This is a genomic window from Antiquaquibacter oligotrophicus, from assembly GCF_020535405.1.
Classification (GTDB): Bacteria; Actinomycetota; Actinomycetes; order Actinomycetales; family Microbacteriaceae; genus Rhodoglobus; species Rhodoglobus oligotrophicus.
Window position 1 is genome coordinate 1822654 of record NZ_CP085036.1, and the last position, 114694, is coordinate 1937347.

General features: G+C 65.5%; 103 protein-coding genes and 4 tRNA genes (2 of these 107 running past the window's edge). 65 read left to right on the forward strand and 42 right to left on the reverse strand.

Annotated features, from left to right (window positions below; all coding sequences use genetic code 11):
• Window positions 1–1038 carry the 3' portion of a cytochrome c biogenesis protein ResB gene (gene resB / locus LH407_RS09040; protein ID WP_322134318.1) on the forward strand. It extends 567 nt beyond the left edge of the window, so 1038 of the gene's 1605 nt are visible here — the last part of the coding sequence; the start codon falls outside the window, past its left edge; the stop codon is at window positions 1036–1038.
• Window positions 1039–1082: 44 nt separating this feature from the next.
• Window positions 1083–1982, forward strand: a complete 900-nt coding sequence (ccsB, locus tag LH407_RS09045) for a c-type cytochrome biogenesis protein CcsB (protein WP_407650656.1) — start codon at window positions 1083–1085, stop codon at window positions 1980–1982.
• Here ccsB and LH407_RS09050 read toward each other — a convergent pair.
• Entirely contained in the window at window positions 1979–2959 is a 981-nt protein-coding gene (locus LH407_RS09050) for an o-succinylbenzoate synthase (RefSeq protein ID WP_322134316.1), read from the reverse strand. The genes ccsB and LH407_RS09050 overlap by 4 nt on opposite strands.
• Before the next feature lie 40 nt (window positions 2960–2999).
• Between LH407_RS09050 and LH407_RS09055 the strand changes: the two genes are divergently transcribed.
• The 3 genes from LH407_RS09055 (at window position 3000) to LH407_RS09065 (ending at window position 5505) form a co-directional block, all read left to right on the forward strand.
• Window positions 3000–3416, forward strand: coding sequence for a hypothetical protein (locus tag LH407_RS09055; RefSeq protein WP_322134315.1), 417 nt, complete (start codon window positions 3000–3002; stop codon window positions 3414–3416).
• A gap of 75 nt (window positions 3417–3491) precedes the next feature.
• Window positions 3492–4373 carry a 1,4-dihydroxy-2-naphthoyl-CoA synthase gene (locus LH407_RS09060; RefSeq protein ID WP_322134314.1) on the forward strand — a complete coding sequence of 294 codons (882 nt, stop codon included), beginning with the start codon at window positions 3492–3494 and terminating at the stop codon, window positions 4371–4373.
• 4 nt (window positions 4374–4377) lie between these two features.
• A complete protein-coding gene (locus LH407_RS09065) occupies window positions 4378–5505 on the forward strand; it encodes an AMP-binding protein (protein ID WP_322134313.1) in 1128 nt (375 codons plus the stop codon).
• Here LH407_RS09065 and LH407_RS09070 read toward each other — a convergent pair.
• Entirely contained in the window at window positions 5462–6841 is a 1380-nt protein-coding gene (locus LH407_RS09070) for an HNH endonuclease signature motif containing protein (RefSeq protein ID WP_322134312.1), read from the reverse strand. The two genes, LH407_RS09065 and LH407_RS09070, sit on opposite strands and share 44 nt — an antisense overlap.
• Before the next feature lie 125 nt (window positions 6842–6966).
• On the opposite strand from LH407_RS09070, the gene LH407_RS09075 reads away from it, so the two are divergent.
• The 7 genes from LH407_RS09075 to LH407_RS09105 all read left to right on the forward strand — a co-directional run bounded on the left by LH407_RS09075 (window position 6967) and on the right by LH407_RS09105 (window position 18872).
• On the forward strand, window positions 6967–7986 hold the full coding sequence (locus LH407_RS09075) for a 1,4-dihydroxy-2-naphthoate polyprenyltransferase (RefSeq protein WP_322134311.1): 1020 nt from the start codon (window positions 6967–6969) through the stop codon (window positions 7984–7986).
• Window positions 7987–8016: 30 nt separating this feature from the next.
• On the forward strand, window positions 8017–8625 hold the full coding sequence (locus LH407_RS09080; protein WP_322134310.1) for a hypothetical protein: 609 nt from the start codon (window positions 8017–8019) through the stop codon (window positions 8623–8625).
• 80 nt (window positions 8626–8705) lie between these two features.
• Window positions 8706–9353 (forward strand): hypothetical protein, encoded by a 648-nt coding sequence (locus LH407_RS09085; RefSeq protein ID WP_322134309.1) that lies wholly within the window; start codon window positions 8706–8708, stop codon window positions 9351–9353.
• Between the two features lie 89 nt (window positions 9354–9442).
• The gene (locus LH407_RS09090) at window positions 9443–10111 is read left to right on the forward strand and encodes a hypothetical protein (RefSeq protein ID WP_322134308.1); all 669 of its coding nucleotides are present in this window, start codon (window positions 9443–9445) and stop codon (window positions 10109–10111) included.
• 109 nt (window positions 10112–10220) lie between these two features.
• Complete coding sequence (locus tag LH407_RS09095; protein ID WP_322134307.1) at window positions 10221–10832, forward strand: hypothetical protein; 612 nt, start codon at window positions 10221–10223, stop codon at window positions 10830–10832.
• A gap of 773 nt (window positions 10833–11605) precedes the next feature.
• Entirely contained in the window at window positions 11606–18406 is a 6801-nt protein-coding gene (locus tag LH407_RS09100; protein ID WP_322135012.1) for a PA14 domain-containing protein, read from the forward strand.
• A gap of 166 nt (window positions 18407–18572) precedes the next feature.
• Entirely contained in the window at window positions 18573–18872 is a 300-nt protein-coding gene (locus tag LH407_RS09105) for a hypothetical protein (protein WP_322134305.1), read from the forward strand.
• Window positions 18873–18925: 53 nt separating this feature from the next.
• Here the strand turns inward: LH407_RS09105 and LH407_RS09110 are convergent, their stop codons facing one another.
• On the reverse strand, window positions 18926–19159 hold the full coding sequence (locus LH407_RS09110) for a DUF4229 domain-containing protein (RefSeq protein WP_322134304.1): 234 nt from the start codon (window positions 19157–19159) through the stop codon (window positions 18926–18928).
• 54 nt (window positions 19160–19213) lie between these two features.
• Between LH407_RS09110 and LH407_RS09115 the strand changes: the two genes are divergently transcribed.
• From LH407_RS09115 to LH407_RS09125, 3 genes are read left to right on the forward strand one after another with little or no spacing between them, the layout of a single operon-like run.
• Window positions 19214–19543: a PLD nuclease N-terminal domain-containing protein gene (locus LH407_RS09115; RefSeq protein ID WP_322134303.1), complete on the forward strand. Its 330-nt coding sequence runs from the start codon at window positions 19214–19216 to the stop codon at window positions 19541–19543.
• The gene (gene menD, locus LH407_RS09120) at window positions 19521–21155 is read left to right on the forward strand and encodes a 2-succinyl-5-enolpyruvyl-6-hydroxy-3-cyclohexene-1-carboxylic-acid synthase (protein WP_322134302.1); all 1635 of its coding nucleotides are present in this window, start codon (window positions 19521–19523) and stop codon (window positions 21153–21155) included. The genes LH407_RS09115 and menD overlap by 23 nt, the downstream gene beginning before the upstream one ends.
• Before the next feature lie 9 nt (window positions 21156–21164).
• Window positions 21165–21986: a polyphosphate kinase 2 family protein gene (locus LH407_RS09125; RefSeq protein WP_322134301.1), complete on the forward strand. Its 822-nt coding sequence runs from the start codon at window positions 21165–21167 to the stop codon at window positions 21984–21986.
• 187 nt (window positions 21987–22173) lie between these two features.
• On the opposite strand, the gene LH407_RS09130 is transcribed toward LH407_RS09125, so the two are convergent.
• Window positions 22174–23409, reverse strand: coding sequence for an isochorismate synthase (locus tag LH407_RS09130; RefSeq protein ID WP_322134300.1), 1236 nt, complete (start codon window positions 23407–23409; stop codon window positions 22174–22176).
• A 70-nt stretch (window positions 23410–23479) separates the two neighbouring features.
• Here LH407_RS09130 and LH407_RS09135 point away from each other — a divergent pair, with 70 nt between their 5' ends.
• From LH407_RS09135 to LH407_RS09145, 3 genes are read left to right on the forward strand one after another with little or no spacing between them, the layout of a single operon-like run.
• Window positions 23480–24265, forward strand: coding sequence for a demethylmenaquinone methyltransferase (locus LH407_RS09135; RefSeq protein ID WP_322134299.1), 786 nt, complete (start codon window positions 23480–23482; stop codon window positions 24263–24265).
• A 26-nt stretch (window positions 24266–24291) separates the two neighbouring features.
• Entirely contained in the window at window positions 24292–25377 is a 1086-nt protein-coding gene (locus tag LH407_RS09140) for a polyprenyl synthetase family protein (protein WP_322134298.1), read from the forward strand.
• Window positions 25374–26720, forward strand: coding sequence for an FAD-dependent oxidoreductase (locus LH407_RS09145; protein WP_322134297.1), 1347 nt, complete (start codon window positions 25374–25376; stop codon window positions 26718–26720). The genes LH407_RS09140 and LH407_RS09145 overlap by 4 nt, the downstream gene beginning before the upstream one ends.
• A 141-nt stretch (window positions 26721–26861) precedes the next feature.
• Here LH407_RS09145 and LH407_RS09150 read toward each other — a convergent pair whose 3' ends face one another.
• The 4 genes from LH407_RS09150 to LH407_RS09165 form a co-directional block, all read right to left on the reverse strand.
• A complete protein-coding gene (locus tag LH407_RS09150; protein ID WP_322134296.1) occupies window positions 26862–27305 on the reverse strand; it encodes a hypothetical protein in 444 nt (147 codons plus the stop codon).
• Between the two features lie 70 nt (window positions 27306–27375).
• Window positions 27376–29886, reverse strand: a complete 2511-nt coding sequence (locus LH407_RS09155) for a LuxR C-terminal-related transcriptional regulator (protein ID WP_322134295.1) — start codon at window positions 29884–29886, stop codon at window positions 27376–27378.
• A gap of 4 nt (window positions 29887–29890) precedes the next feature.
• On the reverse strand, window positions 29891–31375 hold the full coding sequence (cls, locus tag LH407_RS09160) for a cardiolipin synthase (RefSeq protein ID WP_322134294.1): 1485 nt from the start codon (window positions 31373–31375) through the stop codon (window positions 29891–29893).
• Window positions 31372–31860 carry a YajQ family cyclic di-GMP-binding protein gene (locus LH407_RS09165; protein ID WP_322134293.1) on the reverse strand — a complete coding sequence of 163 codons (489 nt, stop codon included), beginning with the start codon at window positions 31858–31860 and terminating at the stop codon, window positions 31372–31374. The genes cls and LH407_RS09165 overlap by 4 nt, the downstream gene beginning before the upstream one ends.
• Window positions 31861–31914: 54 nt before the next feature.
• Between LH407_RS09165 and LH407_RS09170 the strand changes: the two genes are divergently transcribed.
• On the forward strand, window positions 31915–32670 hold the full coding sequence (locus LH407_RS09170) for a lytic transglycosylase domain-containing protein (RefSeq protein ID WP_322134292.1): 756 nt from the start codon (window positions 31915–31917) through the stop codon (window positions 32668–32670).
• Here LH407_RS09170 and LH407_RS09175 read toward each other — a convergent pair.
• Window positions 32667–33680 (reverse strand): LacI family DNA-binding transcriptional regulator, encoded by a 1014-nt coding sequence (locus tag LH407_RS09175; RefSeq protein WP_322134291.1) that lies wholly within the window; start codon window positions 33678–33680, stop codon window positions 32667–32669. The two genes, LH407_RS09170 and LH407_RS09175, sit on opposite strands and share 4 nt — an antisense overlap.
• Before the next feature lie 127 nt (window positions 33681–33807).
• Between LH407_RS09175 and LH407_RS09180 the strand changes: the two genes are divergently transcribed.
• Window positions 33808–33889, forward strand: a tRNA-Tyr gene (locus LH407_RS09180).
• A gap of 152 nt (window positions 33890–34041) precedes the next feature.
• Here LH407_RS09180 and LH407_RS09185 read toward each other — a convergent pair.
• Complete coding sequence (locus tag LH407_RS09185; protein WP_322134290.1) at window positions 34042–35025, reverse strand: LacI family DNA-binding transcriptional regulator; 984 nt, start codon at window positions 35023–35025, stop codon at window positions 34042–34044.
• Window positions 35026–35170: 145 nt separating this feature from the next.
• On the opposite strand from LH407_RS09185, the gene LH407_RS09190 reads away from it, so the two are divergent.
• Both LH407_RS09190 and bsh read left to right on the forward strand, forming a co-directional pair.
• Window positions 35171–38767: a cell wall-binding repeat-containing protein gene (locus LH407_RS09190; RefSeq protein ID WP_322134289.1), complete on the forward strand. Its 3597-nt coding sequence runs from the start codon at window positions 35171–35173 to the stop codon at window positions 38765–38767.
• A 149-nt stretch (window positions 38768–38916) separates the two neighbouring features.
• Complete coding sequence (gene bsh, locus LH407_RS09195; protein ID WP_322135013.1) at window positions 38917–39882, forward strand: choloylglycine hydrolase; 966 nt, start codon at window positions 38917–38919, stop codon at window positions 39880–39882.
• A 9-nt stretch (window positions 39883–39891) separates the two neighbouring features.
• On the opposite strand, the gene LH407_RS09200 is transcribed toward bsh, so the two are convergent.
• Window positions 39892–40620 carry a DUF4232 domain-containing protein gene (locus tag LH407_RS09200; RefSeq protein ID WP_322134287.1) on the reverse strand — a complete coding sequence of 243 codons (729 nt, stop codon included), beginning with the start codon at window positions 40618–40620 and terminating at the stop codon, window positions 39892–39894.
• A gap of 176 nt (window positions 40621–40796) precedes the next feature.
• Complete coding sequence (locus LH407_RS09205) at window positions 40797–45968, reverse strand: CBM35 domain-containing protein (protein WP_322134286.1); 5172 nt, start codon at window positions 45966–45968, stop codon at window positions 40797–40799.
• Between the two features lie 404 nt (window positions 45969–46372).
• Between LH407_RS09205 and LH407_RS09210 the strand changes: the two genes are divergently transcribed.
• Both LH407_RS09210 and LH407_RS09215 read left to right on the forward strand, forming a co-directional pair.
• The gene (locus tag LH407_RS09210) at window positions 46373–47170 is read left to right on the forward strand and encodes an inositol monophosphatase family protein (protein ID WP_322134285.1); all 798 of its coding nucleotides are present in this window, start codon (window positions 46373–46375) and stop codon (window positions 47168–47170) included.
• A gap of 292 nt (window positions 47171–47462) precedes the next feature.
• Complete coding sequence (locus LH407_RS09215) at window positions 47463–48212, forward strand: M23 family metallopeptidase (RefSeq protein ID WP_322134284.1); 750 nt, start codon at window positions 47463–47465, stop codon at window positions 48210–48212.
• Window positions 48213–48238: 26 nt separating this feature from the next.
• On the opposite strand, the gene LH407_RS09220 is transcribed toward LH407_RS09215, so the two are convergent.
• Window positions 48239–49975: a glycoside hydrolase family 13 protein gene (locus tag LH407_RS09220; RefSeq protein WP_322134283.1), complete on the reverse strand. Its 1737-nt coding sequence runs from the start codon at window positions 49973–49975 to the stop codon at window positions 48239–48241.
• A gap of 150 nt (window positions 49976–50125) precedes the next feature.
• Between LH407_RS09220 and LH407_RS09225 the strand changes: the two genes are divergently transcribed.
• The 6 genes from LH407_RS09225 to LH407_RS09250 all read left to right on the forward strand — a co-directional run bounded on the left by LH407_RS09225 (window position 50126) and on the right by LH407_RS09250 (window position 54590).
• Window positions 50126–50197, forward strand: a tRNA-Thr gene (locus LH407_RS09225).
• A gap of 29 nt (window positions 50198–50226) precedes the next feature.
• A tRNA-Met gene (locus LH407_RS09230) sits at window positions 50227–50300 on the forward strand.
• A gap of 433 nt (window positions 50301–50733) precedes the next feature.
• Window positions 50734–51030, forward strand: coding sequence for a DUF2277 domain-containing protein (locus tag LH407_RS09235; protein WP_322134282.1), 297 nt, complete (start codon window positions 50734–50736; stop codon window positions 51028–51030).
• Between the two features lie 169 nt (window positions 51031–51199).
• The gene (locus tag LH407_RS09240; protein ID WP_322134281.1) at window positions 51200–51616 is read left to right on the forward strand and encodes a YciI family protein; all 417 of its coding nucleotides are present in this window, start codon (window positions 51200–51202) and stop codon (window positions 51614–51616) included.
• Complete coding sequence (locus tag LH407_RS09245; RefSeq protein ID WP_322134280.1) at window positions 51613–52842, forward strand: RNA polymerase sigma factor; 1230 nt, start codon at window positions 51613–51615, stop codon at window positions 52840–52842. The genes LH407_RS09240 and LH407_RS09245 overlap by 4 nt, the downstream gene beginning before the upstream one ends.
• Window positions 52843–52919: 77 nt before the next feature.
• Window positions 52920–54590 (forward strand): M1 family metallopeptidase, encoded by a 1671-nt coding sequence (locus LH407_RS09250; protein WP_322134279.1) that lies wholly within the window; start codon window positions 52920–52922, stop codon window positions 54588–54590.
• Between the two features lie 75 nt (window positions 54591–54665).
• On the opposite strand, the gene LH407_RS09255 is transcribed toward LH407_RS09250, so the two are convergent.
• From LH407_RS09255 to LH407_RS09265, 3 genes are all read right to left on the reverse strand, one after another.
• On the reverse strand, window positions 54666–54896 hold the full coding sequence (locus LH407_RS09255) for a hypothetical protein (protein WP_322134278.1): 231 nt from the start codon (window positions 54894–54896) through the stop codon (window positions 54666–54668).
• Window positions 54897–55059: 163 nt separating this feature from the next.
• Window positions 55060–55698, reverse strand: a complete 639-nt coding sequence (locus LH407_RS09260; protein ID WP_322134277.1) for an SDR family oxidoreductase — start codon at window positions 55696–55698, stop codon at window positions 55060–55062.
• 108 nt (window positions 55699–55806) lie between these two features.
• A complete protein-coding gene (locus tag LH407_RS09265) occupies window positions 55807–56595 on the reverse strand; it encodes a hypothetical protein (protein WP_322134276.1) in 789 nt (262 codons plus the stop codon).
• Window positions 56596–56969: 374 nt separating this feature from the next.
• Between LH407_RS09265 and LH407_RS09270 the strand changes: the two genes are divergently transcribed.
• Genes LH407_RS09270 through LH407_RS09285 form a run of 4 tightly spaced genes read left to right on the forward strand, consistent with a single transcriptional unit; the run spans window position 56970 to window position 59298 of the window.
• On the forward strand, window positions 56970–57407 hold the full coding sequence (locus LH407_RS09270) for a VanZ family protein (protein ID WP_322134275.1): 438 nt from the start codon (window positions 56970–56972) through the stop codon (window positions 57405–57407).
• Window positions 57408–57416: 9 nt separating this feature from the next.
• The gene (locus LH407_RS09275; protein ID WP_322134274.1) at window positions 57417–57866 is read left to right on the forward strand and encodes an FAS1-like dehydratase domain-containing protein; all 450 of its coding nucleotides are present in this window, start codon (window positions 57417–57419) and stop codon (window positions 57864–57866) included.
• Window positions 57863–58267, forward strand: a complete 405-nt coding sequence (locus LH407_RS09280; RefSeq protein WP_322134273.1) for a MaoC/PaaZ C-terminal domain-containing protein — start codon at window positions 57863–57865, stop codon at window positions 58265–58267. The genes LH407_RS09275 and LH407_RS09280 overlap by 4 nt, the downstream gene beginning before the upstream one ends.
• Window positions 58267–59298, forward strand: a complete 1032-nt coding sequence (locus tag LH407_RS09285) for a UDP-N-acetylmuramate dehydrogenase (RefSeq protein WP_322134272.1) — start codon at window positions 58267–58269, stop codon at window positions 59296–59298. The genes LH407_RS09280 and LH407_RS09285 overlap by 1 nt, the downstream gene beginning before the upstream one ends.
• Before the next feature lie 94 nt (window positions 59299–59392).
• On the opposite strand, the gene LH407_RS09290 is transcribed toward LH407_RS09285, so the two are convergent.
• The gene (locus LH407_RS09290) at window positions 59393–59938 is read right to left on the reverse strand and encodes an NUDIX domain-containing protein (RefSeq protein ID WP_322134271.1); all 546 of its coding nucleotides are present in this window, start codon (window positions 59936–59938) and stop codon (window positions 59393–59395) included.
• Window positions 59939–60040: 102 nt separating this feature from the next.
• On the opposite strand from LH407_RS09290, the gene LH407_RS09295 reads away from it, so the two are divergent.
• Both LH407_RS09295 and LH407_RS09300 read left to right on the forward strand, forming a co-directional pair.
• Entirely contained in the window at window positions 60041–61003 is a 963-nt protein-coding gene (locus tag LH407_RS09295; RefSeq protein ID WP_322134270.1) for an ATP-binding cassette domain-containing protein, read from the forward strand.
• A 2-nt stretch (window positions 61004–61005) separates the two neighbouring features.
• Window positions 61006–61764, forward strand: coding sequence for an ABC transporter permease (locus LH407_RS09300; protein WP_322134269.1), 759 nt, complete (start codon window positions 61006–61008; stop codon window positions 61762–61764).
• Window positions 61765–61973: 209 nt separating this feature from the next.
• Here the strand turns inward: LH407_RS09300 and LH407_RS09305 are convergent, their stop codons facing one another.
• Genes LH407_RS09305 through LH407_RS09330 form a run of 6 tightly spaced genes read right to left on the reverse strand, consistent with a single transcriptional unit; the run spans window position 61974 to window position 67166 of the window.
• A complete protein-coding gene (locus tag LH407_RS09305) occupies window positions 61974–62588 on the reverse strand; it encodes a response regulator (RefSeq protein ID WP_322134268.1) in 615 nt (204 codons plus the stop codon).
• Complete coding sequence (locus tag LH407_RS09310) at window positions 62585–63715, reverse strand: sensor histidine kinase (protein ID WP_322134267.1); 1131 nt, start codon at window positions 63713–63715, stop codon at window positions 62585–62587. The genes LH407_RS09305 and LH407_RS09310 overlap by 4 nt, the downstream gene beginning before the upstream one ends.
• A complete protein-coding gene (locus tag LH407_RS09315; protein WP_322134266.1) occupies window positions 63716–64516 on the reverse strand; it encodes an ABC transporter permease in 801 nt (266 codons plus the stop codon). It lies immediately after the preceding gene.
• The gene (locus LH407_RS09320) at window positions 64513–65403 is read right to left on the reverse strand and encodes an ABC transporter ATP-binding protein (protein WP_322134265.1); all 891 of its coding nucleotides are present in this window, start codon (window positions 65401–65403) and stop codon (window positions 64513–64515) included. Before LH407_RS09320 ends, LH407_RS09315 begins: the two co-directional genes overlap by 4 nt.
• A 42-nt stretch (window positions 65404–65445) precedes the next feature.
• Window positions 65446–65697, reverse strand: a complete 252-nt coding sequence (locus LH407_RS09325) for a hypothetical protein (protein WP_322134264.1) — start codon at window positions 65695–65697, stop codon at window positions 65446–65448.
• Window positions 65694–67166 carry a PspC domain-containing protein gene (locus LH407_RS09330; RefSeq protein ID WP_322134263.1) on the reverse strand — a complete coding sequence of 491 codons (1473 nt, stop codon included), beginning with the start codon at window positions 67164–67166 and terminating at the stop codon, window positions 65694–65696. Before LH407_RS09330 ends, LH407_RS09325 begins: the two co-directional genes overlap by 4 nt.
• Window positions 67167–67280: 114 nt before the next feature.
• Here LH407_RS09330 and LH407_RS09335 point away from each other — a divergent pair, with 114 nt between their 5' ends.
• The gene (locus LH407_RS09335) at window positions 67281–68447 is read left to right on the forward strand and encodes an ATP-binding protein (RefSeq protein ID WP_322134262.1); all 1167 of its coding nucleotides are present in this window, start codon (window positions 67281–67283) and stop codon (window positions 68445–68447) included.
• A complete protein-coding gene (locus LH407_RS09340; RefSeq protein WP_322134261.1) occupies window positions 68444–69091 on the forward strand; it encodes a LuxR C-terminal-related transcriptional regulator in 648 nt (215 codons plus the stop codon). The genes LH407_RS09335 and LH407_RS09340 overlap by 4 nt, the downstream gene beginning before the upstream one ends.
• A gap of 97 nt (window positions 69092–69188) precedes the next feature.
• Here the strand turns inward: LH407_RS09340 and LH407_RS09345 are convergent, their stop codons facing one another.
• Window positions 69189–70391, reverse strand: coding sequence for a pyridoxal phosphate-dependent aminotransferase (locus LH407_RS09345; RefSeq protein WP_322134260.1), 1203 nt, complete (start codon window positions 70389–70391; stop codon window positions 69189–69191).
• Between the two features lie 221 nt (window positions 70392–70612).
• On the opposite strand from LH407_RS09345, the gene LH407_RS09350 reads away from it, so the two are divergent.
• The 7 genes from LH407_RS09350 to LH407_RS09380 all read left to right on the forward strand — a co-directional run bounded on the left by LH407_RS09350 (window position 70613) and on the right by LH407_RS09380 (window position 74655).
• Window positions 70613–70685: transfer RNA gene (locus tag LH407_RS09350), tRNA-Trp, on the forward strand.
• Window positions 70686–70727: 42 nt separating this feature from the next.
• Window positions 70728–71009 carry a preprotein translocase subunit SecE gene (secE, locus tag LH407_RS09355; RefSeq protein WP_322134259.1) on the forward strand — a complete coding sequence of 94 codons (282 nt, stop codon included), beginning with the start codon at window positions 70728–70730 and terminating at the stop codon, window positions 71007–71009.
• 48 nt (window positions 71010–71057) lie between these two features.
• The gene (gene nusG / locus LH407_RS09360) at window positions 71058–72173 is read left to right on the forward strand and encodes a transcription termination/antitermination protein NusG (RefSeq protein WP_322134258.1); all 1116 of its coding nucleotides are present in this window, start codon (window positions 71058–71060) and stop codon (window positions 72171–72173) included.
• 187 nt (window positions 72174–72360) lie between these two features.
• Window positions 72361–72792: a 50S ribosomal protein L11 gene (rplK, locus tag LH407_RS09365; protein ID WP_322134257.1), complete on the forward strand. Its 432-nt coding sequence runs from the start codon at window positions 72361–72363 to the stop codon at window positions 72790–72792.
• 2 nt (window positions 72793–72794) lie between these two features.
• The gene (gene rplA / locus LH407_RS09370; protein WP_322134256.1) at window positions 72795–73487 is read left to right on the forward strand and encodes a 50S ribosomal protein L1; all 693 of its coding nucleotides are present in this window, start codon (window positions 72795–72797) and stop codon (window positions 73485–73487) included.
• Window positions 73488–73596: 109 nt separating this feature from the next.
• Window positions 73597–74187 (forward strand): GNAT family N-acetyltransferase, encoded by a 591-nt coding sequence (locus LH407_RS09375; protein WP_322134255.1) that lies wholly within the window; start codon window positions 73597–73599, stop codon window positions 74185–74187.
• A 39-nt stretch (window positions 74188–74226) separates the two neighbouring features.
• The gene (locus LH407_RS09380) at window positions 74227–74655 is read left to right on the forward strand and encodes a BphX family protein (RefSeq protein ID WP_322134254.1); all 429 of its coding nucleotides are present in this window, start codon (window positions 74227–74229) and stop codon (window positions 74653–74655) included.
• 5 nt (window positions 74656–74660) lie between these two features.
• Here the strand turns inward: LH407_RS09380 and LH407_RS09385 are convergent, their stop codons facing one another.
• Window positions 74661–75935 (reverse strand): nucleotide disphospho-sugar-binding domain-containing protein, encoded by a 1275-nt coding sequence (locus LH407_RS09385; protein WP_322134253.1) that lies wholly within the window; start codon window positions 75933–75935, stop codon window positions 74661–74663.
• A gap of 46 nt (window positions 75936–75981) precedes the next feature.
• Here LH407_RS09385 and LH407_RS09390 point away from each other — a divergent pair, with 46 nt between their 5' ends.
• From LH407_RS09390 to LH407_RS09400, 3 genes are read left to right on the forward strand one after another with little or no spacing between them, the layout of a single operon-like run.
• On the forward strand, window positions 75982–76626 hold the full coding sequence (locus LH407_RS09390; protein WP_322134252.1) for a TetR/AcrR family transcriptional regulator: 645 nt from the start codon (window positions 75982–75984) through the stop codon (window positions 76624–76626).
• A gap of 49 nt (window positions 76627–76675) precedes the next feature.
• Window positions 76676–77224, forward strand: a complete 549-nt coding sequence (locus tag LH407_RS09395; protein ID WP_322134251.1) for an RNA polymerase sigma factor — start codon at window positions 76676–76678, stop codon at window positions 77222–77224.
• Window positions 77221–78162, forward strand: coding sequence for a hypothetical protein (locus LH407_RS09400; protein WP_322134250.1), 942 nt, complete (start codon window positions 77221–77223; stop codon window positions 78160–78162). The genes LH407_RS09395 and LH407_RS09400 overlap by 4 nt, the downstream gene beginning before the upstream one ends.
• Window positions 78163–78260: 98 nt before the next feature.
• On the opposite strand, the gene LH407_RS09405 is transcribed toward LH407_RS09400, so the two are convergent.
• Entirely contained in the window at window positions 78261–79217 is a 957-nt protein-coding gene (locus tag LH407_RS09405; RefSeq protein ID WP_407650657.1) for an NADP-dependent oxidoreductase, read from the reverse strand.
• Between the two features lie 131 nt (window positions 79218–79348).
• On the opposite strand from LH407_RS09405, the gene LH407_RS09410 reads away from it, so the two are divergent.
• Complete coding sequence (locus LH407_RS09410) at window positions 79349–80008, forward strand: DUF998 domain-containing protein (protein ID WP_322134248.1); 660 nt, start codon at window positions 79349–79351, stop codon at window positions 80006–80008.
• Here LH407_RS09410 and LH407_RS09415 read toward each other — a convergent pair.
• Window positions 79973–80578: a YqaJ viral recombinase family protein gene (locus LH407_RS09415; RefSeq protein WP_322134247.1), complete on the reverse strand. Its 606-nt coding sequence runs from the start codon at window positions 80576–80578 to the stop codon at window positions 79973–79975. The genes LH407_RS09410 and LH407_RS09415 overlap by 36 nt on opposite strands.
• 98 nt (window positions 80579–80676) lie before the next feature.
• Between LH407_RS09415 and LH407_RS09420 the strand changes: the two genes are divergently transcribed.
• From LH407_RS09420 to LH407_RS09435, 4 genes are all read left to right on the forward strand, one after another.
• Window positions 80677–81423: a sugar phosphate isomerase/epimerase family protein gene (locus LH407_RS09420; RefSeq protein ID WP_322134246.1), complete on the forward strand. Its 747-nt coding sequence runs from the start codon at window positions 80677–80679 to the stop codon at window positions 81421–81423.
• Window positions 81420–82520: a Gfo/Idh/MocA family protein gene (locus tag LH407_RS09425; protein ID WP_322134245.1), complete on the forward strand. Its 1101-nt coding sequence runs from the start codon at window positions 81420–81422 to the stop codon at window positions 82518–82520. Before LH407_RS09420 ends, LH407_RS09425 begins: the two co-directional genes overlap by 4 nt.
• 89 nt (window positions 82521–82609) lie before the next feature.
• Window positions 82610–83653, forward strand: coding sequence for a hypothetical protein (locus tag LH407_RS09430; RefSeq protein WP_322134244.1), 1044 nt, complete (start codon window positions 82610–82612; stop codon window positions 83651–83653).
• A gap of 42 nt (window positions 83654–83695) precedes the next feature.
• On the forward strand, window positions 83696–84712 hold the full coding sequence (locus tag LH407_RS09435; RefSeq protein ID WP_322134243.1) for a hypothetical protein: 1017 nt from the start codon (window positions 83696–83698) through the stop codon (window positions 84710–84712).
• Between the two features lie 57 nt (window positions 84713–84769).
• On the opposite strand, the gene LH407_RS09440 is transcribed toward LH407_RS09435, so the two are convergent.
• Together LH407_RS09440 and LH407_RS09445 are read right to left on the reverse strand one after the other, a co-directional pair.
• On the reverse strand, window positions 84770–85441 hold the full coding sequence (locus LH407_RS09440) for an ABC transporter ATP-binding protein (RefSeq protein WP_322134242.1): 672 nt from the start codon (window positions 85439–85441) through the stop codon (window positions 84770–84772).
• A gap of 26 nt (window positions 85442–85467) precedes the next feature.
• Entirely contained in the window at window positions 85468–86940 is a 1473-nt protein-coding gene (locus LH407_RS09445) for an ABC transporter permease (RefSeq protein ID WP_322134241.1), read from the reverse strand.
• A 172-nt stretch (window positions 86941–87112) separates the two neighbouring features.
• On the opposite strand from LH407_RS09445, the gene LH407_RS09450 reads away from it, so the two are divergent.
• From LH407_RS09450 to rplL, 4 genes are all read left to right on the forward strand, one after another.
• Window positions 87113–87865, forward strand: a complete 753-nt coding sequence (locus LH407_RS09450) for a response regulator transcription factor (protein WP_322134240.1) — start codon at window positions 87113–87115, stop codon at window positions 87863–87865.
• Entirely contained in the window at window positions 87862–89319 is a 1458-nt protein-coding gene (locus LH407_RS09455) for a sensor histidine kinase (protein ID WP_322134239.1), read from the forward strand. The genes LH407_RS09450 and LH407_RS09455 overlap by 4 nt, the downstream gene beginning before the upstream one ends.
• 216 nt (window positions 89320–89535) lie before the next feature.
• Window positions 89536–90051, forward strand: coding sequence for a 50S ribosomal protein L10 (rplJ, locus tag LH407_RS09460; RefSeq protein WP_322134238.1), 516 nt, complete (start codon window positions 89536–89538; stop codon window positions 90049–90051).
• 41 nt (window positions 90052–90092) lie between these two features.
• On the forward strand, window positions 90093–90488 hold the full coding sequence (gene rplL, locus LH407_RS09465; protein WP_322134237.1) for a 50S ribosomal protein L7/L12: 396 nt from the start codon (window positions 90093–90095) through the stop codon (window positions 90486–90488).
• A 335-nt stretch (window positions 90489–90823) separates the two neighbouring features.
• On the opposite strand, the gene LH407_RS09470 is transcribed toward rplL, so the two are convergent.
• From LH407_RS09470 to LH407_RS09500, 7 genes are read right to left on the reverse strand one after another with little or no spacing between them, the layout of a single operon-like run.
• Window positions 90824–92563 (reverse strand): sensor histidine kinase, encoded by a 1740-nt coding sequence (locus LH407_RS09470; protein ID WP_322134236.1) that lies wholly within the window; start codon window positions 92561–92563, stop codon window positions 90824–90826.
• Window positions 92560–92934, reverse strand: coding sequence for a response regulator transcription factor (locus LH407_RS09475; RefSeq protein WP_322134235.1), 375 nt, complete (start codon window positions 92932–92934; stop codon window positions 92560–92562). Before LH407_RS09475 ends, LH407_RS09470 begins: the two co-directional genes overlap by 4 nt.
• Entirely contained in the window at window positions 92931–93074 is a 144-nt protein-coding gene (locus LH407_RS09480; protein WP_322134234.1) for a hypothetical protein, read from the reverse strand. The genes LH407_RS09475 and LH407_RS09480 overlap by 4 nt, the downstream gene beginning before the upstream one ends.
• Entirely contained in the window at window positions 93071–94567 is a 1497-nt protein-coding gene (locus LH407_RS09485; protein ID WP_322134233.1) for a glycosyltransferase, read from the reverse strand. Before LH407_RS09485 ends, LH407_RS09480 begins: the two co-directional genes overlap by 4 nt.
• Complete coding sequence (locus tag LH407_RS09490; protein WP_322134232.1) at window positions 94564–95301, reverse strand: PHP domain-containing protein; 738 nt, start codon at window positions 95299–95301, stop codon at window positions 94564–94566. Before LH407_RS09490 ends, LH407_RS09485 begins: the two co-directional genes overlap by 4 nt.
• Entirely contained in the window at window positions 95298–96290 is a 993-nt protein-coding gene (locus LH407_RS09495; RefSeq protein ID WP_322134231.1) for an ATP-grasp domain-containing protein, read from the reverse strand. Before LH407_RS09495 ends, LH407_RS09490 begins: the two co-directional genes overlap by 4 nt.
• A complete protein-coding gene (locus LH407_RS09500; protein ID WP_322134230.1) occupies window positions 96287–97327 on the reverse strand; it encodes a response regulator in 1041 nt (346 codons plus the stop codon). The genes LH407_RS09495 and LH407_RS09500 overlap by 4 nt, the downstream gene beginning before the upstream one ends.
• A gap of 354 nt (window positions 97328–97681) precedes the next feature.
• On the opposite strand from LH407_RS09500, the gene LH407_RS09505 reads away from it, so the two are divergent.
• The 5 genes from LH407_RS09505 to LH407_RS09525 all read left to right on the forward strand — a co-directional run bounded on the left by LH407_RS09505 (window position 97682) and on the right by LH407_RS09525 (window position 104849).
• Complete coding sequence (locus LH407_RS09505) at window positions 97682–99025, forward strand: ABC transporter substrate-binding protein (protein WP_322134229.1); 1344 nt, start codon at window positions 97682–97684, stop codon at window positions 99023–99025.
• Window positions 99026–99158: 133 nt separating this feature from the next.
• Window positions 99159–100145 (forward strand): carbohydrate ABC transporter permease, encoded by a 987-nt coding sequence (locus LH407_RS09510; protein ID WP_322134947.1) that lies wholly within the window; start codon window positions 99159–99161, stop codon window positions 100143–100145.
• Window positions 100142–101080, forward strand: a complete 939-nt coding sequence (locus tag LH407_RS09515; RefSeq protein WP_322134228.1) for a carbohydrate ABC transporter permease — start codon at window positions 100142–100144, stop codon at window positions 101078–101080. The genes LH407_RS09510 and LH407_RS09515 overlap by 4 nt, the downstream gene beginning before the upstream one ends.
• Window positions 101081–101234: 154 nt before the next feature.
• On the forward strand, window positions 101235–103415 hold the full coding sequence (locus LH407_RS09520) for an adenylate/guanylate cyclase domain-containing protein (RefSeq protein WP_322134227.1): 2181 nt from the start codon (window positions 101235–101237) through the stop codon (window positions 103413–103415).
• Between the two features lie 3 nt (window positions 103416–103418).
• The gene (locus LH407_RS09525; protein ID WP_322134226.1) at window positions 103419–104849 is read left to right on the forward strand and encodes a mechanosensitive ion channel family protein; all 1431 of its coding nucleotides are present in this window, start codon (window positions 103419–103421) and stop codon (window positions 104847–104849) included.
• Here LH407_RS09525 and LH407_RS09530 read toward each other — a convergent pair.
• The 6 genes from LH407_RS09530 to LH407_RS09555 form a co-directional block, all read right to left on the reverse strand.
• On the reverse strand, window positions 104842–105543 hold the full coding sequence (locus LH407_RS09530; RefSeq protein WP_322134225.1) for a hypothetical protein: 702 nt from the start codon (window positions 105541–105543) through the stop codon (window positions 104842–104844). The two genes, LH407_RS09525 and LH407_RS09530, sit on opposite strands and share 8 nt — an antisense overlap.
• A gap of 102 nt (window positions 105544–105645) precedes the next feature.
• A complete protein-coding gene (locus LH407_RS09535) occupies window positions 105646–106308 on the reverse strand; it encodes a response regulator transcription factor (protein ID WP_322134224.1) in 663 nt (220 codons plus the stop codon).
• On the reverse strand, window positions 106305–108392 hold the full coding sequence (locus tag LH407_RS09540) for a sensor histidine kinase (protein WP_322134223.1): 2088 nt from the start codon (window positions 108390–108392) through the stop codon (window positions 106305–106307). The genes LH407_RS09535 and LH407_RS09540 overlap by 4 nt, the downstream gene beginning before the upstream one ends.
• 54 nt (window positions 108393–108446) lie before the next feature.
• A complete protein-coding gene (locus tag LH407_RS09545) occupies window positions 108447–110021 on the reverse strand; it encodes a hypothetical protein (RefSeq protein ID WP_322134222.1) in 1575 nt (524 codons plus the stop codon).
• A 73-nt stretch (window positions 110022–110094) separates the two neighbouring features.
• A complete protein-coding gene (locus tag LH407_RS09550; protein ID WP_322134221.1) occupies window positions 110095–110751 on the reverse strand; it encodes a DUF305 domain-containing protein in 657 nt (218 codons plus the stop codon).
• Window positions 110744–111433: a DUF3105 domain-containing protein gene (locus tag LH407_RS09555; RefSeq protein ID WP_322134220.1), complete on the reverse strand. Its 690-nt coding sequence runs from the start codon at window positions 111431–111433 to the stop codon at window positions 110744–110746. The genes LH407_RS09550 and LH407_RS09555 overlap by 8 nt, the downstream gene beginning before the upstream one ends.
• A 132-nt stretch (window positions 111434–111565) precedes the next feature.
• Here LH407_RS09555 and LH407_RS09560 point away from each other — a divergent pair, with 132 nt between their 5' ends.
• The 3 genes from LH407_RS09560 to LH407_RS09570 all read left to right on the forward strand — a co-directional run.
• Window positions 111566–112927, forward strand: a complete 1362-nt coding sequence (locus LH407_RS09560; protein WP_322134219.1) for a cystathionine beta-synthase — start codon at window positions 111566–111568, stop codon at window positions 112925–112927.
• A gap of 29 nt (window positions 112928–112956) precedes the next feature.
• A complete protein-coding gene (locus LH407_RS09565) occupies window positions 112957–114117 on the forward strand; it encodes a cystathionine gamma-synthase (RefSeq protein ID WP_322134218.1) in 1161 nt (386 codons plus the stop codon).
• A 98-nt stretch (window positions 114118–114215) separates the two neighbouring features.
• On the forward strand, window positions 114216–114694 hold the beginning of the coding sequence (locus tag LH407_RS09570) for an APC family permease (protein WP_322134217.1). It continues 817 nt past the right edge of the window; only the first 479 of its 1296 coding nucleotides appear in the window; it begins with the start codon at window positions 114216–114218; the stop codon falls past the right edge of the window.

Genomic DNA, 114694 nt, shown 5'->3' on the forward strand with positions numbered 1-114694 from the left:
GAGACCGGAAACCTGGTATTCCACTCCGCCCTCATCGGTGTGCTTGTCGCCGTCGGGATCGGTGGAGGTTTCGGCTACTCCGGTCAGCGTGTCATCGTCGAAGGCCAGGCGTTCGTCAACTCGCTCGCCAGTTACGACTCGTTCAACCCGGGCCGCTTCTTCACCGATTCGGCGCTCAGCCCGTACCGCATCCAGTTGGACTCCTTCGAGGCGACCTACGAAGAGGACAACTTCAACGCCTACGGGCAGCCGACCGACTTCGTTGCGACCGTGACAACAACCGAGCGCGGCGGCGAACCGAAGCAGGGGCAGATCAAAGTCAACGAGCCGCTCTCGATCGCCGGCACCACCGCGTACCTGCTCGGCAACGGTTACGCACCGCACCTCGTCGTGCGCGACCCCGACGGTACGGCCGTGTTCTCCCAGCCCGTCGCGTTCCTGCCGCAAGACCAGAACCTCTTCAGCCTCGGCATCATCAAAGTGCCGGACGGGCTCGACCAGCAGCTGGGCATCCGGGCGCTCCTCTACCCGACGACGTTCCCGCTCGCCAACGGCACGTTCAGCTCGAGTCACCCCGATCTGCGCGACCCGAGCATGAGCCTCGAGGTGTACGCGGGCGACCTCGGCCTCGACGGCGGTCGTGCCACCAACGCGTACGCGCTCGACGTCGATGACCTGACCCAGCTCGCGGGGCGTGATGCTCCCGAGCCGACGATCCGCCTCACCGTCGGGCAGGTCGCCGACTTGCCCGACGGGCTCGGCACGATCGAACTCGTCGAGATTCCGAGGTTCGTGTCGCTGGACATCCACCACGATCCCTCCCAGTTCTGGGTTGCGCTGTTCAGTGCCCTTGTCGTCGCGGGACTCATCGCGAGTCTCTTCGTGGCGCGCAGGCGCGTGTGGATCAAAGTTGTCGACACGGACGGCGTCACCGCACTGCAGTACGCGGGGCTCGCCCGCGGTGACGACCCCCGACTGGAACAGGTGGTCGGCGAACTAGCGGACCGCCACAACGAAAGGCTTAAGGTGGACGAGTGATCGAGACCCTGGAGTCCTTCTCGTCGATCGCCGTGTACTCGGCGATGGGCGTCTACACGGTGGCGTTCATCATGTTCGCACTCGACCTCGCGCGACGTTCGGCGATCTCGCCCGTGACCGCGTCCGAACGTGTCGCGCGGGCCACCTCGGGAGCCGCGTACGGCGGCACCGCCGTGATCGAGGCGACGGATGCCCCCGCCCGCCCCGCGGCGCCCCGCTACCTTCGGGCGGCGATGGCCCTCACGGCGCTGGCCTGGGCCCTGCAGGTCACCGGCACCGTGCTGCGCGGTATCGCCGCCGAGCGTGTGCCGTGGGCCAACATGTACGAATTCACCCTCACGGGCACCGCGATCATCGTTGGCGTTTTCCTCGCCGTGCAGTTCTGGCAGGACCTGCGGTTCCTCGGAACCTTCATCACCGGGTTCGCCCTCATCGCCCTCGGTGTCGCAACGGTCAACTTCTACGTACCCGTTGTGCCGCTGCCGCCGGCACTGCAGTCGCCCTGGCTCATCATCCACGTGTTCGTCGCGACCCTCGGAACCGGCTTCTTCGCGCTGGGCGCCGGCTTGTCCATCGTGCAGCTGCTCAAGTCGCGGCGCACGAGCGGACCGAAGTTCCTGTCGACACTGCCGAGTGCAGACAAACTCGAGACGCTCGCCTACCGACTCAACATCGTCGGTTTTGTTTTCTGGACCTTCACCCTCATCGCCGGAGCCATCTGGGCTGAGCGTGCGTGGGGTCGCTACTGGGGCTGGGACACCAAAGAGGTGTGGACCTTCATCATCTGGGTGATCTTCGCCGGGTACATTCACGCTCGAGCGACACGCGGCTGGCGTGGGGCCCGGTCCGCGTGGCTCGCGATCATCGGATTCACGGCGGTGCTCTTCAACTTCACCATCGTCAACCTCTTCTTCAAGGGCCTCCACGCCTACAGCGGCCTCTAAGCCTCAAGCAACTCCCAGCAGCGTTCGAGGCGGGCGCGCCACCAGAGCGTGCGGTCCTGGGTGGCCGCGTGACGACGCAGCAACCCGGGGCTCGGTACAACACGACGCACGGGCAGGGCACCATCGCGCGGGAGGAGCGGGGCATCCGTCACGTCCGCCGCGAGGAGTGCCGCGGTGCCGAGGCCGCAGTCGAAGTCGAGCGACGGTAGTGCCCCCGCCAGGTGCAGCCCCATCGAGATGCCCACGGATGTCTCGAGCCCGCTAGAGACCACCATCGGCAAACCCACCTCGGCCTCGAGCGACAGAACACGGCGCACGCCGCCCAGCGGTTGCACTTTCGCGATCAGCACATCGGCTGCCCCTGCCCGCGCGACCGCCAGCGGGTCGGATGCTTTGCGCACACTCTCGTCCGCGGCGATCGGGATGCCCATGTATCTGACCCGTTGCCGAATCTCGGCGAGTTCCTCCACTGTCGCGCACGGCTGTTCGACATATTCCAGGTCGTAGGGTGCGAGCGCGTGGATGGCGTGCTCGGCTTCGTCGACATTCCAGGCGCCGTTCGCGTCGACGCGGATCCGGCCCTCCGGGCCCAGAGCGGCGCGCACGGCCGCGACTCGCGCAACATCGTCGTCGAGCGTCTGGCCGCGTTCGGCGACCTTCACCTTTGCCGTTCGGGTTCCCGCAAATCGTGCGAGGGTAGCAGGAACATCGGCGGCCGCGAGCGCGGGCACCGTGGCGTTCACCGGGATGCTGTCCCGCAGCAGTGGCGGCGCTGCATTCCACCCGAAGTCGATTGCGGCGGCCAGCCACGCCGCCGCCTCCGGGTCGGCGTACTCGGTGAAGGGGGAGAACTCGGTCCACCCGTGCGGTCCCTCCAGCAGCATCGCCTCGCGCACGTCAATGCCGCGGAACCGCGACACGAGCGGCAGCGACACCACGTGTGTGGTGTCGAGGAGCTCATCGAGTGGGGGACGCATCACCCCAGTCTGACAAGACCCCTCACGTTATGGTGGGTTCGTGACAATTCCGGGCGAGCCAGAACGGGCGGCCATCAAGGTCGTGCCCATCTACCTCGACCCCGTCGTGGAGACGATCGAGGTGCCCGCGGAGGCCCCGGCATCCGTCGTCGAGGAGCCGGCCCCGGATGCTCCAGCGCCGCGTAGCGGTGTGCTGGGTGGCCTCGCGCTCCTTCTCGCCCTGGCCACGAGCATCCTCACGGCGATCGGCGTCTCGGTTGCTTCGAGCGGCGGGTTCGATGTCGGTGCGGCGCTCGCGTGGGCAGCGATCGTGACATCGGGGTTGTCCGTGCTCGCGGGACTCGTGGCGACGATCTTCCGGCTCGGCCGCGGCATGGGTATTGCGGCGATGGTCATCGGCGTCATCTCCAACCCGTGGTTGCTCGCCACGGTGCTGGGCTTCTTCGCGCCCGTCTGATCCTTTCGTGCCCGTGCCCGTGCCCGTGCCCGTGCCCGTCCTTTCGTGCTCGAGCCCGAGTCGTAGGCTGGGCGCATGGTTTCCGAGTTGTTCGATCCCGAACTCTGGCGCGACGTCGAAGGGTTCGAGGGTCTCACCGACCTGACCTACCACCAGGATGTGACCGGTCGTGTGGCGCGAGTTGCGTTCAACCGGCCCGAGGTGCGCAATGCGTTCCGTCCGCACACAGTCGATGAGCTGTACCGCGCGCTCGACGATGCGCGTCAGAACCCGCGCATCGGCGTTGTGCTGCTCACCGGCAATGGACCCAGCCCGAAGGATGGCGGTTGGGCGTTCTGTTCGGGCGGCGACCAGCGCATCCGTGGTCGCGACGGTTACCAGTACGAGGACGGCACCGCCGCCGTCGGCAGACTCCACATCCTTGAGGTGCAGCGCCTCATCCGCACGATGCCCAAGGTTGTCATCGCCGTGGTCCCCGGCTGGGCTGCCGGTGGCGGGCACTCGCTGCACGTGGTGTGCGACCTGACGATCGCGTCGCGTGAGCACGGCATGTTCAAGCAGACGGATGCCGATGTCGGCTCCTTCGACGCCGGCTACGGCAGCGCGTACCTGGCGCGGCAGGTCGGCCAAAAGGTGGCGCGCGAGATCTTCTTCCTCGCCGAAACGTATGACGCAGAGCGCGCGTTCCAGATGAACGCGATCAACCGTGTCGTGCCGCACGCCGAGCTCGAGTCGACCGCGTACGAGTGGGCGACCACGATCCTCGGCAAGTCGCCGACGGCGATCCGGATGCTGAAGTTCGCGTTCAACCTCGTGGATGACGGGCTCATGGGGCAGCAGGTTTTCGCGGGTGAGGCAACCCGTCTCGCCTACGGAACCGATGAGGCCGTCGAGGGGCGTGACGCGTTCCTCGAGAAGCGCGCACCCGACTGGGGTCCGTTCCCCTGGCAGTACTAGTGCGATGACCCGTCCCCTGGAGGTCATCCCGGCGGAGCCCCATCGGGTGGCTGCGGCGCTGGAGGCCGCGTTGTCGGGGAGTGGGCCGGCCATCCTTCCGCATCCCGATCCGTCTTCCGCGGTGGATGTGCCCGAGCTGGTGCCGCAGAAGGTTGCGGTGGTTGTTGAGACGAGTGGGTCGACGGGTCGGCCGAAACGTGTGGCGATCTCCCCGGATGCGTTGCTCGCCAACGCGGCGGCATCGGAGGTGGCGCTGGGTGGCCCCGGACAGTGGATGCTCGCCCTCCCCGCCCACTACATCGCGGGTATCGCGGTGCTCGTGAGGGCGCTGGCCGCGCAAATCGCTCCGGTGTTTCTGGATCCGTCGGGGTTCACCGCCGAGCGTTTTGTTGCGGCGGCGGGTGAGTTGGATCATCCGCGACGTTTTGTCTCCCTCGTGCCGGTGCAGCTGTCGCGTCTGCTCGACACGGACGATGCGGTCCACGCTCTGCGGGGCTTCGAGCGGGTGCTTGTGGGTGGGCAGTCGATGCCGTCGGCGCTCGCGGCCCGGGCCGATGAGCTGGGTGTGTCGATCACCCGCACCTATGGGTCGAGCGAAACGAGTGGGGGTTGCGTTTACGACGGGGTGGCGATCGGCGACACGAGGGTGCGCATCTCGGATGGTCGGGTGGAGCTTGCGGGGAGCATGCTCGCGGAGGGTTACCTGGGTGACCCGGAGCGCACGGAGCTCGCGTTTCGTGACGAGCACGGTGACCGGTGGTTCCGTACGGATGACACGGGTGAGGTCGTCGACGGTGTGCTGACGATCACGGGGCGTGCCGACGATGTGATTGTGTCGGGCGGGGTGAAGGTGTCGCTGGCCGCGGTGGAGGCTGTGGTGCGGGGGATGCCCGGGCTGGAGCAGGCGGTCGTGGTGGCGGCCCCGCATCCGGTGTGGGGTGAGTCTCCGGTGGTGGTGAGTGAGCTGGCGGTGACGCGTGAGGAGGTGCGCTCAGTGGTGGCGGAGCAGTTGGGTGCGGCGGCCGCCCCGACCGAGGTGGTGATCGTTGACCGGGTGCCGTTGTTGCCGTCGGGCAAGCCCGATCGGCTCACTGTCGCCGCACTCGTCTCGGGTTCTCGCGGTGACGCCTGATTACTAGGGGAACCTTCGGTTCCATGCGCTGGGCCACTACTCCGGGCGGCGCATCCGGTGGCGGGGTCCACCAGTGTTCGATCTCGCCGTCGGGGTTCTCCACGATGACAATGCACCACTTGTTGGCATGGAGCTCGTGATGGTGGAACCTGCACAACGGGATGCCGTTCTTGAGGGTGGTGTTGCGTCCGTTCCAGGCCTGCATGTGGTGGACCTCGGTCATGGCCGGGGGTCGATCGCACCCGGGCACAGCGCATCCGCCCCACTGTGCGGCGAGTGCTGCACGGTCGGCCGAGCAGTGCAAGCGACGGGTAGCGCCAGCCTCGACGGCTTGCGTGCCGCGGAAGGCGATGGGAATCACTCCGCTCGTGCAGATGTGCTTGCGCGCAGTGCCGACGCCCACTGTCACACCCTGTCCTTCGAACCATGCCGCGCCTTCGCCCGACTCCAGATCCTCGAGCGTGACGTGCACGCGCACGGCGGGGCTGCGTGAACCGAAGAGGGTTTTCGGGTCGATGTCGGTGTTCGCGGCGCGTGTGGCGAGTTCGACGATGTCCACGAGTGTGTCGAGGGCGAGCTGCGCATTCGTGCGGGGGTCGGCGACGAGTGTCTCGGCCCGCGCGGCCTCGTCGGGGTCGACAAAACGTGGACCTCCCCGACGCGGCGACGTGATGCTGTCGATGGCACCCGTGATGACGGCGGCGGACTCGGGATCCAGCAGAGCGCTCAGCTTTGTCATGCCGTCGGGAAGCTGGTGCCAGGTCAGCGATCGGCGAGAACGGCGATGTTCTTCGAGGTCGGAGATCGAGGCGACATCGAGTGCTTCGCGAAGAGAGCGCGCGGACTTCGCCATCGACTCCGGCGAAGCCGAGCCCGCTATATCGACGAGTTGGTGTGCGGCGTCGAGGAGGTCGTCGGCAGCAACCGTCGCGGAGGGTGCTCCGAGACCCGAGGTGATGGCGGCGGCCGTAGCGACAGAGAGCGAGCCGTCCCCTAGGCCGGAGTCGACCGGAGCCAACCACGGTGAGTCCTGGCCGATTGCCGTCGCCACGACGGTCAGTTCTTTCGCTTCGGTGCGCGAAACACCGCCGAGCGTTTGGATGGCCTTCTCCGCCGTGGGTGCGCCGAGCCGGGACGCGAGACCGGCGTGGCCTAATGCTGGATCGGAACGACGGACCAGTTCGGCGACGATGGCGAGCTTTGCGGCATCCACTCGCCTGCGTGCTGCCGTTACCTCCGAGTCGAGCTCGAGGAGGCGCTCATCCGATACCGAACACAGCTCGTCGAGGCGCGGCAGCTCAACAACCTCGGAGGGGAGGGGAGCCGTCGCTGTCATGGATCGATTCTACCCGACATTAGAACATACGTTCTATACAAATCGCCGATTGTGGAAAGCTGACGGAATAGTCGTGCCCATCCCGTGAAGGCCCCGAATAGGTGCCCACTATTAGGATTCTCGTCGTGGCTTCCCCGAAACAACAACGCATCGACCCCGCATCCGTGCCCGCTCCGTCGAAGAAGGCCGGCAGCACAAAAAAGCCAGGCGCCCGCAAACCCAAGGTTGTGCCGCCCTCGGCGCGCAAGGCCAAGCGGGCGAGCCTCGGCGACTGGATTTCGGCGGCACGACTGCTGACGCTCCCACTCTCCATCGCGCCCGTGCTGCTGGGTGCTGCGATCGCGTTCGTGTACCCCCGCGCGGAGGGCGACCTGGTCGGCTTCTGGATTCTCGCCGCCGCCTGCCTCGCGGTGGCCGTCTTCCTGCAGATCGGTGTCAATTACGCCAACGACTACTCCGACGGGGTTCGGGGAACGGATGACGACCGCGTAGGCCCCGCCCGGCTTACCGCTTCGGGTGCCGCTCGTCCCCGCACCGTGCTCACCGTCGCGCTCGTCTTCTTCGCGCTCGCCGCGGCCGCCGGCGTCTTCATCGTCATCCGCACGGAGCACTGGTGGTTGCTCGCCGTCGGCGCGGTCGCGATCCTCGCCGCGTGGTTCTACACGGGTGGCAAGCGCCCCTACGGTTACTTCGCGCTGGGTGAGCTCGTCGCGTTCCTGTTCTTCGGAATCGTCGCCACCGCGGGCACCGTGTTCGTGTTGGCGAACGACATCCCGTTCGAGACGTGGATTGCCGCGGCATCCATCGGTGCGATCGCGGCTGCTGCCCTGCTCGTCAACAACATCAGGGACCGGGAGAAGGATGCTGTGGTCTCCAAGCGCACCCTCGCGGTGCTCATCGGCGACCGTGCATCGCGCATCCTGTACGCGTTCCTCATCATCGTGCCACCGCTCGCGGCGACCGTGTTCTTCTCGCTCGTGTTCGAGATGAGCTACCTCGCCTACTTCGCGCTCCTCGCGGCGGTTCCCGCGGCAGTCATCACGCTCTTCGCCCGCACTCCGGGCGAGCTTGTGATCGCGCTGCGGCTGACGTCACTCACTGCGCTGCTCTACGCCCTGGGCCTCGGGTACGGGATCGCGTTCTAGTTCAACCGCGATGTTGGCAGGAGGACGGCCGTGGATCGTCGCATCTCTTCCCAGTCGATGGACCGTGCTCTCGGCTGGACTGGGCTCCTGGTCGCGTTAGCACTCGCGGTGCCTGGCTCCGCCGTCATCGCTCTCCGGGTTGCGTCGCAGTATCGCGAATCGACTGCCAAGGGTGATGCTGCACTCGCAACTGTGCTAGTCGTCGTCGGTGGTCTCATTGCTATCGCAAGTCTCGTGGCGGCAGGGATCCTGATGTGGCGGCATACCCTCGTCCGCCGCGTCGCGAGACGAACCGACGGACTCAGCTACTTCGGGACAAATGTTGGAGAATTTGCGTCGAGTGTCGAAGCTCTGGGTGTGACATGGGGGCACGGCCGCCCCTACGTGCTCAACGTCAATGAAGCAGGGGTCTCGTTATGGAGAGGCAGTCGTGGCGAGAGAGACCCGGCATTGATCTTGTGGTGGGATGACATGAGAAGCGTCGAGTTCTCCACCCTGCGAGCGATCGGGAAGCCATTCTTCGAGGTTGGCTTCGGTGCGAAGCAGGGCATCCTCAAGGTCGCCCTGGACCGGCAATCTCTGCCGAAACGGCGAATTCCGGACTTCGTCGACGCGCTTCAGACATTGCACCAGGTGTAAACCGCTGGGGGGTGGTCGTCCCCTACAGTGACCAGTGCACGCGACTCGAGACCTTCTCGGCTGGTACCCGAAGGCGGGATATGAATTACGGGAAATGGATAGCAGGAGGCCTGGCGCTCTTTCTCGTGGGGCGAGCGCTCATCGAGATCGTTCGGATCGCAAATACCTCTAAAGAGGATCCCGGCCTGGCGATTTCCATGTCCGTCAACACCGTCCTCATCCTTGGCGCCTTCGCGCTTGTTGTTTGGCTGTCCGAGTCGAATGTGGGGGCCGACGCTCGGAAGCGGCGTCCACATCTGGAAGAGGTATCCGAGGGCGACGCCGTCTTCGAGATTTGGAAGGACAAGCAGATCATCCTCGCGTTTCATCGCCTTTTTCCCGCGCTGCCGACTGGATTCGATAGAAACGGGTTCCTCGGCAGAGCTGGCCTTGTCTCGGTCGCGGTGTCTTCCCAAGGCTTAAGTTTTTGGACAGGAAGCGTCGCGCTGGAGAACTTCGGTCACATTCCTTGGGATGCAGTTCGTGATGTCGAGGTCAGGGAGCACGCCGGAATTACGAGATCCTGGCAGGTGCTCGATGTGAGCTTCGATCCCGACCATTTCCCGATTGCGTCACTTTCCGGCGCGAAACTGTATTGGCTTCGTCGAGGCAAGTTTTTCCCAATGCGCGACGCCGAAGGCCGCCAGGTTGCAGATGAGATCAACAAGCGCAGATTCACCCGCGCCTGAACTGCGCCAAGCGTGTGCATACGGCTACGCTCGTCGGGTTGCAGGGGTTGAACGGGAACGCACGGAGACGACTTGAGGGGGCGCGAACAGTGGAGCAAAAGAGCTCGGCGCGCACGGTACTCAGCGTCTTCTTCGTCCTGACATCCGTCGCCTCCATCGGGTCCCTCGTTGTCTCCAACGCTGTGAGAGCATCCGACGCGTCGGAATCTTTGCTCACCTCCGCATCGTGGCTCCTCGGGGGCCTCGCGGTAGCGCTAGCTCTGATCTTGCTCCTCAGCAACGCGAATCGTCAGCGTAGGAATGCGCTCGCGGCCGAGTTCCCGAACGCGATCATCTGGAACGCGGCGAGCAGCCCAGGCCTCGCTCAGGCGATCTCGCAGATGAAGGGCACCCCAACCGTTCAGGCCGACCTGCCCAACTTGCTCACCGTCGTTGCGGATGCCGACGAGGTGCGTGTGTTCGGGGGCCATCCCAAGCGTCTGCGGCTCGAACTTGTTCTGCCCTCCGGGAGCATCGTCGGTCTTCGCCACGGAAAGATCCTCTCCGGCCCCGTGTCGTTCAACGGTGTCGAACTCGAGACGCTGCTCGATGATGCTACGAGCGTCCGCGTCCCACTCGTCGTTACTGGCGGCGGTTTGGGCGGGGTCTATGCCGCGTCCGCTGAAAAGATCGCCAACCTGGCCGCATCGCTCCATAACCTCCTGCCGAGGCTGCAGCAGAGCGCAGAGCCCACGGATGCTGCGGGAGGCGAGTCGTGAGCGCACGGCTTTCTGCGCGAGATAGCGTTCCAGGGCCCTTGTGGGGAAACCAATGAGCCAGAGATACCCGAAGTTCACGCGTTTCGGAGACCCAGCGGTTGAACGGTGGATGACGCACGAGGGCGAGGCGCGCCTTGCCCGCGTCGCGCCAGTATTGATCCCCGCGATCGCCTTCGTGCTCGCGATCTTCATGGCGATCCTTCTGGGCCAGGGCAACAGTTCGCAGCGGGTTGGGACGGCCGTGGCCCTCGGCCTGTATGGGACTGCACTCGCCGTCCTCTTCATTGTGTGGCGCTTGTCGTGGACGGACGCACGGACGCAAAGACGAATCATCCGCCGCAGTCAACCAAACGCAGTCGTGGTGACTGTGCGCCTACCGTCCTGGACACCCGCTGCCACCGACATCGCTCTGCCGCTGTACCTGCCGTACCCCAAGCGGAGGGCTTTGGTGGTGGCCGACGCAGACGCGGTGCGTGTTCTCCCCGTGCGGGCAACATCCACGCCAGCGGTCAGCTTCGAGTGGCACGACCTTGAGATGCTGACTGTCGACTACGTGGAAGTGGGTAAAGCGTGGTCCGGCCTCGCCCTGGTTGATACGCGCACAGGTCACGCGCTCGTCGCCCAGCCCTTCGTCAGCCTCTGGTGGGGGATGATGCCGGGTTACAACACCGACGCGGCCGCTGCGGTGAATGCACTTGACCGCGCGAACCCTGATCGCTGACCTGCTTCGCTGAGGTTTGGCGCCCGCACGCCCGTCTGCACCGGTGTGAACCGGCGTGCGCACACCAAAAAACCTCAGCGCGGGCACCGTCGCTGAGCGACGTCCGCCCCTACTGGTCCTCCACGGTCGCGTCGACGATAACCCGATAATCGGATGCTCATGGACGGTCCCGACGGAATAGTTGAGCTCAATTTGGTTACGAGGTGCGCTCACCTATAGGTTTGCAGAGTTGTCTACCCGGGGGTATTTCCTTGCGTCGCTCGCTGTCACTTTCTGCCGTCGCCATCTCGTCCGCGCTGGCCTTGACACTCGGAGTGCTAGTGCCTATTGCGCCAGCAGAGGCAACCGAAACCGCCGAGGCGACGATTGCCGTCCCGCCCCTTGAGTCCGCGCCGTTGGAGGCGCCTGAACTCTCGACGCCCCAGGGTGAATTCATTCCAGAGCTCGAAGCCCGGGAGCCGCTCGCGCGCGATTCGACCAAACCGCCTGCCGAGTTTGAGTCATCACTCGATGAGTTTGATCCTTCCACTGCGACGGAAGTGGAGCGAGACGAATTCACCACGACGTACGAAGGGGCCGACGGAAGTTATGTGAGCGCGGTGAGCGCGGTTCCGACCAGCGCCGAGGTGGATGGCGAGTGGGTGAACATTGAAACTCACGTTGAGCTGGCTGCTGACGGGACTCGCCAGCAAGACGCGCACCCGCTGAATCCTGAGTTTGGCGCTTTCGCCGACGAGGAAGGTGCTTTCGCCGTTTCTAATGATGACCATCGCGTGGAGTTCACACTCGATGGTGCGGCCTCGAGTCCCTTCTCGAGCGTGACCACCCCGAGGGCTCCTCCCTCCAACGAGGTCACGTACCGAGAGGTGTTCGAGGGCGTGGATCTCACGTACGAAATCGATGACGCAGGTGTGAAAGAAACGCTCGTCCTCAATGAGGCCCCGGAGCGCGGAGAGTCCTCCTGGACCTGGAGTGTCAGTACGGACGGATTGGAGATGCGCGCAGAAACCGACGGGCGCATTGTCTTCGTGGACACGGAAGGTGTTGTCCAATTCCACGTCCCAGCGCCTCTTGTCTGGGATTCGTCTGGCATTGAGGGAGAGCGAGAGCCGGCGTCGGAGAACTTGAGGGCCACGATTTCCGGATCCGGCAGCAGTTGGTCGCTCACCTTGTCAGCCAATGAGGAGTGGCTCGCGTCTGCCGATCGTGAGTACCCAGTCTTTGTGGACCCCACTATCTACAAGTACGACGCGGCGTATTACTCCTACAAGTCGAACGGAGTGACGTCCAACTCCGCGTACATCGGCAACACTCGTGAGAGCAACCAGAACGTCTACTGGCGCACGATTGTGCGATACGACTTTCCAGATCTGGCTGGAAAACAGTTCCTCGGTGGTGCGGCCGAAATCGCCTACGGCGGCAACGGGACGACGGGTACCTATGGAGGGAGTCTCTGGGGAGCGAGCAACTTTTGCTATTCCTGTAATCAAGGTTTGCTCGGCTCGTTCAGTTTGGGGACAAGCTCAGCCGTAGTGTCTGGTACTGCCCTCAACGAGAAGTTCGCCGAGATCGGAAGGACGGGCCTTTCCAGCTACCACCTGATGTGGGTGGGGGACGAAGCGGGCGCATACTCCTTCAAGGAGGTGGCGACCCGGTTGTTCATCGAGTGGAAGGACAAGCCCTCGGTCGTTCACAACACACCATCCAGCGGGGCAGCAACCTCTCCCCATCCCAAGTTCACCGTAACGGGATCGGTGAACTATGACATTCCCCTGTCGTATGCGTTCAAGGTCGAGGAACTTGTCAACGGCTCGTGGGTGGTGGTCCACCAGTCGCCCTGGCAGACGAAGTCGACGCTCCAAGTGAACAACCTCACACCCAACAAGACCCATCGTTGGCAGGCCAGAGTCAAGGACGGTTTGGACGGATACTTGGGCACGTCCACAAAGAGTGCTTGGACTAGCACCTGGACCTTCACGACAAGCCTTCCCGACGTGAGTCCGCCTGAGATCGACGCCTATCCGGATGACGAATCGGTGCTGTCCGACTCGACCCCGAAACTGAGCATCTGGCTCTGGAATCCGCCACAGAGGGCTGACCAGTATCAGTTCCACATTGCGACGGGTTCGGACGGGCTCTCCGGCATGATTGTGCAATCGGGCTGGCTTAACGCACCGCACCCTTCTTCAAGTTCCACGATGACCTGGACACCGCCCGCAGGCTCGCTCGTAAACGGTGGCGTTTACACCTGGGGGGTTTCGTCCCGCAGCGGAAGCGACGTGCGCGATCCCGTCTGGACGAACACTTTCACTGTGGACACTCGTCTGGGGTCCAGCGGACCGTCGCCTTACGACACCGCTGGACCGGTCACCGTCAACATGGCGAACGGCAACGCTAGCTTCTCCTTCAGCTCACCCACGGTCGCGACCGTGGGGGGCGCGATGGGTGTCGCCTTCAACTACAACTCGCAGGAGCAACGGCAGGGGCTTCGGGCAGAGTATTTCGACGCGCTCAATCCGGGTCAATCGGCAACCTCGAACTTTGTGTTCACCGATCAAAATGGTCAACCGCGCGAACCGGTGTTGGTCCGTGACGAGACAGTGATCAACGCTGACTGGAAGTTCGGCTCGCCGGGGCCTGGGGTGAACTCTAACTACTTCCTCGCCCGCTGGACCGGATTCGTTACCGTGCCTACCACTGGGACCTACCGATTCGATGCGGCTCACGATGACGGCGTGCGGATCTGGATCGCGGACGCGAACGGCCAATATCAGTCCATGGTGGATAGGTGGTCTTACGGCACCACCACGCCCACCTTCCCCAACAGTATTCAGCTGACTGCCGGGCAACCACGCAAGATCAAAGTTGAGTACCACGAAGTCACTGCGTCGGCGAGCATCGCGCTCTACATCAAGTACGCGGGCGGCTCGATCTACAAAGTCCCTTCGGACTGGTTGTCTGGATCGCCGCGCATTCTCCCCCAGGGTTGGGGAACGTCCACTCCGATCGCGGGTGCAGCTACGCCGTACGTTCGAGCGTCCGTGACTGAGGGCTCAGTGTCGATCACGCTCGCCGATGGAAGTAACTTGGCCTTCACGAAGAAGTCCGATGGTGGTTACGAGCCACCCTTCGGCAGCAAGGCAATCCTCTCGCTTAGCGCAACGAAACGCGTAACTCTCACCGATGAGAGTGGGACCGTTGTGCAGTTCAACGCGCAGGGAAATGTCACGTCCGTCACTACACTCGCCGACGCGATGAAGCCGGCTACGCCAGAACTCAGTTACGACTCTTCGGGACGGCCCGCGAAGGTAACCGACCCGGTGACTCCTTCGACTGGCCCCGGTAACGGCGGCCAGAAGCGGTCGGTCGATTTCAGCTACTACGGGTCGAGTTCGGTATGCCCGACTGACACCGGGTATACGCCCGCGCCGGGCATGTTGTGCAAGATCACCTACCCAGGCACGACCGAAGTGACCAAACTCCTTTACAACGCCAACGGACAACTCCAGCGAATCGTGGATCCGGGCGGAGCGATCACGGATTTCGCGTACACGGGCAAAAATCAGGTCGCGTCGATCCGAACATCCAGCCTTCACGATTGGCTCGCGCGGCCTGGGTCAGGCGCACGCGACGCCGCGGTAGCTCTGTACTCGATCGCCTACGACGTGGACGGCAGAGTCGTGTCTGTGAAGTCGCCCGCGCCCGATGGAGTGACCGCTGCGGATCGTCCAGAGAAGGTGTACGACTACGACTATTACGAGGGCTTCCTGGCGGGATCCTCGACCATGGATGTCGTCGGGGTCGGGAACCCCGGAACGACGGGGCATAGTCTGACGACACATTTTGATGACTCGTGGCGGATGACGCGGTCGATCAGCGCGCTAGGGCTCACGACGTGGAAGGAATGGGATCACAAGGACTTCCTGCTTTCGAGTACTGACAGCCAAGGCCGGAAGACGACTAACATTTACGACGGCGACGACCGCCTAACCGACACCTATGGTCCTGCGCCGAAGGCGTGTTTCGACGGGGTGACGCGGTTGCCGAAGCCGACGTGCGAGATTGTTCCAGCCCACACGCGTACGGAGTTTGACGACGGGTACAGAGGGCTCCACGTTGCTTGGTTCACCAACAAGGACTTGTTGGGCCAACCGAAGAAGTTCACCCTCGGGCTACCCGGTTCCCACAGCGGCCAGATCGAAAGTGATTGGGGGACGTCGGCGCCGACCTCGGGTATACCTGCGGATGGATGGTCCCTTCGCATGACCGGGCTCGTGCAATTCGAGGGGGCAGAGGAGTATTCCTTCGCAACATGGGCAGACGATGGCACGAGAGTCTGGATCAATGACGAGCTTGTGGTTGAGAACTGGAGAGATCAATCCGGGATGTATTCGTCCACAGTTGTTGGGTACCAGGCCGAGGAGAACGAAATTGCGCGTATCCGGGTCGAGTACTACGACGCAACAGGTACAGCCCAGTTGAGGTTGCGCTGGAAGAAGGGCGCGTCGGGCAGTCTCGTAACTGTGCCTGGTTCGCGCCTGAGCCCCGGATACGACCTCGCCAACAATGTGACGGTGGAGGATTCCGTCCCGATCAACTCAGGACTCGACGACTCCATTGTTCCGGACATCACGACAGCTCTGGACTACGAGCATCCGTGGTTGGGCGCAGTGACGTCATCCACGATCGATCCGGGGGGACTTGCTCTCGAAACGAAGCAAAAGTTCGAGTCGCCGGAGTCGTCGTCGGGTTGGATGCGCCGCACCTCAAGGATGCTTCCCGGGCCTGTCGCCGCCGGGCTCTCCGCGAGTTCGGTGGGGGCGACCAAGTATGAGTACCATCCGGACGGAGGTACCGCATCCAGCTCCCTCGGCCTCAGCCAAACCACGTGTGGGGTGCCGACGAGCACGCGCCAGGCCGGCCTGCTGAAGAAGACGATTGAGCCAAGCCCGACCGGGTCGGTCACGGACGGTCGTACGACTCTCTATCTGTATGACTCATGGGGGCGCGTGGCTGGCACGAAGACCGCGAGCGATCCCTGGGCTTGCACCTATTGGGATGCCCGTGGGCGGATAACGTCGGCGACAATCCCGGCGTATAACGGCGAGCCCGCGAGGACCGTCACGTACACCTACGGGTTCAATGACACGGGTGCCATCAGTACGGTGGCCGACGGCTCCGTTACAGGATCGCCGAATGGTGGCACGATCACGACGCAAACCGATGTCGCCGGACGCACCGTGACCTACACGGACGTATGGGGAACGGTCACCGTTCCCACCTATGAAGAGCACACCGGGTGGGTCGAGGAGGTCACGACGACCCCCGCCAGCGGGGCTGCGGGTACGCAGTTCTTCGAGTACGACGCCGACGGCAAGGTCACGGAGATCCGTCACACGAACACCGCTTTGGGTCTCGACGACACGACGATTGCGACGCCCACATACAGCGCAAGTCAGGTCCTGGCATCCGTCACCTACCTGAATGGCACCTCCTTGACCGATATCGCCCCAAGCCCTTCGGGAGCCGCCGTTTCCATGAAATGGAACTTCCAGGAGATCGGCGAAGTTGTGCACCCGGCCGAGGCGGTCTACGAGTTCGGCTTCGAGTCGGGAACCGACTCGTGGCTGTGGTACCCGTACTCACATTCGGGTAGCGCGACAGCGCATGCGGGTTCTGGGTCGTCGGTTCTTGCTCAGACAGGCAATTACCCCGCTGGCGCCCTTCGCACCTTTACCGATTTGGTCGAGGGCGCTGAGTACACGCTGAGCGGCTGGGCGGCGTCGACTCAGGACGCCACGGTCGAGACGACCCTCACCGTCGCGGCGGATGGGATCAGCAACACGCCGCACGAGTTGGAGCCAGCCGATGGCAGCACCGTCACGTGGGTACCTGTCTCCCACACGTTTACCGCTACGGGTACCAGTCAGCAGGTTTCGTTCAGTGCCTACGACGCGGTGACCAACTCGGCCAACGTGCTCTTGGACGACATTGCGCTTACTCGCTCCTCGTGGGTAGAGGAGGGTGGCGTAGCCGCCGACGCCGACGGCTCCGAGAGCGTCCGGGACCAGGTCGTGCGTTCTCAGTCGGGGCGGATCGTCAAGAACACTCTCACCGATCGCGGCCTGACGGAGACGTCGAACTACCGATTCGACGGCGCAGGACGACTAACCGAAGCCTCGATCCCGGGTCACGTCTTGGGCTACTCGTATGCGGACACCACGGGTTGCACGAACAACTATGCGGGCAGGTCGGGCAACCGCACCGGCTTCACGGATACCGTGGGCGGCGTGGTGGTAACGGATGTTTCCTACTGCTACGACTACGCGGACCGTCTGGTCTCCACCAACCCCGATACTGCACAGCCCGGGGCGAATCCGGTGCTTGGCCAGGCAATGTCCACGACAGCGCCGCTGGCGAACATCGCATACGACTCGCACGGCAACACGACCAAACTGGCGAACCAGACGATGGTTTACGACGCTGCGAACCGTCACATGAAGACGACTGTCATCGACGGTTCTGTCACGACCACGATCACCTATCAGCGTGATGTGACGGGACGCATTGTGTCCCGGACCACTTCGGATGGCACCACAACGTCCACGGTGCAGTATCTGTACTCCTCCAGCGGCCTGTTCGCGGTGAAGTCGGACTCGACGATGCAGTACAGCCTCTCCCTGCCCGGTGGGGTGAACGTTACCGCGACGGGTTCTGCCGAGCAGTCCTGGTCGTACCCGAACGTCCACGGCGACGTCATCCTCACAGCGGACCACAGCGGTCTCCGGATTGGTGCTCGCTTCAAGTTCGACCCCTTCGGTCAGCCCATCGACGCGAACGGCGCCATCGGAACGACGGCAGCGGATGACACGGTGCCCGACAACCTTGAAGGCGACGCCGACCACGCTTGGGTGGGGCAGCACCAAAAGCTATACGAACACGCGGGATCGATCGCTTCGATCGAGATGGGCGTGCGCGTCTACGTCGCCGCGCTTGGCCGATTCTTGTCGGTCGATCCCGTAGAGGGGGGTGTGACCAACGCCTACGACTACCCCGCCGATCCAGTGAATGGGCTTGATCTCACCGGCGAGAAATGCACTAGCCACTGCGTGAAGAAGGTCTCAAAAGCAAAGGGCGCGAAGGAATCGAAGAAGTTGAACCCTGTGTCCACCGCCCCCGTCGGGCCGCAAGACTGGGGGCAGGAATACGGCATCGAAACCACAGATTGGCATTGGGACGAGGATAGCGGGAGATGGAAGCTCTCAATCGAAGTCTTGCGGCCGGACGAGCCGGCGAGCTGGACGGACTGGTCGGCATACGATTCGCAACTCGATGAAATCAGCGTCCCGAAGAATCAATGGGAGGCCATCATCGAAATGTACGGACCTGACATGAACACACGCTCGATGTTCCAGCAGTATCAATGTCATCAAGTAGGTGACTTCACCGGATTTACCGGAGAAACTTGGGATTTGGAGTATTCCCGACCGGACACCCTATGGTGGCCCGTGACCGGATTTTCGCCGCGAGACCGTTTCCCGTACTTTACGATGGGGTGTAGCTGGAGTGGCTAACTTAGATAGCAGTGGCAAGCTCTTGGTTGCGACTGGTGCCGCGGTCGTTCTTGTCCTGGCATATGCGTACCTTGCGATTCCCCTGGATGTCGGGCTTGGGTTCGTCGGCGGGTACGGGGCGATTGGGGCGATTGGTGGCGGCGGTTTACTCCTCCTACCATGGCTCGTGGCGACTGCGTTTCTCGCCTATCTCGCTGCGAGGAGAGTAGATGAGATCCGTTCCTCCGCTCGCACCGTTTGGTACACGATCCTCGTCGTTTCACTAACGCTCATCTGGTCGTACCCCATGGTGATCGCTACGATGTACGGCGCCGTCGACTCGCTCGATGTCGAGTTGTTCGACTACTCACTTGCGCTCGGGGTCGTGTACTGGGCAGCCGTGGTGATTAGTCTCGTAGCCGCGCCGGTGTCGGCACTAAACCTGTTCCTCGCCCGGGCGCAAAGAACGCGCACGTACAAACGTTAGGTACGTCGCTATCGCGGAAAGCTGCCATCAACTGCCCCCCGGAGTTCTCCGCCTTACCGATCCTCCACCGACGCGTCCACGTCGACCGCGGGGGATGCCCGGCGCTCCGCGATGTCGCGGTTCACGGCATCCCGGAGTTTGCCGAAGAAAATGTACGAGACGCAGAAGCCGATGACGGCGGCGAGGATCGCGGCGAGCCACCACTCGATTCCCACGAGCATGAGCACCGCGAGGGCTACTGCGAAGACGCCGACGCGCACGAGTGTGTAGGCGACCCAGGGTTTCACCCTGACAGTGTAGGTGCACAGGATCTGCACGGCCTGCGAGCCTAGAATGAGGCCATGGGACGTTTGCTCGCCGTCGGCATCGCGGCCCTCGTGCTCGACATCTTCGCGATCGTCGATCTTGTGGTCATCGATCGCTCGCGTGTTCGGGCGTTCCCGAAACTGTTCTGGGTGGTCATCATCGTGGCGGTGCCGTTCATCGGCGCCCTGCTGTGGTTCACGGTCGGTCGCGACTGGGGTCGCAAACGCGAGAACCGTGTAGTTGCGCCTGACGACGACCCGAACTTCCTCCGCAGCATCAAGCTCGACGAGGAGCAGCAGGCGCGCATCCGCAAGCTCGAACAAGAGCTCGCCGACCTCGACGATGACCCCGACACCCCCAAGTGAGTCGCCGGCCACCACCTTCAGTGTGGCCCTTCTCCAGGAGTTCGTGCGCCTCGGCGTTCGCGATGTTGTGCTCGGGCCGGGTTCCCGTTCGCAGGCTCTCGCCCTTGCCGCGGCCGAGTTGGAGCGCATCGGCCAACTGCGGCTGAGGGTGCGCATCGATGAGCGCGTCGGCGGTTTCCTCGCGCTCGGTATCGCGGTCGAGAAGAAACGCCCCGTCATCCTCGTGACCACCTCCGGCACTGCGGTCGCCAACCTGCACCCCGCCGTGCTCGAGGCGCACCACTCTGGGGTGCCGCTCATCGTCATCACCGCTGACCGCCCCGACTCGTTGCGCGGCATCGGCTCTAACCAGACCACCGAGCAGCCGGGCATCTTCGGCGGCGCGGTCCGGCGCACGTGGGATGTTGCCGCCCCGAGCGGTAAGCCAGGCGAGACGGATGCCGCGGCCGCCCTAGCCCGTGATGCCCTCGCCGCGGCATCCGGCCCCGTACATCTCAACTTGGCTTTCGCGGAGCCGCTCTCGTCGCCGGTGACGTTTATCGCCCCCGACCTGGAGCCGCTCCCGGAGACCCCGGAACGCGACCCCGAGCACACCCTCACGGTCACTCCAGCCGAGGGAACAATCGTGGTGGCGGGCACCAACTCCGGCCCGCGCGCCGAGGAGGTCGCACGCGAGCTCGGTGCACCCCTCATCGCGGAGGCGGCGAGTGGCGCCCACTTCGGCCCGAACCTCGTCGTGGCGTACCGCGAACTGCTGCACACCGAGTTGGCCGACGCGATCGACCGCGTGATCGTGTTCGGGCATCCGACGCTGAGCCGTGAGGTGCCCGCGCTCATCCAGCGCGACGGTGTGGAGACGATCGTGGTGCGTCACGCCTCAGCCGAGGACTACAACCCGGGTCGCCGGGTGCGCACCTACACCGACGCGCTCGTCGTGGAAGGGGAGCCTGCACCCCGCAGCTGGGCGGGCCGCTGGGTTGCGGCATCCCGCGCCCTCATCGAGGACGTCGACACAGCACCCGACATCGACGCGGACGCCGGCGCGCACGCGAAGGCCGAACTCGCCGCCGTGCGTGCGCCCGTCACACGCCGAAGCCTCGCCGAGGCCGTCTGGCGCGCGACGTGGCCGCACGACCGGCTCGTGCTGGGGGCGTCGCGCCTCATCCGCGAGGTCGACCGCGCCGTGCCCGGCAAACGCATCACCGTGCACGCCAACCGCGGCCTCGCGGGCATCGACGGCACCATCTCCACAGCCCTCGGCATCGCCCTCGCGAGCATCGACCCCGGCACAACACGCGTGCTCGTGGGCGACCTCACCTTCCTCCACGACGTCGGCGCCCTACTGTTCGGCGAGGGCGAGGAACGCCCGCGCATCCAGGTGATCGTCGGCAACGACGGCGGCGGAACCATCTTCGACGGGCTCGAGGTGGCCGACTCGGCTGGCCCCGCGTTCGACCGGGTGCTGTACACACCCCAGCACGCGCCTATCGAGGCGCTCGCCGCGGCGTACGGCTGGGAGTACCGCACGGCGCAGAACAGGGGTGAGCTCGATCAGGCGCTCACGGCATCCGTCGGCCCCACGATCGTGGAGGTTCCGCTGCCGCGCGAGTAGCGTAGGCGAATGGATGCCCTGACCCCCGTCGATGCGGGTTTTGTGCTCGCCGACCTCGACCCGGGCTCGACCCCGGGCATGAGCGACAAGAAGCACGCCGCGCGCGACCTCGACTCGCGCCGCGCCACCCTCGACAAGCTGCAGGAGCGACTCTTCGCCGAAAGCCGTTTCGGCGGGACGCGGAGTGTGTTGCTTGTGCTGCAGGCAATGGATACCGCGGGCAAGGGCGGCATCGTGCGGCACGTGGTCGGCGGCATCGACCCGCAGGGTGTGCACATCCACGCGTTCAAAGCGCCGACGGACGAGGAGAAGGCGCACGACTTCCTGTGGCGCATCCGCAAGCAGCTGCCGCAGCCCGGGTCGATCGGGGTGTTCGACCGCTCGCACTACGAGGATGTGCTGATCCACCGCGTGCGGGGGTTCTCGCCGCCGGAGGTGATCGAGGAGCGGTACGGAATCATCAACAACTTCGAGGCGGAGGTCGCGGCATCCGGCACGACGATCGTCAAGGTGATGCTGCACATCTCGAAGGACGAGCAGAAGAAGCGTCTGCTCGAGCGGCTTGACCGTCCGGACAAACACTGGAAGTTCAATCCGGGCGACATCGACGAGCGCCTGCTGTGGGAGAAATACCAGGAGGCGTACCAGATAGCCATCACGCGAACGTCGACGACGGATGCCCCGTGGTTTGTCGTCCCCGCGAACCACAAGTGGTACGCCCGATGGGCCGTGCAGGGGCTGCTCCTCGATGCGATGACGCGACTCGACCCGCAGTGGCCTGCGGCCGACTACGACGTGGACGCGGAGCGAGCGCGCCTGCTGGCGAGCTGACCGCCAGTGGGCCGCGCGGCACGGTGGTTTCGAGACGCGCCTGCGGCGCTCCTCAACCACCAGGTGAGGCAGATACCGCTGGTTGAGGAGCCCGCGTAGCGGGCGTCTCGAAACCAACCCGCGCGGTGAGGCAGATACCGCTGGTTGAGGAGCCCGCGTAGCGGGCGTCTCGAAACCAGCCCCCCGACTACCCCAGCGCCTCCACGATGGGACGGAACTTAAGGTCGGTCTCCGCGAGTTCCTTCGCCGGGTCGGAGCCTTCCACGATGCCAGCCCCCGCCCACGCGGTCACGGTGCCGTGCTCGTCGATCTGCGCGCACCGCAGCGCGATCGCCCACTCCCCGTCGCCGTGGGCATCCACCCAGCCGACGGGGCCGGCGTAGCGGCCGCGGTCGAGCGGCTCGAGTTCTGCGATGAGCTCGAGTGCGGCATCCGTCGGCGACCCTGCGACCGCTGCGGTCGGGTGCAGTGCCGCAACGAGGTCGAGGGCGGTGCGCCCGCGCTCGAGGGTTCCGGTGACGTCGGTGGCGAGGTGCCAAAGGTTCGGCAGCTTGAGTGTGAACGGCGCGGAGTGCGCAACCTCGATGGTGTGTCGTGCGAGCGATTCGAGCACACCTCGCACAGCGAGTTCGTGCTCTGCGCGGTTCTTGCTGCTGGAGGCGAGCACGGATGCCGCGGCCGCATCGCTCACGTCATCGGCTGCCCGCGCGGCCGTGCCCGCGAGCACTCGGGCGCTCATCGTGCCGCCCTGCACACGCACGAGAGTTTCGGGGCTGGAACCGAGCAACCCGTCCATGGCGAAGGTGAACGTGTCCGGGTAGCGTTCGGCGAGGCGCGTGAGCAGCCAGCGCCGGTCGCTCATCGCCGGGATGCTCCCCACGAGGTCACGCGCGAGCACAACTTTGCGCACACGGTCCTCGGCGATAGCCTCCAGCGCGCGCCGGATGCCCTCCTCGTAGTCGTCTCGGCTGCGTCGTCCGGGTTCCAGCGACGTGAAGGAACCTGGCCCGAGCTGGTCGCGCGGTTCGGGTCCGAGTGGATTGCGGGAGACCTCGAGTCCGCCATCGACTGTGGTCATCCACGACCTGCCGTCGCGGCGCCCGATGATGACGTTGGGGATGGTGAGCCTGCTGGGTTCTGCCGAGCCGTCGGAGAACGCGAAGCTACCGAGTGCCACGAGCCCCGTGCCGGGTAAGCCGACTTCGTCCTCGACGTCGGCGAGCGCACACATCTCGCGCCACCAGCGGCCGAGCTCCGCGATTCGGTTCGCGCCCGTGTGTTGCGCACGCGCCCGGTCGCCGAATCCGACGATGCCGTCGCCGCCGCGCACGAAGACCGCGGGGTGCAGGTGGTGGGTCCACTCGATGAGCGGCCCGGGGTCGTCGATCTCGACGGTGCGCACAGTGAGCACCCGGGTTTCCACAGCTCCAGCGTACCCGCAGACCTTCGCCGCATCTCAGGAGCCTGACGGTCGAACGGCCTAGACTTGACGCGTGGCACGAGCGGATTTGACCAAGCGACCGGATGACGTCGCCAGCATGTTCGACGGGGTCGCCAAGCGTTACGACCGCACCAACACCCTCCTCTCCGGCGGCAACGACATTCTGTGGCGTGTTGCCACCGTTCGCGCGGTCGCTCCAGTCGCAGGCGAGCGCATTCTCGACATCGCCGCGGGCACCGGCTCCAGCTCGGCGGCCCTCGCTCGCAGCGGCGCCCGGGTTGTCGCCGTCGACCTGTCTCCTGGCATGATCGCCGAGGGGCGCAAACGTCACAAGAAGATCGAATTCATCGAGGCGGATGCCCTCTCCCTCCCCTTCGGCGATGACGAGTTCGACGCCGTCACCATCAGCTTCGGGCTCCGCAACATCACCGACCCGAAGGCCGCGCTCGCCGAGATGTACCGTGTGCTGAAGCCCGGCGGTCGCCTCGTGATCTGCGAGTTCTCCCGCCCGCCGGTCGCGATCCTGCGCGCGAGCTACAACGCCTACCTGAAATACGTGCTCCCCGCGGTCGCGGGCCGCGCGAGCTCGAACCCCGAGGCGTACGACTACCTTGCGGAGTCGATCAAGGCGTGGCCAGACCAGGGCGAACTCAGTCAGTGGATCCGCGGCGCCGGCTTCGTACGTGTCGCCTACCGAAACCTGACGGGCGGTGTGGTCGCCCTGCACCGCGGCCGCAAGCCAGCCGATGCCACGGTGCTGGCATCCGTCGCTCGCCGTAAGACGGCGACGCGCCCCATCCCCACCCTGCGGTCGACGACCGCGCCCGAGAAGCAGTAGCTTCACCAGAGAAATCGGTCCAGACAGTGACTCCGAGCGTCCCCCTTGCGCGCCGTAGCAACACCCTGAGCTCGTCGTTGGGTTTGGGGGAGAAGCTTTTCGCCTCCAGCGACGAGCGACGCTTCGCGGCGGAGATCGAGAAAGGCCTCGCGCGCGTCGAGGAGGGCCTGCTCGCTGCGATGCAGTTCGATGACGGCATCGCGGATGTCACGGGCCGCTACCTCATGGAGGCGGGCGGCAAGCGCGTACGCCCCGTGCTGACCCTGCTCACCGCACAGCTCGGTGAGGGCAACAACGACGACGTGATCGTTGCCGCCCAGGCCATCGAGATCACCCACGTTGCCTCCCTGTACCACGACGACGTCATGGACGAGGCGGAGATGCGCCGCGGGGTGCCCACCGCGCAGAACGTGTGGGGCAACTCCGTCGCGATCCTCACGGGTGACCTGCTGTTCGCGCGTGCGAGCAGGCTCGGGGCATCCCTGGGTGAGCGCATCCTCGCGCTGCAGGCGGAGACGTTCGAGCGTCTGTGCCTGGGGCAGCTGCACGAGACCATCGGGGCGCGCGCCGAGGATGACCCCATCGAGCACTACCTGCAGGTGCTGGCCGACAAGACCGGCTCGCTCATCTCGGCGGCCGCTCAAGTGGGTGTGATCTTCTCCAATGCTCCACAGGAGTACCGCGCCGCGGTTGCCGAGTTTGGGGAGCGCATCGGTGTCGCCTTCCAGCTCATCGACGATGTCATCGACCTCACGAGCGAACTCGACGAGTCGGGAAAAACGCCCGGCACCGACCTTCGCGCGGGTGTCGCGACCCTGCCCCTGTTGTACTTGCGTCGGGCGGCGGAGACGGATGCCGAGGCGGCGGCACTGCTGCGTCGCATCGAGATCGACACCACCTCCTTCGCCTCCGAGGAGACCACGGCAGCCAACGACGCCGACCTGGATGCAGCGATCATCGAGCTGCGCACGCACCCCGTCACCCAGCAGACCCTCGACGAGGCCCACCGTTGGGCGCGGTCGGCCATCGACGCACTGTCACCCCTGCCCGACGGGCCCGTCAAGAAGGCCCTCACCAAGTTCGCCGAGACCATCGTGGAAAGAAACGCATGAGCACACTCCGCCTCGCCATCGTCGGCGCAGGACCCGCAGGCATCTACGCGGCAGACATCCTGCTGAAGGCTGAGAAGCAGTTCGACGTCTCCATCGACCTCTTCGAGCAGCTGCCGGCCCCGTACGGTCTCGTGCGGTACGGCGTCGCACCCGACCACCCGCGCATCAAGGGCATCATCACGGCCCTCCGCGATGTGCTCGACACAGGGCAGATCCGCTTGTTCGGCAATGTCTACTACGGTCGTGACATCACGCTTGCCGACCTCAAGCAGCACTACCACGCGGTGATCTTCTCCACCGGTTCGATCAAGGATGCACCGCTGCCGATCCCCGGTATCGAGCTCGACGGTAGCTACGGCGCAGCGGACTTCGTGAGCTGGTACGACGGGCATCCGGACTTCCCGCGCGAGTGGCCGCTCGAGGCGAAGGAGGTCGCCGTCATCGGCAACGGGAACGTTGCCCTCGACGTGGCGCGCATGCTGGCCAAGCACGCGGATGATCTGCTCCCGACCGAGATCCCCGACAACGTGTACCAGGGGTTGAAGTCCTCGCCCGTCACCGACGTTCACGTCTTCGGTCGTCGTGGCCCCATGCAGGTGAAGTTCACCCCCCTCGAGTTGCGCGAGCTCGGCGAGCTCAACGACGTCGACATGGTCGTCTACGAGGAGGACTTCGACTACGACGAGGCTTCCAAACTCGCCATCGAGACCAACAAGCAGATCATGGTCATCGACCGCATTTTCCGTAAGTGGCGGGATGAGCCGCAGACAGGGTCATCCCGTCGGCTGCACCTGCACTTCTATGCCAACCCCGTTGAGGTGCTCGGCACCGACTCAGTTGAGGGTTTCCGTTACGAGCGCACCGAGCCGGACGGCGAGGGCGGCGTTCGCGGTACCGGGGAGTTCCGTGAAGTCCCCGTGCAGTCGCTGTACCGTGCGGTCGGATACTTTGGGTCGCCGCTAGACGGAATCCCGTTCGACAGCAAGCGTGGGGTCATCCCGAACCGCGAAGGCCAGGTGCTCGACGACAACGACGAGCCCGTCAAAGGTGTCTTCGCGACGGGGTGGATCAAGCGCGGACCGGTCGGGCTCATCGGTCACACCAAGAGTGACGCGATGGAGACGATCAAGCACGTGCTCAACAGTCAGGCCGACTGGTGGAGCCCTGCCCACCCCGAGGAGTCGGCGGTCGTCGAGCTGCTGCGTTCGCGTGGTGTCGAGTTCACGAACCTCGACGGATGGCACAACCTCGACGAGCACGAACTCGCCCTCGGCGCAGCCGAGGGTCGCACCCGCATCAAGGTCGTCGACCGCGACGCCATGGTGCGGGTCTCGAACGGGTAATCCGGGGGCGGAGCGCCGACCGACCCTCCGCTGCGTGTCGCGTTCTCGTTGGTGGAGGGCTACCTGCTGGTTGAGGAGCCGCGCAGCGGCGTCTCGAAACCTGCGCCCCCGGAGTACCCCGATGCCGGAGAAGCAACCGCGTTACTGCGGTGCCGGCGTCACGGCCATGTTGAGCACTGTGTTGCCGTCGCCATCTTCACCCCAGCTGTAGGTGACACCCCAGGTTCCATTCGTCAACACGTTCATCTTCATGCCGCCGAGGTCAGCCTGCGACTGCGACTCGTAGCCTGCCGCGAGTAGAGCATCGAGCCCGGCCTGGGCGGCCGCGGCGTCCGCCATCTCAATCGTTGCCGAGTAGGTTCCATCCACACCGAAGGACGCGACAACGGTTCCGGCAGGGGTGGGCACGTCGCTCGGCCAGTCGGCCGGGAGACTCGCACCCGAGCCATCCGAGTTCACGTCAACGTCGACACCTGTCTGCTGTTCTATCGCTCCCTCGACGAGGTTTTCCACGGGATTGCCGAAACAGCCGGTGAGAGTGAAAGTGAGGGCGGCGGCGAGGGTGATTGGTGCGAGAACACGCATGGCTGTGCCTTTCGAGTCGAGGTTCGACACCACGGTACGGGTGTGTGCTCCCTGGCCGCCTGAGTAGAAACTACTCAGGCAAGCGCTCGAGGGCTTCGGCGAGTTCGAGGCGGCCGCGCACACCGAGCTTTCGGTAGGCCCGAGCGAGATGGTTGTCCACGGTACGAATGGAAATGCCCAGTTCGTCGGCGATCTCTTGGCTGCGACGGCGGGATGCCGCGGCCCGCGCGACCTCCCGTTCGCGTTCGGTGAGCTGTTCACCCGAGGCTCTCGTCGGCGCGAGGCTGAACAGGTCGGCGTGGCCGCGTAGCCTCTCTGCGGCGTTCAACCAGCGACGTCGGATCTCGCGCGACGACTCGAGTCGTGCCGCGTCGGTGAAGGCGTCCATGGCGAGCACCGTCATCCCCACGTCGCTCAGCTCCTGTGCAGAAGCAGCGAGCCCGGATGCCTGCGCGGACGCTTGCGCACGTGCGAGCATCGCGAGCACCGACACGAGACGGCTTCCCGTCATCGAGTCGATGGCATCCAGCACTTCGGCGACAATCCTCCCCTCACCGAACCGGCACGCCGTGGCGGCGGTGAGCGATGCGAGTGCCGGATGCCCGGCCTCGATACCCGCCTCGGCGGCCTCTCGGAGCACGGCGGCGGCGAGGGCGCGATCGCCATCAAGGGCGAGGGACCAGGCTCGAGCCTCGGCGGTCTGCAGCAGCACTTTGACATCGCTCGAGTCATGCTGGCCGAGGTCGACGTGTGCGCCGTTCTGCACCTCCGCGGTTGCGTGCAGCGCTGTTGCCGCGCCGAGCAGGCCGGTGAAGTCCCGCCATTCGAGTTCGGTGACGGCCGCCGATGCGAATTGTCGCGCCTCGGACATGCGTCCCGTGTGGAGCGCGATGAGTCCCATCGTGTAGCTCCATAGTCCTGCTGCATCGGTGCGCGGACCGTCTAGACGCGCGCGTGCGAAGGCCTCCGCTTCGAGTAAGCGCCCGTCGAAGACGGTCGCGAGAAAGTCGTTGAGGTCGAGCAGGTCGGATGCCGTGGGTAGTTCGCTGCGGTAGCGCGGCACCAGCGGTCGCGCCGCCGCCGTCGCGGCGCGCGTGGCCGCGGTGTGGCCAAGCATCGAGGCGACCATGGCGCGTCCGATGAGGGCGGCGAGCTCGGCTGGTCCAGGCTCCGGGTCGACGAGTTCCGCTTCGAGAGCCGTTCCCGCCATCGACTTCCATTTGAGGAGATCGGCACTGACGAGCGCTCGTGCGGCGGGCGAGGCGATGCGTTCCAGGGTTCGCGAGACGATGGTCACGGCATCCGAGGCGCGACCGAGGCGAATCGCGAGATGGTGGCCGAGGCGAGCGAGGGCAAGTGCCGTCTCGTCGTCGCCGTCGGCGTCCGCGAGTGCATCCTCAATGCTCGTGAGGGCCGCGTCGTCGCCGAGGGCCGACAGCGCACTGCCGAGGGTGAGCCGAGCGTCGAAGCGGCCCCCCTGCTCGAGAGATAGTCGGGCCAGGCGTGCGGCGAGTACGTGATCCTGAACGACGTGTGCGTAGCTGGCGGCCCAAGCAAGTCTCTCGCCGACGACCGGGAGGCCGTGCCGCAGTCTCAACAGCAGGCCTCGGAATGCAAGCTGCTCGTCTCCGGAGTCGATAAGCAACCCGGATGCCTCGTCCGCGACCCGATTCCGTAGCGCCGGCGACGCATCCGCGAGCAGGACCTCCGCGATGAGCGGATGCACGAGCGACACCTGCTCCCGCCCTGGCGCGCCGGTGAGCTCAACCAAGCCGGTGCCGAGAACGGTGTCGACGTGACTCTCGGCCAACCGAAGCGGGAGGGGTTGGGCTGCGGCGAGAAAGAGGGCCTGCTCGCGTTGGGTGACCCCCAGCCCGGCGAGACGCTCCGCCACGATCGCAGACACGTGACGCGGCAGGCGGGGCGCGTCGACGATGGCGCCCCGGCTGCCCCGCTGAATGGTGTCCTGCTCCTCTGCCGCGAGGGCCAGGGTGCGCAGCATGAGTGGATTGCCTTCGCTCCGCGCGAGCATCCCCCGCACGCTCTCTGGCTCGACCCGAGTGCCGAACCGTTCCTCGAGAACGGCTTCTACCTCGCGCGCTCCGAGCGGGCCGACGGCGACGCGTTCGAGCACATTCTCGTGATCAAGGCGTTGAATCGCACCGGTGAGCGGGTGCTCGTCTCGCGCGGTCAGGATGCTCGGCACCTTGTGAACGCGGATCAGTTGGTACACCGCTGCCGCGGACAATTCGTCGAGGAGGGGGGCGTCGTCGACGAGGAGGAGCGACGGGCCCAGCGCTACCACCGCGCCGACGACATCCCGCAACCGATCACTGAGCTCGGGCGCGAGGTCCGGGGAGGCGAGCACCGGCGCAAACGCGCCGAAAGGAACGTCGCGTAACTCCGCGAGGGCAAGGACCTCGACCACTGTGCCCTCGCGTGCGCTGGCCACAGTGCGGGCGAGCGTCGACTTGCCGATGCCTGTCGGGCCGGTGAGCAGCACCGCACCAAACGGCCTCCGGGAGAGCGCGGCGTCGAGCCGAATCTGTAATTCGACGCGAGGTGCCAGCGGCCACGACATCGCGCTACTGCAGCGCCGCCGTAAGACGCATAACGTTGTCGAGGGTTGCCGAGGCGCGTGAGCGGTGCATCCACTCGTCCAGGGTCAACTCGCGGCTCACCTCGCGGTAGCTCTGCTCCACCTCCCGGAGATCGTCGACGAACTCGCGGCTGCGCACCATCACCGAGATCTCCAGGTTGAGGCTGAACGAGCGCATGTCCATGTTGCTGGAGCCGATGACGGCGACCTCGTCGTCGATGGTGAAGTGCTTCGAGTGCAGCACGGTCGGCGCCGGGTACAGCCAGATGCGCACGCCGGCGCGCAACAGTTGCTCGTAGTAGCTGCGCTGCGCGTGGAACACCATGAACTGGTCGCCCACCTCCGACACGAAGAGCTGCACATCGAGCCCCGACTGTGCGGCGGTTGTGATCGCGTACAACATCGAGTCGTCCGGTACGAAGTACGGGCTCGTGATGATCACTTTGTGCTGCGCGGCGTACACGAGCGAGTTGAAGAGGCGGAGGTTGTTCTCGCCCTCGAAGCCGGGGCCTGACGGCACCACCTGGGCGTCGAGGGGTGCTCGGGCGAGCACCGGGTTGGCGTCCGGGGATTCCCTGAGGAGCAATTCATCCGTCTCACTGAACCAGTCGGTGACGAACAGCGCGTTGATGCCCGCGACGATGGGCCCCTCGAAGCGCACCATGAGGTCTTTCCAGTGCAGACCGCGACGGATGTTGGTGGGCTTGTTGTAGCTCGAGTCGACCATGTTCTGCGAGCCCGTGAACGCCACGAGCCCATCAACGACGACGATCTTGCGGTGATTGCGCAGGTCGGGCCGCTGCCATTTGCCGCGGAGGGGCTGCACGGGAAGCATGAGCTTCCACAGCGCGCCCATCCGCTTCAGTCGCTTGATGGTCTGCTTGTATCCGGGGGCGCGGATGCTCGCAATGTGGTCGAGCAGCACCCGAACGATCACACCCCGCTGAATGGCACGATCCATCGCCTCGAAGAACGGCGCCGTCGTCGCGTCGTAACTGAGGATGTAGAACTCGATGTGGACCGTCTTCTGCGCGTTGTCGATGGCGCGCGCCATCGCCGCGATCGAGAGCTCATACTCGGGGTAGAGGGAGGCGCTGTTGCCGCCCACGAGCGGCATCGCGCCGAGGGTGCGGTTCAGTTCGACGATGGGGGGAAGCCAACCCGGCCACTCGGTTTGAGTGGTGACCTTCTCAATTCCGTCGGTGGTCTCGAGGATGTACTTGTTGATCTCCAGCTGACGTTTGCGGCGCTTGCGGGGAAGTTTGCGCGAACCCAGCAACAGGAACAGGATGATGCCGACGTAGGGGATGAAGAAGATGGCGAGCAACCACGCCATCGCCGTCTGGGGGCGTCGGTTTCGCGGAATGTAGATGACCGCGAGAACACGAATCGTGAGGTCGCCCGCGATGACCAGGAGTGCGACGACGACGGAGAACCAACCGGTCGTCGGATCGTCCGTCGTGTAGATCACCGGAAGTTCACGAACTGCAGCGCGACGTCGAGATCCTTGCCCTTGAGGAGAGCCATGGTGGCCTGCAGGTCGTCGCGGCTCTTCGACTGAACGCGGAGCTCGTCACCCTGAATCTGCGACTTCACCGACTTGGGTCCCTCTTCGCGGATGATCTTGGAGATCTTTTTCGCGTCATCGGAGCTGATGCCGTTCTTGAGGCCGACCTCGATGCGGTACTCCTTACCGCTCGCGTACGGGTCGCCGGCGTCGAGGCTGCGCAGCGAGATCCCGCGCTTGATGAACTTCTGCTCGAGCACCTCGAGCACCGCCTTGACGCGCTCTTCGGCGCTCGCCTTGAGCAGGAGCTTTTCGCCGCTCCAGTCGACCGAGGCGCCAACACCCTTGAAGTCGTACCGCTGCGCGATCTCTTTCTGCGCCTGGTTGACCGCGTTCTCGGCCTCCATCTTGTCGACCTTGCTGACGATGTCGAATGAGGAATCTGCCATGCCGACATGCTAGCGGGAGGGCTCCCGTTCAGCCGCTCGTGCTAGACACGAAGGATGGTTGCGCGCTGGGTTCCGTTTGCTGCCGGTGCGGGGGCGCTCGCCGTCGTCGCGACCGTGGCGGTGGTGGCGCTCGCCCCTCGAGAGACTCTCCCTCCCGCCCCCACGGATGCCCCGGACCTCCTGTTCGCCACGCAGGCCGCCGCGCCCCCTCTTGCCGCCGAACCCACCGGTCCGGGGCCGATCGGACTCATCGACCCCACGTGGGTGGAGAGCACCGCCGCGGTCACGGGCATCCCGCACCAGGCCGTGCTCGCGTACGCGGGAGCTGTCGTGAACGCTGAGGAGAACTTCCCCGGCTGCGGGATCGGCTGGAACACCCTCGCGGGCATCGGCTACGCGGAGAGTGACCACGGCCGCCACGGGGGTGCCACGTTCGAGGAGAACGGGCACGTGAGCCCCAAGATCTTTGGGGTGCCGCTCGACGGCACAACCACGGAGGAGATCCCGGATACCGACGGCGGCGAGTTCGACGAGACGGCCGACATCGACCGTGCGATCGGCCCGATGCAGCTCATCCCGTCGAGTTGGCGCAGCTTCCCGTCGGACGGAAACGGAGACGGGGTGCCAGACCCCCACAACATCTATGACGCGGCGGTTGCTGCCGCGAACTACCTGTGCCGGGCATCCGGCGACTTCACGACGCGTGAAGGTTGGGCGGCAGGGGTCGCGGCCTACAACTCGGCCGGAAGCTACACGGGCATCGTGGCGACCGCAGCGCAGTCCTACTACGACGCGAGTGTGGCCGGCTAGACCTGGCGCGCGGTGCTCGAGCGCACGATCAGCTCGAACGGGAGCGCCGTGTTGGTGGCGCTGATCTCGCGGTGGCCGGGCTTCAACTGGTCCATCAGCATGTCGACGGCCATGCGCCCCTGCAGCGCCGGGAACTGCGCGACGGTGGAGAGGCCGAAGAAGTCGCTCAGTTCGTGGTCGTCGACTCCGATCACGGAGACGTCGCCCGGCACGTTGAGGCCGAGGTCGCGTGCGGCGAGGATGGTGCCGATGGCCATCTCATCGGATGCGGCGAACACCGCTGTCGGCCGTTTGCGCGGGTTGCCCAGCAGCTGCTTGGCTGCGGCGTAACCGCCCTGGAGGGTGAAGTCGGCCGCCTCGAAGAGTTCCGGGTCGGGGGTGATGTCGGCGGCGACGAGCGCTTCCTCGTACCCGACCCTGCGCTTGGATGGCACGTGGAAGTCCATCTCGGAGTCTTTGTTGCCACCGATGTGGGCGATGACGGTGTGCCCGAGGGCGAGAAGGTGTTCGGTGGCAAGCCGCGCGACACCGATGTCGTCGATGCTGAGGGTCGGCACGCCTTCCATGGTTCCGCCGACACCGACGATGGGTTTGCCGAGGTCGTGGAGCCGCCCCACTTCGGCTTCGGTGAGTTCCAGCGCGATGGCGATGACCGCGTCGACGCGTTTGCGCAACAGGAAGTGCTCGAACACACTCGCGCGCTCGTCTCCGCCGCCGGACAGGTTGTAGAGGGTGAGGTCGTAGCCGTGGCTGAGTAGTGCGCTTTCGGCGCCTTCGAGGACGGCGCCGTAGAACCAGCGGTTGAGGAACGGGATGACCACACCAACGTTCTTCATTCGCCCGGTCGCCAGTGCCGAGGCGTGGGAGGAGACGACGTACCCGAGCTCGAGTGCCGCGGCGTGGACTCGCTCTCGCGTGGCCTCGGAGACGTGCCCGTTGCCGCTGAGCGCACGTGAAACCGTCGCGGTGGAGACCCCCGCGAGTTGGGCTACTTCGTTGATTCCCGGCATGTGCGACGCTGCTTTCCTCGGACGCAGCCATGCTAGCCGCCCGAAAGGTGGTCACGGGGCGGGCGTTGGTCTTGTATTCTTGTTCAGCGCGTTCGGACAGATGAGTACATGTGGCCGGGGGCGCCTCGGCAAGTTACCCAAGCGGCCAAAGGGATCTGACTGTAAATCAGACGTCTCAGACTTCGGGGGTTCGAATCCCTCACTTGCCACAAAAGGTTGAGGGCCTCCGCGAAGCGGGGGCCCTCAACCTTTTGTATTGAACGGAGCACCCCCGTGGGCCCCCGCTGAGCAGTCCGGCGGAGCGCGAAGCGCTCTGGCGGCGGCTCAGTAGGGGAGTCGAATCCCTCAGCACCCCCGAGGGCTAACGAAGAGAACTTCCCCGCACGATGAGGCGCGTCGGAAGGCTCACCTGACGGGCTTCGAGCCGGGACCCGCCCCGAATGCGTTCGACGAGCATACGGGCCGCCTTTGCCCCCACGTCGTACGCGGGCTGTTCTACGACGGTCATGGGCGGGTAGATCAGCTGGGCCCACGGGGTGTCGTCGAAAGTCAGGATGCCGATGTCGCGGCCAGGTTCCAGTCCTCGACGTTTCAGTTCCGCGAGAACCCCGAGTGCCATTTGCTCGCTCGACACGAAGAGCGAGTCTGGCGGGTCTTCGCGGTCGAGCAGCGCCGCGGCCGTATCTGCTCCGCCCTGCTGATCGAAGGTCCCGTGCTCGACGATGGGCTCGCCGCCCGCCGCGAGGACCGCTTCGACGTACCCTTGGGCGCGCCACTTAGCTGTTTCGATGTCTGTGGGGCCCGCGGAGCATCCGGGTCGTGTCCAGCCTTCGCGGATGAGGTGAGCGGTCGCTTCGCGCGCGCCGTGCACGGAGTCGGTGGTGACCGCATCGATGTTCTCGCCGAGGGTGCGGTCGATCGCCACGACGGGGATGCTGTTTTCGGTCAGCAATGAGATATCGCTGTCGGAGTTGTGCGGACACAGCAGAACACCGGCGACCTTTTCGGACAGGGCGACACCGATATAGGTCGCCTCTTTCGCGGCATCCTCATCGGAGTTACACAAGAGCACAGACAGACCCGCTTCGCGCGCGACATCCTCGACGCCGCGGGCCACCGCCGTGTGAAAGTGGTTGCCGATGTCGGGAATGATCAGGGCGATGAAGTCGGTGGACTGTCGCCGCAGACTGCGGGCAACGCCGTTGGGCCGATATCCGAGCTTCTCCGCCGCCACCTTGACACGCCGCACGTACTCTTCGCCGACCGTCGGGTGATTGTTCAGGGCCCGCGAAACGGTGGACGGTGCGACGCCGGCCTCCCGGGCCACATCGACGATCTTGATCATGCCGCCTCCTCGCACTCCCAGCGTCATGCTAACGGGCTGTTTCCGAGCATCCGCCAAAAAATCGATTCCCATCGGGAATCGATTCCCGTAAGGTGTTCCGGAGTGGCTCATTGGGGAGTCGCTGTCGAGGCGCAATGGAGCGAAAATGATCAGAACCCGAGTCGACAGATTCCGAGCGTGGCGCGCGAGCGCCATCGTTGCCGCACTGGCCGTCGTCGCGTCCCCACTGGGCGCGATCGCGCCTGCGGCGGCCGCTTCCTCCGTTGAGCTGTTCGCGTCTCCGACCGGGGCCGGGTCCGACTGCACAGTGGCTGCACCGTGTTCGATCGTCGAGGCACAAGCGGCAGCGCGGTCTCTTCTCGCGGCCGATGAGTCAGTGACGGTCACTCTGGCGGACGGGCGATACGACCTCGCGTCGACTCTCCAGTTCACGCCAGAGGACTCGGGCAGCGAAGGCGACCCCGCCATCTGGCGTGCGGCAACACCAGGGGCGGTCACACTTTCCGGCGGCACGAGCATCACCGGGTGGTCCATCGATGACGAGACACGCGGCATCTGGGTTGCGGATGTCCCGGACGGCAGCCAGAGTCGACAGCTTTACGTCGACGGGGAGTGGGCGCCGATCGCGCGGGCATCGGCGCAGGAGCTCGGATTCTTCGGCGGCTGGACGGGAACCTCGACGGGCTACACCATCACCGATGCATCCGCTCGCCAGTGGTTCCAGTCGGTGGATCCGGATGACGCGCCCCGAGTGGAATTCGTGTACGACGGTAAGACGGGGCACTGGACGCAAGGGCGGTGTCTCGTTGACGGGGTCACGGACAACGCGAACTCCACCAACCTGACCATGCTGCCCGTGTGTTGGGACGGAATGACGAAGCGCCCGCCCCGAGCGGGCATCGAGAGTGGCGACCTGCCGAACATGCCGACGTCTACGATCCCCTCGCGGATCGAAAACCACCCGTCACTCCTGAGCGCCGGCGAGTGGTACCTCGATGAGGACGACAACAAGCTCTACTACGCGCTTCCCGAGGGCAAGGACATCGCCTCCCTCGACATCACCCTCCCGCGGCTCGAGCGCCTGGTGACGGTGGCGGGAAGTCTGGCGGACCCGGTGCACGACATCCGTTTCGAGGGTCTCCAGTTCTCGTACGCAACCTGGCTCGGCCCCTCGACGACGGGCTTCGCCGAAGTGCAGTCCAATCTGCACATCACCGAGGAGCCGACACAGGGCAAGTGCAACGTGGGCAACCTCGGCGGTTCGTGCCCTTACGGTGCGCTGACCCAACCGCTCGCCAACGTCGACGTGTCCGGCAGCCGGAACATCGCGTTCGTCGACAACACCTTCCGGGCGTTGGGTGGCGCAGCGCTGGGCGTCCGATACGGCGCAGAGGGAACCGTCGTGACGGGTAACGAGATCACGTCAACCTCGAGCACCGGACTGTACCTCGGTTGCACCTATGACCCCCAGCCCTGGGATGCTTCCACCCACAACGGAATCAAGGAAAACTGCACTCCCGACGCTTCGGTAGTTGCGGGGGACGCCATCGGTGACAACGAGATCGTGCGCAACACGACCGTCTCCAACAATGTCATTCACGCGGTCGGGCTCGACTACAAGGCAGCGCCTGGCGTGACGATCCTGTTCGGCCAGGAGCTGACGCTCGTCAACAACGAAGTGTTCGACACTCCGTACACGGCGATCACGGCCGGAATCGTTCAGGGTCACGCGACGGATGCCGACAACCCCGAGAACAATCCGAACGTCAACGCTCGCAACGTCATCAGCAACAACCTGCTTTACAACTACATGCAGTACCTGCGCGACGGCGGAGCGATCTACGTTGAGGGCCACCAGGGCCAGTACGTGCTGGACGACGAGGGTGACCTCGACGTCGAGGCGACGATGGCCAACGGCTTGCTCGCCGAGGGAAACGTGGCGTTCAACGACGCCCCCGAGACGAACTACACCTACTACGACGACGCCGGCTCGCAGTTCCTTCGGTGGGTGGGCAACGTCGCGATGGGAACGAACGGAGCATCGCAGGGCGGATGCTCGCCGGGCGGGTACATCTGGACGACAGACAACTACTTCTCGAAGCAGATCGGGCGCTTCTCGGACTGCGAGCCACCGCGCGTCGGCATCGTCGCTTCGGGCAATACGGTGATTCCTTCGCGAGCGTCGCTCGCGGACATCCCTGAAGCAGTCATTGCGTCTGCCGGTCTGGACCCGGACTATCAGGCGTCGAGCACGGCAGAACAGCCGCAGCTCCAATACGTCTCGGATCGTGCCGCTGACGGGAGGGTGTTGCTCGCCATCACGAACCTCTCGGATGACACTCCGGTTTACGCGGGGCTGACGAAGCTCGACTCGCGCCGGGTGAGCTCCACGTTCGTTGAGGCGATTGTTCCGGAGTCGCTGATCGGGTACACCATCGCAATCGAGCAGCCGGATGCCTGGACCCGCGTCAACGAGACCGACCCGAGTGTCAGCTACCCGGGCTGGACTCTCGCGGGGGGACGGACCTTCGGCGATTACCAGAACGACATCATCTACACGGAGGCCAACGGCGCGACCGCGACAGTGACCTTCACCGGCACGCAGGTGCGGATCTACGGTGAAAAGAACGCAGACCAGGGTGACCTGGATATCGCAATCGACGGGGGTCCCGCTGAGACGATCAGTACGTACGCGGACCAGAGGGAGGTCGACACGGTTGTCTTCGAGTCGCAGCCGCTCGCCGCGGGCACTCACACCGTGACCATCACCAAACGATCGGGGCAGTACGCGGTCATCGATGGATACTCCTACATCCGTGTACAGCCGCCGGTGTCGGATGTTGTCGTGGATCGTATTGCCGGTGCTAGCCGCTATGACGTCGCGGTCAACATCTCCCAGAGTGCCTACCCGGAGACAGCGCCGGTCGTGTACGTCGCGAGCGGTGAGAACTACCCGGATGCTCTGTCGGCTGGTCCGGCGGCGGCATCCGAGGGCGGTCCCCTCCTCTTGGTGAGGCCCACCGCGATGCCCGCGCTGATCAGAGCCGAGATTGTTCGTCTGAACCCCGCAAAGATCGTGGTCGTCGGTGGACCGGCGTCGGTCAACGAGGACGTGTTCTTCTCGCTGTCATCGCTGGCGGACGAGGTTGTGCGTGTCGATGGTGCCGACCGCTACCAGGTGTCCCGCAATGTTGCCGAGTACGCCTTCGGCGGTGCTGATGTGCCGCTGGCGTATCTAGCGACCGGGGAGAAGTTCCCCGACGCGTTGACCGCTGGCGGTGCTGCGGGATCGCAGGATGCCCCGGTGGTGCTCGTCCGCGGCTCCGCGTCGGAGCTCGATGCTGACACCGCTGCTCTGCTTGAAGGCTTCTCCACCACGGACACTCGCGTGCTCGGTGGTGAGGCTTCCGTCTCGCAGGGGGTCTTCGATGACATCAACGAGATCACCACCGCGAAGCGTTTGGGCGGAGCAGATCGTTATCAGGCGGCGCGCGCCATCAACATGGACGCGTTCGACGAAGCGGAGCGTGCGTTCCTCACGACCGGGCTCAACTTCCCCGACGCCTTGACGGGCTCGGCGTGGGCGGCTGCTGCAGCGGCACCCATGTTCGTGGTGCCGGGGACCTGTGTTCCGGCGGGTGTGCTCAGCGATCTCGACACTCTGGGAGTGACCAAGGTGACCCTCCTCGGCGGTACCTCGTCGCTCACCTCGGCGGTGTTCACTCTTACGCCCTGCGCGTAGGAGTGCACTACAGACGGCTATGGCCCTCCGTGCGGGAAGGGTCATAGCCGTCTGACCTTGAGGGCCTTTGTGCCCTGCGCGTGCCCCTCGGGAATGGCAGCGTCGACTGCACAAGTCGACAAGCGCGGGAGACCACCATGTGCACGGGATTGAGCTTCACCACGAAGGATCACTACTTCGGTCGCAACCTCGACCTCGAGGTGTCATACCACGAAGCCGTCACGGTAACCCCGCGGAATTTTCCTTTGACGTTCCGCCGGCTGCCGCCCCTCGACTCGCACTACGCGATGGTGGGTATGGCGACATCCGCCGCGGACTATCCGCTGTACTACGACGCCGTCAACGAGAAGGGTCTCGGGATGGCCGGCCTCGCGTTCGCCGGCAACGCCGACTACAAGGAGGAGGCAAAGGGTAGAACCAATGTCACGCCGTTCGAATTCATCCCCTGGGTTCTCGGACAGTTTGACTCGGTGGACCAGGTAGAAGAGGCCCTCGCGGACATCTCGCTCGTGAACATCCCGTTCAGCGAGTCATTCCCCCTGTCACCGTTGCACTGGATCATTTCGGATCGTGAGCGCAGCCTCACCGTCGAGAGTGTGAAGGAGGGCCTTCGGGTTTACGTGAACCCCTTCGGTGTGTTGACCAACAACCCGCCGTTCGACGTCCAGCAGTTCACGCTCAACAACTACAGAAACCTGTCCCCGTACCAACCCGAGAACACGTTCGCGCCGGAGCTGCCCCTCGATCTCTACAGCCGAGGGATGGGCGCGATCGGTCTACCCGGCGACCTCTCGTCGTCATCGCGCTTTGCCAAAGCGGTCTTCACGAAGGCGAACTCCGTGACGGGTGACTCCGAGTCGGAGTCGATCAGCCAGTTCTTCCACATTCTCGGTTCGGTGGAGCAGCAGCGCGGGTGTGTACACGTGGGAGACGACGACTCGTTCGAGATCACCATCTACTCGTCGTGCTGCAACACCGAGACCGGCATGTATTACTACACGACCTACGAGAACCGGCAGATCACGGCGGTCGACCTGCATCGCGAGAACCTCGAGGGCGACACCCTCGCGGTCTACCCGCTCGTCACGGGGCAGCAGATCTTCGTGCAGAACTGAGGCGAAAGATCAGCCCGCGAAGACCGCCGTCACACTGAGGAGCTCGACGTCGATGTTTTCGCACGCCTTGAAGTCGGTCGTCTCGATGATGAACGACTCCTCGGAGCGGGGGAGGGTCACGCGAACACCGTCGGCAGTTACGGAACCACAGTCGGCCACCGGCGTCGTCATGATCAGGAGCGTCGCGGTGGCGGATGCGTCGGGCGCGATGTCCACCGGAGCGACCTCGATCGACTGGCTGAGGCTCGCCGCAGCACCGATCTGAGTTCCGTTGGTACCACGGATGAAGCTCACACCCGGGAAACCCTCGAGGGTGCAGTTGTCGTCACTCGTGTTGGTGAAGACGATCGGCACCGAACTTGATCCGGGACTGGCGGTGATGGCTCCGAACGTGGCTGTGACGTCCGTCGTCGTGCAGGCGTTCGCTGTTGCGGGGTCGACGGGCTCGGGCTCGGGGTCGACCGGTGCTGCGGAGCCGGCATCCGTGGACTCGCTCGACGGCTGCGCTGCCGGATCGGTGGGGGCGCCCTGGGGTGCGAGCACGGCAAAAGCGATCGCGGCGACGGCGCCCAGGCCCACAACGACGAGGGCCGCGATGATGATCGCCATGAGGCGCTTGTTGTTCTTGGGCGCCTCCTTGGTGGTCTCGGTGGCGGGAACGCTCAGATCGGCGGAGGCCTTCTTCTGGAGTTCGGTGCCGGGCGTCGGCTCCGAACCGGGCGTGGTGGGGTCGCTCATCAAATGTCCTTCAGCGGTGGGGAACGTACGTCAATCGCAACAGTGGGATCGCGCACAACAACTTGCGCACGGTATCAGAATTATCTGGCTCTTCACAGAAGAGCACACGAGACGACGACGGGGCGGCAGGCCGGTGAGCCTGCCGCCCCGCGTCGCCGGTCTCCCGGCTATTCCCTTTAACTACACGGTGTGAGCGATGCAACCTCCTCCGTGAGCGAGTTGACTCCACCCAAAAGCGTCAGGTGGGTTACACCGAGCGCTTCGAGGTCAACGAGGACACCGCTGGTGACGCAGGTTCCCGGTGCAACATAAAGTGGCGCTCCTGCCCCTGCCGCCCAGGCAGACCCGGCTAGTGCATCGGGGAAGTTCGCGCCCGTAGCCAAGAACGCCCGTTCCGCACTGTCGAACGCGTCCGTGTTGATCGCTCGCGCTACTTCGTATCGGTTTGCGCCGCCGAGTCGCAGAGCCGTCGTGACCTCCGCGATGTCATCGAACACCGCCGTCGTGACGGTGGCCGTCCCACCCAGGACACGAGTATCCGTGGTGTTGAAGGACTCGAGCAGCGTTGCGGTGTCAGCATCCAGAGCGTCGGCCGAGCCGCGCACCAGGACCACCGGAGCATTCTGTGAGCCTGCAGCGCCACCGGCGGCCAACGCGTCGGGGAACTTCTCGCCGGTCGCGATGTACACCATCGGTACGTCCGCGCCACCGAACGCGTACTCCGCGATGTTCCGCGACACTTCGTATCGGTTGGCTCCAGCGATGCGAACAACTTCATCGGCCATGGACGATAGCGAGAAGAACACGTCGGCGTTGACCGACGCGGTGCCGCCCACGACGACGATCTTCTCCGGGCTCAGCCGTTGGATTTCTTCGGCGATGACCGAGGGAATTTCGTTCGACTTCACCAGAAGGAGAGGACCACCTTCGGATGCCGCTGCCGGTCCAGCCGCCAGGGCGTCCGGGTAGTTCTCACCGCTAGCGATGTAGACCACTGGCGCGGTCTCCGGGTAGGCCGCCGTCGAGATGTTTCTGGCTACCTCGTAGCGGTTGGCCCCGTCGATCCGATCTACCGTCATGCCGTCTCCACCCAGTAGCTCCAAGGTCAGGAGATCAGGGTTGATGTACCCGGTATTGCCTGCGGCGACGTAGTACTCGATCGTATTCGCCCCTTCAACGAGTTCGATCGAATGCACGAAGTCGTCCCACTCGCTCCAGAGAGCGGTGGTCGGCAAGGTCAAGACCTGCGGTTCGCCCCCGTTCACCTTCACCGAGACGGTTCGGGTGTCGGGGTTCTGGCCGTACGGTCCGGCGGCGTAGCGCAGCGTGGCGTCGTATTGCCCAGCATCCTCGACGAAGAGGTCGAGACGCACCCCATCACCAGCGGCAAGGAACAGATCCACGAAGCCGGTGCCGGAGTATCCGGCGTGGTTCGTCGCCACACCTGCCGAACCACTGCGAACACCGGTCTCTGCCTCGTAGACCAGCGACGGCACGGGCGGAGGAGCGACAGCCGGCTCGATGAACTCGAGCGAGATGTCGCGGTACTTCACCGGACTGCCGTGATCTTGAAGCAGGATGCCGCCCGTCGCGGGTCCCTCTGGCTCACCTACGGTCGTCGACCCGGTGACTCCGACGTTGTCGTGAATCTTCTGGCCGTTCCACCATGCGGTGATGCGCGGACTTGACACCTTCGTGCCGTTTTCCCAGCGCGCGGCGGTGAACTCGATGACGTAGTTCTGCCACGTGCCGGGCTCTGTCGCCGCGTTGACGTCCGCCGCCTTCTGGAGGTAAATGGCTCCGGCGTCATTCGTTTGCAGTTGCAGCCCGAACGAGTCGAGAACCTGGATCTCGTAGCGCTCTTGCAGGTACACACCGCTGTTGGCACGGTTCTGACCCGTGACTTCGGGGCCGTACACCGGTAACCAGAAGTCAAGCTCGAGCCGGAAATCCTCGAAACCTTCCAGCGTGCGGAGGTTTCCACCCGAGACGGCCATCGTGTCGTCAGCGAGAGTCCACTGTGGCGCCCCACCGTTGGCGTTCTGCCACGCTGCGAGTCCGTTTCCGTCAAAGAGCTGGATGGGCTCGCCGTGGGGTCGAACGCTGAGGAGGTCGAGGTTGACCGATCCGGTGAGTGCCTCGTACGCGATCGTGTTTACTCCCGCCTCGAGGTCCACCGTGATGCGCTCCGTTCCCCACTTCGCCCAGTTGGCGATGGTGCTGGGGAAGGACAGCTCGCCGACGCTCTCGTCGTTGACGATGACGCCTCCGGTCGGCTCGGCGGCCGTCACAGCGGCCCCGTTGGAGTAACGGAAAGCGAGGTCGTACTCCCCAGCCTCCTCGACTGCGATGTCCAGCGACACCGCCGAGTTGGCATCCAGCGAGGTCACGTAGCCCGTGCCCGAGAAGCCGCCGAAGGTGGAAGCGTTTTGCGAGTTTGTTTTCGCGCCGAGCTCCCACTGGTAGAACGTCTGAATCTCCGGCTCGGGGTCGGGGCCGTCGACTGGGACCAGATCGATACGGTCGAAATTGATGTAGCCCGTATCCCCTGCCACGTTGTAGAAGCTGATCGTGTTCGCACCAGCGTTGAGCGTGAGACGGAACGGATCGGATTCGAGCCACGTCGTCCACGCGGACGTGGTTCCCAGGGTCAACTGCATCCCGGCACCGTTGTTGGCGGCGACATGCGTCGTGCGACTATTCGGGTTGGGGCCACCGTACTGGCCAGCCCCGTACCGCAGCACGACGTCATACTCTCCGGCCTCGGCAACGGTGACAGGAATGTCCACCCTCGCCCCTGTCGACTCAAAGCCGTCGACGAAGGCATCGCCGGAGAATCCGGCATGCTCCGTGTCGATCCCCGCCCCGCCAGACAGCGATCCGGTCTCAGCCTCAAATCCGCTCCCCGTCGGCGTCACCAACGTCAGCGTGAGGTTGTCGAGGTTGATGAAGCCCGTATCGCTTGACGTGACGCGGTACTCAATGGTGTTGGTGCCGGCGTTCAGCGCCACCTCGGCGGTTTCGGTCGACCAGGTGTTCCACGCTCCGGTGTTCGGGAAGGACTGTTGCCCGACACTGATGCCGTTGACGAACAGACTCGTCGTGCGTCCCGCCGAGTCCGGGTAGGTTCCTGCCGCATAGCGCAACGTCACGTCATACACGCCGGCCTCCTCGACTGTCACGTCGATCGACGCCGATGCTGGCTCGTCCATGTCGTCGACAAAGCCGGTTCCTGTGAAGCCCGAGTGCTCACTGGCCACTCCGGCGTTCCCGGTGCGGGTCCCGTCTTCCATCTCGTAGTACAGCGACGGCTCGACGGGCGGCTCAACGTATCCGGGGATCTCATTGATCGTGTACCAGGCTTCGGTACTCCACAGCGCCTCGCCGTCGCTGGCACTGAACGGGCGGGCGGACTGAACGTGCACAACTCGGTTCTCGAGAAGGCCATCGACGTCGAAAGTGACCGTCATCCCATCTTCCGAGACGGCTACGTTGCTCGCATTGAGCTGCTCTTGATTGAGCTTCGGACCGCCGTAGCTGTTGGTGGGTGCGTAGCGCCACTGGGAGATCGAGTACGCATTCTCAATCGTTGCGAGCGTCTCCTCCGAGATGGGCTTCGTGTACTCGATCTCAAAGCCGGTCTCGGTGAGTGTGACGTTATGCATGTCGAAGTTGTCTTCGCCGTTGAGGCTCAACTTCTGGAGGCCGTAGCGAAGCTTGTTCGACTGTCCCCAGTTGCCACCAGCACCGAGGCCACCGAAGTAGATGTCGCCGTCCGGGCCGAGGATTGTGCGATTGATCCCACTCTCGAGTCCTTGCGTGTGCCGGAACACGACACCCTGCTTGACCCCGTCGACCTCTTGCATCGAGACGCGCTGGAGGCCACCGTAAGTCACATCACCAACGAGAAGTTGGCCTGCGAACGGGCCGTCAGTGAGTTCGACCGGCTGACTCGTAGAGTTTCCGATCTCGTTCTGCGGGAACCACACGATTGGGCGGACCACTGGCTCGTTGTCGAACGGTCCCGCCGGGGTGTTGTAGTGGTTATAGAACCCGCCATCCTCGATCTCGATGAGCTTGGAGGCGGGCAACCAGTCGCCCTGGTTGTCGGCGACGAGGATCGTGCCCTCAGATGTCCAAGCCATCCCATTGGGGGTGCGCAGGCCACCAGCCACGTACTCGATGTCTCCAGTCTCCGCGTTCACCTTGATGTGGGTGCCACGATTCTCGACCGGCTGTGGGTTAGAGGAGTTGCCACCATTGCCGATCCCGACGGAGAGGTTTAGGTAGAAATACCCCTCGTCGTAGAGCAGGCCGAACGCAAACTCGTGGTAATTGCCGCCGTAGGGGAACGTCGCGACCGTTCTTTCCGTCCACTCGCCATCAAGGTCGGCGTCGGAAAGCTCAAGAAGTTGGTGCTTCTCGGTCACGTAGATCTTGCCGTCCACAGCGATGACACCCATCGGCTCGAACATGTCGTCGGCGATCAGCGTGCGCGTAACAGATTCGGCATCGACATCGTCGCCGACCACACCGTCGAGGAGGTAGACGTGCCCGTTGCCCGAGGTGCTTCCGTAAATCGTTCCACCCCACGTCGTTGCGATGAGCGTGTCGCTATCGAGCCAGGCGAGTCCGGTGATCTGCGGCTCCCACGAGTCGGCCCGCAGGTCGGTGAGGTCGTAGATCGGATTGACCGTGTCGAGAGGAAGTCCGTCTCCCGGTGTGTCTTCACTGTCGATGCAGGTCTTGATCCCCGGCGCCGTAACGTGCGCCATGGTCTCATCGTCGTAACTGAAGGCTGTTGCGGGCACCGTTGAATAACCGCTGTCACCCGGTTTCTGCCACTCGAGTTTGAGGTTCTGGCCCCAGTAGTCCTCGTAGTGCTCGACGCGAATGGTGTGCATCCCTGCCGTGAGGTTGACAGTGCCCGTTGCCCCTCCGCTTCCCGCATTCGCGATAACGGTCGAACCGTTGATCATGAGGCGTCCGGTGTCGTCGGCCAGCAGGCGGAAATTGTAGTTGCCGGTCGTGGGTACCGTGAGGTTGCCGAACGCGTGAGTGATGAAGAAGTCGGTGAGCCCGAATTGCGCGTCGGTTTGCCAATCGATGAGCGCCATTGGCTTGTCGACGTTGGGCGTCTGGCCCGGGGTCAGCTCACAGATCCCGCCTATCGACTGGCCCATGTTGAACGACCGCAGGATGATCCCGGGGAGTTGGTCGACAGCGTTCGCTGCGGGGACTGTGCCGCCGAGCACGAGCGCCCCGGTCAGCGCGAGCGCGGTAGCGACCTTGCTGCCAAGGCCGGGAGATCGCTCCTGTGCGTGTCGTTTGGGGGGTATCGGACTCATGAGGTGATTCCTTCCATTCGTTGTTTTCAGCTCTCCTCGGCAGAGCGCAACCACAACGCCGTCGTCAGCCCTGCACGGAGTGCCCCAGCGCACGTTGCGGCGCCGGCAGAAGAACGCTCGGGCAGGGGACGACGCAGATTCGCGATCATCATGCGGTCGGTCACCCCCGGCCGGTCGCGCCGACGAGGCTGCTGGCCTTGCACGTCGGTGTGCGGCCATACTCGCGGCAGTGCGTTCGCGCTGAGCGTAAACGGGCTTTCGAGCGAAAGTCAATACGTCATACGAAAGTTGTATGACATGCGATATCGCCCCCGAACGGGTGTCACGGCATTGGGACCGCTCCCATGCCCAGAACCACGGGAACTGAGCATCCCTGCGGCATTTTCCCCTTCTAGGCTGGTTGCGTGACTCGCGAACTCCTCGACATTGCCCGCACCATCGCTCGCGAGGCCGGTGATCTCGCCGCCCGTCATCGCGCCGCTGGCGTCGAAGTGGCAGCGAGCAAGTCGTCGATCGTCGACATCGTCACCGAGGCCGACCGCGAGGCGGAGGCGCTCATCAGAGGTCGTCTCGCCGAGCTCCGCCCGAATGACGGCTTCTTCGGTGAGGAGAGTGGTGCCGAGACCGGGTCGAGCGGTCTGACCTGGCTTGTCGACCCCATCGATGGCACCGTCAACTTCCTCTACGGCATCCCGCACTACGCGGTGAGTATCGCCGTCGTCGAGGGCGACCCCGATCCGCTCACGTGGCGAGGGCTTGCGGGCGCGGTCGTGAACCCACCAGCTGGCGAGGTGTTCACGGCGATCGCGGGCGAGGGGGCGTGGCTCGGGGATGCGCGGCTTCGTGTCGCGGAACCGGTCGAGCTGCCGCAAGCGCTCGTCAACACGGGGTTCGCGTACGGCGCGGAGCTCCGGGCCGAACAGGGAGCGGTGGTTGCAGGACTGCTGCCGAAGGTGCGGGACATCCGTCGCCTGGGTACGGCATCGCTCGACCTGTGTGCCGTCGCGGCAGCGCGAACGAACGCGTACTTCGAGCGCAACCTGAGCCCGTGGGATCACGCCGCCGGGGCGATCATCGCGAGCGAAGCGGGCGCCACCGTGAAGGGCTGGGCGGATGCCGCGGCCGGTCGTGACTTCATCCTGGCGGCCCACCCCGTGGTCGCCGCCGCCCTCGAGGAGCTGCTCGCGGAGTTGCACGCGTAGCCGCGGCTGGCGCCTGCTCCCGGGAGCGGTTACCCTGGACCCACCCCCGTTTCCGCACGGCTCAGCGCCGCGGAACCCCGAACGACGCAGGTGTGACGCTCGTCGAGCGCAACTGCACGAGGAGTGACAGATGTCGGTGCGCGAGCATGACGACACCGCGCACTCTCACCACCACCATCACCCGTCGTCAATCCCTCCCACGCGTCGACAGTTGCGTGAGGCCGAGGCAGCGCACGCGGCCAAGAGTCACAGCCCGTCGCGCGCCCCGCGGGTTCGGCCATCCACTCGGCCCGTGTCGAAGAAGCCGAAGCAGCGCGGGGCGCGTCCCTCTCCCGCGCCCCGCGAGCGCACGTCCTTCGCCCGCAAGTTCTTCTCGTTCGCTGCGCTTCTTTTTGCCGGCGCCCTCCTGGTGGGCACGTCGGTCCCGGCGAACGCGTTTCTGGAGGATCCGGCATCCGTTCTCGTCGCATCCGTGCCGACCGCCGTCGACGGGCAGAGTGTCGAGGTGTCGGCGGACGCCCTCGCGGAGGCGCCAGCGCGTGACGGCTACGAGGTGATCACCTACGCGCAGCAGTTGCGCGAGAAGTACGCGAACGTGAGCTACGCGTACACCGCGACGACGGGTGCCGTGCGTTGGCCTTTCCCGTATGCGGTGACGATCACGGATGGCTACGGTCCGCGTGACGTGAACGTCTCCGGTAGCGCGTTCCACAACGGCACCGACTTCACGCCGGGCGACGGAACCCCGATTTACGCGATCGCGGATGGCGTCGTCTCACTGCACTCCGAGGATCAGGGTGGCTTCGGTAATCACGTCATCCTCACGCACGAGATCAACGGCCAGAAGGTCGAGAGCGTTTACGCGCACATGCAGTACGGATCGAGCCCGCTCACCGTGGGCGAGACGGTCCGTGTCGGAGACTTCATCGGACTCGTCGGCAACACGGGCACGTCTTACGGTGCCCACCTGCACCTGGAGATTCACCTGGACGGTGTCGCGGTCGACCCGTTCGTGTGGCTCTCCAACAACGCGGTGAACTAACCGCCGTTTGTGCAGCGCCGAAGCGCCTAGGCCGAAACGCGCATCCACACCGTGGTGTCGCGAGGCAACGCACCGCCGGTGACGTCCTCGCTCGCGAGCAGCACCTCGCCGACGGGCAACTCGACGGCCACCTTGCCGAGGTTCGCGAGCACGGTCACGTCTCCGTTGCGGAAGGCCACCACGTTGCGTCCGTAGCCCTTGATCCAGGTGAGCTCGCCGCCGCCGAGGTCGTTCTCCGCGCGAAGGCGTAGCGCCGCGCGGTACAGCTCGAGCGTGCTTCCGGGCACACCGATCTGGCCGTCGCGAGCGTAGGATGCCCACTCCGCGGGCTGCGGAAGCCAGCTTGCACCGGTCGAGTTGAATCCGAAAGCGGGCTCCTCCGACTCCCACGGGATCGGGACGCGGCATCCGTCGCGTCCGTACTTCTCGCCGTTGGTGCGGAACCAGGTCGGGTCTTGGCGCGCCTCGTCGGGCAGCTCCATGTCTTCGGGGAGACCGAGTTCTTCACCCTGGTAGAGGTAGGCGCTGCCGGGCAGCGCGAGCATGAGCGACGTCGCGGCGCGTGCGCGTCGCAGGCCGATAACCGGGTCGGGCTTGCCGAGCGACTTCGGGCCGATGCCAGCGCCCTGCGGGCTGTCTTTGGTGAGGGCCAGGCGCGAGGCGTGGCGCACAACGTCGTGGTTGGAGAGCACCCAGGTCGCGGGCGCCCCGACCGCGCCGAATGCGGCAATCGACTCGATGATGACGCGCTTGAGGGCTGGCGCCTTCCAGTCGGTGAACATGTAGGCGAAGTTGAACGCCTGGCTCATCTCATCCGGTCGCACCCACAGGGCCACCTTCTCGAGCGGGTCGACCCACGCCTCCGCGCACAGCACACGGTCGCCCTCGTACTCGGCGAGCACGGCGTGCCATTCGCGCCAGATGTCGTGAACACCCTCCTGGCCCCAGTAGGGCGGGTCGGGCGGGGAGTCCTGGATGACCGGCTCGAGCGGGGTGACATCCGATGCCGCCTGCGCCCCACCCATCGAGGCGCCCTCGGCTGGCGGGGTGTAATCGGGAAGCCCGGCTTCCTTGATCATGCCGTGGGCGACATCCACCCGGAATCCATCGACGCCGCGGTCGAGCCAGAAGCGCAGGATGTCACGGAACTGCTCGCGCACCCACGGGTTCTCCCAGTTGAGGTCGGGCTGCGACTTGTCGAAGATGTGCAGGAACCACTGGCCGGGTGTTCCGTCGGCCTTGGTGGTGCGCTCCCACATGGGGCCGCCAAATACGGACTCCCAGTTGTTGGGCGGCAGGTCGCCGTTCGGGCCTTTGCCGTCGCGGAACATGTAGCGGTCGCGCTCCGGCGAACCCTCGGGGGCCGCGAGCGCCTCCTGGAACCAGCGGTGCTGATCCGACGTGTGGTTGGGCACCATGTCGACGATGACCTTGAGACCCAGGTCGTGTGCCTCCGCGAGCAGACGGTCGAAGTCGTCGAGAGTGCCGAAGAGGGGGTCGACATCGCAGTAGTCGGCTACGTCGTATCCGGCATCCTTCTGCGGCGAACGGAAGAAGGGTGAAAGCCAGACGGCGTCGACGCCGAGCTCCGCGAGAGAGGGGAGTCGTTTGGTGATGCCGGCGAGGTCGCCGATGCCGTTGCCGTCGTCGTCCGCGAAGGAGCGCGGGTAGATCTGGTAGATGACGGCCGTACGCCACCATTCAGAACCGGCAAGGAGGGTGTGCTCTGACTCGAGGGACTGCGGTGTGCTCTCCGTTGTCATCCCAACACGATACGGTATTTCACGGATGCTGCAAGCGCTTGCATCCGGCGCCCGCCACGTCGTTCATCAAGGCGTTACATCGTGTACCCGGCCGCATCGCGCGGGTGCTAGTCTCTTACGGTGCCAAAACGGCGTTCTGCTGTTGCGCGCGCCCCCTTAGCTCATTGGTAGAGCACTTCCTTGGTAAGGAAGAGGTAGTGGGTCCGATTCCCACAGGGGGCTCGAACATCCGGCTCCACCCGGATGCTCGTGGCTGAGTAGCTCAGTTGGTGAGAGCGCACGACTCATAATCGTGAGGTCGCGGGTTCGAGTCCCGCCTCAGCTACAGAAGGAAAGGCGCCCCGCGAGAGCGGGGCGTTTTTGCTTCTGTACCTGGGACGTCGACTCTCATTCGCTGGGCCCACGCCGCGCAGTCAGCCGCGCCGCGTTCAGCGGCGTGGATACGGCGACGGTGGGGCGTCGAGTCCCGCCTCAGCCTCCGCGTGACCTCCGCCGCGCTGAGTATCCCGACTATCCCCTTATCGCCCACCCCATTCCGGCACTATCGGCAGATTCGGCGCCGGTCCCTGTCAGCGTTGGGCCCCGTACCCGAGCCGGGGCCCAACGCCGGCCAAGGATGACCAGCTGGGGCCTGGTCTCCCTCGACGCGTAGACCGTAACTGAGGATCACTTCGGTGGTCTGCCCCTCGGACTGAGGATTGACTCGGGGTACAGGCGGCACGCTAGCGCCCGCCAGGAGTCGGGTCTATCGTGACCGCATGTGCCGAAACATCCGGGTTCTTCACAACTTTGAGCCACCCACGACCGATGACGAAGTGCGGGAGGCTGCGCTGCAGTTTGTGCGCAAGGTGAGCGGGTCCACGCATCCGTCTCGTGCCAACGCTCCGGCGTTCGAGCAGGCCATCGATGAGATCGCCGCCGCGACGAGACGGATGCTCGATCAGCTGGTCACGAAGGCGCCCCCGCACAACCGCGAGGAGGAGGCCATCAAGGGCAGGCAACGCCACGAGAAGCGTATGGAACGTGAGGTGCGCATCCGTACCGCGGAGGCCTGAGCCTCGAGTGTTGCCAAATGGCAGCTAAAACACTGCTCAGAGCAGCCATATGGCATCACTCAGCGACAGAGCGAAAAAAAGTTGCGCCCCGATGTCGATTTAGCGCCCCGCCGTTCGACGTCATAGTAAGAGGGTGCGAAGGGCACCCCGACACAGAGGGAGAACGACCATGAAGTACATGCTCATCATGCGCAGCACCGACGAAGCGATCGAGGCCAGCAAGGATCTCGATTTCGAGGAGATCATCAACGCGATGGGTGCCTACAACGAGTCCATGATCAAGGCCGGCGTCATGGCCGGCGGTGACGGCCTCGCCCCCGCCACGGAGGGCTTCGTCGTCGACTTCTCCGCCGAGAAGCCGATCGTCACCGATGGCCCCTACGGCGAGACGCACGAGCTGTTCAACGGTTTCTGGATCGTCGAGGTCTCGAGCAAGGAGGAGGCCATCGAGTGGGCGAGCCGCGCGCCGCTCGGCCCTGGCAGCAAGCTCGAGGTGCGGCGCATCACCGACGAGACCGACTTCGCCGACTTCGAGGACAACGAGTTCATCCAGAAGGAGAAGGAGTGGCGCGAGGCCGGTCTGTGACCGACGTCTCGCGCACCCTCGATGCCGTCTGGCGTATCGAGGGTGCGCGGATCGTCGCCACACTCGCCAAAAAGACGGGCGACGTTGGACTCGCGGAGGATCTCGCGCAGGAGGCGCTCGCCGAGGCGTTGGCGCAGTGGCCGGAGTCGGGCGTTCCGCAGAACGCGGGGGCGTGGCTCACCGCCGTGGCGGGGCGCCGGGCGATCGACGGCTGGCGGCGGCGCGAGCGACAGGATGCCCGCTACCGGCAGATGGCGCACGATCTGGCCGAGGCATCCGTCGACGAATGGGAGCCGCTCGACGATGACGTGCTCAGGCTCGTGTTCACCGCGTGCCACCCGGTGCTGTCGCGGGAATCGCAGGTCGCGCTCACGCTCCGAGTTGTGGCAAGTCTCACCACGGAGGAGATCGCGCGGATGCTCCTCGTGCCGGTCGCGACGGTGCAGGCACGAATCACGAGGGCGAAGAAGACCCTCGCCGCCGCGCACGTTCCCTTCGAGGCGCCGGACCCGAGTGAGTGGGGTGACCGCCTCGGGGGTGTACTCGGGGTGGTGTACCTCATCTTCACCGAGGGATATGCCGCGACATCCGGTGACCGCTGGATGCGCACCGACCTCGCCCACGAGGCGCTGCGCCTCGGCCGTGTGCTCGCGGGCCTCCTGCCGCGGGAGCCGGAGGTGCACGGTCTCGTCGCGCTCATGGAGTTTCAGGCATCCCGGTTTGCCGCTCGCGTGGACCGCGAAGGAAACCCCGTGCTGCTCGCCGATCAGGACCGCACGCGGTGGGACCGCGCCCAGATCGGCCGCGGTGTCGCTGCCCTGCAGCGGGCGGATGCCGTGGGCCGGGGCCGCGGCGCGTACAGCCTTCAGGCGGCCATCGCCGAATGCCACGCAATCGCACCGAGTGTGGACGACACCGACTGGGACCGCATCGTGATCCTCTACGAGGCGCTCGGTCGCCTGGCGCCGAACCCTGTCGTGGAGCTCAATCGGGCGGTCGCCGTGTCGATGGCGACGGGCCCCGCGAATGCCCTGCGCATCGTGGATGGGCTCGCGGCGGCGGGCAGCCTCAAGGGTTCCTATTTGCTGCCGAGCGTGCGCGGGGAGCTCCTGTCGCGATTGGGCCGCAATGCCGAAGCGCGCGAAGAGTTGCTGATCGCGGCATCCCTCGCAGCAAACGAGCGTGAGAGTGCGGTGCTGCGCGCGAAAGCGGCCGCGCTCGTTTAATCCCTGTTACAGATCACCCGCAAACGGGGGTCGACTGATACTTTCAGGGCGATAACACAGCACCAGGGAGTAGCGCTTTGCAAAATATTGACTGTCTCGCCGTCACGGGCAGCGACACCGCTTTTGTTCCCATCCTCATCGTGGCGGCGGTGCTTCTCGTCGCCGGCGTTGTGATCGCACTGGTTGCCCGCAAGCGCGGGCTTGCGGCACTCGCGCTGATCCCGCTTCTCTTCCTCGGGGTTGCGTTCACGCCGGGCGCCGCTCCCGCGCTCGCCGACCCGTGCACTCAGCTTCCGCCGGGCACGATGCCCGAGCCGTCCGACCCGTGTGTGGTCGACCCGGACGCGGTCGCCGAGGGTGTGTCATCCGAGCCGCTCGGTGACACCTATTACCCGGACTACGGCAACGTCGGCTACGACGTGCAGTCGTACCACGTGGAGTTCGTCTTCGACCCTGAGCAGCCGCTCCTCGAGGCGGTGGCAACGATCGTCGCGACGGCGACGACGGATGACCCGCTCGCCGAGTTCTCTTTCGACTTCGAGACTCTCGGCTCCGACGGCGAACCCACCCTTCTGGCGACGGATGTCACGGTCGACTGCGCACCCGCAGAGTTCGAGCACGCCGGCCGCGACCTCACGGTGTCGCCCTCGAAGGCGATCGCGCCGGGGGACGATTTCGCTGTCGTGGTGACCTACTCGGGTACCCCGGGTTATGTGGACGACGTCTACGGTGACAGCGGTTGGCACTGGCTGACCGGTGGTGCAGCTCTCGTGATGGGGGAGCCCGCGTCATCCTCGGCATGGTTCCCGTCGAATGCGCACCCGCTCGACAAGGCGCTCTTCTCTGTCACCGGCACGGTGCCGTTCGACCCGGAGGCTGCCGACACCGAGCAGTGGCGTGTGTCGTCCAACGGCGAGCCGGTCGAGCTCGACGGCGAGGCACCGGAGGGGTGGTGGACGTTCGGGTGGGCAGCACCCGAGCCCATGGCCACGTACCTGACGACGCTCTTCATCGACAAGTTCGAGTACACGGTTTCGGAGGCGGCCAACGGTGTCACCATTTACAACAGCTTCTCGCCCGGGGTGAGCCAAACGGTCAAGGATCGCGCGGCCCGCACGGAGGAGATCATGCTCTTCTTCGAGAACTACTTCGGCGACTACCCGTTCACGACCAACGGCGGGCAGTTCACCAACGACAGCCTCGGCTACGCCCTCGAGACGCAGACGCGGTCGTCCTACTCGCGTAATGCGAGCCTGAACACGATTGCTCACGAGATCGCGCACCAGTGGGTTGGCGACAGTGTGACGCTGTCCACGTGGGCTGACATGTGTCTCAACGAGTGCCTCGCGGAATACGCCGCGAGTTGGCTGTGGTCGGAGCACACGAGCGGAACGGTGCTCGATACGAAGTACTCGACGACCGTCGCGCAGCGCAAGAACCAGCCTGCCTGGTGGGCGACCCCGCTCGTGGACATGGGCGCCGGCAACGAGTTCAACGACGTGTACACCCGTGGTTCCCTCGCCATCCACGCGCTGCGCAAGGAGATGGGTGACGACGCGTTCTTCGATCTGCTCTACCGCTGGGCGACGGAGAAGGCCGGGCAGAACGTGACGTGGGCGCAGTTCGAGGACATGGTCGATGAGGTCGCCGGTCGCGACCTGGGTGCGTTCATGTCGGCGTGGTTCACGTCGACCGGTGTGCCCGCCGACGAGTACCTCTACCCGGGAGACATCCCGCCGGCGCCGTAAGGCAACGAGTGTTTCGAAAGTCCCGTTCTGGTTAGCCCCAGGGCGGGACTTTCGGCACTCTCGGCGCGTATCCGGCTACGCGAAGCTGCGCTTGGCGTCGGAGAGCGTGTCGTAGGTGCCGATCTCCTGTGAGAGCCGGATGGCCACGAACTGCGGGCCGCGGCTTTCGATCATCCCAGCGAACTCGCCGGCGATCTTGCCCACCCACAGTCCAGACTGAACGCGCATCCACTCGATCGTCGACATGCCACCCGGCCCCGATGCGGGGAGAGCGGACAGGTCGTCGACGGCTCGGATCGTGCTCACGATTGGCTCCTTCATGCGAGCGGTGCATCGGATGCCGGACACTCTGATGGTGGTGGGTACTGCGTGCTGTACAGGTCAGTCTGCCCCGCCCCACCGACGTTGTCGAGGGCACAAAGGTAACTCTGGGTAATGCGATAGCGAACAGCAGGAAACGGCGGGCCGATCAGCCGAGGATGGCCTCCGAAATGGGGGTCTCGCCGTCCACGAACTCGATCGTCTTACCCACAGTCGACGGCTCCACGAGCACCGCCGCGATGACCTCGGCGACGTTGCCGCGCGACACGGTGCCGCGCTCCGACTGCACCGAGATGCGCCCGCTCGCGGGTTCGAGCGTGAGGCTACTGGGGCCGAGGATCGTGTAATCGAGGCCGGATGCCCGGAGGTGGGCATCCGCGGCTGCCTTCGCCTCCGCGTACCGAAAGAAGGGGTCGCTCTCGGGCACCCCGTGGTCGGGCCGCGCCCCGAGGTAGGAGACCATGACGTAGCGGGTCACCCCGGCCTGGGCTGCGGCATCCATCGAGCGGATGGCCGTGTCCCGGTCCACCGCGTAGGTGCGGGTTCGATCTCCCGCCGCCCCCGCAGACCACACGACGGCGTCGTGCCCGGCGATGAGCTCGGCGAGGGCATCCGTGTCGAGCGTCTCGACGTCGGCGAGCACGGGCGCCGCGCCTCCCGCGGCGACCTCTTCGAGGTGGTCGGGGTTGCGCACGACAGCGGTGACGTCATCCCCGCGCCCGGCGAGGATGGGCGCGAGAAGGAGCGCGACTTTGCCGTGGCCCCCGATGATGATGATCTTCGACATGGCGCCTCCCGTGGTTGTGCTCCCACAGTACGCGCGGCGCCTGGGAGCCGTTCAGCCGCCGGGGCAGTAGCCGGTATCGCCGTAGCAGGGCCGGTAGTCGTCGGGCAGTTAATCGGTGTCCTGAGGTCGGTCGGGGAAGAAGCGCCCGGACGGGACTTGAAAGAGGAACGCCGCGCCCAGGGCGACGATGATCATGACGATCGCGAGGGCGCCGGTGGCCCGCTTGTGGCGCGCGAAAGACAGTTCGATCGCGATAGCGAGCGCACCGAGGGTGATCCCTGTCGTCACGAGGTATTGGGTTCCTTCAGGGCCGAAATCCTCGTATCGGCCGACCGGGGTCGACGCCCACAATCGAAAATAGAGGCGAGCCCACTGCTGGAAGAGCACGTGAATGCCGACGGTACCGGTGACGATGAGAATCGCGGTCGCGAGGGTTGCGGCCATGGAGACCCGCGCGCGGGGGGACCGGTCACGGAGCTGAGTGGCTACCGTCCAGCCGAGCAGGACGCAGATGACGAACCCGCCGAGTTCGAGAATCCAGCTGCCAGTGGCGAAGACGCCGGACGATGAAATCGAGGGCCCGAGCCGGATGTACGTCGCTGCGGTGACGGCGACGCCTCCCGCCACCGTGCTCGCGATGGCTCGAGTTCGGCGTTTCGTGTTCCTGAGCACCGCGGCGATGACGACCGTCAGGACCGCCCAGATGAGCGAACGCCACCCCAGGGATTCCCCGAGGTAAAGCAGCGTCGACACCAGCGGTTGCGATGTGAAATCGAGCGCGAGAAGCAACAGTGAGCCGAGCACAACGAGGCCGAAGGTCGCACCGATAACGGTCGCCGTTTCCGGGATCAGTTCTCGATTGCGGGGTCCGCCCCCTTCTAATCGAGTGTCGCTCATCTCTCTATGCTGCCACGAGAGGGCTGTGCTGTCAGTGGCCGCCCGTACTCTTAAAGAAATCCCGCGACACGCCGAAAACACTAGATCTAGTGGAATGACATCCGTGTCATTCGGGTTATATAGTGGAGACCCACCGGCAAGCAGTCGGTGAATACGAAGAGCTTAGGGAGGATCCCATGGACAACGAGACCGACACCATCGGTGGCTACGCAGTCCCGATGGACCCAATGGATCTTCTGCAGTGCGATAGCTGCCAGTAGGCATATCCACTTCCAAGATTCGAAGCCCCGGTCACCATGTAGGTGACCGGGGCTTCACCGTTAATGCGCGGATCTTTCAGCCTTCTTCGAGCCGGGCTCGCCTACGATCGACGGATGCAGCAGCGCACCGCATCGCGACTTCCCACGGTCGCACTCGTGGTTGGTGCCGCCTACCTCGTCATCCTGCTCGCGATGACGGTCACCCCCGTGCTGAACCCCAACACGACGCTGGGCTTCGCGGGTGGCGCGTTCCGTGCCGAAGCCTGGCTGTCTCCGTCAACCTGGACGGGCGGTTGGTCCGGTGAGCTTCTGGCTAACGTCATCCTCTTCATCCCCCTCGGATGGCTCGCGGCCCGCCTTCTTCCGCTGCCGCTCGCCATCGTGGTTCCGGTCGTCATCAGCGTCGGCATCGAGTTCGCGCAGCTGTTCCTCCCCGGTCGGGTGTCCGACCCGCGTGACCTCGTCGCGAACACCGCTGGCGCGCTTCTCGGGGTGCTTCTCGCCCGGGCGCTCGCGCGCCCGGCCCCGACCTCGAGAGCCGTACGCCAGTAGGCTGAACGGATGCCAGTCAACCCCGATCTGCAGGGGCGCACCTTCCCGTCGGTCGCGCCGTACCTCGTCGGCCGTGAGAAGGTCCGCGAGTTCGCGAGGGCCGTGTTCGCGACGAGTCCACTCAATTTCGACCCGGAGGCGGCGATCGCCGCAGGCTACGCCGACGTCGTCGCGCCGCCGACGTTCCCGGTGGTGGTACAGGAGGCGACCCTCGCCCAGCTGCTCGCCGAGCCGGATGCCGGTATCGACTTCTCACGTGTTGTGCACGGAGACCAGCGCTTCACCTACACGCGCCCCGTCGTCGCGGGCGACGAACTCACGGCCACCCTCACGGTCACGTCGGTGAAGACCCTCGGCGGCAACGCCATGGTCACCTCGGAGTCGTCGATGGTGGACGCCGCGGGTGATCACGTGGTCACGGCGATTTCGACGCTGGTGGTACGGGGTGATGACGCGTGATCGAGGTGGAGGTCGGCCAGGTGGTCGCGGAGCACGTTCAGCACGTGACCCGGGATTCGCTCGTGCGTTATGCCGGGGCATCCGGCGACTTCAATCCCATCCACTACCGGGACGACGTTGCGGCTTCGGTGGGTCTGCCCGGCGTTCTCGCTCACGGCATGCTCACCATGGGCCTTGCCGCTCAGCCGGTTGTCGACTGGATCGGAACCCGCGGTTGGGTGAGCGACTACCAGGTGCGTTTCACGCGGCCCGTCGTGGTGGATCCCGCCGAGGGCGCGACTCTCACGATCGTCGCCAAGGTCGGTGCGGTGGATGATGCGGGCCTCCGCGTCGACCTCACCGTAAGTTTCAATGACGCAACCGTGCTCGGCAAGGCGCAGGTTCGCGTCACTCTCTCCTGATGGCCACCGTGGACCTCGCCGAGTACACCACGATGCACGTGGGCGGCCCCGCGCGCGAGTTCATCGCGGCGCATAGTGAGCAGGAGCTGACGGATGCCGCCCTCGAGGTCTGGGGCAAGGGCGACGAGCTGCTCGTGCTGGGCGGCGGCTCCAACGTGGTCATCGCCGACGACGGCTTCGACGGCACCGTTCTGCACGTGGAGACGCGCGGAATCGAGCACCTCGCTGCCGAGGAGGGCGCCGTTCGCCTCCGAGTGGCGGCGGGCGAACCGTGGGACGAGCTCGTCGCCTACACGGTCGAGCAGGGGTGGTCGGGTATCGAGGCGCTGTCCGGGATTCCGGGTTCCAGTGGTGCCGCGCCCATCCAGAACATCGGCGCTTACGGCCAGGAGCTCTCCTCGACTCTCACGGCCATCGACTTTCTCGACTACGACAGTGGTCTCGTCGAGCGTGTGACGGCGGATGACCTCGGTCTGGCCTACCGCACTTCGTCGATCAAACGCGGGCGTCAGGGAATCGTGGTGGCAATCGAGCTGCGTCTCCAGGATGCCGACACCACCGTCGCCGGTTACGATCAGTTGGCGGCCGCGCTCGGTGTGGACGTTGGGGCGCGGGTTGCGGTTGCGGAGGTGCGCGAGCGTGTGCTCGCGCTGCGGGCATCCAAGGGAATGGTCCTCGACCCGAACGACCAGGACTCGGTGAGTTGCGGGTCGTTCTTCACGAACCCGATCGTGAGCGAGAACTTCGCTCGCAGCCTGCCCTCGGAGGCTCCGCGGTGGCTGGAGCCCGACGACGTGAATGTGAAGCTCAGTGCAGCGTGGCTGATCGAGCGGGCGGGCATCCCGCGCGGTTTCTCGCTCCCTGGTTCGCACGCAGCGATCTCGTCGAAGCACACGCTCGCTATCACGAACCGTGGCGGGGCAACCGCGGCCGAGGTCGCCGAGCTCGCGCGTTACGTGCGCACTCGTGTGCTCGCCCAGTTCGGTGTGCTGCTCCACCCCGAGCCCAACCTCATCGGTGTTTCGGTCTGACGTCGCTCAGCGACGCTCCGCTCGCTGAGGTTTGCGGGCCACGCGCCGGTATGAACACCAGCGCGCGCACGAATTCTCCGCGCGACTGCCGCCGCTACAGTCGCCGCAGGTGCAGTGCGGCGTAGGCGAGCGCCGCGACGGTTTCTCCGTCGGTGATCGTGCCGTCGGAAATCATCTCGAGCGCCCGGTCGAAAGGAACCCACGTGACCTCGCCAATGCCCTCCTCCTGCTGCGTTGCGAGTGTGTCGGCTGTCGGGTCCTGCGTGAGACCCCGCGCGAGGTAGACGTACTCTGGCGCATTCGAGACACCGTTGAGCGCGTTCATGCGGCCGAGGAGGGTCCACTCGCGGGCGATGAGACCCGTCTCCTCGCGGAGCTCGCGTGCCGCGGCATCCGCGGGTTCCTCGCCGTCGGTTCCGCCCGCCGGAACCTCAATCGAGGGGCCACCGGTCGCATAACGATCGATCTCGACACAACACACACGATCGTCGTCATCGACGGCGACAATGAAGACTGCCGGATGCCGCACCGTCACCACTCCGTAGATGCCCGGGCCGCCCGGCCCCTCCACGGTGTCCTCCCGTACGGAGATCCAGCGATTCTCGTAAACGACGCGGGAGCTGCGGGTAATCCAGGGCATGCTTCACACCCTACGCATGCGCGTCACCGGGTGGGGGTAGCCTCTGCTCTGCCACACGTCAGCAGCGAACCAGTCGCGCATCGCGCGGCGAAGGAGGAACGGATGATCGAGGCACGCGGGCTCGCCCGCACGTTCGAGACCGGGCGGGGAAAACACAAGTCAGAGGTGGTCGCGGTCGCCGGCGTCGACATCGATGTCGCCGAGGGCGAGATCGTGGGCTTCCTCGGCCCGAACGGCGCGGGCAAAACCACGACACTTCGGATGCTCACAACGCTCCTCAAACCCAGCGCGGGACGCGCGACGGTCGCAGGGTTCGACCTCGCGACCCAACCGGTGAAGGTGCGGCAGGCGATCGGCTACGTGTCGCAGAGCGGTTCGACGTCGCGTCTCGCCGTCTCGGGCAGTGAGATCGTCGCGCACGGTCGTCTCTACGGCATCTCCAAGCAGCAGGCCGAGACCCGTGGCCGTGAGCTCTTCGACCAACTCGACCTCGAGGGTCTGTGGGATCGCCCGACGAAAACTCTGAGCGGCGGTCAGCGGAGGCGTCTCGACATCGCGATGGGGCTCGTACACGACCCACGGCTCGTGTTTCTCGACGAGCCGACCACCGGCCTCGACCCGCAGGCTCGCGCCAACCTGTGGACGCACATCTCCGACCTGCGCACGAAGCGTGGCTCAACGGTATTCCTCACCACGCACTACCTCGACGAGGCGGATGCCCTGTGCGACCGCATCATGGTCATCGATCACGGCACGATTGTCGCCAGTGACACCCCCGAGGCGCTCAAGCGCAAAGTGTCGGGCGACCTCGTGGCCCTCACCGTGGCATCCGAGGCGGATGTCTCGGCCGCAGCATCCACCCTCGCTACCGTCGCCACCTCCGAGGTCACCACCGACGGTCTCCTCGTCTCAGCGCGTGTGACGAACGGCGGCCACGCGATGCCCGGCCTGCTTCGGGCGCTGGATGCGGCGGGGGCCTCTCTCGACTCGATCGAGGTGCGCCGGCCCACCCTCGACGATGTGTTCCTCACCATGACGGGGCGTTCGCTCCGGGAATCGGAGTAACCGTGCGTACTTTCCTCCACGACACCGGGATCATCTTCGGCCGTCAGTTGCGTTTGGCACTCCGCGAGCCGCTGTGGATCGTTATCGGGCTCACCCAACCGGTGCTCTACCTCGTGCTCTTCGGGCCGCTGCTCGAGCCCCTCGCATCGCAGCTCGGAGCGACGAATGCGTACGCGCTGTTCGTGCCGGGTCTGCTTGTGCAGTTGGCCGTGTTCGGTGCGCTCTTCGTAGGTTTCGGCTTCCTCGGCGAGTACCGCGACGGTGTGATCGAGGCAGAGCGTGTGACTCCCGCCTCGCGCACGGCGCTTCTCCTCGGGCGTGTGCTCAAGGACATGCTGCAGGTGAGTGTGCAGAGCGCCATCCTCGTGAGCCTTTCGTTCGCGTTCGGATTGCGCGGCTCGCTGGTGGGCATCCTCATCGGTTATCTGATCGCGGTTGTGCTCACCGGCGCCGTCGCGGCGGCAGGCTACGCGCTCGCGCTCACGGTGAAAACCGAAGACTCGCTGGCGGCAGTCGCCAACGGGGTTTCGCTGCCGCTCATCCTGCTGAGCGGCATCCTGCTGCCCATGACGCTCGCGCCGGGCTGGTTGCAGACGGTGTCGGATGCCGTGCCGATCAAACACATCGTGCAGGGTATGCGCGATCTCTTCGCCGGCGACATCTTCGGGCCAGGCCCGCTGTGGGCGCTCTTCTGGACCGCCGTGCTCGTCACCGCGGGTGTGTGGGTGGGTACGAGGGTCTTCCGCCGTCAGAACGCGTAGCCCGGGTGCCCGCTGATTGAGTAGCCGCGGCGCAGCCCGGCGTGGGTGCCCGCTGATTGAGTAGCCGCGGCGCAGCCCGGCGGGTGTGACCGCTGATTGAGTAGCCGCGGCGAAGCCCGGCGTTATCGAAATCACGCCCCACGCGATCCGCTGGCGTGGTTTCGAGACGCGCACTTCGGTGCGCTCTTCAACCAGCAGTGACGATGGAGTTACAGCAGCCCCAGCTCCATCGCCTTCGTGACGGCACGCGTGCGGTCGCCGACGCCGAGTTTCTCGAAGGCATGGATGAGGTGTGTTTTGACGGTGGCCTCGCTGAGGTGGAGTTGCGCCGCGATCTCGCGGTTGCTGCGGCCGTCGGCGACGTGACGCAGCACCTCGGTTTCGCGGGCGCTGAGCGTGACCGTGGGGCGCGACATCCCGCGCACGAGAGAGGCCGCGATCGACGGTGCGAGCGCCACGTCCCCTCGCGCGACGGATCGGATGCCCGCCACAATCTCCTCGGGCGGTGCGGCTTTCAGCAGGTACCCGCTCGCGCCCGCCTCGATCGCGGTGAGGATGCTCGCATCCGACTCGTACGTGGTGAGCACGATCACGCGCACTCCCGGCTGGGCCGCGAGGATGCGCGAGGTGGCTTCGTCGCCGTCGAGTTCGGGCATCCTCAGGTCCATGAGCACGAGGTCGGGCTCGAGTGTCGCCGCGAGGGTCACGGCCTCGAGTCCGTCCGCCGCCTCACCGATCACATCGATGTCGTCGGCGGAGTCGAGAAGACTCACGATCCCGGCCCGGACGATGGGGTGGTCGTCGACCACAAGCACACGGATCATGGCGCGTTCCTCGGGATGCGGGCGGTGAGCACGGTCCCGCTGCGCGAGCTCGCGATGTCGAGTGAGCCCCCGACGAGGCTGAGGCGTTCGCGCATGCCGGGAAGCCCGAACCCGGTCGAGTCCGCCGCAGGGTTGAACCCGTGACCGTTGTCGCGCACGACGAGTCCGACATCGGACGCCGAGCCGGAGAGTTCGATGGTCGCAGCGGTCGCCCCAGAATGTTTGCGCACATTCGCGAGTCCCTCTTGGGCGCACCGAAGGAGCACAACCTCGTCTTCACGGCCGAGTGGGCCGGGGTCGCCGGTCACGCTCACGGCCACACCGGTTTCGCGGGTAAACCGTTCGCCGAGCCGCCCGAGTGCCTCGAGCAGTTCCCCGTCCGCGAGGCCGACGGCGGCGCTCGCCGCCACGAGCGCCCGCGTCTCGGCGAGCGCGGTGCGAGCGCTGTCCTCGATGAGCTGGAGCCGGGCATCCGCCGCCGCCGGGTTATCCGCCAGCTCGCGCCGGGCCTGCTGGGTGAGGAGCACGAGGCCCGTGAGGTCTTGCGCGATCGTGTCGTGAATCTCGCGTGCCAGTCGTTCGCGTTCACTGGCGACCCCCGCGTCGCGGCTGACGACGGCGAGGCGGTCCTGGGTCGCGGTGAGTTCGTCGATGAGGTGCTTTCGTTCGTCGCTCAGTGTGGCGATCCGGGAGATCCACAGCCCAAACGCGAGGCTGAAGGCCAACGACAGGCCCGATGTGATGAGAGCCTGAGCGAGGTCGCCGGTACTGGCCAGAAATCCGAGCAGCACGGATACCGAGAGAGCGACGTTGGCGATGATCGCCTCTCGGGTGCGTCGCGCGACGATCCAGATCAAGGGATAACCGACGCATTGCAGGATCGCCGCGATCGGGTAGTGCGCGACGGCGAGGCCGAGGCTCAGCACGATAATGCCGGTGAGGGTGTATGCCGCGGTGGCCGACCGGAACGCCCTCCTGCCGATCACAAACCAGGCAGCGGCGAAGATGCCGATCGCCACGATGGCGCCGATCTTGCCGTCCACGCGCTCGTCCGACGCGATCACCATGATGGTGAGCGCGCCGGACATGATCGAAACCGCGAGGTCCCACCAGCGGGGGTTTTCCATTTAGGTATCCTTGCGGATCCACCGGAACGTCAGGCGAGTCACGATGAGTCCGACCACAAGCCAGATCGCGCACACGATAGCCACTCCGGCGAGGTTCCAGCTCTCGCCCTGCTCCATCGACTCGAAGCTTGCGGGCAGGAACACCTCCCGCATCCCCTGCGCCATCCACTTGAGCGGGAAGACGGATGCCACGTTCTGTAGCCACTCGGGCAGCATCGAGAACGCGAGGTACACGCCGGAGATGAACTGCAGCACGAGGGTGATGGGGATGATGACCGCCGTCGCAGACTTGCCGCTGCGGGGTAGCCCGCTGAGGGCGATGCCGAGGAGTGCCGACGTGGTCACCCCGAGCACAAACACCCAGACGAATGTGAGCCACTTCGACGGTTCCGTTGGCAGTGCCACTCCGAAGACGATGCTCGCCACCGCGAGGAGGAGAAGCGCTTGCAGGATGCCCGTGACAAAAACTTGCCCGATCTTGCCGATGAAGTAGCTCATCACCGGCAGCGGGGTGCCGCCGAGTCGTTTGAGGGTGCCATCAGATTTTTCGTTCGCGATGTCGATCGACATGTTCTGCAGACCGCTCAGGAGGAGGCCTGCGGCGAGCATTCCGGGCAGGTAGAACGCGGCGGCGCTGATCTCCTCGCCGGGTGGGCCGAAGGTCTGCGAGCTGAAGGCCGTCGAGAAAATCGTGAGCATAACAACGGGGAAAAGGAAGGTGAAGAAAACCGAGTCGCCCTGCCTGAAGTAGGAACGCACCTCGTAACCGATACGGCTTCCGCCGAGAGCGATGGTGTTCACAGTGCCACCTCTTCCTTTGCGGTGCTGGCCCCGGCCTCAGAGGCGAAAGCCCCGCTCTCGGTGTCGCCGACGAGCTGCAGGTACACGTCCTCGAGGCTGGGGCGGATGACCTCAAGGCCCTCCGGTTCCCCGAGCTGGGCGACGACGGCGCCAGGGGTGGTTGTGCGCTGTTCGCGCTGCACCCCGTTCTCGAGCCATCGCACGACGGGGGTGCGGGCATCCGGGCCACCGATTTCGTTGATGCCTCCGAGCGCGACCATACGCCCGCCGGCGATGACCCCGGCTCGGTCACTCAGTTGTGCCGCCTCGTCGAGGTAGTGGGTGGTCAGCAGGATGCTCGTCCCCTCAGCCTTGAGGCGCCGGATGAGCTCCCAGAACTGCCGCCTCGCCTCCGGGTCGAATCCGGTGGTCGGCTCGTCGAGGAAGAGCAGCTCGGGGCGTCCGATGACACCGAGGGCGACGTCAACTCGTCGCCGCTGACCGCCGGAGAGTTTGCGGATGAGCGTCTTCTGCTTCTCCTCGAGACCCACGGCGGCGATGACCTCGTCGACATCGCGCGGGCTGGGGTAGAAGCGGGCGAAGTGGCTGAGCTGCTCGCGCACCGTCACGTTGCCACTCTCGCCGCTGGACTGGAGCACGATGCCGAGTTTGGCTTTCCAGTCGAGGCCGCCCTTCTCGGGATCGGTGCCGAGCACGGAGACGGTGCCGCTCGTGCGATCGCGGTAGCCCTCGAGGATTTCGATGGTGCTGGATTTGCCGGCGCCGTTCGGGCCGAGCAGCGCAAAGGTCTCACCGCGGCGGATGTCGAAGCTCACGCCGTCGACGGCCGTGAAGGAGCCGTACTTCTTGTGCAGGTCATCGACCAGCACAACGGATTCTGATGTCATGAACCCATCGTGCTGGTCGACGGCAGATTACGGCAGCGGTACTTAGGTTGAATCCTCGGTCAACCGATCGGTGGATGCCGACCGCGTGCGGCCGCGGCCGATGGCTCGTGAGATGCCGCCGATGAGGCCTGCGACCACCATGAGCGCGCCGAACGCGACGACGAGCCACGCCACGGTTGACCAGCTCCACGAACCGAACACGGCGGTGATGGCGACGACACTGGCAACGAGGAGCAGGATGGCGCCCCAGGTGATCGTCGAGCCGCGCGGGGCAAGGGGGGTGTTGTCGCTCATCGGAGGTCTCCTTCGTCGATGACGCGGATCTCGCCCGCGCCGAGCTGTACTGATACGTAGATGGGTGCTTCGTCGCGGACGCTGTCGTCGAAGAACGTCGACTGGAACAGTCCGCGGCCTTCGACCCCGTCATCCGTGACCGACGCGGTGTCGATCGACCCGGCGAGCACGTTGCCCGAGAACTGCACCCGCGCGTCATCGGGAACGATCACGGTGATCTCCCCGGCGCCAGCCACCAATCGGATGCTGTCCGGTATCTCGCGAGCCGGCCCGGGGCTCGGCAGCTCCGTGAGGTCGAGCTGCACACGCCCGGCGCCGATGACGTAATCCTGCGACGACGTGGGGGTGAGGGTCGTTCCGGAGCCCGCGACAACGAGTGCGCTGCCCCGGCCGAGCGAGAGGGTGTCGGTGCCGAAGGACAGACCCCACACGATGAGCAGGGGAACCAGGAGCACACTCGCGAGACCGGATGCCCCGCCCGAGCGCTTACCGCGCACACCGTTGATCACGATCCCGAGCGCGAGCACCGCGAGAGCGGCGGCAGCGCCGACAACAAACGGGATGACGCGGGACGATGGCCACGCCGTCGACAGCCACACGGTGGTGATCCCCCCGGCGACGAGGGCGAGCCCGATGACGACGAGCGAGAAGAGAGGGTTCGATCGGGTGCGAGCCCACTCGGCCCGCTCCTTGTCGCGCTGCACGGCGCGGGCGGCGCGAGCCTCCTCAGCGGCCGCGCGCGCTGCCGCGGCACGGTCGCTCGCCTGCTGGTTGCGGAACGCCTCCTGCTCGGCGCGGACCTTGGCCTGTTGTTCGCGCCAGTCCGCGAGCTCCGGCTCCGTGGCATCCTTCGGCGGTGCGGTCGGCGTGGTGACGGTCGACTCCGAAGCGACGAAGGAGGCGGCTGGCGGCGGCACGGGAACGTGCGGCGCGCCGGTGCTGCGCCGGGCGAGCCAGACGATGAGCCACACGAGGAGGCCGAGCAGAACGAGTGTCCACAGTGTGCGACCGACGGCATCACCCCACCGTGGCTCACCCCAGAACCCGGCTCCGAGGAACCAGAACCCCTGCGTCACCGGCAGCATGGCGAGAACAAAGAAGGCGGCGATACCGGCGATCGCTGGCTCAACGACACCGCGGAAAAGCTGCTCGAGGTGAATCTTGTCCTTGGCGTCCGGTAGCAGGAGCCACGCGGCCGCATACAGCAGGATGGCCGGGCCACCCAATACCGCGATCACCACAGCGATACCGCGCACGATGATGGGGTCGATGCCGAGACGCACGGCGATGCCGGCGCAGACGCCGCCAATCCATCCGGGCTCTCTGCGCACGTCGAGTGAGCGCAACCAGCTGAAGAAGCGGTCGCCCGCGGTCGCTGCCCGTGTCGGCTCCGGCGCCGCCTTTGGCGTCGGCGGAGTCTCAGTGTGGTCTGTGGTCTCGGTGTGATCCGAGGATGGTGTGCTGGACATACTTCGATGGTGGCCTCGCCCGCGGGTGCTCGCTATGAGGTATCACCCTGATTGAACCCTGAGATACCCCGACGGCGGGTGCCGGGGTCGGCAAACCCTGCTTGGATTCCTTAGGTGACCACGATCGAACGCCCCGCCCTCACACGTCCCCGCGACGTGTACCTGGGTGGTGTGTGCCTCGGTGTGGCGGCGCACCTCGGGTGGAGCGTGCGTCGCACCAGGATGCTCGCCCTCGCGCTCGCCGTTGCTGGCGGGTCGGGCATCCTGCTGTACCTGTGGCTCTGGGCCTTCGTGCCCCTCGACCCGCCGGAGCCGGACGCAGAACCGGCGGTCCGCCGACGAGTCCCGGCCGCCGCTGTCGCCATCGGTATCGCGACGGTTGCGCTCGCCGTGGTGCTGTCCGTCGCGTGGTCAAACGATGGCGCACTGACGGCTGCGCTGCTTGCGACCACGTTCGCGACCGGTGTGGCCGTGGCGTGGAGTCTCGGTTTCGACAGGCACGACCCCCGTCGTTCGGCACGCTACGGCCTGTGGGTGCGCGGTCTTGCCGTGGGCATCCTCGCCGTCGCCGGCATCATCGCGCTGTTGGCGAGGCCTACCGCGATCAATGCCGTCATCGGCGTCGGCATGGTGGTGCTCGCGGTGGGGGTCATCGTCGCGCCTCGGGTTGTCGCGCTGTCCAGCGACCTGCAGGATGCTCGCACCGCGCGTGTCCGCGAGGAGCAGCGCGCGGAGATCGCCGCGCACCTCCACGACTCGGTGTTGCAGACCCTGGCCCTCATCCAGAATCGTGCGGGAGCTTCGAGTGAGGTGGCCCGCATCGCTCGCGCCCAGGAGCGGGAGCTCCGCGACTGGCTGTTTGTTGGCGACACACCGACGGTCGCCGACCTCGCGACCGAGCTGCGTTCGGTCGCGGCCGCCATCGAACTCGACTACCCGGTGCGCATCGACGTGGTGACGGCAGGCGAGTCCGTCGAGAACTCGAGCGCGGCTCTCGTGTCGGCATCCCGCGAGGCGATGCTCAACGCCGCCCGGCACGCCGGCGGCGAGGTTTCCGTTTATCTCGAAGCGTCGAGCGCCGAGATCGACGTGTTCATCCGCGACCGCGGGCCGGGTGTCGACCTCGACGCCCTGCCGGGCGACCGCCTGGGCATCAGGGAGTCGATCATCGGACGGATGTCACGCGCCGGAGGAACGGCGACACTGCGACCGGGCGCGGGCGGAGGCACCGAGGTGCACCTGCACCTCGACACGGCCGCGCACCAGGGAGGGGACACATGACCACCGTGCTCATCGTGGACGACCACTCGATTTTCCGCTCGGGTCTGCGGGCGGACCTCGACACGTCCCTCGACGTGGTCGGGGAGGCGGCGACCGTCGATGAGGCGATCGCGCTCATCGCCGCGCAGAAACCCCAGGTCGTGTTGCTCGACGTGCACCTGCCAGGAGGCACGGGTGGCGGCGGTGCCGAGGTGATCCGCGGATCCAGCGCGTTGCTGGCGGAGGTGCGGTTCCTCGCGCTCAGCGTGTCCGACTCCGCCGAGGACGTTGTGGGGGTGATTCGTGCCGGGGCGCGCGGATACATCACCAAGGGATCGTCGGGTGCGGAGGTGAGTCGCGCGGTGGAGGCCGTGGCATCCGGGGACGCGGTGTTCTCGCCGCGGCTCGCGGGGTTTGTGCTCGATGCGTTCGGCGCGGTCGCCGGCGAGCAGGCCGAGTCGAGTGACGAGCTGGATCGTCTGTCGGCTCGCGAGCGGGAGGTCATGCGCCTCATCGCGCGCGGCTACTCGTACAAGGAGACCGCGGGGGAGCTGTTCATCTCGGTCAAGACGGTCGAAACCCACGTCTCTGCCGTGTTGCGTAAGCTCCAGCTGTCGTCACGGCACGAACTCACCGCGTGGGCAAGCGCCCGCAAACTCCTTTAGACGTCGCTCAGCGTCGCTTCGCTCGCTGAGGTTTGCCGTCCGCGCGCATGTATGAACCTCAGCGCACGCACCAAACCTGGGCGACGGATGACACGGTTTACGCGAACAGGCGCTGCAGGCGCTGCACACCCTCGAGCAGCGGCTCGTCGCCGAGCGCGTAGGAGAGCCGCAGGTACCCGCTCGGGCCGAACGCCTCACCCGGAACCACGGCGACCTCGGCCTTCTCGAGGATCAGGTCGGCGAGCTCGAGGGTCGTTGTGGGTGTGACGCCCTGCCACTCGCGGTTCAGCAGACCCCGCACATCCGGGTACACGTAGAACGCGCCATCCGGTGTCGGGCACACCACACCGTCGATCTTCGACAGCTCCGCCACGATCACGTCGCGACGGCGCTCGAACGCCTGGCGCATACGCTCCACCTCGTCCTGCGGACCCGTGAGCGCTTCGATCGCGGCGCGCTGCGAGATGTTCGACACGTTGCTCGACAGGTGCGACTGCAAGTTGCCCGCCGCCTTGATGACGTTCGCGGGGCCGACCATCCAGCCGAGCCGCCACCCCGTCATCGCGTAGCTCTTGGCGACACCGTTGACGAGGATGGTCTGGTCGGCGATGGCCGGCACGGCCTCCACGATCGACACCGCGCGAACCCCGCCATACACGAGGTTCTGGTAGATCTCGTCGGTGATGACCCACAGGTCGTGCTCGAGCGCCCACTCACCGATCGCGCGCGTCTGCTCCTCCGAGTAGACGGCGCCGGTGGGGTTCGACGGCGAGACGAACAGCAGCACCTTCGTTTTGTCGGTGCGTGCCGCCTCGAGTTGCTCGACGGTCACGAGATAGTCCTGGTCAGCGCCCGCAAAAACCTCGACGGGAACACCGCCGGCGAGCTTGATCGCCTCCGGGTAGGTCGTCCAGTAGGGCGCGGGCATGAGCACCTCTTCGCCCTCGGCGACGACAGTCGCGAAGGCCTGGTAGACGGCCTGCTTGCCACCGTTGGTGACGATGATGCGGGATGCGTCGACCTCCAGCCCGGAGTCGCGCAGAGTTTTCGCGGCGATCGCCTGACGGAGCTCCGGTAGCCCCGCGGCCGGCGTGTACCGGTGGTTGCGCGGCTCTCGCACGGCGACGGCCGCGGCCTCCACGACGTTCGCGGGAGTCGGGAAGTCCGGCTCGCCCGCGGCGAAACTGATCACCTTGCGGCCCTCCGCCTGGAGGGCTTTGGCCTTCGCGTCGACCTTGAGAGTCGCGGACTCGGCGATGGCAGCGATGCGGGGGGAGATGCTGGGGCTCACGGCATCCATCCTAGGCGCGACGGATGGCACGGCCCGAGGTGTGGGGTAGCCTCGATGTACAACGCACCGGGGCCGACCGGGCCTGAGTTCCTCACAGGCGAGGGATTTCGTCCCTCACGGTCATGCCGTACACTGGCTTCGGTGGTTGAAACTGCCATCCTTTCGCGCGCCCTCTTCCGGCGAAGCCTCCGAGGAATACCCCGAGCGAAAGCATGCCGTTTCAGCAACAAAGGGCGGTGGCTCAATTGGTAGAGCAGCGGTCTCCAAAACCGCAGGTTGCAGGTTCGAGTCCTGTCCGCCCTGCAAGTCCTCTCGATCGGGAGGCAGATCAGAAGGTAGTGATCAGTGGCTAAGAGAGTTGTGGACGAGCCCAGCGAGGACATCGTCGCCAATGCCCGCAAGGAGCGTGCTGAGAAGCGCGGACCCTTCGGTCGTATGGCGCTGTTCATCCGTCAGGTCTTCGCCGAGTTGCGCAAGGTGGTCACGCCAACGCGCCGTGAGCTCATCAACTTCACTCTCGTCGTTCTCGTGTTCGTCGTCATCATGATGGCGATCGTCTACGGCTTCGATCAGCTTTCGAGCTTCATCGTCACCTTCGTCTTCGGTGACCCGACGATCACCCCGTAACGTTCCGACGGATCATCCGTCGCGTCGCAGTAGAGAAGAGATTTTTCTGTGTCCGAGAATCATCGTGACAACAATGAACTCGCGCCGGCTGCTGAGCAGTCGTCTGAGGTAGACGAGTTCCAGACCGGTAGTGTGCTGGCATCCGACGAGGAGTCGGAGGAGGCCGCCGAGCACGAGGCCATCCACATCGTCGACGACAACGCCGGTGACCTCGCCGGTCTGCTCGACGCGCTCGATGCCGCGCTCGACCCGGAGGCTGACGCCCTCGTGGACGACGCGCTCGACATTGATTCTCTCGAGGAGGCGGATGCCTCGGTCGCTGCGACCGAGGACGAAGCCGAGCTCGAGGCCGAAGAAGAAGCCAAGGAGGAGCCCGAGGTGACCCCGTACGACGGACCGGAGCTCGGTGACGAGGACGAGCCGCTCGACCTGGGTATCGACATCCCGGAGCTCAAGGCGGTCGAGGCAGCCCTCGACGAGGTGATCGAGCGCACGGATGAGGGCGCGGCCGAGTCGACGGATTCTGACGAGTCCACCGACCCCGAGGTCGACCCCTACGAGGAGTTCAAGCTCGAGCTGCGCGCGAAGCCCGGCAAGTGGTACGTCATCCACTCGTACGCCGGTTTCGAGAAGCGTGTGAAGCAGAACATCGAGAACCGTAAGGTCTCGATGGCCATGGAGGACTACGTCTTCGAGGTTCAGGTCCCGATGGAAGACGTCGTCGAGATCAAGAACGGCCAGCGCAAGCTCGTCAACCGCGTGCGCATCCCCGGGTACGTGCTCGTGCGTATGGACCTCAACGAGGACAGCTGGTCGGTTGTTCGCCACACCCCCGGTGTGACGGGCTTCGTCGGTAACTCGCACAACCCGGTTCCGCTGCGTTTCGACGAGGCGTTCAACATGCTGAAGAGCCTCGTGCAGATCGTGGAGGCCCCGGCCGCCAAGGGTTCGGCCACGAAGGGCAAGGCTGCTGCTCGTGTCATCCCCGCCGAGATCGACTTCGAGGTCGGCGAGACCATCACGATCAAGGAGGGTTCGTTCCAGGGTCTGCCCGGAACGATTTCCGAGATCAAGCCGGAGAGCGGCAAACTCACCGTGCTCGTTTCCCTCTTCGAGCGCGAGACCCCCGTCGAGCTCTCGTTCGACCAGGTCACCAAGCTCTGAGTTGTCTGGCGCGCCGCCGCTCCTGCGGCGCGCGTCGTTCCGAAAGAACGCACGATGCGATCGCGCGTTCTTTCGGCTAAAGTAAGCAGGTTGTCTCGCGTTTGCGCGGGAACACCCCACCACTGCGGGCATCAGGCCCGTTCGTGGTAGCGCGTCTAGGTGGACGCACGACACAAAGGAAAAAGAAATGGCACCCAAGAAGAAGGTGACGGGGCTCATCAAGCTCCAGATCCAGGCCGGCGCCGCCAACCCCGCGCCGCCCATCGGCCCCGCGCTCGGTCAGCACGGCGTCAACATCATGGAGTTCTGCAAGGCGTACAACGCGGCGACCGAGTCGCAGCGCGGCAACGTCATCCCGGTGGAGATCACCGTCTACGAGGACCGTTCGTTCACGTTCATCCTCAAGACCCCGCCGGCAGCTGAGCTCATCAAGAAGGCCGCCGGTGTGGCCAAGGGGTCGTCGACTCCGCACACGGTGAAGGTCGCGCAGCTCACCAAGGAGCAGGTCCGCTCGATCGCCGAGGCGAAGCTCGTTGACCTGAACGCCAACGACATCGAAGGCGCAGAGAAGATCATCGCGGGCACGGCCCGTTCGATGGGAATCACGGTGGAGGCCTAATCATGTCGACCAAGTCCAAGGCATACCGCGCCGCAGCCGAGAAGATCGAGGCCGGCAAGTTCTACACCCCCACCGAGGCTGTTTCGGTCGCGAAGGAGACGGGTTCGAAGAAGTTCGACTCCACCGTCGAGGTCGCGCTCAAGCTCGGTGTCGACCCGCGTAAGGCGGACCAGATGGTTCGCGGCACCGTCATCCTCCCGCACGGCACCGGTAAGACGGCCCGCGTCATCGTCTTCGCGACGGGCGCTGCCGCCGAGGCCGCGATCGCTGCTGGCGCCGACGAGGTTGGTGGCGCGGAGCTCATCGAGAAGGTCGCCGGTGGTTACACCTCGTTCGACTCGGCAGTCTCGACCCCCGAGCTCATGGGCCAGGTCGGTCGTCTCGGTAAGGTGCTCGGCCCCCGTGGCCTCATGCCCAACCCGAAGACTGGCACCGTGACTCAGGACACCGCAAAGGCCGTGTCCGACATCAAGGGCGGAAAGATCGAGTTCCGTGTCGACAAGCACGCCAACGTCCACTTTGTGGTCGGCAAGGCGGGCTTCTCGGCCGACCAGCTGAACGACAACATCAAGGCAGCAATCGACGAGGTGCTCCGCGCCAAGCCGAGCTCCTCGAAGGGTCGCTACATCACGAAGGGCACCGTGTCGACGACGTTCGGCCCGGGCATCCCGCTCGACGTGAACAGCCTCGCGTAACGAGAGCATTCGCAGGAGGGGGTCGGCTTCGGTCGGCCCCCTCCGTCGTTTAACCTGAACCCGCGGCATCCGGTATCCGCGCCCGCCGCATCCCAAATACAGGAGATCTATGACCCAGCACGAGAACTACGGGGGAGTGAAGCCCGACGCGGCAGCAGTTCCTGCATTTGGGATCAGGGTGGCGCGGCCGGAGGATGCTGTCGCGCTGCACGAGCTCGCCGCGGCGACGTTTCCCCTCGCGTGTCCGCCGGATGCCCTGCCGGAGTCGATTCAGGCGTTCATCAACGAGCACCTGTCCGTCGCAGCCTTCGAGCGCTACCTCGCTGACCCGGCTCGGGAACTCTTCCTCGCGGAGGACCCGCATGCCCGTCCCTTGGGTTACGCGATGCTCGTGCACGGCCGCCCGACGGACTCCGACGTGCTTGCCGCGGTGGGCGCAACCGAGGTTGCGGAACTGTCGAAGCTCTACGTGCTGCCCGAGTCGCACGGCTCTGGACTCTCGGCCGCGCTGGTCGAGCGTTCCGTCGCGGCCGCGCGTGCGCGCGGCGCGACCGGCCTCTGGTTGGGGGTGAACCAGTTCAACGCGCGGGCGAATCGTTTCTACGAGAAGAGCGGTTTCGTGCGGGTGGGTACGAAGCGTTTCAAGGTGGGGGAGCGTTTCGAGGACGACTTTGTGAGGTTGCGGGCGTTGAATACATAATTGATTGACGTAGCACTCTAATCAATACAGAATAGGACCATGAAATTTTTGGTCTGGTGGTTCCGTATTGTCGGCGTTGTCAACATTGCGCTCGGCGCGATGTGGTTGCCCTTCCTCAATGCTCCGCGTCTCGAGTTGACCGTGCCCGGTTGGGATGCGCCGATCGGCGGCACCGCCTACCAGGGCTTCCTCGACTTCACGATGCTCTTCGGGCTCGATCTACTCGTCCTGGGTGCCTTCCTGATTTACGCGTCATTCCGGCCAGCGAGCAGCCGCATCCTTGCCTGGCTCGCGATCGCACTCTCGGTCATTCGCGGGGTGCTCGACGACATCTACATGATCGCCGCCGGGTATCCGGTGGGCGCGATGCTCGCCTTCATCGCCCTGCACACGGCCATCATCGTCACCGGACTCCTGGCGCTGCAAGCGTCCCGCACCGCGCGCGCCACCGTGGCGGCCCCCGCCTGATCTCCCTATCGGATGCTCGCCTGCCGCAGGTAGCCCGAGATCTCGGCGAGCGCATCGTGAGCGGCTGCGTCCGCCGCGATTCGCCGGGCCTCGGCGCGGTAGGTCTGGTTACCGAGAACCTCGTCGACAGCGCGGCGGACTGAGGCGGCATCCGGAGTTCCCGTCTTGAGGTTGATGCCGGCACCCGTCCACGCGACTCGCGCGGCGACCTCCGGCTTGTCCTCCGTGTCGCCGGCCACGATGACGGGCACTCCGGCGGCGAGGGCCGCCTGGACCCCTCCATATCCGCCGTTGGTCACGACTACGGATGCCCGGGGCAGGAGTGCGTCATACGACAGGTAGCTCGCCGCCCTGGCGTTGGTCGGGAGCGGCCCGATCGTGTCCACGGGTCGACCGCCGGCTGTCGCCACCACGAGCACGTCGCGGTCGTTGAGCGCGGTGAGTGTGGGCCGCACAAGTCGGTCGAAGTCGTGGTTGTCGATGGTTCCTTGCGTGACGTGGACCACGGGGCGGTCGCCGTCGAGGTCGGACCACCACTCCGGAAGCTCACCGTGGCGCGCGACCTGCGGCAGCACGCCGACAAAGTGAACGCCCTCGGAGAGGTCTGGTCGGGGGTAGTCGAGTGAGGCCGGGCCCGTTTGCAGGAAGAGATCGAAGTTGCGCGAGGCATCCATCACGAAGTCGTCGAGGCGAAGCCCGAACTCGCGGAATGCCCGGCGGGCGGCATTCTGCGTCGGCCGGAAGATGACGTGTCGCGCAAGAGTGTTCATCGCGGCGTACCGCAGTCGGTCCACACCTGTGCGCGCCGGCGGCAACGCCATGCCGTAGGGGCCCAGCACCCGCGAGGATTGGGACAGCGGGGTGACCCCGAGGCCGATCACCGGCGGACGGTTGGTGCCGCTGGCAATGAGAGGGAGCGCTCCACCGAAGGCTCCGTCGACGAGAATGGCGTCCGGCGTCGACCCGGACAGTGCTGCGCGCATCGAGCGGTACTGGTCGGGGATCGTCTCGACAAAGATGGTGCGGATGTCGTATTGAGCCTGCTGCACCCCGCGGTACCGGTGTCGATCGGGGAGGTAGACGTCGGGCATCCGGTCGTCGTAGTCGGCGGTCCCTTCGAGTGGGCGGAAGGCCGCTCCCGTGGCTTCGACGGCCCGTTGGAATCGCGACCCCGTCACCACCGCGACCTCGTTACCCTCGTCGACGAGGTGCGCCGCGACCTGAAGGATCGGTCCGACGTGACCGTGGATGGGGTTGGACGCGAGAAGATAGAAGGCCACGACGCTCCATTCGTTAGATTGCAACTCTAGTCATTGAGGAGGACCGGTGTCACCACGCGCTTACTCGTCCCCGCTACGCCAGGCCGAAGCGGAGCGAACGCGCGCGGCAATCCTCGACGCATCGGCCGTACTTTTCTCGCGAGAGGGTTACGTCGCGACGACAATGAAGTCCATCGCGGAACAGGCTGGGGTGTCCGTCCAATCGGTTCATCTCGCGGGCCCCAAGTCGGCGCTGCTCATCGCCGCGTTCGAGCGAGCCTTCGCGGGCGACGAGGGTCGCCACAGTCTCAGCGAGCGACCCGCGCTCGTGGAGATCATGGCGAGACCCGACGTGAACCACGCACTCACCGGATGGCTCGATTACGTCGCACAAGCCAATGCGCGAACCGCCGGCCTCAGCCGGGCCATGACCGTCGCCGCCGAAACGGATCCCGTCGCCCAGGCCGCCGTCGCCGATCTCGACGCACGGCGGCGATCCGACATCGGCATCGCCGCGGGCTGGCTCATCAGTCGTGGACTACTCGCGGCCGACGCCAAAGAAGAGGCCACCGACGAACTCAACTACGTTGTCGGCCCCGAGACGTACGCCTTCTTCGTGGAGCGATCCGGATGGCGCGACACGCGCTACCGCGAATGGCTCCAGACCACCGTCCTCGGCCTGCTGGGCCGCTGGAAGCCGGAGGGCGACTGAGGTCCGCGACAGAAGGGAACCTCGGCGCCCCTGCCGGACAATACAGGGTGTGAGCGACGAAGAAGACTGGTCGGCAGCGGTGGCCGGAGACGGCGAAGCGTTCGGTCGGATCTACGACCGTCACCGCGATCGCGTGACTCGCCACAGCCTGCGCCTAGTCCCTACGCCCGCTGACGCCGACGACGTCGTGGCCATCACCTTCATGGAGAGCTGGCGGCGCCGGGACCAGGTGCGTTTCGTGGACAATTCGGTGCTGCCATGGCTTCTCGTAACGGCGACGAATGCGGCGCGTAACCTCTCGCGTAGCGCCAGGAGGTACCACGCGCTCCTGGCGCGCTTGCCGGCGACCGAACCTGCCCCGGACCACGCTGAGCGCTTCGACGACAACGATGCGATCGCGGCACTGCGCACCCTGTCGGCGGCCGACCAGCGGGTGGTCGCGTTGTGCGTGCTCGAAGGTCTCTCCGAACGAGAGGCCGCCGCTGCGCTCGGGGTTCCTCCCGGCACCGTCAAATCGAGGCTGTCACGTGCGAAACGGCGTCTCGCCGAACGTGTACCGCGACCTAGCTTCACCCTCAAAGAGGAGACCGAATCATGACCACCCAGCGAGATGATGCACTGCGAGCCGAGCTAGTTCGCGCAGCTACCCGGTCGCCCTACGGCGACCGAATGGCGCCTCGATCGCTTGTCGCAGGGGCCGCAGCCATCGCACTTGCAGGTGCGCTGACGGGGGGTGCTGTCTCCGCGGTCGCCCTCACGGCCGCCGAGCCGCAGGCGCCTGTCGCGATCACAGAGGACGACGTCGCGAGCGTCACGGCGCGTGGACTAGAAATCGTGGGCACACACGCCGAGCTGTTCGGCACGCCCTTTATTGCATCGGGGCGGGGCAACCTCATCGTCGAATTGGGTTCCGTTCCCGAGGGCGCGTCCTCGATCGCGATGGCCATCCAGTGCGTGGAAGTTGGGGTCATCACGGTAGAAATCAACGGACAGGAGTTTGGGAGCACTGAATGCAGTGAGGAGTACGGTTCATCCGATCTCGGCGGATTCGCAAGCTTCAACGACCAACTTGCCCAGGGCAACAACACGATCGCCCTCTCAGGGGGCGGCAACTTCGTTCTGTGGGCCTCCTGGGCGAAGCAAGCTGAGCGACCGGCACAGTCTCAGGCTCAGGTGGATGCACTGGTCGACGGCACCGTCACGGCGGAGGAGTACGACGCTGGCTTCGATCGTTTCGCGTCGTGTATGGCGGCTGCCGGGCATCCGCTTGTCTTCATCGACAAGTCCGATGTCGTCTACGACTACGCGCTGACGAGCGAGTCCGTCAGCACCGGCACCGACGTTCAGTGTTACGAGGCCGAGTTTATGGAGATCGACGGTTCGTGGCAGATCGCGAACGAGGACACGTCGGAGAGCACGCAGATCCTGCGCGACTGCCTCGCGCACTTCGGCGTCGAACCCGCGTACCCCGCGGAGGAGGTCGCTCAACAGATGCGCGACGCGGCGATCGACCCACGCGACTGCCCCGGCCCCTAGCCGCGCGGAGGTTTTCCGCGCGCGCCCGCGTTTGTACCTGCGCGCGGGCACTAAACCTCAGCGCGCGCGGCGACGCTGAGCGACGTCCACCCGAACGGCTAGCCGTCGCTGACCTTGAGTACGACCTTGCCGCGTGTGTGACCCGTCTCGAGGGCGCGGTGAGCGGATGCCGCCTCCTCGAGGTCGAACACCTGGTCGACGTAAACCTTCACGTCGCCGGACTCGATGAGCCGCGAGATCACCGCGAGGGTGGAACCCTCGGGCGAGACGCGGAACCCGCTCGCACGAACACCGGCTGCCGCCGCATCCTCGGCGACCGTCGGCCAGCTGCCCGTCGGCACGTTGACGAGCAAGCCACCGGGCTTGAGCACGGACAGTGAACGTGTACCGGTGTTGTCGGAGACGTTGCCGACGAGGTCGATGACGACGTCGATGTCCGAGACCTCATCCTCGAAGCGTGAATTGGTGTAGTCGATGACCTCGCGCGCTCCCAGCTCCCGCAGCCACTCCTCGTTGCGAGAGGAACCGGTCGCGATCACGTAGGAGCCGAAGAACGAGGCGAACTGGATGGCGAAGTGGCCGACGCCACCCGCGCCGGCGTGGATGAGCATCCGCTGACCCTCATGGGCTTTCGCGACATCGACGACGGCACCCCACGCCGTGAGGGCCGCGAGCGGCACCCCCGCCGCCTCGACGTGCGAGAGCGACTTCGGTTTGCGCGCGATACACATGCCGGGCACCGTGAGGTATTCCGCATAGGCGCCGCCGAGTCGCGGCACCATGGTCATGCCGTAGACCTCGTCACCGGGCTTCAGCGGGTGCGATTCGTACGAGGACTCAACGACGATTCCGCTGAAGTCGTTGCCGAGGATGGTCGGCCACGAACTGATGGCGGCGGATGCCCCCTTGCCGGAGCGTGTCTTCACGTCGATGGGGTTGACGCCCGCGGCAACAACCTTGACGAGAAACTCGGCGTTGACGCGTGTCGGAACATCCACGTTGGCGACACGCAGAACGTCCGCTCCCCCCGTGGAGTCCATGATGATCGCCCGCATTGTGGTCATGAATGGCCTCCCCGCCCTACTACCCATCACAGTCAAAGGGGATAACAATTCGGCATTGTTACGGAAAGGTCACCGCGCTGATAACTTTTCCTTCATGCCCGCCGAGTCGCCAGAATACGACCGTGCGGCGGGCTGAATTCGCGGCGGCGGTGCTCGGCAGCCTCGCCGTCACCGTCGCCCTCGCGATCATCTGGATGTCACGACTCACGGTGCCGCGTGAGCTCTACGTGAGCGAACTCGGTGCGGAAGGCGAGCCTACGGCGGCTGCCTTTGAGGTGGCCCTGCTGCTCATTGTGGCGGGCGGGAGTGCCGTCGCGTGGGCGGGGCGTCGGGTGCGGGCATCCGCACGTGTGCTGTCAGCGTGGACCCCTGCCGTGTCGCTGTGGATCGGGTGCGCGTTTTTCCTTCTCGCCTCACAAGTCACATGCACGGCGGGATGCCCGCTGCCCTACGGGCCGAGCTTCACGTGGCAGGACTTCACGCACACCCTCGCCGCGGTGATCGCTTTCGCGGCCGCGTGCTGGGCGATGCTGCAGACGTCGTTCGCGCGGGAGACCCCGCTCCTGGCGCGTCTCTCGCTCGCCACGGCGGTGCTGGTTGCGGTGATCGCCGGCACGGGCGGGCTGTTCTCGCTGTTCCGCTTCCAGGTGGAGCTCGGTAGCCGGATGGAGTTTGTAGCGACAACGATCGCGATCGCGTGGCTCGTGGTGTTCGGGGTGATCCTCGCGCTCCGCTCGGCGCGCGGTTTAGCGTTGAAGCAGGTCGAGCAGCCGACTGGCTAACACCACGAGTCGGTGGATCTCGTTCTCGTCCCTCTCGACCCACTGGCACTGGGGCTCGGCGGCGATCGGCACAAAGTTGTCGTGCTGTTCCCACACCACGAGGGTGCGCTCGGCACCCAGTACGTACTGCTGCCACCACACCTGGCGCAGATAGGAGCGCGGGATGCTGCACCACGGACGCCCGGTCGTTTTGATCTCGGAGAGCACGACGGTGCCGTCGTGAACACCGACGCCATCGGGCGTTGCGAGGTGGCGCGGCTCGCCCTGAGCGTGGAAGAGCGTCGTTGATGGCTCGATGCGGTGTGTTGCTCGAACCCAGCGGGCGATCTCGGGTTCGCGCGCGCGACCGTGGTCGGTGAACGCGTTGCCGCTGAACCCGGACCCGAGGAGCTTGTCCTGGGCGACAGCTCGCAGCGAGCGCTCGCTCGAGAGGCGCGCGGCATCCGTCGCCGTGACGCCGCGACTGCGAGCCCGGATCCACGCGACGCGATCCTCGGAGGTCGCGACAACACGATCGAGGTGGGTGGTGACAACCGGCTCCCACAGGTCAAGTTCGGGGTGCGGGGTCACCAGACAAGTGTGCATCCTCGCGCCGACACCACCCCTGCGCCGCGCTGGCCGCGAGCGTAGGCTGGGAGCGGTCGTATCGATTCGAGCCGAGGAGCCCCATGTCCACACCACCCCTGTCCGTGCAGCTCTACACCGTGCGTGACGCCGTGACCGCGGACGCCGACGCGGCGTTCACACGACTCGCGGAGATCGGGTTCCGGTCTGTGGAACTGTACGACTTCGTCGACCGCGCGGCGCAGTACAAGTCCGCACTCTCGGCGTCCGGGCTCACGCCATCGTCGGCTCACGCGTCGCTCCTCGGCAAGGACGTTGTGCCTGTCTTCGAGGCAGCGAAGAGCCTCGGCATCCGCACCGTCATCGACCCCATGGTCGAGGCGAGCCGGTGGGAGAAGTCGGATGACGTGGTCGCTATCGCCGACGAACTGAACGGCATCGCGGCGATCGCCGCGGACCTCGACCTCACGGTGGGGTACCACAACCACTGGTGGGAGCTGGCGTCCGCTGTCGACGGCACGAACGCCCTCGAAGCGTTCGCCGACAACCTCGACCCTTCCGTCATCCTCGAGATCGACACCTACTGGAGCGCCGTCGGTGGCGTCGACCCCGTCGGCCTCCTCGAGCGTCAGGGCGATCGCGTCCGTTTCATCCACGTCAAGGACGGCGACATCTCCCGCGACAACACCAAGCAGGTGGCCGTGGGCAGCGGCCGGATGCCCGTGCTCGACATCCTCGCTGCTGCACCCTCCGCGACCCGCGTGGTCGAGCTCGACGATTTCGCTGGCGACGTGTTCGACGCGCTCGCCGACTCAGTGGCCTTCCTCATTGCGAACGGCGAAAGTCTGTGACGGGCACCGGCCCCGTCGGCGTCGGCATCATCGGTGCCGGAGTCATCAGCACCCAGTACCTCGACAACCTCACGACGTTCCCTGACGTGCGTGTGCTCTTTATCGCCGACCTCGACACTGCACGCGCGGAAGCCCAGGCTGAGGCCTACGGCGTTCCTGCATTCGGCACGACGGAGGAGCTCCTCGCTCAGCCGGACATCGAGATCGTCGTGAACCTGACGATCCCCGCCGTGCACGTGGCCGTGGCACGGCAAGCCCTCGAGGCGGGCAAAAACGTGTGGACGGAGAAGCCCATCGCCCTCGATCGCGAGAGCGGCGCAGAGCTGCTCGCCGATGCGCAGCGACGCGGACTTCGTGTGGCGACCGCCCCGGACACGTTCCTCGGCGCGGGCCTTCAGGCTGGTCGCCGACTGATCGCCGACGGCAGGATCGGCACGCCGCTTACAGCCCTCACGCTCTTCCAGGTGCCCGGCCCCGAGGCGTGGCACCCGAACCCCGACTTCCTCTACGCGAAGGGTGCCGGGCCGCTCTTCGACATGGGTCCGTACTACGTCACGACGCTTGTGCAGAACCTCGGTCCGGTGGGTCGTGTGGCCGCAACCGCGTCGATGTCCCGAGAGCGGCGCACCATCGCGTCCGGCCCGCGCGCGGGTGAGACCTTCGCCGTGGAGGTGCCGACCCACGTGAGCGCCATGCTCGAGTTCGAGGGCGGAGCCTCGGCGCAGTGTGTCTTCAGCTTCCAGTCGCACCTCGCGCGCGCCGGTTTTGTGGAGATCGCGGGAACCGAGGGAACCGTGGTCTTCCCCGATCCGAACATGTTCGATGGCGAGTTGACGGTGTGGGGGGATGCCGCAGAGCCGGAGACAATCGTCGTCGAGAGTGACACGGGGCGCGGCACCGGTGTTGTCGACCTCGCGAGGGCCATTCGTGCTGACGTTCCGGAGCGGGCATCCGGTGAGCTCGCCTTCCATGTGCTCGACGTGCTGGTCTCGATCACGGAGGCCGCGGAGCGCGGCGAGTTTGTGCCGGTGACGAGCACGGTAGAGGTGCAACCACCGCTTCCCGACGAGTGGGATCCGCGCGCCGCCACCCTGTAGTCACTTGGCGTGTGAAGCGATCTCACGCTAACCTGGGAAAACCATGGGTTGACCGTGGTTCATTTTCCGCGCCACACGTGAGGTAATCCATGAAGCGCTCCATTGTTATCGCCGGCACGGCCGTCGCCGCAGCCGCATCCCTTGCCCTGCTCCCGGCAGCGGCCACCGCCCACACCGATCACCTCTTCACGTGGTCGTACAGCCCAGTTGGTTCCGACGCTGGCGGATTCTCGACGGCGTCGAAGACGGATGCCGCGCTCGCCCTCCTCGGCGAGAACACGCTCCCCATCATTGACGAGGTCTCCGGTATGGAGGTCTGCGACGAGGTGGGCTACGCCGTCGGCTTCGTAGAGGAGAACTCGGAGGTCGACTTCCCGGCCGTAGCGACGTGGGATCACAGCACAGGCGCGATCCTTTCTGGCCCCGTGCTGTTGGACCTTCAGACCGAGGTGATGTCGTACGTTGACGACGTGGTGGAGCTCGACACGCTCGCCGACTGCACGGTCATCTCGATCGTTCACGTCTACGGCGGAGACGAGCCCGGCGCGAGCTTCTGGGGCATCGCGGAGATCGACCCCGCGACCGGTGACACAACGGTGGTCCTCGAGCTCCCCGACTACGAGGTCGTCGAGTGGTCTGAGTTCACCGGCCTTGCAACCAACGCCGCAGGCGCAACGCACATCTTCTTCGATCTCGACGGCCTGCCCTACTACGCCGCGGTGGACTTCGAGGCTGGCACTCTCAGTGACCCCGTCGCACTGCAGGGCCTGAGCGACTACTTCGAGAGCAGCGGCTTCACGCAGGGCGTCGATTTTGATGCGGCTGGGGGCCTGTGGCTCGTCACCGGTGTCAACGCCGAGGAGGAGTACCACCTCGTGTCCTACGCCGCAGGAGCTGACCTCGGCACCGCAATCGTGACCGACATTGGAATCCTCCCGTACTACGGCGATGGCCTTCAGATCAGTTCGCCCATCCCGCTCACTGCGGAGGGTGCAGCCGTCGCTCCCGTGACGCCCGCCAAGCCGCAGCTCGCCGCGACGGGCTCGGAGCTGCCGTTCGGCATCGCCGCGGGAGCGATCGCGCTCCTGCTCGCGGGCGGCACTGCGCTCGTGCTGCGCCGTCGCGCCGCCTGACCTGCACCGCAATCACTCCACTACAGTCACGTGAGGATATCCATGAAGCGCTCCCTCGTTGTTACCGGTACGGCTGTCGCCGCAGCCGCGTCGCTCGCCCTGCTCCCGTCCGCCGCCATCGGTCACACCGACGGTCTCTTTAGCTGGTCGTACAGCCCAGTGGGCTCCGACTTCGGGGGCTTCTCCAGCGTCTCCAAGACGGATGCCGCGCTCGCGCTCCTCGGTGAGGACACGCTTGAGCAGTTCCCGTACGTCACCGGCTCGGAGGTCTGCAACGAGGTCGGGTACGCGGTGGGCTTCGCGGACTACGAGGACGTCGAGGGTGACTACTCCGCCATCGCGACGTGGGATCACACGACCGGCGCCATTCTGAGCGGTCCGGTTGAGCTCACCATCGACGGACAGGCCTACATCACCGACCTGGTCGAACTCGACACCCTGGCCGATTGCACCGTGATCACTCTCGCAGAGCTCGATGGCGGAGACGACTGGGCGATCATCGAAGTCGACCCGGCCACGGGAGCCTCGACCGTGCTCCTCGAGCTGCCGGACCTTGAGAGCGGTGGGTACACGGGCCTTGCGACCAACGCCGCAGGCGTCACGCACCTCTTCTTCGAGCTCGAAGGCTACCCGAACTACACCGCGGTCGACTTCGAGGGCGGCACGATCGGACTGCCGATCCCGCTGGAAGGTCTGATCGACTACTTCGAAAGCTCCGGGTTCACCGAGGGTGTCGACTTCGATGCTGCGGGAGGCCTGTGGATCGTCGCCGGTGTCAACGCTGAGGAGGAGTACCACCTCGTCACGTTCGCCGCCGGAGCTGACCTGGGTACGGCAACCCCCACCGACATCGGGACCCTGCCGTACTACGGCGACGGACTGCGCATCAATTCGCCCATCCCGCTCACCGCGGAGGGTGCAACCGTCGCTCCCGTGACGCCCGCCAAGCCGCAGCTCGCCGCGACCGGCTCGGAGCTGCCGTTCGGCATCGCCGCAGGAGCGATCGCGCTCCTGCTCGCGGGCGGCACCGCGCTCGTGCTGCGCCGTCGCGCGGCATAACGACACTCACACGACGAGGGCCCCGCGAGCGATCGCGGGGCCCTTGTCTGTCTGTGCTCAGTTCTTCTCGGTTACCTTGCCCTGCTTGATGTGGAGTCGCCGCTGCGCCCGGCGAGCGACGGCTGAGTCGTGCGTCACGACGATGAGCGTGAGCCCCTGATCGCGCCACAGGCCCTCGAGCAGATCCATAATCTCGTCGCGGGTCTCCTCGTCGAGGTTGCCCGTCGGTTCGTCCGCGAGGAGCACTTCGGGCTTCTTGACGAGAGCTCGCGCGATCGCGACGCGCTGTTGCTGACCGCCCGACAGCTCGGACGGTCGGTGGCTGCCGCGATCGCCGAGACCGACGGATGCCAGCGCCTCCGCCGCGCGGGCGCGCCTCTGTGCAGCCCCAACCCGTAGGGGCTCCAGTGCCGTCTCGACGTTCTCCTGCGCGGTGAGGGTCGGGATCAGGTTGAATCCCTGGAACACGAACCCGATCTGCTTTGCCCGAATGCCCGTGAGCTTCGTGTCGGGCATGCTCGAGATCTCGTCGCCGCTGAGGCCCACGGAGCCCTTGCTCGGTCGCTCGAGTGCACCGAGGAGTTGCAGCAGCGTCGACTTGCCGCCGCCGGTGGGGCCCTGGATGGCGACGAGTTGTCCGGTCGGGATCTCGAGGGTCACATCGTTGAGTGCGGTGACGGTGCGCTTACCTTGCTCGTACTTTTTGGTGACGTTGGTGAGTGTGTACATGACGTCCTTCTTTCGGTCTCGGTGGGTCAGGCGACGCTGCGGAGGGCTTCGGCCGGGCGCAACCTCGAGGCGCGCCATCCGCCGATGGCACCGGCGAGAAGACCGCCGAGCACTGCGAGCCCGACCGCGATGAGGATGACGGCGACGGTGATGGGGGCCTGCAGCACAACGTCGGTTGTTGCGGCCGCGGTCTGCTCGCCGAAGCTGCCGGGCATCCCGCCCCCTGGCCCGCCTCCCGGGAAGCCGCCCGGTCCCGCACTGGTGCTCGCGGCGCTGCCGCTCAGGGTCGGGCCGATGAGGTTGACGATGAGGATGCCGACGAGGCCGACGGCGACACCGATCACACCACCGATGAGTCCCTGCACGATCGACTCACCCGCGACCTGGCCGACGATCCGGCCATTGCTCCACCCGATCGCCTTGAGGGTGCCGAACTCGCGCGTGCGGCGAGTGACCCCCGAGATCGTGAAAAGGATGGCGATGAGGAACGCTGCGGCGAGCACGATCACCGACAGCCACGTTCCGAGGCTGGAGACGAGGCTCGACGCGGTCGACAGCGAGCCCGAGACGCTGGAGGCGAGGTCGGCTTGGGTGCTCACCGTGGCATCGGGGAGGGCATCCTCGAGGTCGCTCTGCACCTGGCTGATGGCGTCGGATGACGAGGCCTGAACGTAGATCGAACTCACCTGCCCGTCCAGGCCGGCGAGGTCTTGAGCGGTGTCGAGCGGGATGTAGACGTTCGAGGCGGTCTGAGCGTCGGACGAGGTGGACGACACGATGCCGACGACCTCAAAAGTCTCGTCTGCGATGGTGATGGTCGACCCCACCTCGAGGCCTTCCGTGGTGGCGTAAGCGCTGTCGAGGATCGCGATAGTGCTGCCAGAGTCGCCCGATTCGAACGTTCGACCGTCGGTGAGAGACACGGCGGTCAGGGGACCAACAGCGGCTCCTTCAGGGTCAATGCCTTCCACGCTGAATGCGTCAACGTCGAACGCACTACCCCCTGCGCCGTCGAATCCTCCGGGCGGCGGGCCCGTGACATCGCCCGATTGGGCGCTGGACATGTCGGGCAGTTCTCCGCTGAAGGTCGTATTCGAGAGCGATAGGGTCGCCGTCGCAGCTTCGACTCCCTCGACCGTGAGGACGGTGCCGAGGGTCGATTCGTCGAGCGTGGGGGTACCGGGGGTCGCCATGAGCCGTGACTGGTTGAGGGAGGTTGTCCCGTCAGACGTGTCTCCCGCCCCGAGCTCAAACTCGAAGCGCGGCCCGCCCATCCCGGGTTCCTCGCCTTCGGTTGGGGCTTCGACGGTGCCGGTCACCGTGACATCCGTGCCGACTCCGTAGACGGTCTCGAGCACACTCGCCTGAGCGTTACGAACGCCGGCGGCGACGGAGTTGACAACGATGACGAGGGCGATGGCCAGTGCCATGCCGAGGGCGATGATGATCGTCTGCTTTCGACGATGGGTGAGTTCTCTCACGAGGTAGGTGCCGAACATGGTCCTCCTTGGGTCGGTCGCCGATGGTGGCGGTAACGGGTCGACGCGACGGTATGAAGGGCGACTATGCGCTGGCCAAGGCGAAGCTATGAGAGAGCTATGGATGCCGCACGTTCAGGTTGCGGCAATCTCCCTCTCAGTCGACTCATAGCAAGGTGCCAATACTGGAACCATGACCGACTCCACTCCTCGCTCGACCCTCGCGGCTGCGCCCCGTATCACTCGGGCTGACGGCAAACCGATCCGCGCGGTGGTTGTCGACGACGAGGAGTCCCTCACCGACCTTCTCTCGATGGCGTTGCGGTATGAGGGCTGGGACGTGCGGCACGCGTCCGACGGCCAGCACGCGCTGAGCACCGTGCGTGAGTTCCGTCCCGACGTCATCGTCCTCGACATCATGCTCCCCGACATCGACGGGCTCACCGTTCTCTCGAGACTTCGTGCTGACGGAATCGAGACCCCCATCCTCTTCCTCACCGCGAAGGACTCCGTGGACGACAGGGTTGCCGGGCTCACCGTGGGTGGTGACGACTATGTGACCAAGCCCTTCAGCCTGGAGGAGGTGGTCGCACGCCTGCGCGGCCTCATCCGGCGTTCGGCACTGGCCATCTCGACCCCCGGCGATTCGCGCCTGCAGGTCGGTGACCTCGTGCTCGACGAGGACAGTTACGAGGTGCACCGCGGGGGAGTGCTCATCGAGCTCACGGCCACCGAGTTCGAGCTCCTTCGTTTCCTCATGCGCAATCCGAGGCGTGTGCTCAGCAAGGCGCAGATCCTGGATCGGGTGTGGAGTTACGACTTCGGCGGGCGCTCGAGTGTCGTCGAGATCTACATCTCCTACCTCCGCAAGAAGGTCGACTCGCTGGGGGCACCCATGATCCACACGGTGCGGGGATTCGGCTACGTGCTGAAGCCGGCGCCGTGACCCCTCGTCGCCCCGTCACCCTGCGGCGCACCCTCGTCATCGGAATCGCAGGGCTTCTCGCCGCCGTGACGATCGTCATCGGTGTGCTGAGTGTGTTCGCGCTGCAGGCCTTCCTGGTCGGCCGGCTCGACTCTCAACTCCTCGCTGCCACGGATCGCACCGTCGGGGCGTACGACCCCGGTGGCGGCGATGGAGCGACGCCACCTCCCGCGACCCAGCTGCTGGGCATCCCCGGTCAGCGCGAAGGCACACTCGCGGCGATCGTGAGTGGTGGTGTGCTCTACAACGCCGCGGTCATCTCCGAAGAGGGCGAACTCGTCAGGGTTCCGGATGCCCAGCTCACCGGCCTCGTGGGACTTCCCGTCGACGGCATCCCTCGCACGGTCGACCTCGGCGATCTCGGCCGATACCGGGTCGCGGTGGATGCCCCGCGGGACACGTCAGAGACGCTGCTCGTCGGTCTGCCCCTCGCCGAGGTGGAGACGACGATAGCCCAACTGGGGTGGTCGATTGCGGCGATCGGTGCCATCGGTGTCGCGCTCGCCGTCGGGGCGGGGGCGATCACCGTCCGGCTTGCGTTGCGCCCGCTGGAACGGGTGGCGGACACGGCCGCGCGTGTGGCGAGGCTCCCCCTCGATCGCGGGGAGGTGGCGCTCGCCGTGCGGGTCGATCCGGCCGACGCTGACCCGGGCACCGAGGTGGGCAAGGTGGGTGCCGCGCTCAACGTCATGCTCGACCATGTCTCGTCGGCGCTTGCCGCGCGCCAGTCGAGCGAAAACAAGCTGCGCACGTTTGTCGCCGACGCGAGCCACGAATTGCGCACACCGCTCTCGTCGATCCGTGGTTATGCGGAACTCACGCGGCGCAGCGGTCACACACTGCCGGACGACATCGTTCACTCCCTCGGGCGAGTCGAGTCGGAGTCGGTGCGCATGACGGGGCTCGTCGAGGACCTCCTGATGCTCGCGAGACTCGACGAGGGTGCATCGATCGAGCGCCATCCCGTTGACCTCACTCGTGTCGTTGTGGACGCGGTGAGCGACGCGAGGGCCGCTGGCCCAGACCACGAGTGGGTGCTCGCTGTTCCGAAGCGACCGATCTCGGTCGAGGGTGATGCGGCGAGGCTGCACCAAGTTGTGGCGAACCTCCTCGCCAATGCCCGCGTCCACACACCGGTGGGGACCACGGTAACGGCGTCCCTCTCGAGGCGGTCGACGGATGCCGGCGCCGAAGTCGTACTGGAGGTGCGCGACTCCGGCCCCGGAATCGAGCCGGACCTCCTGCCCACGGTGTTCGAGAGGTTTGTGCGAGGTGACTCGTCGCGGGCCCGGTCCACCGGCAGCACGGGACTTGGTCTTGCCATCGTTGCGGCGATCGTCGACGCCCACGGCGGGCGGACCGAAGTGACAAGCAAGCCGGGCGTGACGTGCTTCCGCGTCATCCTGCCCGCCTGACATTTGCGCCGGGCGTGACAGTGCCGTAGCCTGTACGGAGCCAAAGACCGCAGGTCTTCGTTGTGCGTGAATTCGCGTGACGATCTAATTCCAGCGCAGGTGATCGAAGTTTTCCGAGTAATCGGTTCAAGCTCCGCGCTCCTGTGCTCCTGCAGAAGCCGGAGCTTTTGTGTTTCCGGTGGTCGAGGCCAAGCAACCCACCATTGAAGGAGCACCATGGCGAACAAGGAAGCATCGGTCGCCGAGCTCACGGACAAGTTCCGCGACTCGACCGCCGTTCTGCTGACCGAGTACCGCGGTCTCACTGTCGCGCAGCTCAAGAGCCTGCGCAAGGATCTCAGTGAGGACGCCACCTACGCCGTGGTGAAGAACACGCTGACCAAGATCGCGGCGAACGCTGCAGGGATCTCGTCGTTTGACGATTCCCTCGCCGGCCCGTCCGCGATCGCCTTCGTGCACGGTGACCCGGTCACCGTTGCCAAGAAGCTGCGTGACTTTGCCAAGGCAAACCCTCTTCTGGTTGTGAAGAACGGCTACTTCGACGGTAGCCCGCTCACGGCCGACGAGGTCAAGAAGCTTGCCGACCTGGAAAGCCGGGAGGTGCTGCTCGCGAAGTTCGCTGGCGCCGCCAAGGCTTCGCTATTCGGCGCAGCGTACTTGTTCAACGCACCGCTCGCGTCTGCCGCTCGTGCCGCCGACGCTCTGCGTGCCAAGCAGGAGTCCGGGCAGTAACTAGCCCGGCACGACATCAGCAGTACATCTAAGGAGAAATCATGGCAAAGCTGACCAGCGACGAGCTGATCGAGGCGTTCAAGGAGCTCACGCTCATCGAGCTCAGTGAGTTCGTCAAGAAGTTCGAGGAGACCTTCGAGGTCACCGCTGCGGCCCCCGTCGCGGTTGCCGCTGCGGGTCCCGCCGCCGGCGGTGCCGGTGGCGCGGCCGAAGAGGTCGAGGAGAAGGACTCGTTCGACGTCGTCCTCGAGTCCGCCGGTGACAAGAAGATCCAGGTCATCAAGGAGGTGCGCACCCTCACGAGCCTCGGTCTCGGTGAGGCGAAGGCACTCGTTGACGGCGCTCCCAGCACGGTGCTCGAGGGCGCCAACAAGGAGACCGCCGAGAAGGCCAAGGCCGCTCTGGAAGAGGCCGGCGCGACCATCACCCTCAAGTAGTCGACGCCCCGCAGGGGCTTTTCTACTAGACACTGGGCACTACCCCCGAAAAGGGTGGTGCCCAGTGTTGTTTATGCGCTTGCATCGAACGTGAGCGTGTCGGCATAATGGGGGACACAAGCATTCGCCCCCCACGAATGCGAGTTCAGTACTGAGCGAGCTCCCCCCTCTCGCGGCAAACTAGACAGTCTTACCCTCTGGCTAGCGTGCACCGAGGCGTGCGGCTCATCAACGAGTGCATACCGCGATGCAGCTGAACTCAGTGATCGCCGTGGGCCGCCGTGCTCGAACCTTACCCGAGGGATCGAGGCGGCGGCCCCGGCGGCCCCCTCCCGTCAACGTGCGTGCGGGATGATGACCGTGAAGGTCGTTCCCACTCCCTCTTCGCTCTCGACGTCGACCCGGCCGCCGTGGGCCTGGACGATCGCCCGGGTGATCGTCAGACCGAGCCCCACGCCTGGCACCGCGTTTTTGGTCGCCGTCGTGGCCCGGAAGAACCGGGCAAACAGCTGGTCCAGTTCGTCGGCAGGGATGCCCAGCCCGGTGTCGGAGACGGTGATGACCGCCTCGTCATCGCGTAGGTCGAGCGCAAGCCGCACCGTCCCTCCTCGCGGTGTGAACTTGATGGCGTTGGACAGCAGGTTGTCCACCGCCTGGCCGAGGCGAACGGGGTCGCCATCCACGACGGGGTTGGTCGGCGGGAGCTCGACGCTCACCGCAACACCCGCGTCCGACGCCGCAGGCCCTGCCGACTGCACGGACGTTGTGACGATGTCGGCGAGTTCCACGGGACGGGTCGTCAGCGCGAGCTCGCCGGACTCGACCTGCGCCGTAAAGAGCAGGTCGCCGACGAGTCGTAGCAGCCGGTGCGCATTGCGCTCGACGATGTCGAGATACTGACGCTGCTCCGGGCTGCGTGCAGCGTCGTCCTCCCGCAACAGCTCCAGATAGCCCAGGATCGACGTGAGGGGGGTGCGAAGCTCGTGGGAAATCAGTCCAACAAACTCGTCCTTCAGTCGCACTGCCTCGAGGGCTGAGGTGATGTCGGCAGCGACGAAGAGATAACCCGCCACGTCGCCAGCCTCGTCGAGTCGCGGGGTGACCGACACCGACACCGGAAGGGTGCTGCCGTCGGCCCGCACGTAGGTCCACTGACGCACATCCGCACTGCCCTGGCGAGCCTCTTCGACGAGCGCGGAGAAGCCCGGGTTGAGGACCGTCGCACCGGGAGGGTAGTTGCGCTGCTTCGCGTAGGCCTCGAGTTCATCGTCGACGTGGAAGTCGAAGATGTGCATCCGGTCCTCCGCGTCATACGCCGCGACTCCGAGCATCGCGGTGGCGCCGGGATTCCACGCATCGATGAGGCCTTCCGTGTCGGTGCCGATCACGGACTGCTGTGTCACAGCACCCCACAGCCCGCGGAACAGTCGATCGGCGGCGCGATAGCGGTTCTCGCTCTCCTGCAGTCGCACGGCGTACTCGACGGTGTCGCTGAGCATTCGCTCTTTCTCGTCGGCCAGTTTTTTGATCGAGGCGACTTGTGCACGACCGAGTCGCGCGAGCTCGTTGATGATGGCTGCGGCGGTTGCGAAGACGACCGGGGTGAAGACCATCCGCAGCCACTCCGAGGGCGACGTTGGGAGTACCTGTCCGGTGAGCGGCGACACCGAGAGTGCGATCGACGTGCCGATGGCGCTGTAGGCGATGAAGCGGCGCCCTTCGCCGGCGGCCAACCACACGACGGGAAGGATGATGAGTGAGGAGAACAATGACCCCGGTCCGCCAGTGGCTGATCGGAAGAACCCGATGGCCAGGAGGTCGATCGCGGGAACGATCATGACAATGCCGTGGTAGCGATGATCCTCTCGCCACACCACCGCGAGGATCGATGCGATGGCGAGGAGAATGAGCGAGACCCACAGGGAGAGCTCGTGCGTCACCCTCAGGTCGGGAAAAACAATGGTCGCGACGATCGCGACTAAGACCCCCAGCACCGTTGCCGATTGTTTGACCGGCGTACTGGGTTCATCGAATACGCGAGCCGAGATCCGCGCGAGCAGGTTGGACTCGCTCATCGTGCCTGCTTACCCACGGCGAGCCAGGCGACCAGTTCCTGCGGGCTGAAGGGCTTCGGCATGAAGTAGTCGGCACCCGCCTCGAGGCTCCGTGTGCGGTCAGTGTCGTCGACGGATGCCGATAGCAGCACGATGCGCACGTCCGCTGGTAGCGCGGCAGAGCGCACCGCCTGGCACACCTGGAATCCGTCGAGTCCTGGCATCGCGATGTCGAGGATGGCGAGGTCCGGCTGTTCGCGCAGGATGCTCGCCAGCGCAGCATCCCCGTCCTCTACGACGGCGACCGGCTCCAGTCCCGCGCGACGTACGGAGATTTCGACGAGCGAACGGATGTCGGAGTCGTCGTCGGCAATCACCACTCGGTATGTCATGAGAGGAACAGAACCCGTGCGACGAGGAGGGCCGCGACGACGGCGATGGCGATGAGTGCTTTCCACAGCAGTCGCCGCTCGTGTCGCCGGTCGGTCTCGAGCTCCGCGCGGAGAAACGCCCGTGTCATGTCATCCGTCATGCCGTCACCCGACCAACCTTCTCGGTCTTGTCCCAGCGCGCTTCCGCCCGCCGTGCTTGCTTGATATACGAGTCGACGGTCACCGCGCACAGAATCGGTCCGTAGCCGATGATGTAGGTGAGCAGCGGCGTGAGTACCTTGCCGGCTTTTGTGCCGTCGATGAGTTTGATGAGCCACGCGAAGATCATGGAGATGGAGATCCAGCTGTAGGCGAAGATCGTCCAGCCGAGTACGATTCCTTCGCTCGCAGTGACACCGAGCGCCGCGGGCAAGAGGTCTTCGAAGAGGCCGGGGAAAAATGCGGTGATCATAACGAGCATCGAGAGGATCCCCGGGAAGAGGATCGCCTCGAGCCACGCTTGTCGCGCGATCATCCGGTCGAGCTGCAACGCGAGCACGATCGAGTAGAAGTATGTCGCGGTGGCGAGGCCCCACAGGCCCTGGAAAGCGACGACCGCGAGGTTGCTGCCGAGCGCGAGCAAGCCGAGCAAGCCGACCGATGACGCCACCATGATCGCGGGCAGCAGGAAGATGCTGAACCACGCGAGTCCGAAGGCGAGCGTCCCGAGGTCGTGGCCGCGTCGCGGGTGGAACCAGACTCTGCGGTACCGCGCCGTGACCTGGAGGTTTCCGCGCGCCCAGCGCAGCCTCTGTTTCCATAGCGCGGTGACGCTTCCCGGCTCTTCAGCGAGCACGATGGCGTACGGATCGAAGACGACCCGTCGCCCGCTCAGTTGGGTTTCGAATGTCATGACGGTGTCCTCGGCGAGGCTCGTCGTGTCGATGCGTCCGCCGAGTTCTTCGAGATTCGTGCGCGAGTGGAGTTGGGCGCCTCCGGCCAAACACGCCTGAGCACCGAAGACGTTCTGCGCGCGTCGGGCGGCGGCTTGGGCGAGCACGTACTCGATTCCGATGAAACGCATGAGGTAGTTCTTGTGCGGGCTTCCCTCGCGGATGTACGCGCTCACTGCGCCGATCTCCGGGTCGGCGAGATGTCGCGTCATTTTGCGGAGCGAGTCCGGGAGAAAGATCACGTCGGCGTCCGTGATGAGGAGGGCCTGCATCCAGTCGTCGCCAAGGATGATGCGCAGCCCGTGGTTGATGGTGTGCGCCTTGCCCTGACCGCCGTTCTCCCTGCGCAGATGGAACACGCGGCCGGGGTACCTCGCGGCGCGGTCGAGCACAACGTCGGGCGTCTGATCCGTGCTCGCATCGTCGACGACGTAGATGCGAAGCGCCCATTCCGGGTAGTCGATCGCGAGGAGGCGGTCGATGGTCGCGCCGATGACCGCACCCTCGTTCCAGGCGGGAATGACGACGGCGACTCGCGGGAGGTAGGGGGCGGCCTTGCGGTAGTGATTTCGCACGGCGTGGAAGGGGATGGCGATGAAGAGCACGAGTGTCGTGACGATCGGGACAGCCCCTGTCGCCACCAGCGCGACGAGAAACCACTCGAGCACCGACGCACCGATTCCGAGCCACTCGTCGGTCATGCGCTCGCCTCGGCGAGAATGCGGCCGACGCTCTCGTAGCGTCCAACGTCCTCGGCGACGTGGGAGTCGGTGGATGCCACGATCCGCACGCCGTGGGCAAGCGCTGCCCGCACGGCACGTGGCCCCGGGCACGCCCATTTCTCGTTGACCTCGACGATCGTTCCGGAGTCCGCGGCCGCTGCCGCCCACCGCTCGAGGTGCTCGTCGGTGAGGTCGTCCTCGTCGAGCCCGACCTTGGGCAGGATCGAAAACCAGTGAGCGAGTTGCAGGTCGCGCCGTGTGTGGTCGAACGAGGTCATGGCTAGTACGGATGCGTCGATGACCATGTCGAGCGCGGTCGCCGCCTCGAGGCCCGACGCGAGTCGCTCGCGGGTCTGCGACGGGCTCCACGGGCCATCGCTCCCGGGGAACTGGTGGTCGGCGAGCACGAGTCCGTCGATTCCGTCGAGACCATCGGGCGCATCGATGTCACCGGCAACACTCAGCAGTTTCGCTTCGACCCCGGTGAGCACGGTGAGGCCCGGCTCTGTGCTCTCCGCCCTGGCCGCTCGCACGAACTCTGCGACCCACGGTGTGTCCCGGCGAACGTGCTCGGTGAGTCGAATCCTCTCTAGTCCACGGGCGGCCGCGGCGTCGAGGTTCTCGCGCAGACTGCTGCGTGCGTCATCCGAAAACGTGGAATGCACGTGATGATCGCCGCGCAGAATCGCGGCGGTCAGGTCGCTGTCGGTCATCCGTCCTCCGCGCCGTGGGCGGCGTGGTCGGAGTGGAGTACCTCGGCTGGATCGACAACGATGTCCTCGAGGAAGCGCACGGTCGCGAGTTCCCGGATGACGATGTCGTCGGGTGCCGGCAACGGGCGGCCGAGAGCGAGATCGAGAGCGAACGATGGCAGGTCGACTCCCGCAGCGATGGTGAGCGGAAGCGCACCAGGGAAGCGCGGGTTCACCTCGAGCAGGGCCGGTCTCCCTGAGGCTTCGCGGCGCAACTGGATGTTGGCGACTCCGTCGAGACCGATTGCCGCGGCCACGAGGGCGGCCTGCTCCTGCAGTTCCGGGTCGAGCACCGTTTGGCCCGCGATGGAGACCCCGGAGTCGACGCGGGTGCGGGTGCGCGGCACGGCGGCGATAACGGCTCCGGCGACGGCGATGACGTCGACGGAGTACTCCTCGCCGGGCAGATTCGCCTGGATGATGATCGAGTCGTCGTGGGCCATGGCCTCGAGTTCTGCCCGGTCGGCGATCAGTCGCACGCCGCGACTTCCCGCCCCGCGTCGCGGTTTGACGATGACCGGGAACTCCCAGTCTCTCGACACACCTTCCGCCGTGAGCGGCTCCGTCTCCGGCACACGAGCGGTGTTCGCGCATGCGCGCGCGAGCGCGAGCTTGTCGAGGCACGTCTGGATCGTCTCGAGGGACGGGGCCGCGAGGGTAGCTGGCGCGAGTTCGGCTCGACGGGCGGCGAGCGGCGGCAGCTCCACATCGACCGTCGAGAAGACGACGTCGATGGCGTCGTCGCGCACGATCGAGAGCACACCGTCGACAAAGTCATCAGCGGCGCCGGGTTGCACGATGCGGCGTCGGTGCGGGGGAACGAGGTAAAGGCCCGCGGCCCAGCCGTCCATGTCGGCAGCGAGGACTTCCACTCCGCCGCGGCTCATGAGCGAGCGGATGACGGCGACACCCGCCGCGCCTCCCGCTCCCGTTACGAGAACTCGAGTCATGCGTTGGCCACTCTTCTGCGTGCGGGGGTGGACAGATCAGAGGTCTCGCGAATCACCTCGAGTGGTTCGACGAGTCGCCCGCCCCCGTACCGTGACCAATATCGCGCCGTGGCGAGCACAAAATCGGGCTCGAGGTATGCGCGTATCTCTGCTTGCGAGGCGAAGCACGCGAGAAGGTCGAGTTTGCTGTCGGAGAACCCATCGATGGAGACGAATCGAGTGGGGCGGAAGTCGACGGTCGCGGAGGGGCTCTGATAGCAGGCGACCGTGTCGATGGTCCTCGTCGCGACGATGGAGGCCTCGTGTACTGCCCGGTGGTCCTGGTGCCGGTCGTGGGAGGTGTGGGTGTAAACGGTTGTGGGGTTGACCTCGTTCACCACTCGCTCGATGGCCTTGACCGTGGGGCCTGCGCTCGTGATCTCCGTGTCGGTGAAGTCCTCGAGGAACAGCCGCGCGCCGAGGAGTTCTGCCGCGCGAAGGGATTCCGCCTGGCGGTTGTCGGCTGATCCACCTTGGGCGCCGCGCGACAGGGTGAGGATGACAACGGAGTCGCCAGCGGCGCGATGGGAGGAGAGGATGCCCCCAACGCCAATCTCGACATCGTCGGGGTGAGCTCCGATCGCCAGGACGGTCTGGTGCGGGACGGAATCCGTCATCGCGCGGCCGGTCCGTGCCAACCTCAGCACCGTCTCGACGAGGGCTGTCGAGTTAATCGGTTTGGTCAGGAACTCGTCGGCTCGAGCCCGCAGCGCACCGACGGCGTACTCCACGGAAACGTGCGCCGTGACAACCACAACGGGGACGTCGGGTCGGATCTCGTTGAGTTTGCCCATGAACTCGAGCCCGGTCATCCCGGGCATCTCGATATCGGTGACCACGACGTGCGGCACAAACGCTTCGACGGCAGCGAGGGCCGCGAAGGCATCGCCAGCGGTGCGCACGACGAAGGGACCGCGGCGCTCGAGCACGGTGCTCACATACAGCGCGACATCCGGGTCGTCGTCGACCACGAGTACTCGATAGGTGTTGTCAGTCATGCAGCCTCCCCCAGCCACGGTGCAACTCTAAAGCTCAGCGCCCCTCGCGCCCTAGCGGCGCTCTACCCCGCGTTCCGGTGCCACCTGCCGTTCACGAGCCGGGATCACCTGTGCTCAGCGAGAATGCAAGCGCTTGCATAGGCGGAGAGCGCTCCCATATGTTCACGACCCCGGCAAAATACCCACTAACGGGGGCAGAGCATGACATTTCGGAAACGGTTGTGCCAAGCGCTTGCACAGTTTCGCTTCCTCCTTTAGCGTGTGTTGCGGAACGGCCGACCGCTCCGGCGGGGCCGAACCGGCCATCACCCGGGTGTCCTGCCCGGCTAGAAGCCTCAATGAGGAGGAGGAACAATGAGTTCTACCTTGCACCGACGCTGGATCCTTCCAGCAGCAGCAGCATCCTTCGCGCTCGTTCTCGCCGGTTGCGCCGGCGGCGGGTCCGGTCCATCGGCTGACGTGGACTGCGCCGACTACGAGCAGTACGGCACATTCGAGAACGAGTCGGTCGAGATCTACGCGACCATCATCGATGTCGAAGCCGACCAGATCGTCGAGAGTTGGGCCGATTTCGAGGCGTGCACCGGCATCACCATCGACTACGTGGGAACGCAAGAAGCCGAGACGCAGATCAACGTGCGTGCCGCGGCGGGCGACGCTCCCGACATCATGATCGTGCCGCAGCCGGGTCTCCTCCAGCGCCTCATCGCCGACGGATACGTCGTGCCGGCCGCGCAGTCCGTCGAGGACAACGTCGACGAGTTCTGGTCCGAGAGCTGGAAGGGCTACGGCACGGTCGACGGCACCTTCTACGCCGCTCCCCTCATGGCGAGCGTCAAGGGCTGGGTCTGGTACTCGCCGGCCGACTTCGAGGCCAACGGCTACGAGGTTCCCGAGACGTGGGACGACCTGATGGCTCTCACCGAGGACATGGCAGCCAACAACACCGCCACCTACAAGCCGTGGTGTGTTGGATTCGGCTCCGGTGACGCGACCGGGTGGCCGGGAACGGACTGGATCGAGGACCTCGTGCTCCGCACGGCGGGCCCCGAGGCCTACGACCAGTGGGTCGCCGGTGAGCTCAAGTTCGATTCGCCCGAGATTCGCGAGGCCTTCGACCTGGCCGGGGAGATCCTCCTCAACCCCGACTACGTCAACGGTGGCTTCGGTGGAGTCGACTCGATCGTCTCGACGACCTTCAACGACGGTGGCCTGCCCATCCTCGACGGCAACTGCTCGCTCCACCACCAGGCCTCGTTCTACGAGGCGCAGTGGCCCGAGGGTACGGTTGTGGCACCCGACGGTGACGTCTGGGCCTTCATCACCCCGAAGATGAGCGCCGACGACCCCGAGTCCGTCACCGGTGGTGGCGAGTTCGTGGCCGCGTTCACCGAGTCGGACGCCGTGACGGCAGTCCAGACCTACCTCTCGAGCGACACCTGGGCCAACAACCGCGTTGCCCTCGGTGGCGTGATCTCGGCCAACAAGGGCCTCGACCCGGAGCTCGCAGGTTCTGAGCTCGGCAAGGCATCCATCGAGATCCTCCAGGGTGAGGACACGGTCTTCCGCTTCGACGGTTCCGACCTCATGCCGGCCGCTGTCGGCACGAGTTCGTTCTGGACCGGAATGGTCGACTGGATCGTGGGAACACGCAACACCGATGAGGTGCTGACCTTCATCGACAGCACCTACCCCTAACCCATCCGCATCGCCAGGGAGCTGGCCCATCGGGTTCCTTGCCCGGTGGGCCAGCCCTCGATAGTCTTCGCTTTCAAACCAATGGAGGTTTGCTATGACGATGTCGTCCCCGCTCGATGCGGTGTCGCTCCCGATGGCCGCGCGCGGTGACTTTTGGGGCGGTCTCTGGGAAAAGTTCGGCATCCTGATCATCGGCCTCGCGGCGTTCGCCGCCGTGATCGGCCTCATTCTTTTCCTCGTCGATAAGGCGCCAAAGCGCGGGAGGGATGTCCTGCAGCTCGTGGCCTTCGTCGCCCCGGCTCTCATCCTCCTCGGCGTCGGCCTCATCTACCCCGCGGTCAGGACCGCGTATCTCGCGTTCACCAATCGCACGGGTGAGTTCATCGGTCTCGACAACTTCGTCTGGATGTTCACCCAGCCGCAGATCATCACCACCCTCATCAACACCCTCGTGTGGGTTGCCCTCGTCCCGACGCTGTCGACGGCCATTGGCCTCGCCTACGCCGTCTTCATCGACAGGTCACGAGGCGAGAAGGTGCTCAAGGCGCTCGTGTTTATGCCGATGGCGATCTCGTTCGTCGGTGCCGGCATCATTTGGCGCTTCGTCTACGAGTACCGTGCCGAGGGCTTCGAGCAGATCGGAATCCTCAACCAGATCATCGTGTGGGTGGGCGGTGAGCCGCAGCAGTTCCTCATCAACTCGCCGTGGAACACGCTCTTCCTCATCATCGTCATGATCTGGATCCAGACCGGTTTCGCCATGGTGCTGCTCTCGGCAGCAATCAAGGGTGTTCCGACGGAGATCATCGAGGCCTCTCGCCTCGATGGGGCCAACGGCTGGCAGCAGTTCGTGAACGTCACGATCCCGGGCATCCGCCCCACCCTCGTGGTGGTCGTCACGACCATCTCCATTGCCACCCTCAAGGTCTTCGACATCGTCCGAACCATGACGGGCGGCAACTACGACACGAGCGTCATCGCCAATGAGATGTACACCCAAGCGTTCAACCGCGGCGAGTACGGGCAGGGTTCCGCTCTCGCGCTCGTGCTGTTCATCATGGTGCTGCCGATCGTCATCTACAACGTGAGAGTCATGCGCAAGCAGAGGGAGATCCGATGAGCTACGCCAATGCAGAGGCCGTCGCGGAGCTCGACGAGCCCATCGGTCAAAAGGGTCAGCCCCAGAGCAAGGCGAGTCGTGTCAAGCAGCGACTGACGTCGCGGTGGGCCACCGCCGCGGCGATCGTCATCGCCTTCATCTGGACCATCCCCACGTTCGGACTCTTCGTCTCGTCGTTCCGTCCGGCGGATGACATCCGCAGCAGCGGCTGGTGGACGATCTTCACCAACCCCGCCTTCACCCTCGAGAACTACGGCGATGTGCTGTTCACCTCGGGTGCGTCGTCGGCCAACCTTGGTTCATACTTCATCAACTCGCTCGTCGTCGCGATCCCCGCGACCCTGTTCCCGATCGCGCTGGCAACGATGGCCGCCTACGCGTTCGCCTGGATCAAGTTCAAGGGGAGCGCGGCGATCTTTGTGCTCATCTTCGCGCTGCAGATCGTGCCGCTGCAGATGGCACTCATCCCGCTCCTGCAGATCTTCTCGCAGGTGCTCGGCATCTCGGGCAGCTTCCCGGCCGTATGGATAGCGCACACGATCTTCGGTCTGCCGTTGTGTATCTTCCTGCTGCACAACTTCATCGCCGAGATACCCTCCGAGGTGATCGAGGCCGCGAAGATGGATGGCGCGAGCAACACCCAGGTGTTCTTCCGCATCATCATCCCGCTCGCCACACCCGCGATCGCGAGCATCGCGATCTTCCAGTTCCTCTGGGTCTGGAACGACCTGCTCGTGGCCCTCGTGTTCTCGGGCGGCACGGTCGATGTCGCGCCGCTCACGCAGCGACTCGCGGAACTCGTCGGCAACTTCGGCCGTAACCAGGAACGCCTTCCTGCCGCGGCATTCATCTCACTCATCATCCCGTTGATCGTCTTCTTCGGGCTGCAGAGGTACTTCGTGCGAGGACTGCTGGCAGGCTCCACGAAGGGCTGAGACTGAGGGACGGGGCACTTCCCTCGCGCCGGCGTCGACTACCCCAGGTCGGCGCCGGCGTTTTTCCTGCGCGAGGACCGCGTTCGGTGCTGTCGCTCGCGCCCGTCGGATCGCTAAAGTGAACTCCACACAGCACTGAACCGCACGGAGCGTCATGACGCAGGCACCACCGCAGTCGCCAGCACCGCCGCAGCCGCAGGACGGCACGGTGGCGGCACCGCTGCGCCCGGGCCTCAGCATCCGGTCGGCGCTCCTCATCATGCTGCTGCTCGTGAGTATCACCTCGAGTGTTGTCGTAGGGTTCATCGGATTCGTCAACGGCAGGGAGTCGCTGCGCGAGGCCGCCTTCGATCGCCTCACCGAGGTGCGGGATTCTCGAGCTCGCGAAATCGGCGCACTCTACGAGACCATCCAGAACAACCTGCTCATCAACGCGCGCGGGCAGAGTGTCGCCGAGGCGATGCAACTCTTCTCCGCGGGCTTTGCGGAGCTCCAGACTGTCGAACTGACCGAGAGCGAGCGCGCCACGCTCGAGTCCTACTTCGACGAGCAGTTCGGCACGATGCTCGCCGAAGTCAACGGTGCTCCCGTCGATGCGAGCACCTTCACGCCAACCGACCCGGCACAGGCCTATCTCGTGTACAACTACACGACACCCCACGAGTCGTTTAGCGATGCCATCGCCGTCAACAACGCAGGCGACGGCAGCGCGTGGTCGGCCGCACACGCAGAGCACCACGACTTCTTCCGACGGATGACCGAGATCTTCCGCTACGAAGACGTCATGCTCATCGACGCCAACGGCAACATCGTCTATACGGCCTTCAAAGGGGTGGACCTCGGGAGCAACCTCGACTCTGGTCCGCTTCAACGCACGAACCTCGCCCAGGCCTACGCCCAGGCCATGACGGGCAATGTCGCCGACTCCGTCGTTGTGACGGATTTTGCCCCATACCCGCCATCGCTCGGCAAGCCGGCATCGTGGGCGGTCACCCCTGTCGCCATCGACGGCGAAATCGTGGGGGCGCTCGCCGTCGAGATGCCGATCAGTCAGATCGACGCGGTCATGACCGGTGGCGGCGACTGGTCGCAGGGAGGTCTCGGTGAAACCGGCGAGACCTACATCGTCGGGGCGACCGACCAACTCATGCGCTCGCAGTCGCGAGTGCTCGCCGAAAACCCAGCACGGTTTGAACGTGAGTCCGTCGCCGCGGGAACCTCGCCGGAGGTCGCTCGGCAGGCGGTCGAGACCCAGAGTCCGCTCCTGTTGCAGCCCGCCCGCACGGAGGCCGTGACATCCGCGGCGGCCGGGGGAGTCGGCACAACGCTCGCGGCGAGTTATCTCGGCGGGGAAACCATCGCCGCCTATGCGCCGCTCGATATCACCGGGTTGGACTGGGTCATCGTCGCCGAGCTGGAGAGTGACGAGGCCCTCGCCCCCGTTGAGGACTTCACTCGCAACCTCGTGTTGTCCTCCGCCGTGATCGTGCTGCTCGTCTCCGTGCTGTCACTCGTGATCGCCGGGGCCATCGTTCGACCCCTGCGTCGCCTGCGGGATGCCGCACGTCGGATCGCGGCGGGCGAGACGGGTGTTCAGGTCGACGCCGGGACGAGTTACGAACTCGCGGACGTCGGTGCGGCGTTCAACGACATGAGCAAGAGTCTTCAGGTCAAGGCGCAGCTCCTTGAGGAACAGCAACAGGAGAATGAGCGCCTCCTCCTCTCGCTCATGCCGGAGGCACTCGCCAAGCGCTACAAGGAGGGTGCGCACACGATCGCTCTCGACCACCAAGAGGTGACCGTCATGTTCGCCGATATCGTCGGCTTCGAGGCGTTCAGCAGAGGCAAGTCGTCGGAGGCCGCTCTCGAGAATCTCAACGAGATCCTCCGGGCCTTCGACGAGGCCGCCGACAGGCTCGGCATCGAACGCGTGCGCAGCACACGGTCCGGTTACCTCACGAGTTGTGGGCTCATCGTTCCGCGCGTCGACAACGCTCGCCGGATGGTCGAGTTCGCGGTGCAGTTGGAGCGCATCCTCCATCGCATCGGCGGCAAATACGGCGCGGAGCTGTCGCTCCGTGCGGGAATCGACACGGGAACGGCAACGAGCGGCCTCATCGGGCAGCGACAGATCTCCTACGACCTGTGGGGAGACGCGGTCAACCTCGCGTTTCAACTCCAATCGGGTGAGACCGACAGCGGTATCTTCCTCACCCAAGCCGTAGTGGACCGGCTGCCCGACACGGTCCATGTGCGGGAGTGGGGCACGCTCGAGTCCCCGACCGGGCCGCAGCGCATCTGGCGCGTGGACACCGACGATGAGGCGGCGGGGTAGGCCGTGCAGATCTGGAACGAGCCGTGGTTCTGGCCAGCAGCGGGTGTCATCATCGGGCTGCCCATCATCCTGCTGGTCCTCACCGAACTGCAGAGCCTTCTCGAGCGTCAGCGCAATCGCGCCGCGAAGATCGTGCTGCTCCTGCGCAACTACGTCGCACCGGTGGGTGCGCTGCTGCTCCTCTTGAACCAGGCGACCTACGCCGACATCGACCTCACGTGGACCCAGGTGACGGCGACGGTTTTCGGCTTCCTCATCATCCTCGTTCTCCTGAACGGGCTGAACTACGTCATCTTTGTGACCGCGAGGCAGGGCACGTGGCGCAGCAAGGTGCCCTCGATCTTCGTCGACATCGTGCGCGTCATCCTCATCGTGGTGTGCCTCGCGATCCTGTTCTCGATCGTGTGGAATGCGGATGTCGGCGGCTTCTTCACCGCGCTCGGCGTCGGGTCCATCGTCATCGGTCTCTCCCTGCAGAACGCGGTCGGATCGGTTGTCTCCGGCCTGTTCCTACTCTTCGAGCAGCCCTTCAGCCTGAACGACTGGATCGAGGTGGACGGACTGCGCGGGCAGATCGTCGAGGTGAACTGGCGTGCGGTGCACCTCAAGGACTCCAGTGGTGTGCACATCATCCCCAACGCGACACTCGCCGGAAGCACCTTCCTCAACATCTCTCGCAGCGATTCACCGTTCGAGGCAACGGTGGTGCTGAGGTTCTCGTCGGACGATGCGCCGCAGGACGTCATCGACACGTGTGTGGCGGTCGCGGCCGACCTGCCGACGGCTATGCCGGGGGAGCCGGCATCCGTCAAACCCATCGAGAAGTCGAAGTACGTCATCGATATCCCCGTGCGAAGCCCCGCGGACAACTACAAAACGATGAAGCTCTTCCGCACCCACATCTGGTACGCGGCCCGCAGGGCGGGACTGCACCTCGACGGCAATGACAACGACACGTTCAACTCGCAGGAGAACGTGCATGAGGCCGTCGAGCGTGTCGCGTCGGCCCTCTATCTCGGTCACGACGACATCGAGGTGGTCGCGCACGACGTGCGACTCGAGCGCTATGGAGAAGGGGAAACCATTCAGCGGGCGGGTGAGGTGCCCACGGGGATGCGCTACATCATCAGCGGCGCCGCGACACTCTCGGTCACGACGGACGAGGGCACCGAGGTCACGTTCGCCGTTCTCGATCGGGATGACGTGCTCGGACTCACCGCCCTCACCCGCCAGGGGGTGGCGGCCACCGCCCGCGCGATCAGCGATCTCGCCCTCCTGTACGTTCCCGTCTCGGTGCTGGATGCCCTCGTCAAGACCCGTCCGCAACTCGCACGGGACGTGGGACTGGCGATCGACCACCGGGCCTCGCAGGCGAAAGCCGCCTTCGAGGCCGCGGGGGTCGTGAGCACCCAGCACCGGGATTTCATCAGCTGATCGCGATTGTCTCCGTGCGAGGAAGACGGATGAGCTTGTAGGCGGCGACGAAGATCGGGGCCATGAGCGGTGCCACCGCGAGGGCCGCGATGACTCCGAGGTTGAACATCGGCACGATGAAGGCGAGCAGGGGCAGCGGAGCGATCCACCAGCTCACCACACGAGCGCGAGCGAGCCCGAAGCTGAGGGCGGGAACACCCAGCATCGAGAACACCTGGGCAGTGATGAGCCACACGCCGGCCGAAGCCTCTTTGGCGCCGGCATCCATCGCGAGGGCCTGCTCGATGGAGAGGTTGTTTCCGGCTGAGATGAGGAACCAGTCGGACAGCAGCAGGCCGGAGAGCTGCACGGCGCCGAAGGCGACGATCACAGCCGTGATGGCAACCCACGCGCGTCCGCGCCGCGCCGCCACGAGACCGATGACACCCATGACGCCGAGGGCGAGCGCCACCCATGCATAGTGCAACAGGTTGGCCGAGATGAGGCTCACGGTCGGGTCGGCGGCCAGGGAGGCGATGTAGCCGGCCTCGCCGGGAAGTGTCTGTGGGGGCGAGAAGACCATGCCAGCCGACAGGAGCACGGGGAATGCCGCCAGGGCGACACCCGCGAATCGGAACAGGCCGACCGGGATCCGTCTGGTGGATGCCCCGACCGGGGCTTCGGGGGTGGACGTTGGGGCGAAAATGTCAGTCATGAGTATGCCTTTCGAGCATCGGGGTGGTTGATGCTCCCAGGCTCTCGGGCATCGATCCCGGGCCGACAGGGCCTGCGGTCCCGCAGCTGTCCCGTCGTGAGACTAGAGGCGGCCCATCCCAGAATCGCGCGCCCGCACGATAGCTTCGGCTCGATCGGCCACCTGGAGCTTCGTGAAGATGTTCGAGGTGTTGTTCCGCACCGTCTTGGGGGAGAGGAAAAGTGTTTGGGCGATCTGCGCGTTGGAGCGGCCGGCGGCGAGGAGGTCGAGGATCTCGCGCTCGCGCGCGGTGAGTTGGGGGAACGCGACATCCGGCACCTTGGCCGACGGCCCGCTCACGAAGAACTCATTCACCCGGCGAGCGATCTCCGCGCCGAACACGAGGCCACCCGAGGCGACCATGTCGATCGCCTGACGGATCTCGGACTGAGCAGCGCCCTTGAGTAGATAGCCCTTCGCTCCAGCTCGCATCGCGGCGAAAACTGTCTCGTCGTCGTTGGACATCGTGAGGACGAGCACCTTGATGTGCGGTTGGGTCGACGTGATCTCCCGCGTCGCCGCGATGCCATCGAGCTCCGGCATCTGCACGTCCATGACCACGACATCGGGCTGCGCCTCGGCGATCGTCTCGATCCCCTCGCGTCCGTCTCCCGCCGTGGCGACGACCTCGATGCCGTCCATCGACGAGAGAAGCATGGCAAGTCCGTCGCGGAACACGGGGTGGTCGTCGACGATCACGATCTGGAGCGGAGTGGGGTCGGTCATGGTGTGGCATCCTCTGCGGCGGGGACGGGAAGGGGAAGGGTGGCTCGCACGAGAACTCCGGGGCGGTCGGCGCCCGGTTGTGCTTCGGAGAGTTCGACGCTGCCGCCGAGTTCGGTGGCGCGGGAACGTAGGGAGACCGTGCCGACACCCGCGACGGAGGTCGCCGAAATACCGATGCCGTCATCCTCGATCTCCACGACGAGTGCGGCGTCAGTGCGGATGAGCCGCACGACCGCTGCCGTGGCGCCGGCATGCTTGACGACGTTGGTGAGCGCCTCAGAGGCGATGCGATAGGCGGCGACCTCGACCGCGGCGCTCAGAGGCTCGATGGGGGATGGCACACTCACGGAGATCGCGAGGTCACCACCGCTCAACCGGTCAGCCTGTTGCTCGACAGCCCTCGCAAGACCCAGGTCGTCGAGCGCCGGTGGCCGGAGGTCGTGCACTAGCCGCCTGATTTCTGCGATCACTTCGCTCGACTCGTCGATGGCCGTATCGAGAACACTCAACGACTTCTCGGGCTGCTTTTCGATGAGATTGCGCGACGTCTCCAGTCGGAGCCGGATGCCCCCCAGCAGCGGCCCCAAACCGTCGTGCAGTTCGCGCCGGAGCCGAGAGCGCTCCTCCTCGCGCGCGGTGACGAGACCCTCGCGGATCGCCTGCAACTCCCGGTTCAGTTCGGCGTTGAGGATCGCGGCGGCGGCAAGCCGCACGAGATCGCTCAGGAGCCTCCTGTCCCGTGGCGAGATCGCGGGGCGCCTGCCCTCTTGCATGAGGATGCGGCCGATGTGTTTGCCGTCGTGCTCGAGGGGGAGCGACGCGGTGTGCGCGGCGGGTGTTCCCACCTCGGAGGTGATGACCGTGCCATCCGGCCTGTCGAGCTCGACTCGAACGAAGCCGGAGGCAAAGGCGCTCGCGATGGAGCGGGCGAGTTCGGTGAGCTGGTCGCGAGTTCCGCCCGCTTGCTCCAGTCGGCCCGCGAGTTCGGAGACGACGGCGTACGGATCGTCACGCCTGCCGTTGACGAGCCTGCTGGCCGCCCGGAAGAGCCGGTCGCGCAGCGGCGCGTAGGCGACCACCACGATGAGCAGGGCTACGAGCATCGTCACGCGGTCGTCGAAGATCGCGCCGACGAGGAGGTAGATGCCGACGTCGACGAGTAGAACACTCGCGATGAGGAGTGCGTAAACGAGCGTCCAACTCAGCAAGCGGTCCACGGTGTACAGACCGTGTCGCGTGACGGCGATGAGGATCGAAACGCTGACAAAACCGAGCCCAATCGTGAAGGCGAACTCCTGCACGATCACTGGCAAAAACGAGGAGACGACGAGCAGAGCGACAAAAACCAATCCAGCCCAGATCAGCCACCGCAGTTGGGCCCGACGCTCGAAGCTCGCACCGCGACGACGGCTGATGGTGACGGCAATGGCGAGGATGCTCGCGATCGCCGCGCTCGGTTGCGCGATCGTCGAGAGTGTCGCCCAGACCGCGTCCGGTAGCGGGATCGCGAGGAAGCCGGGGTCGAATCTCGCGAGCTGTTCTTCACGCACGGCGATACCCCCGCCGAGGTTCTTCGCCGGCTGCAGGATGAAGGTGATGGGGAGCAAGGAGGCGAGCGCGAGACTCACGATGCTCACGATGCGCCAGGCGCCCGTCGCCAGGCGACCGTCGGGGAAGAGGAGCAGGATGACCTGGATCGGAAGCAGCAGAATCGACCCAAATCGCGCGAAATACCAGAAACCCCACGACGCGAGTGCGGAGTCCTCGCCTGTCACCAGCGCTAGGTTGACAACCCCGATGGCCGGTCCGTCGAGCGCCCACAGGGCCCCGAAGATGGTGAGCACGATCGCGACCGGATGCCCGCCAACCTGCCACACCAATAGTGCTCCGGGAACAACGAGCACAAGCCCCGCGACCGCTGCCGACCACGCGGAACCGGCGTACGACGGGTCGCCGGCGAGCTGTTCGAGGGTCACCGAGTCCAGCCAGATCGATGCGACCGTCGCGGCAACGCTCACGAGCACCATCGCGACCGCCACCACCCGCCAGGCGATGAGCGAGGCGGGTGGTGGCACGGCAGTCATGAGCACCATCGTGGCAGGTGAGGTGTCCCGCGCGCACGGGACTGGAGTCCCGCATCAGTTGCAGATCTCGGGATCCTCCCGCACCGGAAAGACACCGTTGCCGACGTACCCGGTCTCCCCGGGGAGGAAGTGCATGACGAGTGATCCGTCGTCGAGTGTCTCGAGCGTGATGGCACCGCCACCGCTGAAGGGAAATCCGTTCGCGAAGCCGCTGATGCCATACGACCCCGTCGCTGTCTCGGCGTCCACCTGAGCCCAGCTTGTCGCCTGATACCACCCGGCGCCCGACGAGGTCACGTACCACTCGCCGCTCAACGTTCCGCACTTCATGGCGTACGTCTCGATGCCGTTGATCGTCTCGTGGATGACCCAGCCGGGGATGGTCGTCTGGAACTTCTGCGTGAGCAGTCCGATGCCGCGCTTGGAGGTGGCGGTGAACAGCACGAGCGTGGTGTCGTCGGCGTCGGCGTCGGGGGCGGCGTAGCGGTACTCCGTGGGCGTTGGGCGGGCATCCGTCGGATCGATGGTGCCTGCCCCCTCCTGCCGTTCGGCGGTCATCGTTCCACCCGTCGGCTTGTTGTCCGCCTTGGCGATGGGGGTGACGGTGACGCCCGTGCTGCTTCCCTTCTCCACTGTCGGCAGATCGGCGTCGGCCGCGATGCCCATCTGCACACACGCTCCGGACCTCCAGTGCTCCTGCGCGGACTGGAAGACCGTTGTCGCGAGGCTGTAGGTCATGCCAGCCGTCGATTTCAGCAGCTGCAGCTTCTCGGAGACGCCGACTGACTGACTCGCACGCGTGATGGTGGGGAGGGCATTCGGAGAGATCTTTCCCGGCTCTCCCTTCTCGTAGGGGAGCGTGTACGTCCACGAACTCGCGAAGTTGATGCCGTCGCGCGCGGTGCCTCCCGCCGTGGTCGCGCCCATGCCGCTCGTGATCTCGGCGGTCGAGGCGATGTCGAGGGAGAGGAGATTCGCGTCGTCGCCGACTCGACCGGTCGCGGTCATGGAGAAGTCCAACGCGCCCCACTGTTCACCACTGAGTTCGGCGGTCGACTTTGCCGCAGAGCCCTTGGTGCGGAACGACACGGTCGCGGTCACACTGCCGTCCGCGGCCGGGCAGGCGGTGACATCCATCGTCGTGCCCACCTCCGCGCTCGCCGTGAGGCCGTTGCTCGCTGCGGTTGTCGATTGCTGGGTGGAGCCGACGAGGTGGCCGTTGTCGACGCGGAAGCTGAAGGACGGGTTGCTGCCGTCTGTCGATGCCCCGGCGAGCGGCTCATCCGTGGTCCGGGCGTCACCGAGTTTCTCCACGAGCATGCGGGAGATCGTTTTGTGCGCGAAGCCCTCGGTGATCGAGGCGATCGAGTCGGCGGCGCTGAACCCCGGCCCGCCCTCCAGATCGGGGCGCGAGACGAGAGCGAAGGGGACATCCGGATGCCCGGCCGCCGTCATCACGAGCTCGTCAGCGAGCGCCGCAGCTCGCCCGCTGAGCTGTGCCATCCCGTCGGAGTCGAGGGCAGCGTAGGTTGCGATCTCGCTGGCGAGTGGGTCGGGGGTGACACACGCGGTCAGGGTGCTGGCGGTGATGGCGACGGCGAGTGCGGTCGGGATGATGGAAGTTTTCATACCGAGAGCGTCACGGCCGGGCATCCCGGGCCGTCAGGGTGTGCAGTCCCGCGACCGGTCCCGTCGGTGAGGCCTACTGACGTTCGGCGAGCATCGACTCCATGAGTGCGATCTCCGATTCCTGCGCCTTCACGATGCTCGTCGCGAGGTCACGCACGACGGTGGTGTCGGTGCGCGCGAGCACACCTTCCGCCATCTCGACTCCGCCCTGGTGGTGGGCGATCATGAGCTCAAGGAAGAGGCGTTCGGCTTCCACCCCGCTGAGCTCGGACAGTTCGTTGAGCTGGTCGAGGGTCGCCATTCCGGGCATGGGGGCGCCCGGCTCGTGTGTCGGCGTATCGCCGCTGTGTCCGTGCTCCGAACCGTCGGGTGCCGGTCGCGTCATCCACGTCATCGCGGGCTCGCCGAGTTGCGGCAGACCCCACGATGCGAGCCAGCCGTACATCTGACCGGCCTGTTGTGCCTGTGTGGTGGCGATGTCATACGCGAGCTGACGCACCGCGGGATCATCGGTGCGATCCCGAATGATCATGGCCATCTGCACGGCCTGCTGATGGTGCACTTGCATGTCGCGGGCGAAACCAGCATCCGCGCTTGTTGTGGTGGGCAGCACAACCACCGGCGCGGTCACGCGACCGATGGCGAAAGCGCCGCCCACAAGCACGAGCGCGACGACGATGGCGGCGGCGAGAAGACGACCTCGCCCCGCTCCCGTCGAGGAATCAGGCAATCTGACCGGGCCCGTCGACACCGCCAGTGCACGGCGCGCCAGGCTCCGGTCCGGTGGGCGACTGCCAGTACTTCTGGAGGAAGGACTGGAGACGCTCGTCGGTCACACTGTCGAGCGGCACCTGCGCACCCCACGCGGACGCGACGAGAGGCGAGTCGAGGCCGTCGTACGGCGAGATGACGATGTAGCTGGACGGAAGCTGGGTGCGCAGTTCGGCGATCGCGTCGGCGTCGATGTCGTCGGGGTTGTAGGTGACCCACACCGCGCCGTGCTCGAGGGAGTGCACGGCGTTCATGTCGGGGACCGGCTCCGTGTACACGCCACAGTTGAGCCACGTCGCGCTGTGATCGCCACCGGCGGGCGGGGTCATCGTGTAGGTGACAACATCCTCCACGTGGTTGGCCGTCAGGTCGTCGTAGGTGATGAGCCCCTCGATCTCGATGTCACCGGGGTCGCCCGAGGCGACAGGGTCCGGTGCCGATTGCGGTTGGGTCGAGGGAACGATGACGACAAACGTCACAATGAGGGCGACAACGGCGATAGCGCCGACGATCGCAGCCGCAATCCCGATCGTGCGGGTGCGCTTCTCTGCGGCCTGCTTCTTCTTGAGCGCTGCGACCTTCGCTGCACGCTGCGCTTCGCGCTGCTGCTTGACGGTCAGTTTCTGAGAGTTATCGGACACGGCATCCTCGTCATCGGGCGGGGCAAGTCTTATCGGTTCATTCTGTCGTATGGATGCTCGGAGACCGGTGTGAACGCCGGAGCCTCCCCACCCCGTAATACACCAAGGGCCCGCTGGTAGATTGGCCGCACCATGAAGTACGCCAATACTGTCCTCGACACGATCGGGGATACACCCCTCGTCCGCCTGAACGCCGTGACGGAGGGCATCGAGGCGACGGTGCTGGTCAAGGTCGAATACTTCAACCCCGGCGGCTCCTCGAAGGACCGCATCGCGACCCGCATCATCGACGACGCCGAGGCCAAAGGTCTCCTGAAGCCGGGCGGAACAATCGTTGAGCCAACGAGTGGCAACACGGGCATCGGCCTCGCGCTCGTCGCCCAGCAGCGCGGCTACCGGTGCATTTTTGTGCTCCCGGACAAGGTCGGCGAAGACAAGCGAAACGTGCTGCTCGCGTACGGTGCCGAGATCGTTGTGACCCCGACGGCCGTTGCACCCGAGAGCCCAGAGTCCTATTACTCGGTGAGCGACAGGCTCGCGCGCGAGATCCCGGGAGCGTTCAAACCGGACCAGTACTCCAACATGAACGGGCCGCTCAGCCACTACGAGACCACGGGCCCTGAGATCTGGCGCGACACCGAGGGGCGTATCACCCACTTCGTTGCCGGTGTCGGCACCGGCGGCACCATCTCGGGTGTCGGTAAATACCTCAAGGAGCAGAACCCGGGAGTCGTTGTGATCGGCGCCGACCCCGAAGGCTCGGTGTACTCCGGTGGTACCGGACGCCCCTACCTCGTCGAAGGTGTCGGGGAGGACTTCTGGCCGAGCGCATACGACGGCACCGTCGTCGACCAGATCATTGCGTCATCGGATGCCGAATCCTTCGACTTCACCCGCAGGCTCGCCCGTGAGGAGGGGCTCCTCGTCGGCGGCTCCAGTGGTCTCGCCGTGGCATCCGGTCTCAAAGCTGCGCGTGAGCTCGGCCCGGACGATGTCATGGTCATTCTCCTGCCCGACGGTGGCCGCGGGTACCTCGGCAAGGTCTTCAGCGACAAGTGGATGCGGTCCTACGGCTTCCTTCCCGCCGAGGAGGATCGCACGGTCGCCGACCTGGTCGGTACGAAAGACCCGGACCTCGCTGGCCTCGTGCACGTGCATCCGTCGGACACGGTCCGCCACACGATCGACAAGATGCGCCGTTTCGATATTTCGCAAATGCCCGTCCTCACGGCGGAGCCACCCGTCGTCATGGGAGAGGTTGTCGGCTCGATCGACGAGAAAACCCTCATCGACGCCGTCTTCAGCGGCCGTGCTCAGCTCACCGACGCACTCGAGGAATTCGTCGGCCCCCCGCTCGGTTTGATCGGAATGCAGGATTCGGTCGAGGCGGTTCGCGACGCGCTCGCGGAGTCCGACGCCCTCCTGGTAACAAGCGATGGGAAGCCGGCCGCCGTGGTCACGCGCCACGACCTGCTCGCCTTCCTCAGCGCCTGACTCGACTTCACCCGACAGAGAGATCCCCCGTGTCCGAAACACCCGACTACCACTTCTCTACCCGAGCCATCCGTGCCGGCCAGGACTTCGACCCGTCGACGGGCTCGGTTGTCCCTCCCGTCTATCTCACGTCGACGTTTGTGCAGGACGGCATCGGGGGTTTCCGTGGAGGCTACGAGTACGCGCGCGGCGGTAATCCCACACGCGATTCGCTCCAAGAGTTGCTCGCCTCCCTCGAGGGGGGAGCCGCGGCCTTCAGCTTCGCCTCCGGACTCGCGGCGGAGGACACCCTGCTGCGATCCATCCTGAAGCCCGGTGACCACATCGTCATGGGTAACGACGTCTACGGCGGAACCCACCGGCTCGTGAGCCGCGTGTTTGTGCCGTGGGGGGTCTCGATTTCCACGGTCGAGATGGGTGACCTCGAGATGGTCCGCCACGCGATCCGGCCGGACGCCACCAAGATCCTGTGGGTCGAGACGCCGTCGAATCCGCTCATGAAGATCACCGACATCGAGGCGCTCGCCGCCCTCGGCCACGAGTTCGGCGCGACCGTTGTTGTCGACAACACCTTTGCCTCGCCCTACCTGCAGCGCCCCCTCGAACTCGGGGCGGATGTTGTTGTGCACTCCACAACCAAGTACCTCGGTGGCCACTCCGACGTGCTCGGCGGTGCAATCGTTCTGAACGATCCCGAGCTCATCGAGAAGGTCGGGTTCCTTCAGTTCGGTGTTGGGGCCGTCTCCGGTCCGATGGATGCCTGGCTCACCGTTCGGGGAATCAAGACCCTTGCCGTGCGCATGGACAAGCACTCCGCGAATGCCGCGGCGATCGCGGATCGCCTGGTCGGGCATCCGAAGCTCGAGCGGGTCTTCTACCCGGGTCTGCCGGATCACCCCGGTCACGATTTGGCCGCCCGCCAGATGAAGTCGTTCGGCGGGATGATTTCGGTTGCTGTCGCCGGTGGTGCCGCCGCGGCCAAACGTTTCGCGGAGTCCACGGTGCTCTTCCAGCTGGCCGAGTCGCTCGGTGGTGTCGAGTCGCTCATCGGCTACCCGTCGGAGATGACGCACGCGTCGGTCAAGGGCACGGCCCTCGAGGTGCCGGAGAACATCGTGCGCCTCTCGGTCGGTATTGAGGACGTCGACGATCTCATCGCCGACCTCCTCGGCGCGCTCGACCGCCTGTAGGACCCCGGCTCGTCCTACTCGATGCCGGTGGCGGCTTATGCCGTTCGCTTGGCAGGAATGTGCTCGTGTTGGCGAAACTGCCACTCCACAATGGAAACGTGACCACGACGAATGAGCGGGCGGATGCCGAGGCCCCCGCACACACGGGGCGCATCGGTGTCGTGCAGGCATCGGCCCTGTACATCGCCGCGGTGCTCGGAACGGGCATCCTCGTGCTGCCGGGGCTCGCCTCCGAGGCGGCGGGGCCTGCGTCGATCCTTGCCGTTGCCGCCGTGTTCCTCCTCTCCATCCCTCTCGCGAGTACGTTCGGTGCGCTCGCCGCGCGATATCCGGACGCGGGCGGAGTTGCTACTTTCGTGCGGCTCGCCCTCGGGGATACCGCAGCTCGGATGGCCGGCTACTGGTTTCTCTTCGGTGTCCAGTTCGGTGCGCCCGTTGTGGCAACACTCGGCGCGGAATACCTCGCGTCGGCGATCGGTGCCGACCGCTCGGTGGTGTGGATGATCGCACTGGCCTTTCTCGCGGTGCCGCTCGGGATCGGATTTTTCGGTCTGCGAGTGAGCGGAAAGGTCCAGCT

What these genes read in the sequence shown, in the direction of transcription:
- ccsB (WP_407650656.1), top strand. Translation starts at nt 1,083, where the DNA reads ATGGGCGTCTACACGGTGGCGTTCATCATGTTCGCACTCGACCTCGCG.
- LH407_RS09050 (WP_322134316.1), bottom strand. Translation starts at nt 2,959, where the DNA reads ATGCGTCCCCCACTCGATGAGCTCCTCGACACCACACACGTGGTGTCG.
- LH407_RS09060 (WP_322134314.1), top strand. Translation starts at nt 3,492, where the DNA reads ATGGTTTCCGAGTTGTTCGATCCCGAACTCTGGCGCGACGTCGAAGGG.
- LH407_RS09065 (WP_322134313.1), top strand. Translation starts at nt 4,378, where the DNA reads ATGACCCGTCCCCTGGAGGTCATCCCGGCGGAGCCCCATCGGGTGGCT.
- LH407_RS09070 (WP_322134312.1), bottom strand. Translation starts at nt 6,841, where the DNA reads ATGACAGCGACGGCTCCCCTCCCCTCCGAGGTTGTTGAGCTGCCGCGC.
- LH407_RS09085 (WP_322134309.1), top strand. Translation starts at nt 8,706, where the DNA reads ATGAATTACGGGAAATGGATAGCAGGAGGCCTGGCGCTCTTTCTCGTG.
- LH407_RS09095 (WP_322134307.1), top strand. Translation starts at nt 10,221, where the DNA reads ATGACGCACGAGGGCGAGGCGCGCCTTGCCCGCGTCGCGCCAGTATTG.
- LH407_RS09115 (WP_322134303.1), top strand. Translation starts at nt 19,214, where the DNA reads ATGGGACGTTTGCTCGCCGTCGGCATCGCGGCCCTCGTGCTCGACATC.
- menD (WP_322134302.1), top strand. Translation starts at nt 19,521, where the DNA reads ATGACCCCGACACCCCCAAGTGAGTCGCCGGCCACCACCTTCAGTGTG.
- LH407_RS09125 (WP_322134301.1), top strand. Translation starts at nt 21,165, where the DNA reads ATGGATGCCCTGACCCCCGTCGATGCGGGTTTTGTGCTCGCCGACCTC.
- LH407_RS09145 (WP_322134297.1), top strand. Translation starts at nt 25,374, where the DNA reads ATGAGCACACTCCGCCTCGCCATCGTCGGCGCAGGACCCGCAGGCATC.
- LH407_RS09150 (WP_322134296.1), bottom strand. Translation starts at nt 27,305, where the DNA reads ATGCGTGTTCTCGCACCAATCACCCTCGCCGCCGCCCTCACTTTCACT.
- LH407_RS09155 (WP_322134295.1), bottom strand. Translation starts at nt 29,886, where the DNA reads ATGTCGTGGCCGCTGGCACCTCGCGTCGAATTACAGATTCGGCTCGAC.
- LH407_RS09165 (WP_322134293.1), bottom strand. Translation starts at nt 31,860, where the DNA reads ATGGCAGATTCCTCATTCGACATCGTCAGCAAGGTCGACAAGATGGAG.
- LH407_RS09170 (WP_322134292.1), top strand. Translation starts at nt 31,915, where the DNA reads ATGGTTGCGCGCTGGGTTCCGTTTGCTGCCGGTGCGGGGGCGCTCGCC.
- LH407_RS09175 (WP_322134291.1), bottom strand. Translation starts at nt 33,680, where the DNA reads ATGCCGGGAATCAACGAAGTAGCCCAACTCGCGGGGGTCTCCACCGCG.
- LH407_RS09185 (WP_322134290.1), bottom strand. Translation starts at nt 35,025, where the DNA reads ATGATCAAGATCGTCGATGTGGCCCGGGAGGCCGGCGTCGCACCGTCC.
- LH407_RS09190 (WP_322134289.1), top strand. Translation starts at nt 35,171, where the DNA reads ATGATCAGAACCCGAGTCGACAGATTCCGAGCGTGGCGCGCGAGCGCC.
- LH407_RS09200 (WP_322134287.1), bottom strand. Translation starts at nt 40,620, where the DNA reads ATGAGCGACCCCACCACGCCCGGTTCGGAGCCGACGCCCGGCACCGAA.
- LH407_RS09205 (WP_322134286.1), bottom strand. Translation starts at nt 45,968, where the DNA reads ATGAGTCCGATACCCCCCAAACGACACGCACAGGAGCGATCTCCCGGC.
- LH407_RS09220 (WP_322134283.1), bottom strand. Translation starts at nt 49,975, where the DNA reads ATGACAACGGAGAGCACACCGCAGTCCCTCGAGTCAGAGCACACCCTC.
- LH407_RS09235 (WP_322134282.1), top strand. Translation starts at nt 50,734, where the DNA reads ATGTGCCGAAACATCCGGGTTCTTCACAACTTTGAGCCACCCACGACC.
- LH407_RS09240 (WP_322134281.1), top strand. Translation starts at nt 51,200, where the DNA reads ATGAAGTACATGCTCATCATGCGCAGCACCGACGAAGCGATCGAGGCC.
- LH407_RS09260 (WP_322134277.1), bottom strand. Translation starts at nt 55,698, where the DNA reads ATGTCGAAGATCATCATCATCGGGGGCCACGGCAAAGTCGCGCTCCTT.
- LH407_RS09265 (WP_322134276.1), bottom strand. Translation starts at nt 56,595, where the DNA reads ATGAGCGACACTCGATTAGAAGGGGGCGGACCCCGCAATCGAGAACTG.
- LH407_RS09270 (WP_322134275.1), top strand. Translation starts at nt 56,970, where the DNA reads ATGCAGCAGCGCACCGCATCGCGACTTCCCACGGTCGCACTCGTGGTT.
- LH407_RS09275 (WP_322134274.1), top strand. Translation starts at nt 57,417, where the DNA reads ATGCCAGTCAACCCCGATCTGCAGGGGCGCACCTTCCCGTCGGTCGCG.
- LH407_RS09285 (WP_322134272.1), top strand. Translation starts at nt 58,267, where the DNA reads ATGGCCACCGTGGACCTCGCCGAGTACACCACGATGCACGTGGGCGGC.
- LH407_RS09290 (WP_322134271.1), bottom strand. Translation starts at nt 59,938, where the DNA reads ATGCCCTGGATTACCCGCAGCTCCCGCGTCGTTTACGAGAATCGCTGG.
- LH407_RS09295 (WP_322134270.1), top strand. Translation starts at nt 60,041, where the DNA reads ATGATCGAGGCACGCGGGCTCGCCCGCACGTTCGAGACCGGGCGGGGA.
- LH407_RS09305 (WP_322134268.1), bottom strand. Translation starts at nt 62,588, where the DNA reads ATGATCCGTGTGCTTGTGGTCGACGACCACCCCATCGTCCGGGCCGGG.
- LH407_RS09310 (WP_322134267.1), bottom strand. Translation starts at nt 63,715, where the DNA reads ATGGAAAACCCCCGCTGGTGGGACCTCGCGGTTTCGATCATGTCCGGC.
- LH407_RS09320 (WP_322134265.1), bottom strand. Translation starts at nt 65,403, where the DNA reads ATGACATCAGAATCCGTTGTGCTGGTCGATGACCTGCACAAGAAGTAC.
- LH407_RS09325 (WP_322134264.1), bottom strand. Translation starts at nt 65,697, where the DNA reads ATGAGCGACAACACCCCCCTTGCCCCGCGCGGCTCGACGATCACCTGG.
- LH407_RS09330 (WP_322134263.1), bottom strand. Translation starts at nt 67,166, where the DNA reads ATGTCCAGCACACCATCCTCGGATCACACCGAGACCACAGACCACACT.
- LH407_RS09340 (WP_322134261.1), top strand. Translation starts at nt 68,444, where the DNA reads ATGACCACCGTGCTCATCGTGGACGACCACTCGATTTTCCGCTCGGGT.
- LH407_RS09345 (WP_322134260.1), bottom strand. Translation starts at nt 70,391, where the DNA reads ATGGATGCCGTGAGCCCCAGCATCTCCCCCCGCATCGCTGCCATCGCC.
- rplK (WP_322134257.1), top strand. Translation starts at nt 72,361, where the DNA reads ATGGCACCCAAGAAGAAGGTGACGGGGCTCATCAAGCTCCAGATCCAG.
- rplA (WP_322134256.1), top strand. Translation starts at nt 72,795, where the DNA reads ATGTCGACCAAGTCCAAGGCATACCGCGCCGCAGCCGAGAAGATCGAG.
- LH407_RS09375 (WP_322134255.1), top strand. Translation starts at nt 73,597, where the DNA reads ATGACCCAGCACGAGAACTACGGGGGAGTGAAGCCCGACGCGGCAGCA.
- LH407_RS09380 (WP_322134254.1), top strand. Translation starts at nt 74,227, where the DNA reads ATGAAATTTTTGGTCTGGTGGTTCCGTATTGTCGGCGTTGTCAACATT.
- LH407_RS09400 (WP_322134250.1), top strand. Translation starts at nt 77,221, where the DNA reads ATGACCACCCAGCGAGATGATGCACTGCGAGCCGAGCTAGTTCGCGCA.
- LH407_RS09405 (WP_407650657.1), bottom strand. Translation starts at nt 79,217, where the DNA reads ATGCGGGCGATCATCATGGACTCCACGGGGGGAGCGGACGTTCTGCGT.
- LH407_RS09420 (WP_322134246.1), top strand. Translation starts at nt 80,677, where the DNA reads ATGTCCACACCACCCCTGTCCGTGCAGCTCTACACCGTGCGTGACGCC.
- LH407_RS09430 (WP_322134244.1), top strand. Translation starts at nt 82,610, where the DNA reads ATGAAGCGCTCCATTGTTATCGCCGGCACGGCCGTCGCCGCAGCCGCA.
- LH407_RS09435 (WP_322134243.1), top strand. Translation starts at nt 83,696, where the DNA reads ATGAAGCGCTCCCTCGTTGTTACCGGTACGGCTGTCGCCGCAGCCGCG.
- LH407_RS09440 (WP_322134242.1), bottom strand. Translation starts at nt 85,441, where the DNA reads ATGTACACACTCACCAACGTCACCAAAAAGTACGAGCAAGGTAAGCGC.
- LH407_RS09445 (WP_322134241.1), bottom strand. Translation starts at nt 86,940, where the DNA reads ATGTTCGGCACCTACCTCGTGAGAGAACTCACCCATCGTCGAAAGCAG.
- LH407_RS09450 (WP_322134240.1), top strand. Translation starts at nt 87,113, where the DNA reads ATGACCGACTCCACTCCTCGCTCGACCCTCGCGGCTGCGCCCCGTATC.
- rplJ (WP_322134238.1), top strand. Translation starts at nt 89,536, where the DNA reads ATGGCGAACAAGGAAGCATCGGTCGCCGAGCTCACGGACAAGTTCCGC.
- rplL (WP_322134237.1), top strand. Translation starts at nt 90,093, where the DNA reads ATGGCAAAGCTGACCAGCGACGAGCTGATCGAGGCGTTCAAGGAGCTC.
- LH407_RS09470 (WP_322134236.1), bottom strand. Translation starts at nt 92,563, where the DNA reads ATGAGCGAGTCCAACCTGCTCGCGCGGATCTCGGCTCGCGTATTCGAT.
- LH407_RS09475 (WP_322134235.1), bottom strand. Translation starts at nt 92,934, where the DNA reads ATGACATACCGAGTGGTGATTGCCGACGACGACTCCGACATCCGTTCG.
- LH407_RS09480 (WP_322134234.1), bottom strand. Translation starts at nt 93,074, where the DNA reads ATGACGGATGACATGACACGGGCGTTTCTCCGCGCGGAGCTCGAGACC.
- LH407_RS09485 (WP_322134233.1), bottom strand. Translation starts at nt 94,567, where the DNA reads ATGACCGACGAGTGGCTCGGAATCGGTGCGTCGGTGCTCGAGTGGTTT.
- LH407_RS09490 (WP_322134232.1), bottom strand. Translation starts at nt 95,301, where the DNA reads ATGACCGACAGCGACCTGACCGCCGCGATTCTGCGCGGCGATCATCAC.
- LH407_RS09495 (WP_322134231.1), bottom strand. Translation starts at nt 96,290, where the DNA reads ATGACTCGAGTTCTCGTAACGGGAGCGGGAGGCGCGGCGGGTGTCGCC.
- LH407_RS09500 (WP_322134230.1), bottom strand. Translation starts at nt 97,327, where the DNA reads ATGACTGACAACACCTATCGAGTACTCGTGGTCGACGACGACCCGGAT.
- LH407_RS09505 (WP_322134229.1), top strand. Translation starts at nt 97,682, where the DNA reads ATGAGTTCTACCTTGCACCGACGCTGGATCCTTCCAGCAGCAGCAGCA.
- LH407_RS09510 (WP_322134947.1), top strand. Translation starts at nt 99,159, where the DNA reads ATGGCCGCGCGCGGTGACTTTTGGGGCGGTCTCTGGGAAAAGTTCGGC.
- LH407_RS09515 (WP_322134228.1), top strand. Translation starts at nt 100,142, where the DNA reads ATGAGCTACGCCAATGCAGAGGCCGTCGCGGAGCTCGACGAGCCCATC.
- LH407_RS09520 (WP_322134227.1), top strand. Translation starts at nt 101,235, where the DNA reads ATGACGCAGGCACCACCGCAGTCGCCAGCACCGCCGCAGCCGCAGGAC.
- LH407_RS09530 (WP_322134225.1), bottom strand. Translation starts at nt 105,543, where the DNA reads ATGACTGACATTTTCGCCCCAACGTCCACCCCCGAAGCCCCGGTCGGG.
- LH407_RS09535 (WP_322134224.1), bottom strand. Translation starts at nt 106,308, where the DNA reads ATGACCGACCCCACTCCGCTCCAGATCGTGATCGTCGACGACCACCCC.
- LH407_RS09540 (WP_322134223.1), bottom strand. Translation starts at nt 108,392, where the DNA reads ATGACTGCCGTGCCACCACCCGCCTCGCTCATCGCCTGGCGGGTGGTG.
- LH407_RS09545 (WP_322134222.1), bottom strand. Translation starts at nt 110,021, where the DNA reads ATGAAAACTTCCATCATCCCGACCGCACTCGCCGTCGCCATCACCGCC.
- LH407_RS09560 (WP_322134219.1), top strand. Translation starts at nt 111,566, where the DNA reads ATGAAGTACGCCAATACTGTCCTCGACACGATCGGGGATACACCCCTC.